Source organism: Nocardia sp. NPDC058519 (assembly GCF_042719755.1).
GTDB lineage: Bacteria > Actinomycetota > Actinomycetes > Mycobacteriales > Mycobacteriaceae > Nocardia.
Window position 1 is genome coordinate 12,379 of the sequence record NZ_JBHXNK010000020.1, and the last position, 113,979, is coordinate 126,357.

Consider the following 113,979-nt stretch of genomic DNA (forward strand, 5'->3'; position numbering starts at 1 on the left):
TCACCCCCCGGCCCCCCCCCCGGTTTCACCCCCTCCCGCCCCCCTTTGTGCCCCCCCGGCGGCGGTTAAATTTGTTTATTGTGGCCGAACGCCCGGTTGCGAGATCAGGCCAGTGCCGCGTCCAGTTCGATCTCGGCCACACCGGCGAGAGCCTTGCTGACCGGGCAACCGTTCTTCGCCGCGAGGGCGGCCGCGGCGAACCCGTCGGCATCCAGGCCCGACGCGCTGCCGCGCACGGTGAGCTTGATCTTGCTGATCTGGAAACCACCGGCCGGGTCGGGCGCCAGCGTCACATCGGCGTTGACGTCAAGGCCCTCCGGTGTCCCACCGGCGTTGGCGATCTCCGCCGAGAGCGCCATCGAATAGCACGACGAATGCGCCGCCGCGATCAGTTCCTCCGGGCTGGTGCCCTCGGCCGTGTCGGCCGCCCGGCGCGGGAAGCTCACATCGAACTTGCCCACACCCGAGCTGACCAGTTCGACCTGCCCGGACCCGTCCTGCAGTCCGCCTGACCAGAGTGTGCGTGCGCTACGAGTCGGCATCGCGATCCTTTCGGTTCGAGTTGTCTTGCATTCGATGACGAACCTACTCGGGTGCTCACACAGTGGCGCTGGTGATTTCGTCGAGACGCTCGAGTTTGTCCGGCCAGACCTGCTTGTGCAGATCCCGGATCGCCGCGGTGGGGAACCCCGAGTGGCGTAGGCGCAGGCGGATGCCGCGTGGCTGCTTGAGGAATTCGGCGGCGACCACGGTTTCGACGCCGTCGGTGGCGGCGGTGACCCAGGTGAATTCGATGCGCCGGTTCGGCTCGAGCAGCAGGATGCGGCCGTAATGGGGGTTGCGTTTTTCGGGCGAGCCGGTGTCGAAGTAGAGGGGCTCGTTGACGGCGGGGCGCATCAGCACCGATCCGGGGACGGCCAGCCACAGGTCCATGCCTTGGGTCCAGGCCGCGTAGAGCAGGCTGGGCGAGGCTTTCATCACGCGCTCGACCGTGAGCTCGTGTGGCCGCGTGGACAGGTCCGGGGGGCGAACTGGCTGGTCCATCAGCCGACCTTACCGGTCATGACCGGCCGATCCTCGCATCGGGTGCGCGACAGGGTTACTCGGGATTCGTCACGCGCGCGAGCACGATGCCGCCGAGGATCATCGACAGCGCCAGCGCTCGGCCCGCGCTGAGCGGATCCTTGTGCACGAGCACGCCGAGACCGATCGCGCCGAGCGCCCCGATTCCGGTGAATACCGCGTAGGCGGTGCCCACCGGGAGAGTCTGCATGGCGCGCGAGAGCAGATACACGGCCAGCGAGCCGAGCGCGATACAGAGCAGGGTCGGGCCGGGTTTGGTGAAGTTCTCGGTCGGTTTGATGGTCTGCGACCAGGCGATTTCGACGAGCCCGGCCAGACCGAGTACCAGCCAGCTCATCGCACGTATTCCTTGGCAAGAGAGCCCACTTCGGCCTGCGCGGCGGCGAGCGAAGCCTCGTGTGCGTCACGCAGGTGGGCGAGGTTCGGGTCCTGAACGGCATTGGCAAGTTCCGCGTTGACGAAAACCGTGTCGGTGACGGCGAAGTGACCCGCGAAGAAGTCACGCAGGAAACGTTCCTGGTAGTCGAACGCGGCTTTCGGCGCACCGGGTGAGTACGCACCGCCCCGGGCCGTGACCACGACGAACCTGCGCTCCCCCAGCGACATTCGGGGGAAGGTGATCTGGTCGAGCCACGCTTTGAGGGAGGCGGGGATGGAGTAGTTGTACATCGGGGTGCCGATCAGGATCACGTCAGCGGCCAGGACCTGCGCCAGCAGCGGTTCCACCACCCGCCATGCGGCCTCGGCGGCGGGCGTGACGGCGAGTTCCGCGAGCCGGTCGAGGTCGGTGACCCCGGCGGCGAGGACAGCGTCACACAGTTCGGTCCAGCCCTCGTCGATGAACGGCGCCGGCTCGGCGGCGAGGTCTCGGTAGGTGTAAGTGCCGCCGGGTTCCGCATCGCGCCAGGCCCGGACGAATTCGGCACCCAGCTCGCGACTGAGGGAGTTCCTACGAGCGCTGGCGTCGAGGTGCAGCAGGTGTGTCATGACAGGTTCCTAACTGGACATGCTGTCCACTTGTTGATACCTCGACGATAGGACATATATGGACAGCATGTCCACATATTCTTTTCTGGGCTACAGTCGACTCATGGAGCCCCGATCCGACCTGCTCACCGGCACAGCACGGGATGCGCCACCGACCACCGAGCGCACCGACGCGGCCCGCAATCGCGCGAAAGTACTGGCTGCCGCCGCCGAACTCTTCGCCACCCGTGACCCACGCACGGTCACCATGGACGACATCGCCAAGGCCGCGGGAGTCGGCCGCGGCACCCTCTACCGCCGCTACCCCGACCGCACCGCGATCGCCGTCGCCCTCCTCGACGAGCACGAACGCGCCCTCCAGGAACAGCTGCTCCGCGGCGCGCCCCCGCTGGGCCCCGGAGCTCCCCCGGCCGATCGACTTGCCGCCTTCTATGCGGCGATGGTCGAATTGCTCACCGCCCACGCGCATCTGGTCCTCGGCGCGGAAACCGGCGGCGCCCGTTTCGCCACCGGCGCCTATGGGTTCTGGTCGATGCACGTGCGCTCGTTGCTGATCGAAGCCGCTGTGCCACAACCGGATTCGCTGGTCGATATCGTCCTCGCGCCACTCGCCGCAGAGGTCTACCTCCAGCAACGCGAGCGGGGGTTGTCACCCGAGCAGATCACCGAGGGCCTGTCTACGCTTGCCCACCGAATCCTGGGTGCGTCTTAGTTCTCACAGGTGCGGGTCAGGTTAGGTCGCGGCGGGTCATGAGCCAGATCGTGCCGCCCGCGAAGGCCGTCACGTAGACAGCTAGGAGAGCGAAAGATTCACCGCGGGTGAGGATGTCGAGAACGCCCGGGTTGGCCGGGCCCTCCACGGTGCGCATCGCTCCGGCCAGCGAGCCCGCGGCGGTGCCGGGGAGCAAGTTGGTGACCGCTTCGATCGGGCCGAAGATGCCCGCCACGCCGCGGAGCAGATTCTCCACGACCAGGACCCAGACCAGCCCGAGGCCGACGGCCAGGGCGGGGCCACGGGCGATGGCACCGATGAGGGCACCGGCGAGGGTCCACATACCGAGAATGGCTGTACCGGTGATGATTCCGACGAGCGAATCTTCGAGCGACGGCATGGTGATCGGCTGGGATTCACCGGCCGCGATCACGGTCGCGATCCCGATGTCGACGGCGAAGGCGACCAGGACGAGGGCGATGACCACCCCCAGCAGGGTCAACAGGAGTCCCGCCACCGCCGCGGGGCGGCTCGGCCCCTGGGTGAACACGGTTTTCCAAGTGCCCCAGCCATATCCGCTGCCGACAGCGAGGGCACCGAGAATCAGCACCAGCGCGCCGCCGAACATCGACATGCCCTGCGTGAACACCTCGGGGACGGCGGCGGGCATGAGTTGTCCGAGGAGGACGTCGCGGGGTAGCCCGTCCGACATCGCACCGTTTTCGCCGGAGGTGTAGGCGAGGTAGTTGAAGAGGTAGGCGAAGGTCAGATTGAGCAGGATCCAGGTGCCGAGGACGATCCAGAAGGCGGGCCAGCGGCCCAGGCGTACCGCTTCCGCTCGGACGCTCGCGGTGAGATCCCTTGTCATGGCGTTCATTTCGCTACCTCCACAGCCGTCATCTCGAAGAACACTTCTTCCAGGGATTTCTCGTCCACCCGCAGTTCGAGCAGGTCCGCGCCCGCCGATACGACAGCTCGCGCGACATCCGGTGCCATCGCGGCGCTCGTTTCGACCCTGATTCCGTCCGCGCCTGCTCGTGCGGGCGCATCGGTGACGGCGCGCACCGCGTCGAGAGCCACGTGCACGGGCTCGGCGCGAACCAGCAGTGTGGCGGTGCCGCGCAATTCGGCCACCGTCGATTCCGCGAGCAGTCGACCACCGGAGATCACGCCGACGCGGTGGCAGATCTCCTGCACCTCGGTGAGCTGATGGCTCGACAGCAGCACGGTGTGTCCGTCAGCCGCGAGATCGGTGATGAGCGTGCGCATTTCGGCCAAGCCCGCTGGGTCGAGGCCGTTGGTCGGTTCGTCGAGGATCAGCAGGTCGGGGTCGCCGAGCATGGCCGCGCCCACGCCGAGGCGCTGTTTCATGCCGAGCGAATAGGTGCGGAAGCGGTCGCCTGCCCGGTCGGCCAGGCCGACACGTTCCAGCGCCGTTTCGACCTCGTCGTTCTCGTGGCCGCGATAGCGGGCGAGTACCCGCAGGTTGTCACGGCCGGAGAGGTAGGGGTAGAAGCCGGGGCCCTCGATGAGCACGCCGATACGGCGCAGTACCTCCGGGTCGCCCGGAGTGCGGCCCTGGACGGTCGCGGTGCCCGCACTGGGCCGGATGAGACCGGCCAGCATGCGCAACGTGGTGGTTTTGCCCGCTCCGTTGGGGCCGAGGAATCCGTAGATCTCCCCGGCCGCGACCCGCATGCTCACCGCGTCCACCGCGACGTGCTCGCCATAGCGTTTGGTCAACTCGGTGGTGACCACGATCGATTCGTTCATGGCAATCAGAATCCGCGCTCATGGGCCGCCTCGGCATCCGTCGCGCGGCGTGCACGGCGCTACGCCGCGCGGACTACACGGCTGCCCGCGGGAAATACGTGCGCAGGCCGACGCGGGCGGCACGGGTACGCAATAGGGTTGGACCCGTGGGAACGTCTGCGAAGTGGGAGCGTGGCTCAGTCGTTCAGGACTGGGGCCTGGCAGTGGTGGTCGCGGTGATCCAGCTGGCCGGTAGTTCCGGTGCGAATTCGCATCAAACCGGTGTGCGGTCGCTGGACGCTTTCGCGTATCTGCTGCTACTCGCGGGACCGATCGCGCTCGGTTTCCGGCGGGTGCTGCCCGAACCGGTGCTGCTGGTGGCGCTGGTCGCCGCGGTGACGTATGTGCTGCGCGACTACGGCTACGGGCCGATCTTCCTTTCGCTGGTGATCGCCTTCCTGACGGCAGCCGTCACCGGATCACGCTGGCACACCTACCCGGTGGTCGCGATCGGCTACCTGACGATGGTGTGGCCGCTGCCCGCCCTGCTCGGGCGGCACTCCGACGCGTGGCAGATATTCGGGCTGCTGGCCTGGATGGGCGTGCTGGTCGCGATCGCGGAGGGGGTGCGGCAGCGGCGCGCGGTGGTGCTCGCGCGCAAGCAGCGGGCCGAGGCGGCCCAGCGCGACGAACAGGCTCAGCAGGCCAGGGCGGCCTCCGAGGAGCGGTTGGCCATCGCCAGGGAGCTGCACGATGTTCTCGCACACAGTCTTTCGCTGATCAATGTGCAGTCGTCGGTGGCGCTGGAGCTGTTCGATCGCAAGCCGCAGCAGGCGGCCGCGGCGCTGGCGACCATCAAGACGACCTCGAAAGAGGCTCTCACCGAGGTGCATACGCTGCTGCACGCGATTCGCAGCGGGACCGCGGTGGTGCCGGAGTACCCCGAACATGTCGGCGTACCCGATGACGTACCCGTTGCGCCACGCCCCGCCCCGCGTGCTCCCGCACCGACCCTCGACGACCTCGACACCCTGCTCGAGCGCACCAGGGCGACCGGGCTCGACGTCGACACCAAGATCATCGGCACGCCCAAGAAGCTGCCGAGCGTGATCGATGTGGCGGCGGCCAGGATCGTGCAGGAATCGCTGACCAACGTGGTGCGGCACGCGCCCGGCGCGACCGCGCTGATCACGCTGCGGTACACCCCGGAATCGGTGGACATCACCGTCGACAACACCCGGCCGACCGAGACCGCTGTGCGAACCGGGATCGGCGGCAACGGGATCATCGGGATGCGGGAGCGGGCGCATGCGCTCGGCGGGGCGCTCACCGCGGGGCCACGCCCGTCCGGCGGGTTCAGGGTGGCGGCCCGATTGCCCGCTCGGCCAGCGGCTTCGGCCACATCGGATGCGCGCGGCAAGGAGGCAAGCGCGTGAGTGATCCTGGCGAACTGCCTCGGCCTGCGAAGATCCGGCTACTCGTCGCCGACGATCAAGCGCTGGTGCGTGGCGGTTTCGTCGCCCTGCTGGAGGCCCAGGACGACATCGAGGTCATCGGCGAGGCCGAAAACGGTGAGCAGGCGGTCCGGATGACCCGCGCCCTGGTCCCGGATGTGGTGCTGATGGACATCCGCATGCCGATCCTCGACGGCCTCGCCGCCACCCGCATGATCGCCGACGACCCCAAGCTCGCGCCGGTCCGCGTAGTCGTCCTCACCACCTTCGAACTCGACGAATACGTCTTCGAAGCGATCCGCGTCGGCGCCGCGGGCTTCCTGGTCAAACACACCGAACCCGCCGACCTGCTGCGCGCCGTCCGCGTCGTAGCCGCGGGCGACGCCCTCCTCTCCCCCGGCGTCACCCGCCGCCTGCTCGCCGAGTTCTCCACCCACGCCAAACAACCACCCCCCGCCGCCTTCGCCGAACTCACCGACCGCGAACGCGAGGTGATGACCCTGGTGGCCGAGGGCCTCACCAACGCCGAAATCGGCGCCCGCCTCTACATGTCCCCCGCCACCGCCCGCACCCACGTGAGCCGAATCCTCACCAAACTAGCCGCCCGAGACCGCACCCAACTCGTAGTCCTCGCCTACGAATCAGGCCTGGTCCGCCCGGGTTGGCAATAGACGCCTAGCTGCCCTGGTCTGCTTGTTTGCGTTCGGAGGCGGAGAAGCGGGCGCGGCGGGCGACGCCCGCGGGGGCGGCTTGGGCTCGGGCGGAGTAGGCGGAGAGGGCGTCGAAGGCTCCTCGGACGCCGCCTGCGACCGGGGCGTAGGTGATGGCCGAGCCGGGGTCGAAGCCGAGGTTGGAGCCTACTTCGACGGCGTCCATGTTGGCGCCGAGGAAGACGAAGGTCCAGTTGTAGACGTCTTGCTGCTGGGTGATGAGGGACTTCACGGCGGCGTGGGTCCATTCGCGGCTGGAGTTCTCGTGGCCGTCGGTGAGGACGACGACGATCACGGTGCCGGGGCGTTCGTGTTCGGGGCGGGCGGCCAGTTCGGTGCCCACGCTGGTGACGAGCTCGCCGAGCGCGTCGTAGAGCGCGGTCCCACCGCGCGGGTGCAAGCTCGGCGGCGGTACCTCGGCCAGCGGCACATTCGAGTAGACCACGGTGTAGGTGGTGTCGAACTGGGCGAGCGTGACCTCGATCTGTTTCGGCACGGCGCGCTGCTGTTCGAAATAGGCGGCCAGCCCACCTTCGGTGTCGGCCTTGATCGTCTGCATCGAGCCCGAGCGGTCGAGCAGAACGGCGATCAGTGTGCGGTTGGAATCAGTCATGTGTGCGAACACCCCCGTGTCGGTTGGACGAGCAATTCCCACCGTACGCCGCGAAATAGGACTGTCCGACCGGCAAAAAGAAGTCGCCAAGGTATCGCCAAGCCTGGATTTCTACCTTTCCCACCATGGGACCAGTGCTCGCATTCCACCGCATCTCCGACGCCGACGCCGCCCGCATCACCGCCGATGCCGAGGCCGCGTTCGAACTGATCGACGCCATCGACCGCACCGGCGAACCATGCGGCGGGACTACGACGGGCTGCTGACGTTCCTGGCCTTCGCCACCGAGCAGAACTCGCCCGTGCTGAGCCGATTCGAATAGACCAGACCGCCGCTCGATACCGCGGCGTTTGAGTCGGATGCGGTGGCGTTTCGGGCGAGTGCGGCGCCGCCGGACGATGTTGCATCTGGCATGACTACGACTTCGACGGCCGACGCGGCGGTGCCCACCACCGATCGCCGGGTACGGCCCGCCCTGCTGACCATGTTCCTCGGCAGCTTCACGCTGGTGACCGCCGAATTCCTGCCACCCGGTGTACTCACCGCGCTGGCAACCGATCTGAACGTGCCGGAGGGAGTAGTCGGGCTCTCGGTGAGCGCGACGGCCCTGACCGCACTGCTGGCCGCACTCGGGTTGGGCGCGCTGTTTCCCCGCATGGATCGGCGCACCCTGCTGATCTGGCTGACCGTCGGCGCGGCGGTGTCGAACGTGGTGGTGGCGCTGGCACCGAATATCGTCCTGTTGCTGATCGCGCGACTGCTCCTCGGACTGGCTGTCGGTGGCTACTGGTCGATGGCGCTGGTGATCGCCGCCGAGCTCGTCCCCGCCGACCGCCTCGGCAAAGCGATGATGATCGTGAACGCGGGGACCACCGTCGCGACGGTGGCCGGCGTGCCGCTCGGCGTGCTGCTGAGCACCTATGCCGGCTGGCGGACGACCTTTCTGGTCGCGGCCGCGCTGACCGCCGCCACCGCCGTCGCCGTGCGGCTGATGTTGCCGCCGATCGCGCCGAGCAAGGGCATCGGGTTCGCCGCCCTCGGTAGCGCCCTGCGGGCTCCGGGCATGACTCTGGGCCTGATCAGCATGGTCGCCGTCGTCGGCGGGCACTTCGCCGGATACACCTACATCCGCCCCGCCCTGGCCGAACTGCTTGGCGCGGGCCCGGCGGTGATCCCGGTCCTGCTCGCCCTGTTCGGCGTCGGCGGCCTGCTCGGCAACTTCGTCCTCGGCGCACTCGCCGATCGCCACCTCGGCACCCTGCTGCCGGCGGTGCCGACGGCCATCGGCCTCTCACTGCTCGCGATCATCGCCTCCACGGCATTCGCCCCGCTCGCCTACCTCGCCGTGGTCATCTGGGGCGCCGCGTTCGGCGGCATCCTCAACCTGGTGCAGGTGTGGGTGTCGCGGGTGCTGCCCGATCGGATGGAAGCGGGCAGCGGGTTGATCGTCGGCGGTTTCCAGCTGGCGATCATCCTGGGCTCGGCGATCGGCGGCCGTGGGGTGGACAGCATCGGCCTTGCCGCCACCTACGGTCTCGGTGCCCTCGCCGCGGTGCTCGGCGGTGTGCTGATCCGGCGCTCACTCACCCGAGCGGGGCACTGACACCCGCAGGCTCCCGGGTCGCCCGCCGCCAATCCGACGGCGTGCGGCCCGTGTGGCGCCGGAACGCCCGCCCGAATGCCGTCTCCGAGCGATAGCCGAGGCGGCGGGCCACCGTGCCGACCGGCACCTCGTGGTCGACCAGCAACAGCTGCGCCCGCTCGATCCGCAGTTTCGTCAGGTACCGGCCCGGCGTGAGGCCGGTGGCCGCCTGGAACCGGGCGGCGAACCCGGACCGCGAGGCCAGCGCGATCTTCGCCAGCCCCTCGACTGTCCACTCCTGCCCCGGGTCGGCATGCATCGCGGCCACCGCCTGCGCCACCCCTGGCTCATTCACTTTCAGCAGCCACCGTTGGGGCGCGCATCCGCGGGCGTGCCAGGACTCGATCGCCATCGAGGTGATCAACGTGGCCACCCGGTCGCCCTGGACGCCGAACGGGTCGGGGCACTGCTCCACCAGGTGGCGAAACATGGTCGCGGCCAACGGTGTGTGGTCGACGAAACCGGTGAGCAGTACTCGTTGCGGCAGCGCGGTCATGGCACTGCCGGTCCCGACCGGGTCGAGGCGCACCCGGAGCACCCGGCCCGCCGACAGCGCGTTGATCGCGAATCGGGCCGTACCGGGAACGAACAGGAAGTCGCCGCTCGCCAGATCCTCTGTCGTACTGAGCCCTTCGACGCGGACCAACCCGTCCAGCACCACGAGCGCACTCGGCCCGGTCATGAACTCCCACTGACCCGCCGTCAGCGTGAACTCGTCGCGCCCCGCGAACCGCCACCCCACACCGGCCAGCACCTCATCGAGGCTGTGCGCACCATCGTCCCGCGTCACTGTGCACCCCTCGTGAAGGAACCGGCGATGCACCTCACGGTACCGGTCAGCGGCGGTCGAGGTCGGTACCCGCTGATAGCTTCGGGCGACACCGAGGGAAGGAAGTTGTTGTGGGGGTGATCATGTCGTTCATGAGGGTGAGCGCAGCGGATCTGGAGGTGACGATGCGGGACGCTGATCGCGCGGAGGAGTTTCTCGCCGAATACGTGCCGCCGGAGACCGATCCGAGCGGGTACCTCGACAAGTCGTGGGCGGGGTTGAAGTACCTGCTGGAAGCGGCGGAAACCGGTATCGACCTGTTCTTCACCGGGACGCCGTCGGCCATCGACGAATACATCGGGTGGACCGCGGAGGACGTGTCCTACACCGCGGAACTACTGGGCAAGACTCCGTTCCGCATCCTCGCCGCGCACTACGACCCGAACGGAATGGACGCAGCCGGTGTGTATCCCCAGATCTGGCTTCGTGACGGCAACGTAGGCCTCGACTATCTCGGTCAGTACTACGCCGTGCTGGTCGAGGTGTTCGAGCACGCCGCACGTCATCGGTCCGGGCTCCTTCAGCACTTCGGCTGATCCGCTACGCGAAAAGCCCGCCCCCTGATATCGAGGGCGGGCTTTTCGGTTCAGCTGGTTACTCGCCGGAGGCGGCGGCTTCGGGCGCGGTGCCCTCGGCTGCGCCGGTGAGGACTACCTCTGGCTTGTCGTCGGTCGCGGAGGACTTGGTCAGCTTCGTCTTGCCGGTGAAGGTGAACTTGGCGTCCTCGCCGAGACCCTCGCCGTTCCAGCCTTCGACGTCGACCATGATGGTCTGGCCCGCGCCGATCTCGCCGAAGAGGATCTTCTCCGACAGCTGGTCTTCGATCTCGCGCTGGATCGTGCGACGCAGCGGACGCGCGCCGAGGACCGGGTCGAAACCGCGCTTGGCGAGCAGGCTCTTGGCCTGATCGGTCAGCTCCATCGCCATGTCCTTGTTCTTCAGCTGCTTCGAGACGCGGGCGATCATCAGGTCCACCATCTGCACGATCTGTTCGCTCGTGAGCTGGTGGAAGACGATCACGTCGTCGATGCGGTTGAGGAACTCGGGCCGGAAGTGCTTCTTCAGCTCGTCGTTGACCTTGAGCTTCATCCGCTCGTAGTTCGAGCCCTCGGCGTTGGACTGGGTGAAGCCGAGGCCGACGGCCTTGGAGATGTCGGAGGTGCCCAGGTTCGAGGTGAAGATCAGCACGGTGTTCTTGAAGTCGACCGTACGACCCTGACCGTCGGTGAGACGGCCGTCCTCGAGCACCTGCAGGAGGGTGTTGTAGATCTCCTGGTGCGCCTTCTCGATCTCGTCGAACAGCACCACCGAGAACGGCTTGCGGCGCACCTTCTCGGTGAGCTGGCCGCCCTCCTCGTAGCCCACGTACCCGGGAGGGGCACCGAACAGACGAGAAGCGGTGAAGCGGTCGTGGAACTCGCCCATGTCGATCTGGATGAGCGCGTCGTCGTCGCCGAACAGGAAGTTCGCCAGCGACTTGGCGAGCTCGGTCTTACCGACACCCGAGGGGCCGGCGAAGATGAACGAGCCCGACGGACGCTTGGGGTCCTTCAGACCGGCGCGAGTGCGGCGGATCGCCTTGGAGACGGCCTTGACGGCATCCTCCTGGCCGATGATCCGCTTGTGCAGCTCGTCTTCCATGCGGAGCAGACGGGTGGTCTCCTCCTCGGTGAGCTTGAAGACGGGGATGCCGGTCCAGTTGGCCAGCACCTCCGCGATCTGCTCGTCGTCGACCTCGGCCACGACGTCCAGATCACCGGAACGCCACTGCTTCTCGCGCTCGGCCCGCTTGGCGACGAGCTGCTTCTCCTTGTCGCGCAGACGCGCGGCCTTCTCGAAGTCCTGCGCGTCGATAGCGCTTTCCTTCTCCCGGCGAGCATCGGCGATCTTGTCGTCGAAGTCGCGCAGGTCCGGCGGCGCGGTCATCCGGCGGATGCGCATGCGCGCGCCCGCTTCGTCGATCAGGTCGATCGCCTTGTCCGGCAGGAACCGGTCGTTGATGTAGCGGTCGGCCAGGGTGGCGGCGGCGACGAGAGCGCCATCGGTGATGGAGACCCGGTGGTGCGCCTCGTAGCGGTCGCGCAGACCCTTGAGGATGTTGATGGTGTGCTCGACGGTCGGCTCGCCCACCTGCACCGGCTGGAAACGGCGTTCCAGAGCGGCGTCCTTCTCGATGTACTTGCGGTACTCGTCGAGGGTGGTGGCACCGATGGTCTGCAGCTCGCCACGGGCCAGCTTCGGCTTCAGGATCGAGGCCGCGTCGATGGCGCCTTCGGCAGCACCCGCGCCGACGAGCGTGTGCAGCTCGTCGATGAACAGGATGATGTCGCCGCGGGTGTTGATCTCCTTGAGCACCTTCTTGAGGCGCTCTTCGAAGTCACCGCGGTAGCGGCTGCCCGCGACCAGGGAGCCCAGGTCGAGGGTGTAGAGCTGCTTGTCCTTCAGGGTCTCGGGGACCTCGCCGTTGACGATGGCCTGTGCCAGGCCCTCGACGACCGCGGTCTTACCGACACCGGGTTCGCCGATCAGCACCGGGTTGTTCTTGGTGCGGCGGCTCAGCACCTGCATGACGCGCTCGATTTCCTTCGAGCGGCCGATGACCGGGTCGAGCTTGCCCTCGAGCGCGGCCTGAGTGAGGTTGCGGCCGAACTGGTCGAGCACCAGCGAGGTGGACGGAGTACCCGCCTCGCCGCGCGGACCGGCGCCCTCGACGGGCTCCTTGCCCTGGTACCCGGACAGCAGCTGGATGACCTGCTGACGGACACGGTTGAGGTCGGCACCCAGCTTGACCAGCACCTGGGCCGCGACGCCCTCGCCCTCGCGGATGAGGCCGAGCAGGATGTGCTCGGTACCGATGTAGTTGTGGCCGAGCTGCAGCGCCTCGCGCAGGCTCAGCTCCAGCACCTTTTTGGCACGCGGGGTGAAGGGGATGTGGCCGGACGGCGCCTGCTGGCCCTGCCCGATGATCTCCTCGACCTGGCTACGCACACCCTCCAGCGAGATACCAAGGGACTCCAGCGACTTCGCCGCCACGCCCTCGCCCTCGTGGATCAACCCAAGCAGGATGTGCTCGGTGCCGATGTAGTTGTGGTTGAGCATCCGGGCCTCTTCTTGGGCCAGGACAACGACACGCCTCGCGCGGTCGGTGAACCTCTCGAACATCGCTCCCTCACTCTCCTGCTCCGACATTCTGGCAACAGACGCCGCAGTATGCTCGATACAACCTAGGGCGTCGGACCGACAACTTTCGCCGTCAGCCTGCCATGAAGCCCGGGGGTTGCGGCCCCCGCCATCCACTCTAGTTGGCAGGGGATTCCGCCGCCGCCGGTCCACCCTATTGAAGACCGGCGACAACATGGTCATTCACTCACAACGCGCACGTCGCGGCATTCGTTTCCTGTTCAGTTTTGCCTACAGCGAAATCCCGCGTGGTGGGTTATCCGGTGAAGGGTGGGACGAATTCACAGGGCACCGCGGCCTGTCTGGCGGGGTCGAGGGCATTGAGGACGTGACCGGCCGCGCGTCGGCTGCCCGCGATGGCCAGGTGTTCGGAGAAGTCCTGCGCGCAACCGTCCTGCACGACGATCGAGGTGGCGTTCGGGCCGGGGACCAGGCCTGATGTGTGCGGGACGACCAGCTCGTCGATGGCGGAGACGATATTGGTGTAGGTGACCCGCGGGTCGTACACGCCGTCGGCGTTGAGCGCGGTCATGAAGGGCGAGCCGGTGAGCATCTGCCCGCAGGCCTGACACAGCGACGACGTGACCGCGTCGAACGCGGGACCCGCGCCGAGGGCCCGGCTGAAGTAGGCGATATCGCCCGCCCCGAACGCGTTGGTGCCGAGCCAGGGCGGCGCGATCCCGACGAGCTTGCCGACCTTGTCCGCGCCGCCGAGCCGCTTGATGTAGTAGTTGCCGACGATATTGCCCTGCGAATGGGCGATCAGATCGACGCGCTCGGCGCCGGTGCGGGCCAGCACGCCGTCGACGAAGGCGGAGACCTCGGCCGCGCTCTGCTCGATCGGACGCATGCCGCCGATCGCCGAGACGGGCCAGGGAAGGGCGTAGGCGCCGTAGGTGAGGGAGAAGACGCAATAGCCCTCGTTGGCCAGCAGCGGGGCGTACACGCCCCAGTTCGTCTGCCCTCCGCCACCGGTGCCGTGCAGCAGGACCACCGGGTCGGGATGTTCGGGCGAGGGGACGCAGGCCGGATCGTTCGCGCCGGGTAGCGAGCCGCCCGGGTTGGTGAGCTCCGGCGGGATGCCCGCGAAGAAGTTGTAGTCGACCGGGAGGGGCTGGGCCGACGCGGTGGCGGGCAGGCAGGCGAACAGGGCCGCGGCCAGCACCAGAAGCGAACTACGTCGCATGAACGACTCCTCACTAGAACGTGTTCCACTTATCATGGAACACGTTCTAGTGATCGCGTGGCGCTACCGGCCGGAAACCATCGACGCCGTTGCCGCCGCGGGGGCGCTCGACTTGCCCTCCTGCACGCCCGCGGCGAACAGCGCACCGCACAGCACCAGGAACGCGGCGGTGTGCACCACCGCGCGGACGATGTTCCAGCGAACCCAGGCCGCCTCGAAATCCGCACGGACAGCGGCGGTGTCGGCGATCGAGGCGGGATCACCCGCCGCGGCGATCGCGTCGTTGAGCGGCACGTTCAGCCCCACGGTGACGGCGAAGGCGATCACGTTGAGCGCCAACGCGATTCCGATCCAGATCAGTGTCGAGCGCTGGTCCTTGCCGAGGTGCACAGCGGCAGCGAGAGCGGTGAAACCGACCGTGCCCATGAAGCCGAACATGAACCAGGGGTTGATGATCACGACGTTGATCTTCTGCATGACGTCGATGAGCGTGCGGTCGTCGGTGCGAGCCAGCGCGGGCATCACCGAGATCGCGTACGCGTAGAACACCCCGGCGATGAGTCCGGTACTGAGCAGGGCCAGCACTAGGGTGGCCATCCGAACTGCGAACATGCGATGTCTCCTGACTCGTGGTCCGGAGCTTCGATCCCGCGCTCCGGTGATACGAGTAAGTCAACCGCCCGGCGCCCGTCCGCGAACATAGTTCAGGCGCTCACCGACCTACGCGAGCGTCGCCATCACAAATCGTGGTCGGAGATCAGGCCGCTCTGCATGGCCAGTGCGGCCAGCCGGGTGCGCTTCTGGTTCTGCGGCAGATTTTCCACCCCGAACTTCGCGAACAAGGCGCGCAGATGGGTTTTGATCGCGTCGATGGAGAGGAACAATTCCTCGGCGATCTGCTGATTCGACGCGGGCGTCGCGAATCCGGTGCCGTGTTTGTACGGACGGCACAGCGCGACCAGCACCGCGCGCTGGGTCTCGGTCAGTGAGCGCATCGTGGGGATGGACCCGGACGCGGTATGCGTCGCGTCATCCACCACACCACCGAAATCGAAGAAATGCACGAGCGTGGTCCCGACCCGAATCCGGTCGCCAGGACTCAGCCTGCGCCGCCCGACCAGCCGCTCACCGTTGACGAAGGTGCCGTTACGGGAAAGTCCGTCATCGATGATGGTCCAGTGCGCACCGAGATGTTCGACGGCCGCGTGCAGCCGCGAAACCTCGGCGTCCCAGGCGAGCACGAGGTCGGCCTGCACATTGCGCCCGATGGTGACGCGCTGCTGCCCAGCCTCCAAGGCCAATTCATGCTGCTTACCGGTGTCATCGGTGTACCGCAGGAAAGAGCTCACCGCGCAACACCGCCGGATACTCGAAACGCCTTGTGCACGGCCATCAGTCTACGTCCCGACACCCCACACCCGGCACAACACCGACCCCTTGTTCCCCAAGCAACGCAACCCCGCACGCCCCGACCTCGAGGAGGGGCAGGCAGGCGAAGCCTGCCGTTCGCGGCCGTCCCGTCGTTGAGGTGCCGTTGCGTACGCGACGAAGGAGCAAGCAACGGTGCCTCAACGACGGGACCGGCGGGGCCGCGAACCACGCGGCGCCCGCGCCGCCAAAAAATCAGCTCTTGCCGACTTCTTTGTTGTACGCGTCGGTGATTTCCGCCGAGATACGACCGCGGGCCGAGACCTTGTGGCCCTTACGGCGAGCCCATTCGCGAATTGCCGCGCTCTGTTCACGGTCCATGGAAACGCGGCTCTTGCCCTGCGGCGCGGGTGCACCGGCGGCCTTCACCCGGCGACGGCCACTCACACGGCGGGCGTTGGCGACCCACTCGTCCAGGCCTTCGCGCAGGCGCGCCGCATTTGCGTCCGACAGATCGATCTCGTACGACACCCCATCGATAGCGAACTCGATGGTCTCGTCCGCGATGGACTCACCGTCGACATCGTCGATCAGGCTAACGGTGACCTTCTTTGCCATGAGATGAACGTCCTCTCGAAATCGTCAAGCCTGCCTCCAGGCCGAATACCCGAGGCAAGAATACCCCGAAATGCGAAATTTCCAACATGGGGTCTTCACCCCATGAATTCACTGGTCAGCGACTAGTGGGTCGCACAATCGGGAACAGGATCGTTTCCCGGATTCCCGAACCCGTGAGTGCCATCAACAAGCGATCGATTCCCATACCGGTTCCGGTGGTCGGCGGCATGCCGTGTTCCATCGCCGTGAGGAAGTCTTCATCGAGCACCATGGCCTCGTCATCGCCTGCCGCGGCCAACCTCGCCTGGTCGACGAAGCGTTCCCGCTGGATCACCGGGTCTACCAGTTCCGAATAGCCCGTTGCCAACTCGAAGCCGCGAACATAGAGGTCCCACTTCTCGGTGACACCGGACTTGCTGCGATGCTGACGGGTCAGCGGTGAAGTCTCGACCGGGAAGTCGCGAACGAAAGTCGGTGCGTAGAGCTTGTCGCCATACGCGTGCTCCCATAGTTCTTCGACCAGTTTCCCGTGACCGTAGCCCTTGCCGGAAGGAATTTCCAGACCCACCCGATCGGCGAGTGCGAGCAATTCCTCGACCGAGGTTTCCGGAGTGACCTCGACACCGATCGACTCCGACAGCGACGGATACATCTCGACGGTCGTCCACTCGCCACCGAGATCATATTCAGTGCCGTCGGCAAGTGTCACAAGGAGGGTGCCGAATGCCTCTTGCGCGACTTCCTGGATCAATTCCCGGGTCATCGTCGCCGAGTCGTCATAGGTGCCGTAGGCCTCATAGGTTTCCAGCATCGCGAACTCGGGCGAATGGGTCGAGTCGGCGCCTTCGTTGCGGAAGTTCCGGTTGATCTCGAAGACCTTCTCCAGGCCGCCGACCACGCAACGCTTGAGGAACAGCTCCGGCGCGATACGCAGGAAAAGGTCCATGTCCAGCGCGTTGGAACGGGTGACGAACGGGCGCGCGGCGGCGCCGCCGTGGATGGTCTGCAGCATCGGGGTCTCGACCTCGAGGAAACCACGGCGCTCGAGCGCGTTGCGCAGCGCACGGACCACATTCACGCGGGTACGGGCCATTTCCCTGGCCTCGGGACGCACGATCAAGTCGACATAGCGCGCGCGGACGCGCGACTCCTCGTTCATCTCCTTGTGCGCCACCGGCAGCGGGCGAAGCGACTTGGCCGCCATCGACCAGGAATCGGCCATCACGCTCAATTCGCCGGTGCGCGAGGAGATGACCTCGCCCCGCACGAACACGAAGTCACCGAGGTCGACATCGGCCTTCCAGGCCGCCAGCGCGTCGGCACCGACACCGTTGAGGCTGATCATCGCCTGCAGCTTGGTGCCGTCGCCTTCCTGCAGCGTGGCAAAGCACAGCTTGCCGGTATTACGAACGAAAATGACGCGTCCCGCGATACCGGCCTGCAGACCGGTCTGGGTGTCGGCTTCCAGATCCGGGTAGGCGGCACGGATTTCGGCCAGCGTGTGGGTGCGCGGCACCACCACCGGATAGGCCTCACCACCCGCGGTGAGCAGCCGTTCGCGCTTGTCCCGGCGAATCCGCATCTGCTCGGGAACATCGATGTCCACAGCGGTTGTGGCGGCGCGGCCGGGTGCGGCGGGGTTAGGAGTGCTCACATCCGACAACATTAGCGGCACCCCCGAAATGGATTACCGCTCCCCCGCCTCTCCGGGCATTCAGCGGGCCGTCCGGAAGCACTGTCGTCAGCTTTCGGTCTCACCTTTATTCGCGCGTCAGCTCGGAGGTGGCTGGGGAGTTACCCATGCCCTCGCGAAATCAGTGAGGCACTTCACAATTCATGCGTTGCGCCGACGACCAGAGCGTGCCTACAGCGAAGCCAGCGCGTCGACCTCACGGGCGAAATGCGGGACACCGACGCCGACCGTCAACAACCCCGCCGACTTCAACGCCTGGTATCCGCCGATCACATCGCTGGCCCGGTGCAACCCCAACTCCTGCAAGGCGGCCGCGGCCAAACTCGACGTGTACCCCTCCGAGCAGAAAATGATCCACTCCACATCATGATCTACGGCGAGGGACAACCGTGCCGACGAGGTCGGATCCAGCCGCCATTCCAGGACATTCCGCTCGATCACCAGCGCGCCGGGGAGCGAGCCTTCGCGCACCCGCTGGGCGGCGGGCCGGATGTCGACCAGAATCGCGCCACGCTCCAGCGCGGCGGCCACGTCGTACACGTACATCCGATCCAATCGCGCGCGCGCGTTCTCGAGCATCTGATCAATCGACAAACGGCTCATCACAGATCACCTTCGGGCTGGTCGGTGAGGACGGTTTTGGTTCGGCGCAACGTGCCGTGGCCGGTCACTTCGTAATACGACATCGCCGACAACGGCGGGGAATAGGCGTGCACGCTCAAGGTGGGATCCAGCGGGCCGACGGATTCGGCGGCGGCGGGCGCGCGCACCACGTCGTGCACCCAGCCGATCGGGAACGATGCCTGATCACCCGCGGCGAGCGTGCGCCTGCGTAACTCCGAACCATTCCAGCGGTATTCCGAGAGGGCGCCGCTGAGCACGGTCAGCGCACCGAGCGAGCCGGCGTGATCGTGCAAATCGGTGAATTTGCCCGGCGTCCAGCTGATCAGCCAGACATCGACCTCGTCGTCGTGGGAAAGACGGGTCGCCCAGCGTTCGTCGGCAGGCCAGATGCCGTCGGCGGGCAGGAGGTGGTCGAAGCGGCCGGAGAGCACGTCTTCGGCGCCTTCGTCGGTGAGTCGCAGCAGGTCAGCGGGACGCAACCGGGTCGGCAATGCCGAGGCGATCGCCCGGTCGAGCGGGGGCGTCGCGGAGTATTCGTCACGTGCGGACGGAAGGGAAAGGACAGAAGAACGCATGAGCGCATCTCCAGGAGGTGAGAATCGGTCGAGGGAAAACGTCAGCCTCGAACGGTCGAGGCAGATTAGCCTCGACAACACTCCTGGGTGCTCACACGGAAGATCACGAGCGATAGTTTAGCAGACACTACTTTTTGTTGCGCTCGTAGACATGACGCAGACCGGTCAGCGTGAGGTGCGGCACGTGCTGGTCGATCGTTTCCGACTCCGGCACGATCAGCGGTGCGCCCGCCCCCGTGGCGACAACGGTGACGTCGGTGCCCGCGAACGCGTCGAATTCGTCACGGATGCGGTCGACCAGGCCGTCCACCAGCCCGGCGAAGCCGAAAATCGCGCCGGACTGAATGCACTCCATGCTGTTCTTGCCCACCACCGAACGCGGTCGCGCCAGCTCGACGCGGCGCATCGCACTGCGTTCCACCAGCGCCTCGGCGGATATCTCCACACCGGGCGCGATCACGCCGCCGAGGAATTCCCCCTTGGCCGAAACCAGGTCGACGCAGATCGCGGTGCCGAAATCGACGACGATCGCGGGCCCGCCGAAGCTACGGAAGGCGGCCAGGCAATTGACGATGCGGTCGGCGCCGACTTCCTTCGGATTGTCGACCAGCAGCGGAATGCCTGTTCGCACCCCGGGTTCCACCAGCACGTGCGGCACATGGGACCAGTACCGCGCGAGCATGGCGCGCAGTTCGCGCAGCACCGGCGGCACGGTCGACAGCGCCGAGACGCCGACGATCTGGTCGAGTTCGTCGCCGACCAGGCCGCGCACCTGCATCGCGAACTCGTCGGCGGTGATCAGCGGATTGGTGTGAATCCGCCAGTGCCGCACCAGTTTCGCGTGTTCACCGCTGCCGGAGAACAGGCCGAGCTCGATCCCGGTGTTGCGGACGTCGATCGTCAGCAGCATTGTTCCAGCCCCCCGCCGCGCTCAGGCGAACGACAGTGAACGTGGTGAGGTGAGGCCGGAGCCCTCCGGCGCGTGCGCGGGGTCGCTGCCCAGCTCCACCGGACGGTTGCGGTCGTCGACGAAGACCACCTTGGGGTCGTAGTCGCGGACCTCGGCCTCGTCCATCTGGCCGTAGGCGATGAGGATGACCAGGTCACCGGGGTGCACGAGATGGGCGGCGGCACCGTTGATACCGATCACGCCCGAACCGCGCTCGCCCGCGATCACGTAGGTCTCGAGGCGGGCGCCGTTGTCGATGTCGACGATGCAGACCTGCTCACCCTCGAGCAGATCGGCGGCGTCGAGCAGGTCCTGGTCGACGGTCACCGAGCCGACATAGTGCAGGTCGGCATGGGTCACCGTGGCACGGTGGATCTTCGACTTCATCATGGTGCGCAACATCGTCGTCGCCTTTCAGTGCGCCTGCGAGGCAGGTAGGGAGTTCGCGTCGGGATGCCCATCGATCTGGGCGCCGAGTACAACGGGAGCGTTGTCGATCAGGCGGATGTCGCCGAGTTTGGCGGCGACCAGCAGGCGGGCGTTGCCCGCGGTGGGAGCCGGGCCCAGGTTCGAGTCGCGCAGTTCGAGGTAGTCGACATCGAGTCCGTCGACCGCGTCGAGGACCGAGCGGGCGGTCTGCACAACCGCGTCCGGGCCGAGACCCGCGGCATGGCGGCCCGCGGCGAGTGCGGCCGACAGGGCAAGCGCCGACTCGCGCTGGGTGGCGTCGAGGAAGCGGTTACGCGAGGAGAGCGCGAGGCCGTCGGGCTCGCGGACCGTCGGGTAGGCGACGACCGTGGCGTCCATATTCAGGTCGCGCACCATCTGCCGGATCAAGGTGAGCTGCTGGTAGTCCTTCTCACCGAAATACGCCTCCGAGGCGTGGGTGATGTTGAGCAGCTTCGCGACAACGGTGAGCATGCCCGCGAAGTGCGTCGGCCTGCTGCCGCCTTCGAGCTCGGCACCGAGCGGGCCGGGCTGGACCGTGGTACGCATGCCGTCTGGGTACATGTCGGAGACGGTCGGCGCGAAGACCAGGTCGACGCCCTCGGTGCGGAGCAGTTCGAGGTCGGCGTCGAGGGTGCGCGGATAGGCGTCGAGGTCCTCGTTCGCGCCGAACTGCAACGGGTTGACGAAGATCGAGACGATCACGACCTGATTGTTGAGCTTGGCCTGACGGATCAGCGCGAGGTGACCCTCGTGCAGCGCGCCCATTGTCGGCACGAAACCGACCGTGCGACCGGCGCCGCGCAGCGCCTTGGCGACCGTGTCGAGCACCTCGGGGTTGTGATGCACGGTCAGGACGCCCGCTTTGAAGGCGCCGGTGGCGCGCGCGCCGCCCTGGTGGTGATGCACTTCTCGGGGTTCCATCAGTGGCCTTCCTTGGCGAGGAGCTCCAGCAGTGCCGGATCGGTTTTTGCGAGTTCGGCGGTGCGCAGCGAGTTGGCGCGGTAGGCCTCGGCCAGGCGGTCGTCGACCTGCTCGAGCGCGGCGAGGTGGGCGGCCACGGCATCGACATCGCCGCGGGCGACCGGACCGGTCAGTGCGGCCTGGCCGCGGCGCAACGCGTTGTCGAGGGCGGCCGAGGCGAGGGGGGCGAGCAGACGTTCGGGGAGGCCGCCGGGCTGATCGTCGACCAGCGGCTGGCCGAGCAGGCCGGGGCCCGCGAGGGATTCACGCAGGGCCGCGACAGCGTCGACGATCACCGTGACCAGGTGATTGCTGCCGTGGGCGAGCGCGGCGTGATAGAGCGAACGCTGGTTTTCCTCGACGCGGACCGGTTCGCCACCCATCTCGATCACCAGCGCCTGCGCGATGGCGTAACCGACCTCGTCGGCGGCGGTGACGCCGAAGCAGGCGTTGGCGAGACGGGCGATGTCCTCGTCGTGGCCGGTGAAGGTCATGGCCGGGTGGATCGCGAGGCCGAGCGCGCCCTGTTTCGTCAGCGGCTCGAGGATCGCGACGCCGTTGGCACCGGAGGTGTGCACGACGATGGTGCCGGGGCGGACCACGTTCGCACCGGCGAGGCCGCGGACCAAGCCCGCCAGTTCCGCATCGGGAACCGCGAGCAGGAGTAGTTCACTGCGCTGGGCGACCTGCTCGATCGGCAGGACCTGCGCTTCGGGCAGCCGGGTACGAGCGCGATGCACCGAGGCGTCGGAGATCGCGGCGACACCGAAGACCACATGGCCGGCTCGCTCGAGCGCTACGCCGAGTGCGGAACCCACTCGTCCCGCCGAGACGATTCCTACCGTCAGTCGTGCGGGCGCTGGGTCGACACTCGTATTCGCGCCATCAGGGTTGACACTTCTCGAGGTCAACGTTGTCCTCTCGATTGCGTTCCAGTCCCGCGGTGCGGGTACCAGACGTTCCGAGTCGAGGATAGAGGGGTTTGTGGGCCACGCGCCATCACCCCCCACCGTGATCTAGCTCTCCCGCCTCTCCGCGTCTTCAGGCCAGATCTAGGTGGGTGAACTGCGGTGTCGGCGGCTGGCGGTCAGGTGGTGTGGTGCGTTTGCTCGTGCCCGGGGAGTTACCGATGTTCTTGCGAAATCAGTTGTTCGGTCAGCGGGTGGATTCTGATTCCAGGTTGGCCATGATGTCGGCCACCGATAGTCGGGTGGTGCCTTCGGTTTCGGCGCGGCGGCGTCGGCGGGAGCTGGTGCCGACCGACGGGGCCTTTTCGGGGCGGGTGGCCGGGGGCTGGGTGGGCTCCGGGTCGGCTGCGGCTGCGGGGGCCGGGGTGGGTTCGGCTGTGGCGACCGGGGTCGGGGTGAGCTCGGCGGCAATGGGTTCGGCCGGAGCGGGGGTCGTCGACTTGCCGTTGGTGGTGGGCTCGGTCGGGAGGACCGTGTCCGTGACCTGGCGGGTGTTCGGCGAGGACAGGCGAGGCGGGGGTGTCTTTCCCGACGGGCTGGACGGCGCGGCGGCGGCCGCCTGCTGGGTTTCGGCGTATTCGTCGAGCTGGACGGCCGAGGTTTCGGCGGTGACCGGGTCGTCGTAGGGGTCGGCGAAATTGGCCGAAACCGGCTGCATGAAGACGGGTTTCAGTGCGCTGGGCGGTTGCTGCCACGGGCCGAACCAGGCGGCGGTGGCATCCTCGGGGCTATCGACGAAATCGTGGTCCGGCTCGTCGAAGGCATTGAAGCCACCGGCGGGCAACGCGTCGATCCGCACGGCATCGGCCTGGAGCGCCGGTTGCTCGTCGGGTAGCGCGCCCTCGAAGAGGACCTGCAGATTCTGGCGCAGCAGGGTCAGCTCGGCACGCAGCGCCGCGATTTCGGAGGAGTCGGCGCCGACTTCGGCCCGCACCCGCGCCTCGACACCCATCTCGTACTCACGGCGCGCGTTGATCTCACGCTCGAGCTGCAACTCGTACACCGTCTGCAGATCGCGCACCTTCGCTTTGTCGACGGCCGCGTCCTTGCGGTAGCGGGTTGCCGCGAGCGCGCCGATCACCGCTGCCCACAGGGCTGCTACCAGGCCGATCCGGACGTACTGGACGTTTTCGCTGAAGATCAGGAAAACACTGGCCGTCAGACCGAGCAGGATGAGGAAACCGACGAAGAATTTTCCCGCGTCGTCCCGCCGTCGTCGGGGCGCCGTGCTGCGGGAGGGTGAAACCATGAGGGCCAGGGTAGCCGGAAACTGCTGGTCGGCCCACCAAAGGTTGCGGAGATTCCATTCGCAAGTTGCTATGTGGTAGCGGGATCCTCGTGTGGGTCCTCGGGTGCCCGGCAGCAATACTCCAGCCACAAAGCCGCAGCAACCAGGGCTGAACCGGCCAGCAGACCGACCACCGCGCCCGGCGAATCGGCAGCAGCCGCGGTCACGGTCCCGCGCTGTGGGAAAACCCACAGCAGAAATCCCAGCCACACACCGGCAGCCAGCGAACCCACCTGCAGCGACGCCTTCGCCAGTGCCACACCCCTGGCGACGTTGATCGGATGCATCTGACCCGAGCCGTCGCCGATCTGCTCATCGGCGATCTTGGCCTTGATCGCGAACCCGAGCGCCGCCTCGATCGCGGCGACCGGCAGCAGCGAGGCACCGGCGGCCACCGAGATCGACGGGAAGTTGGAATAGGCGAACCGGGTGGCGACCCAGGCCACCGCCGCGGCCATCACCACGTTCAGCGCGAGGTCGAGTACCCGGGTGGGTTTCAGCACGAGTCGGCGCTTTCGTCGCGTAACACCAGATCGGTACGGACCACGCCGTCCTTTTCAGCCGGTTCGAGTCCGGCGAGCAGCTCGGTGATCGGGCGCGCGGCACCGTCGACGAGCAGGTGCGCGGACGGTTCGACGGCCAGCCACGGAACGAGCACGAAGGCCCGGTTGTGGGCCTGCGGGTGCGGCAGGATCAGCGTGGGGTCGGTGTCGCGGGCGATCGCCGTGCCGGTGTCGTCGGTGCACTGGACGACATCCACGTCGAGGGTGCGCGCACCCCAGCGGATCTCGCGCACGCGACCAGCCACCTGCTCGAGCTCCTGACCGAAACGCAGCCAGGCGTAATCATCGAAGGCCGGATCTTCAGCTGTGACAACAGCATTGAGGTAATCGTCTTGATCGACGCCACCCCACGGCGCGGTCGTGTAGACCGGCGAGACCGCAACGACCCGCTCCCCCAGCGCGTCGAGCACGCTGCGCAGATGCGCGAGCCGATCGCCCAGATTCGAGCCGATCGAGAGCACCGCGCGAGTCATCGCCGCGACTCCGGGGCCACCGTGCGGAACCGGGTGGCCACCACGCGCACGTCGGTGAACGTGTGCGGGATCGGCGCCGACGGCTTGTGCACGACCACCTCCACCGCCTCGATCCTCGGGTCGGCCATCACGTCGTCGGCGATCTCGGAGACCACCGTTTCGATCAGATCGCGGGGCGGACCGGTCACGATGCGCACCGCCCGCTCGGCGAGGGCGCCGTAGTCGACGGTGTCGGAGAGGTCGTCGGACGCGGCGGCCGCGGCGAAATCGACCCACACCGTCAGATCGACGATGAATTCCTGGCCGTCACGACGCTCGAAATCGAAAACACCGTGCCTGCCGAACGCGCTCAGCCCGCGCAGCTCGATCCGCGACGACGCGGGTCTGCCTGCGGGCGGCGGCAGCAGGTACGAGTTCATCGGGTAGCTCCTCGGGCTTCGGTGGCTCGGCGCCAGGCATCGGCGACGGCGATGGCGTCCAGGGAGGCTCGGACGTCGTGGACGCGCACACCCCAGGCGCCGTGGCCTGCGGCCAATGCGGACAGCGTGGCGGTGGCGGTTTCGCGGCCGTCAGGGGGCCGGGGGCCGGACTCGTCGGCGAGCAGGGCGCCGAGGAAGCGTTTGCGGGAAGCGCCGATCAGGATCGGGAAGCCGCCTGCCACCAGTTCCGGGAGGGCAGCCAGCAGTTCCCAGTTGTGTTCGGCGTTCTTGGCGAAACCGAGGCCGGGGTCGAGGATCAGCCGGTCCGGGGTCACTCCGGCGGCGACTGCCAGGTCGACCTGGGCGGCGAGTTCCGCGCGGACCTCGGCGACCACGTCGTCGTAGTGGTCGGCGGGGCCGATGTGCCGGTAGTCGGCGTCGGCCCGCCAGTGCATGAGGATCCACGGCACGCCGGCTTCGGCGACGACCTTCACCATGTTCGGGTCGGCGCGACCGCCGGAGACGTCGTTGACCACCGAGACACCTGCCGCCAGCGCGGCCTCGGCCACCTCGGCACGCATGGTGTCGACGCTGGTCGGCACACCCGCGGCGACCAGCCCGCGGATCACCGGAGCGACCCGGGCGGCCTCGGCGGCGGGATCGACCCGGTCGGCACCCGGCCTGGTGGATTCACCACCCACATCGACGATATCGGCGCCTGCCTCGTACAGCTCGACACCGTGCGCGATCGCGAGTTCTGGATCGAGGTAGCGACCGCCGTCGGAGAAGGAATCAGCGGTCACGTTGACCACTCCCATGACCACACACGAACGGTGGTCACGGGCGGTCACCAGTGGTTCGCTCATTTGCGCAGGATCAGGTCCAGCGCCTCGGATCGCGAGGCGGCATCGGTCTGCAGCTGGCCGCGCACCGCCGAGGTGGTGGTGCTCGCGCCGGGCTTGCGGATCCCCCTCATGGCCATGCACAGGTGCTCTGCCTCGACCACCACGATCGCGCCGCGCGGATCCAGCCTGCGCATCACCGCGTCGGCGATCTGGCTGGTCAGCCGCTCCTGCACCTGCGGGCGCTTGGCGTAGAGATCGACGACGCGGGCCAGCTTCGACAGCCCCGTCACCCGGCCGTGCGAGCCGGGGATGTAGCCGACGTGCGCGACGCCGTGGAACGAGACCAGGTGGTGCTCGCAGGTGGAGAACATCGGGATGTCGCGGACCAGCACGAGTTCCTGATGACCCTCGTCGAACGTGGTCGCCAGCACCGCGTCGGGCTCGGTGTAGAGCCCGGCGAACATCTCCCGGTAGGCACGCGCCACCCGGGCGGGCGTGTCGAGCAGACCGGGGCGGTCCGGGTCCTCGCCGACGGCGAGCAGCAGCTCACGCACCGCGTTCTCGGCGCGCGCCTGATCGAACGGCATACCGGTCGCCAGCGCCGTCAGCACCGACGGACTCGTCGCACCCAGCTCACCTGCCGGATCGAGATCCTGCTTGTTGGCCGACAACTTCTCCGCACCTCCGTGATATTTGCGGCTGGCGCCGCGGGTCCTCGGCCCTGTTCCCCGCCTCTTCCCTCCCTCCGGGCACTCCTTCGTCGCACCCTCCGCTCAGTCCAGAGGCGGGCGGGCCGAGAACCAGAGCCGAAAGCCGGCGACCACCCGACATTCGACGGCCGAGCGTAATCCGAGAACCAGTGCCGAACGCCGGTACTTGTTCGGCATTCGACCTTCGAGCGTAGTTGGCCACCGGTCAGTGGCGGCCGTTCGGCCCTTCCCACTCCTTGTTCTCCTGATCGGCGTCACGCACGGGCGGCTGCGGCTGGGCACCCCACGGCTGGAAGCCGTCGCTGGCGTGCCGTGGCTGCTGCTGCTCGGGCCGACCCCAGGCACTGCCCTGGTCCTGTGGCGGTTGCGGCTGCTGCTGCGGGGGCTGCGGCTGCTGCTGCGGTGCCTGCTGCTGCTCCTCGCGGGGCGGCCAACCGGGAGCCGACCATCCGGCCGGTGCGCCGTAGTCGGGCCGCGAACCGTGCGTCCCCGACTGCCGGGGGAACGCCTGGGTCGGCGCGGCGGGCAGCGGGTAACCGGCGGCGGGCGGCGCGGGCTGGCCATAGGGCTGGCCAGGAAAACCGTTGGGCTCGACCGGCGGCGCCCCGTTGGGCACCGGCACCGGCGCGGGCTGCACCGGCGGCCACGGCTCGCCGCGCTCCACGGCCAGCTCGCCCGGCGTCTTCACCGGCGGCTTGTCCGACGGATGCCGGTCACCGAAATCGTTGAACGCGGTGATCCGCGGACGCTTCTCGACACCGGCCAGGATCGTCTCGAGATCCTTGCGGTGCAGCGTCTCGCGCTCGAGCAGCGCGGTGGCCAGCGAGTCGAGCTGCTCGCGGTATTCGCTCAGGATCGACCATGCCTCGGTGTGCGCGGCCTCGATGAGGTTGCGCACCTCCTCGTCGATCTCGCGGGCGACCTCGTGCGAGTAGTCGGACTGCACGCCCATCGAGCGACCGAGGAACGGATCGCCCTGCTCCTGGCCGTAGCGCACGGCGCCGAGGCGGGCACTCATGCCGTACTCGGTGACCATGCCGCGGGCGATCTTGGTGGCCTGGTCGATATCGGAGGACGCGCCGGTGGTCGGCTCGTGGAACACCAGTTCCTCGGCGGCGCGGCCACCCATCGCGAAGACCAGCCGGGAGATCATCTCCGAGCGGGTCATCAGGCCCTTGTCGTCCTCGGGCACCGTCATGGCGTGACCACCGGTGCGGCCGCGGGCCAGGATGGTGACCTTGTAGACGGGCTCGATATCGGGCATCGCCCAGGCAGCCAGGGTGTGGCCGCCCTCGTGGTAGGCGGTGATCTTCTTCTCGTGCTCGCTGATGATGCGGCTCTTGCGGCGCGGGCCACCGATGACACGGTCGACCGACTCCTCGAGCGATTCGCCGGTGATGACCGAACCGTTCTCGCGGGCGGTGAGCAGCGCGGCCTCGTTGATGACGTTGGCCAGATCGGCGCCGGACATGCCGACGGTGCGCTTGGCCAGACCCTCGAGGTCGGCTTCCTGCGAGATCGGCTTACCCGCCGAGTGCACCCGCAGGATCGCGCGACGGCCGGCCAGGTCGGGATTGCCGACCGGGATCTGCCGGTCGAATCGGCCGGGACGCAGCAGCGCGGGGTCGAGGATGTCGGGCCGGTTGGTGGCCGCGATCAGGATGATGTTGGAGCGATCGCCGAAGCCGTCCATCTCGACCAAGAGCTGGTTGAGGGTCTGCTCGCGCTCGTCGTGACCGCCGCCGAGGCCGGCACCGCGCTGGCGGCCGACCGCGTCGATCTCGTCGACGAAGATGATGCACGGGCTGTTCTGCTTGGCCTGCTCGAACAGGTCGCGCACGCGGGAGGCACCGACACCGACGAACATCTCGACGAAGTCCGAACCGGAGATGGTGAAGAACGGCACCCCGGCCTCACCCGCGACCGCGCGGGCCAGCAGCGTCTTACCGGTTCCGGGCGGCCCATAGAGCAGCACGCCCTTGGGGATCTTCGCGCCGAGCGCCTGGTAACGAGCCGGGTTCTGGAGGAAGTCCTTGATCTCGTAGAGCTCTTCGACGGCCTCGTCGGCACCGGCCACATCCTGGAACGTGGTCTTCGGCATGTCCTTGGTGAGCAGCTTGGCCTTGGACTTACCGAAGCCCATCATTCCGCCACGGCCGCCGCCCTGCATGCGCGACATCACGAAGATGAAAAGGCCGACCAGCAGCACCATCGGCACGATGAACAGCAGCAGCTGGGAAAGCCAGCTCTCCTGCTTGACCACGGTGTCGTACGGCGCGCCGGACTTCTGCACGGCGTCGAGGATCTGCGCGGAGTTCTCCCCGCCACTGGGGTACTTGGCGACGATCTTGGCGTTGTTGCTCGTGGCCTCGTTGCCGTTGTTCAGTTCGATGCGGAGCTGCTGCTCCTTGTCATCGATCTGCACGTTCTTGACGTTCGCTTTGTCCTCGAGCTGGGTCAGCGCCACGGAAGTGTCGACACTCTCCCAGCCGCGCGTGTCATCGCTGAGAAAGCTGAACAGCCAGATCATGAGCATGATGCCCGAGATGATCGCCAAGGTGCGAAACACTGTCTTGCGGTTCATAGAGCGTCGGCCGGACGGCCCAGTCCTTTCCGGTTATTACTCCGGGTGTGCTAGCGAAGCGTCGAGATCGGCGGGTTTCGGATGCGGACATGCCACGTTACCGCGTACGGTCTAGTTCGATACATCGCGCAGTTCGGCTGCTGGTGCAGTTGCACTGGTAAACGGCCGGAGAACGCAAGAGGTTCCCGAACGCTCCGACCGGGTTGTGGCAAGTGGCCACAATCATGTCATGCCCGCCTTATCGTGGGCGACGACACAACTACAGCGCAGGGGGTATAGACATCGTCGAGCTACGAACACCCACAGCGATTCTGCGCCACGGCGGTGGACGGCTCGTCGTCCTCCGGCCGGGTACCGACGGCGAACGTGTTCTCGACGTTCCCATTGCCGATCTGCTCAAGGTGCGCCTCAATCGGCGCGCCGACGAAGCGGTGGTGATCGAGATCTATCTGCGTTATCCCACGGCGGTCCTCACCGGGGTTCCCGCCGACCGCACTCCCCTTCCGGTACTCATCGCCGAGCACGACGTGCCTGCCGCCCTCGGCATCGTCGACCGGATCAACGACCAGATCATGGGGACCCAGCGCATCGACGTGGCCGCGCCGGATCTCACCCCGCCCGCCCCCGAGTGGGGCAAATCGGGTCCCACCCGCGCCGATGTCGAGCGCGCTGTGCGCCGCATGGCGCCGCGCAAAGACGCCCGATCGGCCGTCACCGCGCTGAACCGGTACGTCACCCCCGATGAGTACGTCTTGGAAACGGCCATCGCCGTGGCCACCCCGCCCGCGGGATCGGGCACCGGCCTGCTCGCGGCGACCACTTCCCGGGTGCTGTTCATCTCCATCGGCAGCGGCGAACGCTATGCCTTCGAATTGGCGGTGGCCGCGATTCTCGGCGCCCGCACCGTCGAGGGCACGCGCTCGGCGCCGGGTGAGGTCGATACGCGCCACGGCGGATCCGGCATCGACATCAACGACGGCAATCGCACCCTGCATTTCGCGGGCGTCGATCGCGCCGATACCGAACGGGTCACCTGCGCGGTGAACTTCGCCGTCCGCAGGCAGGCCGCCGACGGTGCCGCGGGGCCCGCCGACCCGGGTGTCAACCAGCTCTACGCGGAGTGGGAATTACTGGTCGAGCGGCATTCACTCGGCATGGTCGACGACACGCAATTCCAGCGCTACGGCCGCGGGATTCTGCGCAGCCTGTAATCACCGGCGGCCGAACCGAATACTCAATTCGGTTCGGTCGCTTCGGTTTCCGCCTTCTGCTCCGGCTCGTTGAGCTCGATCCGGCGCCACGGGCTGGTGGGCCTGGTCCACAGCCGCACCAGTTCCATCCGCCGGTCGACGCCGCCGTTCTTCAGTTCCGCGAGGTCCTCGGTGGCCTGCCAGTAGGTCCAGCCGGTGAGGTAGGCGTCGCCGAACTGGCGCCAGTTGCGGTAGCGACGCTGCGCGGGGACCAGCGCGCGCATGCAGTACTCCCACGCCACGTCGGCGTCGATGTAACCCGCGGTGAACGCCATGCGGGCCACCGCGACGACACGGGCCAGGTCCCAGGCGTGGATGTCGTTGGGTAGTGGGCGCGATAGATGGTCGGTGAAGCCGATCTTGATGGCCTGGGCCCAGATGTCGTAGTCGCGGACCAGCGCCTCAGGGTTGTCCATCCCCCGAAACGAACCGACCTGACGGAGAAACGCGCGCTGCTTGTCGGCACGCTCACCGAAACGGTCACGCTCACTGGCATTGACCGAGGCCATCACCAGCGGATGCACCAGCGAATACAACGGTCCGTGCATGCCCTCGAGCAGCTGCTCCATCGAGGCGCGGGCTTCGGTGCCGTCGGTGATGCCCCAGGCACCGGTGAGGGTGTCGATGGCGAGTTCACGGCGGTCACCGAGTGGGTGCTCGCGTTCGGGGCCGAGCAGCATCGCGTCGTGGAAGGCGTCCCAGCGCGTGGAATAGAAGGCACCGAGTGCGAGTGCGCGCAGTTCGTCGTCGCTCACACCCGCGCCCGACCAGTGATCTTCTTCGCGCTCATCTAGTTCCGGGTAGGGAAAAGTGGTCAGCGCTGGTACTCCCCTGGCAGGCATGCGGCCGAGTCTAGTGCGGTGACGGCGATCACGGGCGGCCTGCGAATCTCACGTGGGTTACGAGATTTTCAGATCCGCTTATTCTTCGCCTGTCGTGTCATGCCTCACAGGTCTATGGTTCTGTCATGTGTAGAAATATCACCGTCTTGCGTGGTCTGGAGCCTGCCGCCACCGAGCAGGAGATCTACGCTGCCGCCTTGCAATATGTGCGCAAAGTCGGCGGCATCTCCGGCCTGAGTAGCGCCACCAAACCCGCCGTCGACAAAGCTGTCGCGGCCATCGCCGCGGCCACGACAGCGCTGCTGGCCGAGCTCCCCGATCGCCGGGTCCCGCCGCCCACCGAGCCGCCGCTGCGCCGGATCGCGGCGCGCGAGAGTGAGGTTCAGGAAACGCCATAGGTACCGCACCGATTTCCCTACTCCTGAGTAGGTACGCCGCCTCCTTATTGCTGGGACGCGCGCGATAGTTCGGTGAGCTGAATTCTTGACAATGCGTGAGGAGCGACCGGTGAGCGAACTCGACAAGACCGCCTCGGTGATCGAAGTACACAATCCGGCGACGGGCGAACTCGCCGGTACCGTGCCGGTCACCACGCCGGACGACGTGGCGGCCGCGGTGCGGGAACTGCGTCTTTATCAGCCCGAATGGGAAGCGATCGGACCGGCGGGCCGCAAGATGTGGCTGCTGAAGATGCAGGACTGGCTGATCGACAACACCGAGCACCTGGCCGCGGTGCTGCAGTCCGAGACCGCCAAGCCGCGTGTCGACGCGATCATCGATCCGGCGTTCGCGGTGGACATCCTCGGCTACTACGCGCGCCGGGCGGGCAAGTTCCTCGCCGACGAGCACCCGTCCCCGCACAGCCCGCTCGCGCGGGTGAAGTCGCTGACCGTCGCCTACCGGCCCTATCCCGTGGTCGGGGTGATCACGCCGTGGAACTTCCCGCTCGCGATGCCCGCGATCGACGTGTTCCCCGCGCTGGCCGCCGGCGCCGCGGTGATCCTCAAGCCGTCGGAGGTGACGCCGCTGTCCGCGGTGGAGCTGGCCCGCGGCTGGGCCGAGATCGGTGCCCCGCCGGTGTTCAAGGTGGTCACCGGCGCGGGCGCGACCGGCGCGGCCGTCGTCGAGAACGCCGACTACATCCAGTTCACCGGTTCCACCGCGACCGGCCGCAACATCGCGGCCACCTGCGCGGAGCGGATGGTGCCCTACAGCCTCGAGCTCGGCGGCAAGGACCCGGCGATCGTGCTCGCTGACGCCGACATCGACCGCGCCGCGCACGGCATCGCCTTCGGCGGCATGTTCAACGCCGGGCAGGTGTGCATCTCGGTCGAGCGGGTCTACGTCGAGGCGCCGGTCTACGACGAGTTCGTCACGAAGCTGACCGCGGCGGTCGCCGCGCTGCGCCAGGGCGCCGACGGTCGCGAATCGAAGAACGACGTCGGCGCGCTGGCCAACGAGAACCAGGTGCTGATCGTGCAGCGCCACGTCGACGACGCGGTGGCCGCGGGCGCCCGCGTGACCACCGGCGGCAAACGCACCGGCGTCGGCACCTTCTTCGAGCCGACCGTGCTCGTCGATGTGGACCATTCGATGTCGTGCGTCGCCGAGGAGACCTTCGGCCCGACGCTGCCGGTGATGAAGGTGGCCGACGAGGCCGAGGCGATCCGGCTGGCCAACGATTCGATCTACGGCCTCTCGGCATCGGTCTGGACGGGCGACAAGGCGCGCGGCGAACGCGTAGCCAGGCAGTTGAACACGGGCGCGGTGAACATCAACGACGTGTTCTCGAACCTGTTCAATCCCGCGATGCCGATGGGCGGCTGGGGCATGTCCGGCGTCGGCGCGCGTTGGGGCGGTGCGTCGGGCCTGCGGAAATACTGTCGCGCGCAGGCGATGACGAAGCCGAAGCTGCCGACCATGGGCAAGGAATTGTTCTGGTACCCGTACGACATGAACAAGCTTGTCGTCGCGGTCGCCGCGATGCGGGCCGCCGGTGCGCGTGGGATGCGCCGGATCGACCTGCCCGCGGTGCTTCGCCTCAAGAAGAGCGAATAGCTGTTTTCCGGCTGCGACGCGCACTCGCGCGCAGCCGGATTCGCCGCCTTCGAAACTTGTTTGTGACGAATGTCACCCCCTAACCTTCCGGGGCGCGGGCGCCGTGGTCAGCGGCACCTTTCGGCGCGCACGGCAGCGAGGCGGCGCGGGCCACATCCGCGCAGCGAGTGTGAACGCTGACGCATTTTCGCTGGTCAGCTGCCCAGATACACCGCAGATCCGCTCCACAGCCGATCGCCGCGAGCAATAGACAATCCGATGGTGCAGCTCACCATGTCAGGCCATATGCTGTGCGTTACCAACCTGGTGACTGTTTTGATCCACCTCCGCGAACTTCCTTGCCCGTTTTGGCTGGATTTTCCCGACCGATTCTGATAGCAAGGTGCTATGGACCCGCATTTGCGCGATCTGCGGTATTTCGTCGCCGTCGCTGAGGAACTGCATTTCACCAACGCCGCACAGCGGTTGCACATCGCTCAGCCGACGTTGTCACGCCAGATCCGCCAGCTCGAACGCCAGCTCGACGTGGTCCTGTTCGACCGCAACCAGCGCAGTGTCGCCCTTACCGTCGCCGGTAAGGAACTCCTCGAAGGCGCACGCAAGATCCTCGAGCTGTGGGAGGTGACCAACGTGTCCCTCCAGGAAGCAGGCGAGGTGCTGCGCGTCGGTATCCAGTCCGCGCTCGGCCGCGGTCTGCTCAACGACCTGGAGAGCGCGAGCGGTCACCGCCTCGCCCTGCACGCCGCGTCGTGGAACGACCCGTCCAGTGGCCTGGCCGGTCGACAGGCCGACCTGTCGCTGGTGTGGTTGCCGCTGCCCGACCCCAACCGTTATCGCTGGCAGGTGCTGCGCACCGAGCCGCGCTGGGTGCTGCTGCCCGAAACGCACCCGCTGGCCGAGCAGGACAGCATCGACTTCGCCGATCTGCTCGACGAGTCCTTCGTCGCCCTGCCCACCGAGGCGGGCGCGGTGCGCGACTTCTGGCTCGGCAACGATGCCCGTGGCGGCAAGGCGGCCAAGATCGGCGCCGAGGCGGCCACCCCCGAGGACAAGCTGGAGGCCGTGAGCCTCGGCCTCGGTGTGTGTCTGCTGGCCGAGAACAATGTGCCGATGTACCGCTGGCCCGGGCTGACCGCGCGTCCGGTCGCCGGTCTCACCCCGTGTGAGCTGGCGGTGGCATGGCGGGCCGACGACACGCGCCCGACCATTCTGGAATTCGCCGGTCGCGCAGTCGACGGCGGTTTCTCGGAGCCGACACCGCAGCCGCAGCCGATCGCGGTCTAAGCCTGATTCGACAGTTCCAGTTGGGCGGCGAGGCCGAGCAAGGTGGCCTCGCTCCCCGGCGGACCGACCAGTTGCGCGGCCAATGGGGTGTGCGCCTCGGGGTGCGTGCCCATCGGCAGTGACGCCGCGGGCCAGCCGAGCAGATTCCACAGCCCGGTGAACGGCGCGTAGCGCGCCGAGGACACGACATTCGCGAGCCACCCGCGCCCGCTCCACTGCCGGGCCTTCGGCGGCGGCGCGGCGAGCGTCGGCGTGATCACCACGTCGAAGTTCTCGAAGAATTCGAGCAGTCTGGCTTCGGTCCGGTCGATCTGGCTGGGGCGCACCAAGCCAAGGCGCCGGATCACTCGGCCGAGCGCCAGATGACGCCGGGTGCGTTGCTGGAGTAGTTCGGGCTTCGTGAGCGCGTCGGCGTCGGCCAGACCCGCGCTCGGCCAGCGCAGCAGCATCAACAGCGCCGTGTCGCCGTAGGGCAGCTCGACCGGTTGCACCTCGTGCCCGGCCACCGCCGCTCGCGCACCCGCGGTGCGCGCCGCCGCCGTCCAATGCCGATCCATGCGGACCAGTCGCGACGGCGGAGCCACGGCCAGCCCGATGCGTAGTCGCTGTGGCTTGCGTAGTTCGGCCAGGTCGGAGCGGCCCGCCAGCACCGACAGCGCCAGTGCCGCGTCCGACACCGTTGTCGCAAGCACGCCGTTCTCGGCAAGTCCCGCCCAGGAATCGGCGCCGATCTGCGAGGGCACGACGTGTCTACCCGGCTTGATCCCGAAAACTCCACACGCGGCGGCGGGCACCCGGATCGACCCGAGGCCGTCGTTGCCGTGCGCGATCGGAACGAGTCCGGCGGCCACCGCGGCGGCCGCGCCACCCGAGGATCCCCCCGGTGACCGGCCGACATCGCGTGGATTGCGCGTGACACACCCTTCGGAGTCGGTACTCGCCCACAAACCGAGTTCCGGCATGGCCGTCAACCCGACAACGATCGCGCCCGCGGCCCGCAGCCGGGCCACCACCGGGTGATCGAGGCTCGCGGGCTCGGCGGAGGTGGCCGCCGAACCCGCGCGGGTCTGCTCCCCGGTCACCGCGATGTTCTGCTTCACCGCCACCGGCACACCCGCCAGCGGCAGCTCGTCGAGGTCCAGTCTGGCGGCCAGTTCCCGCGCTTCGGCTCTGGCCCGCTCGGCTCGCACCACCGTGAACGCGTTGATCTTGCGATTCTCCGAGGCGATTCGGGCGAGCGCGTCGGCGGTGACGTCGGCGGGCGTGATGGTGCCGGCGCGGACCCGGGCGGCCAGCGCCGCAGCGGGGCCGCCGATGGGGTATTCGTCGGCAGGAGGGCGGGACGAGTCCATCGTCACCTCAGCGTCCGTTACGCCGTCGTCGTCGACGGACTCCCATGCTACCGCTGTGAGGTCTTCGTTCATCTGCGGATTCGCCCCCGTCGCATGGTCGTCGAAATTCGGGTGATCAGCTCTAGAGGCGCAAGTTATCATTTCTAGTACAGCTCTCCGGCGATGGCGGCGGGTGTGGCGGAATGAATTTCGCACCGATCCGCGCGAACTCTTAGGTCGGTTGATGAGCGATAGCACCGGAAGCGGGGAACAACCCGACGAGACAGCCGGTCGGGCCACGAATGTGCGCGCCGACATGGTCGAGGCGTTCGCCGCCGCGTGGGGTACGGCCGCCGAGCGCCCGCCCGAGATCGCCGAGTTCCTCCCCGACGCCGCCACCCTGCGCGCGCAGGCGCTGCACGAACTGATCCGGGTCGACCTGCGCCAGCGCTGGCTGCATCACACGGGCACCGACATCGCGCGCAAGCGGCTGATCAACTACTGCGCCGAGTTCCCCGAACTCGATCGCGCGACGCTACCCGCCGGACTGGTGTTCGAGGAATTCGTCATCCGCAGGCACAGCGGCGAACGCGTCGATCCGCGCGATTGCCTGCGCGAATACCCCGAGCAGGCGGCCAGTCTGCGCGGTCTGCTCAATACCGACGAGCTCGATCAGAGCACCCATCGGTCCGACGATCTCGACGCGACGATGAACCGAACGCCGGACTCGACTCGTAGTACCCACGTGACCAGCCCGCATCTCGACCTCACCGCGACCGCCACGTCGGCCGCGACGGTCGCGCACTCGGGGCCCGGCGAGTTCGAGCCGCTCGACCGCATCGAGGTCGGCCAGCGCATCGGCGATTTCGAGCTGCTCACCGGGCTCGGTGCGGGTGCGTTCGCGCGCGTCTTCCTGGCCCGGCAGACGTCGATGCAGCGTCTGGTCGCGGTGAAGATCTCCGCCGACCGCGGCACCGAACCCCAGACCCTGGCCCAGCTCGACCACGACTACATCGTGCGCGTGTTCGACCAACGGCTGCTCGACACCGACTCGGCCCCCTCGGGTTCGCGACGCCTGCGCCTGCTCTACATGCAGTTCCTGCCCGGCGGCACCCTGCTCGGCCTGTTGCGCTGGGTCCGCGCGACCCCACCCGCCGAGCGCAGCGGCAAACTGCTGCTCGACGCGGTGGACGCGGCCATGGAGGAGAAGGGCGAGATCCGCCCGACCGATTCGAGCGTGCGCTCCGAAATCGCCGCCCTGAGCTGGCCGGAAACGGTCGCGTGGCTGGGCAGGCGGCTGGCCGAGGCCCTCGATTACGCGGCCGAGCACGGGGTCTTGCACCGCGATGTGAAACCGGCGAATGTGCTGCTCACCGCCGAAGGTGTCCCCAAGCTCGCCGACTTCAACATCAGTTTCAGCCGCACCGTCGCAGGGACAAGCCCGGTGGCCTACTTCGGCGGATCGCTGTCCTACATGTCGCCCGAACAGCTGGAGGCCTGTCACCCCAGCCTCGGCCGCACCGCCGCCGACCTCGACACCCGCAGCGATATCTTCTCCCTCGGCGTCGTCCTGTGGGAACTGCTGACCGGCGCGAAGCCGTTCGACGACAGCACCGCCGAAGCCGAGGGTCGTGGCGACGAGACCACTCTCGAAGCGATGCTCGAACGACGAACCGTCGGCGTCGACCCCGCCGCGCTGGACCGAGTTCCGGCGAACTGTCCCACTGCCCTGCGCCGCGTCCTGCTGACCTGCCTCGACCCGGACAGGTCGCGTCGCTGGGCCGACGGTGGCGTGCTGGCCAAGCAGTTCGACCTGTGCCTGGACGCCCGCGCCCGCGACCTCGTCGACCCGCCGCCGAACAGCTGGCGGATGCAGTGGCGCAAGTGGCCGTTGCTGGTGATGATCTTGGCGATCGGCGTTCCCAACGCACTTGCTTCCTGGTACAACATTCAGCACAACCAGAATCTGGTGGTGAGCCGGCTCAGCGAGACCGCCCAGCAATCGTTCGTCGTGATCACCGCGGGTGTGAACGTGGTCTTCTTCCCGCTGGGCGCCGCGGTGCTCATCTACCTCGCCCGTTTCGTGCTCTCCGTGCCGCGCGGGCTTCGCCACGGCCGCCGCTACGACCCAGAGATCCTGCGCCGCACCAGGCACGACACCTTGCGCATCGGCGACCGGGTCGTGATCGTCGTGTTCTCGCTGTGGGCGATATCCGGACTCACCTTTCCGATCGCGCTGCGATTGGCCGCGGGTGACGTCCCCAGCCGCGCCGTGGTCCACTTCCTCGCATCCCTGCTGGTCTGCGGCGCGATCGCCGTCGCCTACCCGTTCTTCCTCGTGACGTTCTACCTGGTCCGCTGCATCTACCCGATCTTCCTTCGCCACGGTGAGATCAGTACCGACGACAGCACCTGGCTCCGCGCGCTGAGCCGCCGCTGCACCTGGTACCTCGCGGTCGCGGCCTCGGTCCCCCTGCTCGCGGTAGCGGGTGTCACCTTCCTCCCGCCCGGCGATATCCCGGCCGTGATCGTCGCCGTCCGGGTCCTCTGCGTCGGCGGCATCTTCGCCTTCATCGCCTCCTACCTGCTCTTCCGGGCGCTGGAAGCCGACTTGAAAGCCCTGGAACGCGTAGTCAGCTGACGATGTCCGGCAGGGATGAACTTCCGCGGGCCCGCGCCCGTATGCCCCGTCGTGAGCTCGACAGTCATCACCGAGGCGACCCGTCCCTCGCTCGACCGCACCGCCACTATGCACCCCACCGATCGTCGCGGGCTCGACCGGTTCGAGGCGGGCGCGCGAATAGGCGACTTCGAGCTGCTCACCGAACTCGGTTCGGGCGCGTTCGCCCGGGTCTTCCTCGCCAGGCAGCGCTCGATGCAGCGGTTGGTCGCGGTGAAGATCTCCGCCGACAGCGGCACCGAGCCACAAACCCTGGCCCAGCTCGACCACGAGTACATCGTGCGTGTCTTCGATCAGCTGGTGCTCGATCCACCGGACGACGGCTCACCCCGCCTGCGTCTGCTGTACATGCAATTCCTGCCCGGTGGCACCCTGCTCGGGCTGCTGCGCTGGGTGCGCGCGACCCCACCCGCCGAACGCAGCGGCAGGCTCCTGCTCGACGCGATCGATGCGGCGATGGCGGAGAAGGGCGAAATCCGTCCGTCGGATTCGAGCGTCCGCCGCGAGATCGCCGAACTCAGCTGGCCCGACACCGTGGCCTGGCTGGGCAGGCGCCTGGCCGCGGCGCTCGATCACGCGGCCGACCGTGGCGTGCTGCACCGTGATGTGAAGCCGGCGAATGTCCTGCTCACGGCCGAGGGTGTGCCCAAGCTCGCCGATTTCAATATCAGCTTCAGCGAGAAGGCCGGCACCAGCCCGCTCTCGTATTTCGGCGGGTCGCTCGCCTACATGTCACCCGAGCAGCTCGAGGCCAGCCATCCCGGCCACGATCGCAGTGCCGCCGACCTCGAAGCACGCTCCGATCTCTTCTCACTGGGCGTGCTGCTCTGGGAATTGCTCACCGGCACAAAGCCGTTCGACGACACCGGCGCGGACGACCCCGCCTGGGGCGATCGGACCAGACTCGAAGCAATGCTCACCTCGCGGAGTGCGGGCGTGAGTGATTCGGCAATGCGCCGGCTTCCGCCGAACTGCCCGCCCGCACTGCGCCGGGTGTTGTTGCGCTGCTTGCGACCTGAACGAACAGACCGCTGGCCCGACGGCACGGTTCTCGCCGAGCAGTTCGATCTGTGCCTGGACCCGCGCAGCCGAAACCTGGTCGACCCGCCCGCCGGTTCCTACCGAATTCGCTTGCGGCCCTTCATGGTGCCGCTGATGGCACTGGCGATCGCGGTGCCCAACGCGCTCGCCGTGCGGTACAAGACCTGGCAGAACTCCGGCCTGCTGGTGCAGCGGCTCGAACCCGCCGCTCGCGAAGCGGTGCACATCGTCTCGGTGGTCACCAATGTGATGGCTTTCGCGCTCGGCGCGGTGATACTGGTCTACCTGTCCCGCCACGCGATCCTGATTCCGCGCGCCTTGCGTGCCGGACGGCGCGTGAGCACCGGCGCACTGGCGCAGGCCGGAAGGCAATCGCTGTACCTGGGCGACCGGGCAGTTGTTGTCGCGGTGCTGTTCTGGGTCACAGCGGCCGCTGTTCTGCCCGCGACGGTGAAGGCCAGCACCGGTCACCTGGGGACCCGCACCACGGTGCAATTCCTGACGTCGAACGCCATCGGGTGCGCGGTCGCGGTGACCTACGCGTTCTTCCTGATCACCTTTTACATGGTCCGCTGTGTCTACCCGATCTTCCTCCAGCAAGGCCACCGGTTCCACACCGATGCCGCAGCGCTGCGCGGACTTCTCCAGCGCTGCGGCTGGTACCTGGCGGTCGCCGCGTCCATCCCGCTGATCGCGATGGTCGCCATCACCTTGCTTCCCACCGAGGATCTGCTGCCGACCCTGGTCTCGCTGCGCGCGGTCTACCTCGGCAGCGTCATCGCCTTCATCGGCTCCTACGTGCTGTTCCGCGCGATCGAAGCCGATATCCGGGCACTGATCAGAGTGGTCGATCCCCCGGCGAGAACTAGGAGTACACCGCTGGGTTGAGGGTGCCGATGTAGGGGAGGTCGCGGTAGCGCTCGGCGTAGTCGAGGCCGTAGCCGACGACGAATTCGTTGGGGATGTCGAAGCCGACATGGGCGACGTCGACGGGGGTGCGCAGAGCGTCGGGCTTGCGGAGCAGGGTGACTACTTCCAGCGAGGCCGGGTTGCGGGTGGACAGGTTGCGCTTGAGCCAGGACAGGGTCAGACCCGAGTCGATGATGTCCTCGACGATCAGGACGTTGCGGCCCGCGATGTCCTTGTCCAGGTCCTTCATGATCCGCACCACGCCCGAGGACGAGGTGGACGACCCGTAGGACGACACGGCCATGAATTCGAGCTGGGTGGGGATCGACAGCGCCCTGGCGAAGTCGGTCATGAAGAAGATCGCGCCCTTGAGAACGCAGATCAGCAGGAGGTCGCCTTCGGGGGAATCGGGCGGGTATCGCTTGGCGACGAGCTCGGCCAGTTCCTCGATCTTGGCTTTGATCTCGTCTTCGGTGATCAGCACCGATGCGATGTCGTCTCCGTACACGGAAGTGGGTGTCCCTTCGTGGCATCAAATGCGCGGCTGTGCTCGCACCGCCAGCGTGCCATGTTCGCGCGTCACGACCAACCTGTGGTCCCTCGATCCGCCCCCCACAGCCACCCCGCCCTGCCCGCGCCAGTTGCTCACCAGCTCGTCGATCGCCTGTAAATGGGCGTTCATGAGCCCGGCGACACCCTGATCGGCGAGCCAGGTGCGCACGGCCCGGCGACGCAGTGCGGGCGGCGCAGTGGCCAGGATCTCGATCGACAGCGTGGGCCGATCGGTGTCGCCGGGACCACTGTCCGCAGCGGTGCCGATCGCGCGCGCAGCCCGAAGTAGCTCGTCAGCGTAGGTATCTAGGACCGCGCCATCCGCGCGGAGCTGATCGGCGGTGCGCGCCAGCGCCTTGGCCACCCCGCCCCCGAGCACCTCTTCGAGCAGCGGCAGCACTTCGTTGCGCACCCGCACTCTGGTGTATCCGGGGTCGGCGTTGTGCGGGTCGTCCCACGGTTCGATCCCGAGATCAGCACACATCTGCACCGTCTGTGCCCGCCGCACCCCGAGCAACGGCCTCCCCCACGGCGAATTCCACGCCACCATTCCCTGAATCGACCGGCCCCCGGACCCGCGCGCCAACCCGAGCAACACGGTCTCTGCCTGATCATCGAGGGTGTGCCCGAGCAACACCGGCCGCCCGTCCCGCATCGACTCCAGCGCCGCGTACCGAGCCGTCCGTGCAGCTGCCTCCACCCCGCCCGCACGCCCCACCTCGACAGGAACAACCACCGCCGCCACACACCCGAGCCCGCGCGCCTGTTCAGCCGCCCGCTCGGCAACCTCTCCCGACCCCTCCTGCAATCGATGATCGACCACCACCGCGGTCACCGCACCCGCCTCGACGACAGCGGCAGCCACCAGAGCCAGCGAATCAGCCCCACCGGACAACCCGACGACTACCGGCCCGCGCCCGCCCTGCCCCGCGACCCAGTCCCGCACACCTCGCCGCACAGCGAGCACCGCCGCGGTCTCCGGCAGTCGCAACCCGCCGGGCGACATCATCATCTCTGCAGGTTACCGAGCCGACCTACCCCAGCACCCGGCGAATCCACCGCTCCGGCTCATCGACCTCGTCCAGCAGCGGCAGCGTGTCCGCGTTCGTCCACACCGTGTTGAACTCCGCGACTCCCACCCGCTCGACCACCGCGTCGACGAACTTCTTGCCCCGGACGTACTGCGCGACCTTCGCATCCACCCCGAGCAGCGCCCTGAGTAACCGCTGAATCGGGTTCGAAGGCCGCTGTCTGCGCCGATCGAAGGCGGCCCTGATATCGGCGACGGTCGGCACCACAGCGGGTCCGACGGCGTCCATCACATGGTCGGCGTGCCCCTCCAGCAGCGTGCCGAGCATCAACAGCCGATCCAGCGCCTCTCGCTGCGGCGGCGCCTGGGCCGCACGCAACAGCCCGACCACGCCACGGCTGTTCGGATCGTCGGCGTTGTCCCCATTGCGCCGGGCCCGCACCTCACCGACCAACCGCGTGAGCATCTCGCTCATCGGCTCCTCGCCGACCTCGCTCAAGATGTCCACATTGGTGCGCATATACCCGGCCAGCCAGGGCGCCGACGAGAACTGCACCCGGTGCGTCACCTCGTGCAGGCACACCCACAACCGGAAGTCGCTCGGATCGACGCCGAGCGCCCGTTCGACACCGAGAATATTGGGCGCGACCAGCAGCAATGTGCCGTCCTCGCCGGTGAACGGGTCGTACTGCCCGAGAATCGCGGTGGACAGGAACGCCAGCATCGTCCCGGCCTGGACGCCCGCCGGTTTCCCGACGAGCCTGCCGCTGTCGGCGGACTCGATGCCGGTGAGCACCGACATCGAATCGGCGGCCGCGGAGATCCACCCCGGCCGGTCGACGATCCGCGCCTCCGGCACCGGCCGATCGTCGAGCAACCCGCTGACCTCACGCACCGGCAGTTCGGCCAGCACCGAGGCAGACGCCAACTCGGCGACGACCTGTTCCGCCGTCGCCCTCGACACGCGCGGCCCGGCGGGCGCGAGCAGCGCCCCCGTCCGCGCGGCCAGCCGCCAATCCACCGCTCCGCTGAAGCCGGAACTCTTGCGCTCGGTCTTGTCGGTCATAGCCACCTGTTCTCTACGAGCATCCGCAGTTGCGCAGGGCACCCGCCACCGCGTCGAGCGCCGGCCTGCTCTGCTCCGGCAACCTGTCGTTCGACATGAGTGCGAAGGTGAGCACCCGCCCATCGCGGTCGAGTACATATCCGACCAACGCGCTGGCCACGCTCAGAGTTCCGGTCTTGGCTCGAACCCACCCCGCACCCTGGCGGTTCTGCGTGACGAAGCGCGGCGCGAGCGTGCCGGTGCCGCCCGCGACGGGCAGGTAGTCCAGCATCGGCGCGAGAGCCGCTGCGCGCGGGTCGTTTTCGGGCCTTGCCTGTGTTCCGGCGGGCACCACCGCCGCAGCGCCGGTCGGCTTGGCGGCGGTCGCCATGATCGAATCGAGCAGCTTCGGTGACACCCGGTCATCGACGGAGAGCCCGCTGTTGTCGGCCAAGTGCAGTCCGGTGATGTCGAAGCCGGCCGCTGACAGGGCCGCCGAGGTAGCCGCGACCGCTCCGGCGAAGGACGCGGGCTGTCCCGACGCCACCGCCAGCTCACGCCCGATGGTCTCGGCCAGCACATTGTCGGAATGAATCATCATGTCGTGCAGGCGAACTCGCAGCGGTGCCGATTCGACCTTCGCGATCTGGGCCCCGTTCTGCGCGGCCGGACCGACCCGCACGGCACCCGGGTCGATACCCAGTTCGGCCGCCAGTGCCCGGCCCGCGTCGAGCGCGGGGTTCGCGGTGCGCGGGGAATAGTCGGCCGACGGGTCGAACCGGCCCCCATCGACCATGATCGGTTCGATCGGCGTGATCGACCCTTCCGGAATGTCGATCGGATCCCAGCCCGAAGCCATGGTCGGCCCGGAGTAGGCGGATGTGTCGACCACGATCGCGTTCGCCTGCCTGCCCGCGGCCCGCACCTGCGCGGCCAGATCCGAGATCCGCGCGCCGTCGGTGTAGTAGCCACCGGCGGCCTGCGTGGTGAGCGTCGGATCCCCACCGGCGACCAGCACCAGCTCGCCGGGCGCACCGGCGAGCACCTTCGTGACCACCCGCTGATCATCGGGCAACGTCAGCAATGCCGCCGCGACCAGCATGATCTTCGCCGTCGACGACGGAATCATCGCCTTGGCCGGGTCCTGACTCCACAGCACCGCCCCGCTGCCCGGATCGGTCACCTGACCCGCGAAAGCACCCAGATCAGGGTTCCCGACCACCGGCGCGAGTGCCGCGGCGATCCCCGCCACCGTCGGCGCGGGCGCGTCCGATCGGGCAGGCGCCACCTCGGGAAACACCTGGCCCGTATCCGGCGGCGGCGCCACGGTGAGCCCGCCGTGCCGGAATTCCGGCGTCCATGGCTGTGCGATCGCCGCGAAACCGCCCGCGATCACCAGGAGCGCGACGACCACCGCCGACAACCAGATCCAGCCGGACCCACGGCGCCGCTGCACCTGTGATCCCGGATTGCTGCCGCCTGTATCGACCACGACCGTGTCTCCCTCAACGCCGCCCGACACGCCTCGACTGCGCGACTACAGCCGCCTGCCGCACCGGTGTACCAGCACACCACACTATCCTCGTTGCGCAACGGTTCCCCAGAACGATCTGGCGATTCGGCACAGACCAGCACTCGAACGAGCAAGGAGATGGCGTGGAGTTCGACGTCACCATCGAGATTCCCAAGGGTTCTCGGAACAAGTACGAGGTCGATCACGAGAGCGGCCGGGTCAAGCTCGACCGGTACCTGTACACCTCCATGGGCTACCCGGCCGACTACGGCTTCATCGAGAACACCCTCGGCGAAGACGGCGACCCGCTGGACGCGCTGGTGCTGCTGCCCGAGTCGGTGTTCCCCGGTGTGATCGTCGAGGCCCGCCCGGTCGGCGTGTACCGCATGACCGACGAGGCCGGTGGCGACGACAAGGTGCTGTGTGTCCCCGCGGGCGACCCGCGCTGGGACCACATCCAGGACCTGGGCGACGTCTCGGAGTTCGAACTGTCGGCGATCAAGCACTTCTTCGAGCGCTACAAGGATCTCGAGCCCGGCAAGTACGTCGAGGGTTCGGAGTGGCTGGGCCGCGCCGAGGCCGAGAAGATCATCGACGAGTCCTTCGCCCGGCTGAAGGAATCCGGCCACTGAGCCGATAGACCTACGAAAAACGGGAAGTCCGAAGAGTTTTCGGACTTCCCGTTTTTGTCAGTACCAGATGTAGAGGTCCCAGCCGTCCCAGGTCTCCGTGCACTCCCAGTAGTACCCACCGGTGTACGGATCCTCCCCGGCCGCGCGGCACTGGTAGAGCTCGTAGTACGTGCCGTAATACGTGCCGTACGGCGCCGCGGCGGCACTGCCCGCACCGACCGCCGACACCCCGGCGACGGTCGCGACGGCCAGCGCAGCGGCGGCGATAGTGGATTTGATGCGCATGCTGTTTCTCCTGATGCGTGCAGTTTCGACTTCTCGAAGTTGTTTCGACCTCTCGAAGTTATTGCGGCGCAGGGGTTTGAACAGCCACCCCTAGGGGTAGGTTCGCGCTCCCCTTGGTCGCTTCACCTACCCCACCCCTGGTAGTGCTGACACCACCTTCGATTCGGGTGCGCGCGGCATAGGCACCGCAGCCGCCCGTTCCTAGGCTCGAATCATGCAGACCGACAACACTTTTTCGAGCAAGTCACTGCGCGCCTTCGCGGCCGGAACCGGATTGCTCGCACTGTTGGCCGTCACGGCGTGCGGCCCCGGGAACAGCGCCACCGCCGCGCAACCCGATCGGCCCGAGATCCGGCAGGCGCTCGAAGCGGTGGTGCAGGCGGGATTCCCCGGTGCCCAGGCCGTGATCACCACCGCGGCCGGTGAACGGATCATTACCGCCGGGGTCGGTGATATCGACACCGGCGCACCGATACCCGACAACGGGCACGTCCGAATCGGCAGCAATACCAAGAGTTTCGTCGCGACCGTGGTCCTGCAATTGGTCGCCGAGGGCAAGGTCGAGCTCGATGCTCCCGTCGAGCGGTACCTGCCCGGAGTCGTGCAGGGCAGCGGCAACGACGGCAACCGCATCACCGTGCGGCAACTACTCCAGCACACCAGCGGCCTACCGGACTACGTGGCCGGTGGCGATCCCAGCCTGCGCGCCGACCCCGGCACGCAGCAGATCGAACCCGATCCGGAACTCATCCGCCTGCGCCACTATTCGCCCGCCGAACTGGTCCGCATCGCGATGACGATGCCGCCGCGACACGAACCCGGCGCCCGCTCGGTCTACACCAACACCAACTACATCCTGCTCGGCATGCTGATCGATCAGGTCACCGGCCGCCCGGCCGCCACCGAGATCACCACCAGGATCATCGAACCACTCGGCTTGCGCGATACCTACTTCCCCGCTTCCGGCGACATCGGCATGCGTGCGCCACACCCGCGCGGGTACCAGGAAATCGATGGTGCCCGTGTCGATTTCACCGAGTTCGACCCTTCATGGGGCGATACCGCGGGCGCGATGATCGCCACCGGCTCGGACCTGAACCGCTTCTTCATCGCCTTACTGGAAGGAAAGCTGCTGCCCGCCGCCCAACTCGAACAGATGCGCCAGACAGTGCCCTTCGACCGAATGCCCTCGGCTGGTTACGGTTTGGGCCTCGTCGAGCAGACCACCTCGTGCGGCAAGAAGACCGTCGCCCACGGCGGCAGCATCCCCGGTTTCGACACCCGTACCGGTGTCACCGCCGACGGCGTCGCGGTGACCATCACCGTGAACGAGCTGCCGACCAGCGAGGACAAGGCGAAGGTTGTCGAGCGGGCCTTCGACACCGTCGTGTGTGCGTCGTGAGACCGACCTGATCTATCAGGACGGTCCGGGCCGCGAGTCCAGGTATGCCAGTACGGCGAGGACCCGGCGGTGCCCCGATTCGTCGGCGGCGAGCCCGAGCTTGGCGAAAATACTGCGAATGTGTTTGAGCACAGCGCCTTCGGTGACGACAAGGCGTGCCGCGATGGCGGAGTTGTCCTGTCCTTCGGCCATCAGCGCGAGCACTTCGCGTTCGCGGGCGGTCAGCGTGGACAGCGGATCGTCGACCTTGCGGCGCACCAGCAGTTGTGCGATCACTTCCGGGTCCATCGCGGTGCCACCGGCGGCGACGCGGTGCAGGGATTCGAGAAACCGGTCGACCTTGCCGACCCGTTCCTTGAGCAGGTACCCGACGCCACCGCGACCGTCGCCGAGCAGTTCGGAGGCGTAACTGTCCTCCACGTAGGAGGACAGGACGAGCACCGGCAGCCCCGGGTGGACGGTCCTGGCGCGCACCGCGGCGCGCAGGCCGTCGTCGGTGAAGGTGGGCGGGAGCCGCACGTCGACCACCACCACGTCGGGCCGGTCGGCGGTGACGACGGCGAGGAAGTCGTCGGCATTGTCGACGGCGGCGACCACGTCGATCCCGGCCGTCTTCAACAGCAGGGCGAGGCCTTCCCGCAGGAGGGCGTCGTCCTCGGCGATTACGACCCGCACGGCAACTCCACCCGCACCACAGTAGGCCCACCGGCGGGGCTGCTCAGCGTCATCTGCCCGTCGAGCGCCTCGGCCCTGCGCCGGGTGCCAGCGAGACCGCCGCCATCGGTCACCCGCGCTCCACCCACGCCGTCGTCGCGGATCTCGACGGTGAGCAGATCGGGCGCCCCGCCCAGTTCGATCGACAGCGATTCGGCGCCGGAGTGTTTGGTCGCGTTGGCGATGGCCTCGGCGATCACGAAATAGGCGGCGGCCTCCACCGCCATCGGCCGCCGGGTGATGCCGTTCGTCTCGAGCACACACGGGATCGGACTGCGCGCGGCCAGCGCGGAAACGGCGCTGTTCAGGCCCCGATCCGAGAGCACCGGCGGGTAGACACTTCGCACCACATCGCGCAGTTCGGCCAGGGCCGCCGAAGCCGTGTCCTGTGCGGTGCGCACCATCCGGTCGGCGGCATCGCGATCACGGTCGCGCAATTGCTCGGCGAGCCCGAGTTGCATGATCACCGCCGCGATTCTGGCTTGGGCACCATCGTGCAGATCGCGTTCGATGCGGCGCAGTTCGGCACCGTGGGCGTCCAGCGCGGCGGCCCTGGTCGCGGTCAGTTCGACAACCCGATCGGCCAGCAGCGCGTTCTCGTCCGGTGCGAGCAACGCCTGCGCCAGCCGGGCCTGCGCGTTCGCCGCCTCAGGCGCACGCAACGCGAGTGCGCCGTAGACGATGCCGACCACCGCGCTCACCACGGCGGCGGTCCACGAATCGATCACGATGCCGCTGCTCGACACAGTGCCGTCGGCCACCGCACCCCAGTAGCCGGCAACGGCGAGATGCTGCACCGCGCTCAGCGGCAGCGCCACCGCCAGCGCGGCCAGTGGCAATCCGATGATCGCGTGCAGTACCAGCCAGGCGAGATCGCGCCGATTCGCCGGATCGGCGGCCAGCGTCGCGAGCTGATGACGCAGGTCGCCGGTCAACGGCTGATAGGCGGGCACGATCGACGTACCGAGCCGTTTGCCCGCCCTGCGCCGCTCGAGTCCCAGCAGCGGCCGGATCAATTTGACCGCCTCCGGCAGGGCGGGAATCCCGATCCCGATCAGGCTCACCGCCGCGACGATCGCCAGTGCGACCACCGCGAACAACGACGCGATCCCGGTCAGCCCGCCGATCCCCAGATAGCCGACAGCGGCGGGCAGACGACGTAACCGCCGCCGGACCCCGCCGCTGCCGAATCGACTCACCTGATGATCATGCCGGTGGCGCGCCCGACCCCGGGCGAGCACCCACATCCGCGCCACGCCGATCGTCTGCGAGAACACTGGACTGCGCGGCGGTGTCGACCAGCGCACCAACCCCTTCGGCGGCCTTGGCATCGCCGTCGGCCTGGATCCCGCCCGACATGCGCAGCGGGACTTCCTTCCAGAACAGCACCAGCAGCAGTGCGATCAGCGCGACGCCCGCCGCGACGAGGAACACCGTCGACATCGACTCGGCGAAGCCCACCTGGAAGGGCTTGGCCAGGTCGGGGTCGAGCTGCTGGATGATCGAGCTGTCCTGCAGCACCTTGCCCGCCGCCGAAGTGTCGTGTGCGAGCAGACCCTTGGCGAGCGCGGCATCGGCCGGATTGCTGCTCTGCGCACCCTCGATCACGGCCTGCTGGTAAGTGGGGTCCGCGGCCGACCGCTGCATTTCAGCGGTGATGTTCGGGGTGAGCAGCGAGAACAGGATCGACAGGAACACCGCCGCGCCGAGGGTGCCGCCGATCTGGCGGAAGAAGGTCGCCGACGCGGTGGACACACCCATGTCCTTGGGCGGCAACGCGTTCTGCAACGCCAAGGTCAGCGGCTGCATGAGATTGCCGAGGCCGAAGCCGGTGACCGCCATGAACGCCATCGCCAGCCACAGCGGGCTGTCGGCGCCGAGCAGATGCAGCAGGAACAACCCGAGCGTCAGCATGATCGCGCCGATCACCGGGAAGGCCCGGTAGCGGCCGGTTTTCGAGATCAGCCGACCCGAGAGGATCGAACCGGTCATCAGCCCGAGCACCATCGGAAGCATCTGCAGGCCAGCCTCGGTCGGCCCGGCACCGCGCACTACCTGCAGGTACTGCGGCAGCAGCAGCATGCCGCCGAACATCGCCGCACCGACGACGAACGAGATCACCACACCGAGTGCGAACGTCACGTTGCTGAAGATCCGCAGCGGGATCAACGCGGCGTCGCCCATGAACTTCTCCACCGCGACGAACCCGATCAGGCCGAGCGCGCCGATCGCGTAACAGATCACCGAATACGTACTGCTCCAGCCCCATTCGCGACCCTGTTCGGCCACGATCAGCAGCGGAACCAGTCCGATCGCGAGCACCATCGCGCCCGCGAAGTCGATGCGATGGGTGGCGTGTGGCTTACGCGGCAGGTTCAGTACCCGGGTCACCACCACCAGCGCGAGCAGCCCCAGCGGCACGTTCACCAGGAACACCCAGCGCCAGCCGGTGATGCCGAAGATGGTTTCCTGCCCGGCCAGCAGACCGCCGAGTACCGGCCCGAGCACGCTCGAAATGCCGAACACCGCAAGGAAATAGCCCTGGTAGCGAGCACGCTCACGGGGTCCGATGATGTCGCCCATGATGGCCAGCGCCAGCGACATCAGCCCGCCCGCGCCCAGGCCCTGGAACGCCCGGAACGCGGCCAGCTGATACATCGACGTGGCCAGTGTGCACAGCAGCGAACCGACGATGAACAGCCCGATCGCGGTCAGGAAGAACGGCTTTCGGCCGAACATGTCCGAGAGTTTGCCGTAGAGCGGCGTACTGATCGTGGCGGTGATCAGGTAGGCCGTGGTTGCCCAGGCCTGCAGCGAATAGCCGTCGAGGTCGTCGGCGATGGTGCGGATGGAGGTCGACACGATCGTCTGATCGAGTGAGGCCAGCAGCATGCCGAGCATCAGCCCGGACAGGATGGTCAGGATTTGGCGATGGGTGAAGCCGGCCGGCGATTCCACCGGGGCCGCGGTTGTCGTCACGAAACGTTCTCCGTAGTGCTCAGTGCGGGCGGCTGGGTCAGCAGGACCGGGCGGGCCGCGTCGTAGTCGTCGACGAACCGCGTCAGCAGCCCGGCGAAGAGCGCGCGATCGTCGGGCGACCAGTTCTCGGTGATGATGGCGACGGAGTTCCGGCGCCGTGACCGGATCCGATCGGCGGTCTCGCGCCCGTGGTCGGTCACCTCGAGCACCGTTGCTCGCCCGTCGTCGGGGTCGGCGGCGCGTACCACCAGGCCGCGCTCCACCAGCTGCGCGACCTGCCTGCTCACCGTCGACGCGTCCGAATTCACCGCCTCGGCGAGCGCACCCGAGCGCATCGGTCCGTCACACACCAGCCGGAACAGCACGACGAACCCCGCCGGGTCGATCCCCGAGCGGTCCTTGATCTGGGCCATCGCCCGATCGCGAAGCCGGTGCAGTCGCACGAGCTGGATCGCGATCGCGTCGATCGAGGGCTCACTCTCACTCAACACTTTTACCTTTACTTGCATCAATCAATTAGTTGTGTGATGCAAGTATGTAGGCAGAACGGTCGCCGGGGCAACCGTTTGAACTGCCTTTACTCGCCCTTGAACTCCGGCGCGCGCTTCTGGAACACCGCCGAAATCGCCTCGGGAAGGTCCTTCGACGGCAGGAACGCCGCGTTCCACGTCGACACATAACGCAGGCCGTCGGCCACCGCCGGGCTGGTCCGCTGCTCGAGCACGTCCTTGATGCCCTGTACCACCAGCGGGGGGTTGTCCGCGATCTCGCGGGCCATCGCGTGCGCGGCGGCCAGCACGGCCTCCTGATCGGCGAACACCTCGTTCACCAGACCCATCCGCTCGGCGCGCACCGCGTCGATGTCCTTGGCGGTGAAGGCCAGCTCACGCAGATTGCCCTCGCCGATGATGCCGGGCAGCCGCTGCAGCGAACCGATATCGGCGACGATCGCCACCTTCGCCTCGCGCAGGCTGAACTTGGCATCGGCACTGGCCAGCCGAATATCGGCGGCCGCGATCAGGTCGAGCCCACCGCCGATGCACCAACCGGACACCGCCGCGATCACAGGCTTGGTGCACTCGGCCAGCGCCGTCACCGAGGCCTGCATCCGGCGGACCTCCTTGAGGAACTCCGTGCGCGGCCCCGCCTTCGCGTCGTCGGCCAGCACCGGCGCCAGCATTCCCGCGGTCGCGGCCAGGTCGAGACCGAACGAGAAGTGCTTGCCCGCCCCTGTGAGGACCACGGCCCGCACCTGCGGGTCCGCGTCGAGCTCGGCGAAGACTTCCGGCAGCTCGCGCCAGAAATCGGGTCCCATCGCATTGCCCTTACCCGGCCCGGTCAGCGTGACCTGGGCAACGTTGTCGGCGATCTCGACGGTAAAGGCTTTCCATTCACTCATGCCCTGATTATTGCCACCGTGCCAACTCACTCAACCCCGCACCCCCGACCTCGAGGAGGGGCGCCGCGCAGCGGCGGTTCGCGGCCGTCCCGTCGATCAGGCGCCGTTGCGTAGGCGACGAAGAAGCAAGCAACGGTGCCTGATCGACTCCGACCGGCGGGGCCGCGAACTCGAGTTCGCCAGAACTCCAAGTAACACAGCATATTTCCCGCAATCGACCTACTCTGGATGACATGCGCAGGTCGTCATTGCCGCCGGTCGCATGCCGGGTCGCGGAAACTCTCATCGCCCGCGGGCACCACGGCGTCATCGTCTGCCCCGAGACGCCGACCCCCACCGCGGCCGATGCCGCCCGCGCCATGGGCGCCCAACCCACGGCGATCCTCACCGCCCAGGTCTTCCTCCTCGACAACGACCCCGTCCTGCTCCTGGTAGCCGACCACCACCACGTCGACCTGGCCCGCACCGGCAAACGCCTCGACGGCACCCTCACCCCAGCCCCCACCGCCCTGGCCGAACGCATCACCGGCCAACCCATCGACGGCACAGCCCCCCTCGGCCACCCCACCAACCTCCCCACCTGGGTAGACACCGCCCTGGCCGCCCACCCCGAAGTCTGGGCAGCCGGAGGTCACCCGAACACGGTGTTCCGCACCAACTTCCGCGAACTCGTCCGCATCACCGCAGGCCTACCTATCGAGATCGACTGAGGCTATGCGTGCTCGGCATAGGGGTAGACCAATGGCGCTGGGGTACGGGCGGTCTCGAGTACACCATCCGGAAACCGGGGACCTGCCGCGTAGTACCTAGCACGAGTGCGACCCACTGGAACAAGCACCTCACGGCGCACCATCTCACGGAGGTCGCGTTGTGCCTGTTGCGTATTGAGCCCTTCCGCCTGCTCGTACCGGGTCCGGCGCACACGGCCCGACATGGCCACATCGTGCAGCGCTGACACGATGCGTTCATCGGAACCCGTCGCGCTCAAGTAGTCCGATGCCCCGTCCCACACACGCCGCGAACGCTCGACTCGCGCGTGCACGGTCTGCGCCTGCTGGTGATAAGCAGTCAGACTGAAGCGGATCCATTCGGAGACATCCTGGTCAGGCCGGTACACACTCCCCCGCCTGCCGAGCACCTGGTAGTACTCCCAGGTATTGCCCGGGCGCCCGAGCCACGCTTCGATCGAGGAGAACTCGGGTGCGATCACACCTTCACGCGCGATCATCAGCGTCTGCAGCGATCGCGACATCCGGCCGTTGCCATCGGCCCAGGGATGAATCGACACCAGATGCAGGTGCGCCATCGCGGCTGCCACCAGCGGATGCGCCGCCGAGGACGCGTTCAGCCAATCGACGAGCTCTCGCATGAGCCGAGGAACCAGCTCGACATCAGGCGCCGTGTAGGCGGCGATGCTCGGGTCGCGGGCATCGGTGACGTAGACCGGGCCTCGGCGCCACTGACCCGCGGGCTTGCGCGGTGAGTGCCGATGCCCTTGCAACATCCAGTGCAGGGAATTGAGAAAACCCGCGCTGTACTCGAAGTCGTCGACGTCGTGAAGCGTCTGGATATAGGTCATCATCCGTGCATACGCCGAGGTCTCAGCACGGTTCTCGTCCGAGACCTCCACATCACGCTCGCCGGCGAGGAGGTCCTCCACATCAACCGTCGAGACCTTGAATCCCTCGATCGAGTTCGATGCCGACACCGCGTCGGCGGTCAAGAACTTCCGCAGCCCGCCCACCCAGACCGTCGGAACACTCTGCAGTTCATACCGCAGGGACTCGCGCATCCTTTCGACCTCGGCGAGCACCGCTTCGTCGGCCGACGACAGCTTCGGTGTAGGAAACAGCATCCTCCAATGATGTATTGACGCAATCATTACGTCAATACATGCTGCGGGTGAGTTGGATCAAACGGACACAGTGGGCGTGAGAACACACGCCGGGCGGGCGTAAGTTGGGGCGGTGGGCGATGTGCAACCTTCTGAGACCGGACTGGTGATTCCCGATGATCTGAGCGGGATCACGGCTGAGCAGTATCGGGCTTCGATGCGCCACTATCCGGCGGGCGTCACAGTGGTGACGCTCGGGGCGGAGAGCGGGCCGGTGGGGTTCACCGCCACGTCGTTCGCCTCGCTGTCATTGGAACCACCGCTGGTGTCGTTCAACATCGCGCACACGTCGTCGAGCATCTACGCCCTGCGCGCCGCGGACTCGGTGGTGATCCATTTCCTGGGCGAACACCAGCAACACCTGGCCCACCGCTTCTCCCGCACCGCCGCCGACCGCTTCACCGACCGCTCCCTCTGGACCACCCTCGACACCGGCGAACCGGTCCTGCACGGCACCCCCATCTGGCTCCGAACCACCCTCCACAAACTCATCGACCTGGGCGACCACACCCTCGCGGTAGGCCTGGTAACCCGAGTCCACGACCAAACCGAAGAATCCCCCTCAGCAGCCCCATTGCTGTACTACAACGGCAAATACCACCGCCCCACCCCACTCGACACCTGATCCGATCGTCTACGTCAGCCGATGGATGGCCTGCTACAGCTAGTGTTGGTCCGGTGAGCGAGGCATACGACTGGTCGTGGTTGCGCGCCGGTGTCCCGGGCATCGACCTGGACACATACTTGGCGATGCCGGAAGACCTCTCTCGGGTGATCGAGGTCAAAGACGGCCTACTGGTGCACTGCGACTCACCCTCGCCGAATCACATCGCCATAGCCGACGTGATCAAACAGTCCTTGCGGGAAGCGATCCGGAAACGCGGCACTGGGCAACCTTGTCTGAAGGCCGGCGGCGAACTGGACATGCTGGTCTCCGAGGTTCCGTTCAACTTCCGGCGCCCCGACGCCATCGTGTATCGCTGCGTCGAAGACCCCCGCGACAAGTGGAAAACCAAACCGACAGCAGGCGACACGCTTCTGGTCGTCGAAGTGGTATCACCGGCGACGGTTACCGCCGATTGTGTGGATAAACGAGCGGAATACGCACGCCTTGGTATCGAGCAGTACTGGATCGTCCGGATGGAGAACAACGACGGCCGCGTGAAGTCCATCGAGATCCTCCGCCTCAATACCGCAGGCGCCTACATCTCCACCGAAACCCGTTTCCGCTCCCACAACCCCACCGCGATCGCGATCACCGATCCGCTCGATGTCACCATCACCTGGGACGCCCTCGACGCTGACCTCGACTGAGACCTGACGTCCCTCGCGCCTGATCGGAAGCCCTTCTCCATAAGCGAGTTTCGTGTGACCGGCATCTTTTCGAGCCGGGAGCGATAGCCGGGATCGCCTCAGCTCGCGCCGGATTCGATTCGGTACTGCTCCACCACGTCCTCGTATGCTTCCCGAGCTTCCGCGGCCAAGTCCTCCCCCGCCGCGATGCTGACGCTCCACGGGATCGGACAGGGAGGAGTGTGGTCCGGGTCGGGGCACAGCAGTCGCTCGATCTGATCGATGACGGCACGTGCCTCGGACTCGGAAGCGATTACGCCTAGGCGAATCTCCCACAGCTGTTTCTCAACCGACATCGTTCAAAGCTACTGTTCAGCCGATCAGGCAGGGGGCCGCGCCTTCGGGGGAAGAGGCGGTGAGGGGGCGGGTTTCGGGGGTGGGGTTCCAGTGGCCGTCGGTGGCGGCGTAGGTCCAGGTGGGGCCGGTGGTGACCAAGGTGGAGACCGCTTCGATCAGGCGGTCTACGTCGGCGGCGGTGGTGCCGAGGCCGATGCTGGCTCGGAGGGCGGCGTCGAGGCCGAGGCTGGTGAGCAGCGGGTGGGCGCAGAAGCGGCCGTCGCGGACGCCGATGGCGTGTTCGGCGGAGAGGTAGGCGGCGACCTTGCCGGGGGCGTAGTCGGCGACGGTGAAGGCGACGATGCCGACACAGTCGGGGCTGTCGGACCAGATGCTGACCAGGTCGACGCCGGGAATCGCGGACAAACCGTCGCGGAGACGGTCGGCCAGAAAGCGTTCGTGGGCAACGAGTTCGGTGGGGTCGATCGCGGCGAGCGCGTCGCAGGCAGCGGCGATAGCAGCCGCGCCGAGCACATTCGGTGAACCTGCCTCGTGCCGCTGCGGCGCGCAAGCCCATTCGACCTCCGACACACCGACATTGCGCACCGCACCGCCGCCTGCCAGGTACGGCTCACCCTGGTCGAGCCAGTCCCGCCGACCGACGAGCACGCCCGAACCGAACGGCGCGTACAGCTTGTGCCCGGAGAACGCGAGGTAGTCGATCCCGCTCTCGCGCAGGGAGATCCGCCGGTGCGGCGCCAGCTGTGCGGCATCGACGAGGATGCGCGCACCACACAGGTGGGCGATGGTCGCGAGGCGTTCCAGCGGCAGCACCTCACCGGTGACATTGGATGCCCCGGTCACCGCGAGCAGCGCGGCGGGCTTGCTGCACAGCTCGGCGACGACCCGCTGAATCGTCTCCTCGACGGTGTCGGCGGCCCGCACGACCCGGCGACCGTGCTCGGTCCACGGCAGGAAGTTGGCGTGGTGCTCGATATCGAGGACCACCGTCTCCCCCGGCACGCACCCGGCCAGCAGGTTCAGCGAATCGGTGGTGTTGCGGGTGAATACGACGACCTGGTCGTCGTCGGCGTCGAGGAACCGGGCGACCGCGCCACGGGAGGCCTCGTAGCACTCGGTCGAGATCCGCGAGGCGTAGCCCGCACCCCGATGCACGCTGGCGTAGAACGGCAGCAACTGCGAAATCCGGTCGGTGACCTGCTTCAACGCCGGCGCACTGGCCGCGTAGTCGAAGTTGGCGTAGGAGCTGGTGCCGCCTTGAACGAGCGGAACCTGCAGGTCGGCACCGGAAACGGCGGCGATGGCACAGGTGGGGTCGATTACAGCAGTCATGACGAAATCCCGTCGGCTCAGGGACCCGCTCCAGAAGAGGTGAGTCCGCGCTTGCCGCGCCCAATTCGGACGTCGGCCTGGTCGTCACCCGGAGCACCCCACCGCGGAGGAGGGTTGCCGACCAGCAAGCCGGGGCTGAACGCTGGTACTCGTGACCTGCAACGAGAGTGACAGACGACCGCGGGAGCTGTCAACCACCCCACGCCGGGAAGGCACGCCCGAAGCGAAGGGAATCGCCGAAGAGGGGGCATCGCGGAACTAGCATCCGACGAAGGGAATTGCTGCGCTGAGGGCTCGGCAGATCAATGTGGCGCTGCGGGTGGGGTCCGATGTCAAACCGGTACACAAGGGGTGAACTTTGCCCGTGATGGACGCCGTACGATCGAGTGAAGCGAAAATAGTCCACGCATATGATCGGAAGAAGACCATGTCACACGCCTTGAGCTCCACTTCGGCGGACGTGAGCGCCGATCTACCCGACGAATTCGTCCACCTGGCCAGGTTGGCGCTCGCCGGGCGTGAACAGGATGTCGCGATGTTCGTGCGCCGCGCCGCGCGGCGACACCGGCATGCGAGTCCCGAGCTGGCCGACGCGCTGATCTCACTGCTGCGGCAGAACCCGACGCGCGCCAATCCCCTACGCGCGGAGGTGGATACGCCGATTCCGGTCGACGGCGACAGCCGACTGCCCCTGGTGCGCGTGATCCCGCCCGGTTCCACCGCCGAAGTGCCGATCCTGGCCGCAGAAACCTACGCCGTGCTCACCCAGATCGTCGACGAGCGCAAGCAGGCCGACCGGCTGGCCGCCGCCGATCTCACCCCGGCCCGCAGCTTGCTGTTCGTGGGTCCGCCCGGTGTCGGCAAGACCATGGCCGCGGCGTGGCTGGCACATCAGCTGTCGCTGCCGCTGGTGGTCCTGGACTTGGCGACCATCATGAGCAGCCTGCTCGGCAAGACCGGCACCAACCTGCGCCACGCCATCGACTACGCCAAACAGCGCCCGTGCGTCCTGTTGCTCGACGAGCTCGACGCCATCGCCAAACGTCGCGACGACGACCGCGACGTGGGCGAGCTGAAGCGACTGGTCACCGTGCTGCTCCAGCAGATCGACGACTGGCCGACCGGCGGGGGCCTGGTCATCGGCGCGACCAACCATGCCGACCTGCTGGATCCGGCCGTGTGGCGGCGCTTCGATGTGAGCGTGGAATTCGCGCTGCCCGAGGCCGAGCAACGCTGCGAGGCGATTCGCCGGTTCGCCGGGCAACCCCTGCCCGACGGCGCGGTGGACGCGGTCGCGCTCGCGTCGAAGGGCTTGTCGTTCAACGACATCGAGCGCACGATGCTGCGATTGCGCAGGCGTTGCGTGCTCGAGGACCAGCTACTGCCCGGCCTGATGGCCGAGCACTCCGCACGACTAGTAGCTGAACTTCCCAAAACGGATCGGTTACGGCTGGCACAGACGCTGACGGGCGTGTCAGGCTTGTCTCAGCGCCAGATCAGCGCGCTCACGGGGGTGTCGCGCGACACCATCCGTGGCTTCACGCATCGACGGGAATAACGTGGCAGCTGGGGGGATTTCGGGTGGCCGGACCGCGATTTCTGATCGGCTTCGGTGAGCGGCTGACCGCGCCCATCTCTCCCAGCAGATCCGGCGGCGCGCCGCAGCCGCCGTACACGGTGGCGCAGGCGCGGGCCCGACTCGCGCCGATGCTGAGCGCGGCCACCTCGAGTGCCGACGCATTGCCCAAGACGGCCTGCCCGGAGGACGAGACGGTCACCGCGGTCACCCTGCATCCGCAGTATCTGTCCAAAAGCGGTTATCCCACAAGGCTTCTCACGTCGATGCAGCTCGATCCGCTCGGCAGCAGGCCGGTGGCGATCGCACCGGAGCACGGTAAGCCACGGGCGAGCACCCTGCTGTTCCTGGCTACGACCCGCGTCAACCTACAGCTGCTCACCGCGCGGATCAGCGCCGACGCACCGCTGGGCGGCGCCGAGAACGGCATCGTCAGCCTGGCGGAGTTCCGCCTCAACAACCCCCATGACCGGCTGAGACTCGCCGCGGCCCCGGACAATTCGGAGACGGTCGCCGAATTGGTCCTGCACTCCGATCGCGACATCGCCCTGCAGGGTCTGCTCGACTTCTCCCGCGACCTCGATCTCGACGTGGCGATCGACCGCAGGCTCGACAACGGCGGCCTCGCCTTCGTCCCCGTCACCGGAACCCACGCCGCCATCGCCGCGCTCGCCGACTACTCGTTCACCAGGGTGATCCGCCGCATGCCGCGCATGCGCACCCAGCTCGGCCGCGACACCGCCACCAGAACAAGGACTTCCACCTTCCGCCCGATCCTGCCCACAGCCGAACCCACCGACCGGGAACTCACCATCGCGGTGTTCGACGGCGGCATCCCCGCCGAAACCCCACTGACCCGCTGGGTCGACGCCCACACCTTCGCCGACAGCGCCGCACCCCACCGCAACTACCTCGACCACGGCCACCGGGTCACCTCCGCCCTGCTGTTCGGCAGCGTCGACCCGGTCCAGCCGGTCCCGGTCCCCTACGGCTACATCGACCACTACCAGGTCCTCGACGAGGACACCGACGACGACCAGTGCGAGCTGTACTCGGCCATCGAGCGCATCGATACCGTGCTGCGCCAGCGCAAGTACGAGTTCGTCAATGTCAGCATCGGCCCCGAACTCCCCATCGAGGACGACGAAGTGCACGCCTGGACCGCGTTCTGGGACGACTACCTCAGCGACGGCACCACGCTGGCCACCATCGCCGTCGGCAACAACGGCGAAGCCGACAAGCCCAGTGGCAATGCGCGCGTGCAGGTTCCGGCCGACAGCGTCAACGCGCTCGCGATCGGTTCTTCGGATCGGGTCGGCGCCCTTTGGAACCGCGCGCCGTACTCCGCGATCGGCCCCGGCCGCTCCCCCGGCACGGTGAAACCCGATCTACTCGCCTTCGGCGGCAGCGATCACGAGCCGTTCCACGTGGTCGGCCCCGACGGCACCGCCGTTCCCGACTCCGGCACGAGCTTCGCCGCACCGATGGCTTTGCGCGCCGCACTGGGCGCTCGCACCCTGTTCGGCCCGAAGCTCGGTGCGCTCGATCTGAAAGCCCTGCTCGTCCACACCGCCGAAAGGCGCACCAGCTCACCGGATTCCGATTCCGGACACGGTCGCATCGCCGCTACCCTGGCCGACATGGTCCTCTGCGGCGACGGCGAAGCGCGGGTCCTCTACCAGGGCGAACTCACCCCGGCGAAGTATCTGCGCGCCCAGATCCCGCTGCCCGCGGCACTACCCGCCGGCATGGTCAGAATTCGCGCCACCCTCGTCTATGCCACCCAGGTCGACCCCGCCGACCCCGGCAGCTACACCCGCAGCGGACTCGACGTCACCTTCCGCCCGCACGACGAGAAATTCGCCGAACCGACCAGAATCCACCCCGATTCGGCCCCGTTCTTCCGCGCGACCGAGCTCGACCCCGAGGCCGTGCTGCGCCGCGACTCCCGCAAATGGGACACCGTCCTGCATGCCGAGCGCAGCAAGCGCGTCAACAGCCTGCGCAACCCCGTCTTCGACATCCACCACAACGCGAGGGAATCGGGCCACCCCACCGCGACCGCGCAGCCGATCCGCTACTCGATGGTGATCACCGTGCGCCACGCCAAGGTCGACGACCTGTACGAGCGGGTGCTCAGCGCGTATGTCACGCAGCTGGAGGCATTGCGCCCGACGATCGAGATCCCGCTCGATGTCTGAGTTCCCGGCCGAGATCTTCGTCGACCCGATCGCGGCGCGGCGGCTGAGCTGTCAGAGCGTGTACCGGCTGCAACATCTGGGCGCGCGGCTGTTTCCGTGGCAGGAGGAGACGTTCACCGAGATCCTGCTCGGCCACCTCACCGGCGTCGACTACCGCATCGACGCGCCGTGCCCCGATTGCGCGCCGCCGCGGCGGTGCACGTCGTGGGGCTCGGCGACGCAGGTGAGCGGCGCGGGCGGGCTGCGGCTGCTGACCAGGCCGGAGGAAGGTGGCAACCGGGCTCGCGGCAGGCGCGGGGTCGGCGCGGATTTCATCTACAGCGTGCAGGAACCGTCCGGTGCCGGTGAGGTGCGGTTGCTCATCCAGGCCAAGCGAGCCAGGCGCGGCGAGCCGATCAAAGCGGCGGCCCTACCCGCCGCGCAACGGTCCGATCTCCGTGACGCCGCAACACATTTCGGCGCGACCGCGTACTACCTGTTCTATGCCGAGTCCGAGTCGGCTCACGTCGGCCACCTCACCCGCTGCGCCGAGCACACCAGCCCCTCGGATACCTCGATCGTGGTGGTTCCCGCGCAGGTACTCACGCGCGCGTTCGACGAGGAGAAACTGGGTTCGATCACGGCGGACCGCGTTTTCGCGCTGGGCCGCACCCTGCTGTGCCTGGACGGCTGCGCCCCCGCGCCCGGCCTGTCTGCCTTCGACCGCGCACTCGGCTTCGTCCGCGAGGACAACCCCGACTACCTGCCGGTCGACCCCGCCACGAGACTGCCCGGTACGCCCGCCGTCACCGTCATCGGCACACGCGCCAAACCATCGCGCCGACCGCCGTCGCGCCGGGTGACCCGTGCGGGTCAGCAGGTCGGCGACGGCGAGATCCTGTGGGTCGATCTGAGCGCGGCAGACCGCTGGGCAGAATCCGTAGATCCGAGCTGGTACCCGGACATCGGCGCCGAACGCTTGCGCGAACGCACCAGCAAGTACTGGCGGCTCGCACTGCACCGGGCCGTGGCGGTGCGGTACGTGGCGGCCTGGGCCGATGGCGAGGTGCGCGCGATCTACCGGGTGCTCGACGATTCGCTGGTCATCCATCACGACCACGGTGGCAAGGTTTCGTTCGACCTCGCCGAGCTCGACCCCGAATCGAACGCTCACGCCCAGGTCGTGCGCCGAACCCAGGCCTACCTCGCGGCACGTAATCGCCGCGCCCGCAACGTCGTCGGATATCCCTGACAATAATTGCCCCGAGTTGCCTGCTCACACCCATTTCTCAACCATCTGGGCACCCCATGATGGAGTACCTAAATGATTGGGTTTCTCCACTATTTGCTAGAGTTCCCTCTCATGTCCACGAACACGAACTCCGTCCGCGGCCTGCCGCGCTACCCGGTGTACGCGCTCGGACGGCTCACCAAGGCGCTGCACGCCGAGATCGACGTTCCGTTGCGCGATCACTGGGTGCTCACCTTCATCTCCGAAAACGCCGACCTGACGCAGAAGAAAGTGGGCGACGCGCTCGGCATCGACCGCAGTGAAGTCGTCCGCCTGATCGATGCGCTGGAACGCGCCGACCTGGTCGAACGCACCCGCGACGGCAAGGATCGCCGCAAGTACCGGCTGCGGATCACCGAGGCCGGGCGCAAGCAGTGCAAACGCACCGACAAGCTGATCGCCGAGGCCACCGCGCGGGTGCTGGGACGCCTCGACGAAGACGAACAACGGACGCTGCACCGGCTGGCCGTCACCGCTCTCGGTGAATTGCCGGAATCGCCGTCGTGAACAGCGCCGACGGCACGCCCCGCGCTGCCGTCCGGCAACACCCGCACCGAGTACCGTTGGCATCTGGTGACCATCCTGTTTGCCCCCCGGTAACCCGCTCATGAAACAACAGATACCACCGATGGGGGTCAACCGATGAGAGGTGGACTGAGCACGATGCTCGAGCCACACACTGCGGTACCGGCGGTCCTGCGCGACCCACTGCTGCGCGCGGACCTCGCCGCGCCGCCGCGCACCCTGGTCGACATCCTGACCAGCACCGCCCTCGCACATCCCGACGCACCGGCGATCGACGACGGCATTGTCGTGCTCAGCTATATGGAACTGATCGCCGCGATCGAGGCCAGGATGGCCGAGCTCACCGACGCGGGCGTGCGACCGGGCGACCGGGTCGGCGTGCGGATGCCGTCGGGCTCCGCCGCGCTGTACGTGACGATTCTGGCCGTGCTCTACTGCGGCGCCGCCTACGTACCCGTCGATGCCGACGACCCGGAGGAGCGAGCCAAGCTCGTCTTCGGCGAGGCCAGGGTGAGCGCGATCGCCACCGGCGACGGCATCGAGTCGGCCACCACCGCCGCGGGCGACCACGACTGGAACACCCTGCCCACCCCCGCCGACGACGCGTGGATCATCTTCACCTCCGGCTCCACCGGCACCCCCAAAGGTGTTGCGGTAACCCATCGCAATGCCGCCGCCTTCGTCGACGCCGAGGCCCGCCTGTTCCTGCAGCGCGCCCCGATCGGCCCCGGCGACCGTGTGCTGGCCGGGCTGTCGGTGGCCTTCGACGCCTCCTGCGAGGAGATGTGGCTGGCCTGGCGCAACGGCGCCTGCCTGGTCCCCGCCCCGCGCGACCTGGTGCGCACCGGCGCCGATCTCGGCCCGTGGCTGATGCGCCGCGAGATCAGCATCGTGTCCACGGTGCCGACACTGGCCGCGACCTGGCCCGCCGAAGCACTGGAATCGGTGCGGCTGCTGATCTTCGGCGGCGAAGCTGTGCCCCCGGAGCTGGCCGAACGGCTGGCCGGTGCCGACCGCGAAGTGTGGAACACCTACGGCCCCACCGAGGCAACTGTCGTCGCCTGCGCCGCGCTGCTCACCGGCGAGATGCCCGTTCGTATCGGCCTTCCCCTCGACGGCTGGGATCTGACCGTCGTCGACCCGCAGGGCAACCCGGTGGCCGAAGGCGAGACCGGCGAGCTCGTGATCGGTGGTGTCGGCCTGGCCCGCTACCTCGATCCCGCCAAGGACGCCGAGAAGTACGCACCGCTGCCCTCGCTCGGTTGGGAACGCGCGTATCGCAGTGGCGACCTGGTGCGCAACGACTACCAGGGCCTGATCTTCCTCGGTCGCGCCGACGACCAGATCAAGATCGGCGGCCGCCGCATCGAACTCGGCGAGCTCGACAACGCGCTTCAGCACCTGCCCGGTGTCAGCGGTGCGGCCGCCGCGATCCGGACCACCAAGGCGGGCAACAAGATTCTCGTCGGCTATCTCACCGGCGCCGGTCCCGACTTCGACGTGAAGAAGGCCAGAGAGATTCTGGCCGAACAACTTCCGGCGCCCCTGGTACCGCGTCTGGCGATCGTCGCCGATCTGCCGACCCGCACCTCCGGCAAGGTCGACCGCGACGCACTGCCGTGGCCGCTGCCGAGCACCGACGAATCAGCCGAGACCGGCCTGTCGGGTACGGCGGCCTGGGTGGCGAGCCTGTGGGACGCGATCCTCGGCGCCGAAGCCACCGATCTCGATGCGGAATTCTTCGATCTGGGCGGCGGTTCGCTGTCGGCGGCGCAGCTCGTGGGCGCGTTGCGTGAGCGGTACCCGCACGTCACCGTCGCCGATCTCTACGACCACCCGCGCCTCGGTTCGCTGGTCGAACTCCTGGACGGCAGCGCGCCGGTGGCGGCCGTGGACGTGCGTGTCGTGAAGCCGACACCGTTGCGCGCGCAGATCACCCAGGTGCTCGCCACGATTCCGTTGACCACCCTCACCGGATTGCAGTGGGTCACCTGGCTGACCGTCGTGTCCGGCATCGCAGGCTGGTCGGGTTCGCTGCCGTGGTTGCCGCGCCTGTCGTGGTGGTGGATCCTGCTGGCCTTCGTGCTGTTCATCTCGCCGATCGGCCGGATGACGATCTGTGTGGCCGGTGCCCGAATCCTGCTCGCCGGGTTGCGTCCCGGTTCCTACCCCCGTGGCTCGTCGGTGCATTTGAGGCTGTGGGCAGCCGTACGTCTCTCCGAAGCCAGTGGTGCCGAAAGTCTTTCCGGCGCACCGCTGATGGTTCCGTTCGCGCGGGCGCTGGGCGCCAAGATCGGCAAGGGTGTCGACCTGCACAGCCTGCCCCCGGTCACCGGCATGCTCGAGCTCGGCGACGGCGCCAGCGTCGAACCCGAAGTGGACCTGTCCGGCTACTGGGTCGACGGCGACATCGTGCACATCGGCGGCATCACCATCGGTGACGGCGCGGTGATCGGCGCCCGCTCGATCCTGCTGCCCGGCACCAAGATCGGCAAGAAGGCCGAGATCGCCCCTGGTTCGGCCGTATCGGGCAAGGTCAAGGGCGAACAGGAATGGGCGGGCTCGCCTGCCACCAAGACCGGTAAGGCACCGCGCCGCTGGCCCGACCACTCCCCCGAACGGGCCAGGCACTGGCTGATCGTCTTCGGCCTGTCGTCGATGGTGCTGGCCGCGATGCCCGTGTTCGGCCTCGCCGTCGGTGGCACGTTCATCGCCTGGTGGGTCCGCGAGGAGACCACCATCGGCGCCGCCGCCCTGCGCGGTTTCGCCATCCTGCCGCTCGCCACACTGCTCAGTCTCGGCGCGTACGCCGTGGCCACCGTGCTCGCGGTGCGCCTGCTCAGCATCGGTTTGCGCGAGGGCTACCACCCCGTGCGCAGCCGGACCGGCTGGCAGGTGTGGGCCACCGAACGCCTGCTCGACTCCGCGCGCACCTTCCTGTTCCCGCTCTACGCCAGCCTGCTCACCCCGGTCTGGCTGCGGTTGCTCGGCGCGAAGATCGGCAAGAACGTCGAGGCGTCGACCGTGCTGATGCTGCCCAAGTTCACCGTGATCTCCGACGGCGCGTTCCTGGCCGACGACACCATGATCGGCAGCTACGAACTCGGCGGCGGCTGGCTGCGCATCGGCGAATCCAAGGTCGGCAAGCGCGCCTTCCTCGGCAATTCTGGCATGACCGCACCCGGCCGTCGCGTGCCGAAGAACGGCCTGGTGGCCGTGCTCTCTGCCGCGCCGAACAAGGCCAAGGCGGGCTCGTCCTGGCTGGGTAGCCCGCCGGTGCGGCTGCGTCGCGCGACCGAATCCAGCGACACCTCACGCACGTTCGATCCGCCGCTGCGGTTGAAGCTGGCCCGCGCCTTCGTGGAGACCTGCCGGTTGATCCCGGTGATGGTGACCTTCGCCATCGGCCTCGGCGTGCTGCTCGTGCTCGCGCTGATCGCCCAGCACACCGATTACCTGGTCGCCGCACTCGTCTCCGGGCTGGTGCTGATGGCCGCGGGCGCGTTCGCCGGTGCCATCGCCGTGGCCGCCAAGTGGTTGATAGTCGGGCGAATTCACGCCGTCGAGTACCCGCTGTGGAGCTCGTTCGTGTGGCGCAACGAGGTCTCCGACGCGTTCGTCGAGACCGTCGCGGCACCGTGGTTCGCGCGGGCCGCCACGGGTACTCCGGTGATGAATCTGTGGCTGCGCGGACTCGGTGCCAAGATCGGCCGCGGGGTATGGTGCGAGTCCTATTGGCTACCGGAGGCGGACCTGGTGACACTCGGTGACGGCGCGACCGTGGAGCGCGGCTGCGTGGTGCAAACGCACCTGTTCCACGACCGCATCATGTCCATGGACACAGTGACACTCGACGCCGGCGCCACCCTCGGCCCGCACTGCGTCGCCCTGCCCGCCGCCCACATCGGGGCGGGCGCCACCATCGGACCGGCGTCACTCGTGATGCGCGGTGACGTGGTCCCGCCGTCGACTCGCTGGTGGGGAAACCCCATCTCGCACTGGACCGATCCCGCCTCGACGCGGGAGTCGAGGCAGCGCGGAGCCGCCTGATGCGGAGCAAGTTCTACGAGGATCCGATCGATACGTACCTGCCGCAGAACGGCAATCGCGGCTACCGCGTGTCCCGCTACGAGCTGGAGCTGAGCTACAAACCGGCCAGCAACCGGCTCGCCGGGCGCGCGGTGGTCATCGCGGTCACCACTGGGGTGCGGCCGTGGTTCACCCTCGACATGTCCCAGGGGCTGACGGTGTCGAAGGTGCTCGTCAGCGGGTTGAAGGCGGCGAAATTCGTCCATCAGCAGGGCAAGCTCGCGGTCACGCCGCAGCAGAAGATCCCCGCCGGTGGCGTCCTCGAGATCACCGTCCATTACGCGGGCACCCCCAAACCGGTGCGCGGTCTGTGGGGCGAGGTCGGCTGGGAGGAGCTCACCGAGGGCGCGCTGGTCGCGAGCCAGCCCAACGGTGCGGCCTCCTGGTTCCCGTGCGACGACCACCCGAGTTCCAAGGCGACCTACCGGATTTCGATCACCACCGACAGCCCGTTCTATGCCGTGGCGAACGGCACCCTGGTCGGCAAGCAAGCCAAGGCCAGCCAGACGACCTGGGTGTACGAGATGGCCGAGCCGATGGCGAGCTATCTGGCGACGATCCAGATCGGCAACTACCGCAAGTACCGGGTCGGGGCCGTCGGCGAACCGGTGCCGATGCACGCTGTCGTCCCGCCGCGGTTGCGGGTGAACTTCGACCACGATTTCGCCCGGCAGCCCGAGATGATGGCGCTGTTCACCGAGAAGTTCGGGCCGTACCCGTTCGACGATTACACCGTGGTCGTCACCGATGACGATCTCGACATCCCGATCGAGGCGCAGGGCATGTCGATCTTCGGCGCCAACCACTGCGATGGCAAGCGCGGCGCGGAACGTCTTGTCGCACACGAACTGGCGCACCAGTGGTACGGCAACAGCCTCACCCTGAAGCAGTGGCGCGATATCTGGCTGCACGAAGGCTTCGCCTGTTACGCGGAGTGGATCTGGTCGGAAGCCTCCGGTGGGCCGACCGCCGATCAGCTGGCTCGCGCCGCGCGCGCGAACCTGGCGCGTCAGCCGCAGGACATCATCGTCGGCGATCCCGGACCCAAGGACATGTTCGACGACCGGGTCTACAAGCGCGGGGCGCTCACGCTGCACGCGCTGCGGCTGGAACTGCGCGATCACCTGTTCTTCGAACTGATCAGGGAGTGGACCGCGCGGTTCCGGCACTCCTCTGTTACCACCGAGGAGTTCGTCGACCTGGCCGGTCATTACAGCGTGGCGCCGATGCGTGGGCTGTTCGCGATCTGGCTCGGAACCAAGCCGCTGCCGCAGCTACCGCCGCTGGGCGGACAAGCCCATCAGAACACCAGGTAGCGCTGGGCCAGTTCCTCGATCAGTGGATCGTCGTCGGACACCATCTCCAGTGCCTCGAGGTCGGCGGCCACCGAGATGGCGCGGGCGTCGTCCTGCTCGGGATCGGGGCCGTCTTCGTTGAGCTGACGCAACAACTTCTGCCGGACTCGGTCCTTCAATGAATCGCCCATCTCTCCAGACTGCCTGCCGATCATCGCGCGCACCAGCATCAGACGGGGGTGAGCCAGGTGCCCCACGGCGTATTGCGCAGGACGGTATAGACGGCGAGCAGGCCGAAGAAGGACCACACGATCGCCGGGCTGAGGCCGGGCAGGCGCCACCGTTGTCCGCGGCGGGCGCGCACGATCCAGTCGGTGACGAAGACCGCGAACGCGATGGTCAGCGGCACGGCGAGCAGATTGCTGTGCAGCGAGTCGATGATGTTGCCATCGGTGAGGTTGTGCATCGCGCGCATGCCGCCGCAGCCGGGGCAGTACACCCCGAACAGCGCGTAGACCGGGCACAGGCCGTAGGAACCCTCGACGTGCGGGTCACGGAAATGCAGCAGGGCCAGCGTGCCGATGCCGAGACCGGCGGTGATCAGCGGTGGTGTCATCCGCTGCCAGGTCGAGCGCGCCGCACCCTGGTTCGGGTCCGCGCCGGAAAACTCGGCCGTGACGTGCGTTTTGTCCACTCCCCTACGGTAGCCGCGGCCGAACGCCGCCGCCAGCACACGCCTGCCGCGACCGATGCGTGATCGTGCTCTTCGGGCGTAATTTTTCGTCGATTTTCGGCGATTTCACAATGTCAGCACGGTCGGCGACCCAGTTCACAACAACTGGGACACTCCGACCCGCTAACACTAGCTAGCACCCCTGCTTGCACTGTACGGTGGCCTACGACACAAAGGAGTGCCGACAATGCTTGCGAAGTCGATGATGACGCTCGCGGCAGCGCGATCCATGGTCTCTCACCTCGAGACCGGCGCACTGACCGCACAGTTCCGTGCCGGGCTGCGAACCCGCAGTTTCGCAACCGCGAAACTCAACGCCCCCACCGCCGAGCACCGGGTCGTCCCGGTGACCACCGCGGACGGCGCGCAGCTCCGGGTCCACGTCTACGGTCCCGATACCGCCCCCACACTGGTCCTCATCCATGGCTGGGCCTGCAGTATCGAATACTGGAACCCGCAGATCACCGCCTTCGCCGGCGAGTACCGCGTGGTCAGCTACGACCAGCGCGGCCACGGCGAATCCACCCTCGGCACCGCCGCCCCCAGCGAACACACCCTGGCCGACGACCTGTCCGCTGTCCTCGACGCGACACTGCGTGAGGACGAGAAGGCCGTCCTGGCCGGGCACAGCATGGGCGGGCTCACCATCCAGGCCTGGGCCAAGCATCACCCCGAGCAGGTGTCGCGGCGCGCGTCCGCCGTGCTGCTCGCCAACACCGCCAATGCCGCGATCCGCTGGGAAACCGACATGCTGCCGCTGCTGAACAAGCAGCTCACCGTCGCGCAGTACCCGGTCACCCTGCTCGGCGCGCCGGTGCGGATGCCGCAGCCGGTGAGCGAGTCGCTGCTGTTCGCCCCGCTGCCGATCCCCGGCGGCTGGTTCACCGCGCAGGTTCTCCGCAGTCGCATTCTCACCCCCGAGGCCACCGCCGACGAGGTCGACTTCGCGATGGGCATCATCCGCTCCTGCCGTCCGGTCGCACGTGGCCGCCACGCCGCCGCGATGGCCGACATGGATCTGTCGGCAGGCACCGCCAACCTGAATGTGCCGACCACCGTGATCGCAGGCGCCAGGGACCGGCTGCTCCCGCAGCGCCTTTCGCGCCCGATCGTCGACACCCTGCGCCGCACCGGTTATCTGGCCGATTTCCATGTGCTGCCGCACGGCCACCTCAGCAATGTCGAAGACACCGACGCCTTCGACGCCGTTCTGCACCAGATCCTGCGTAACTCCATGAACTCTCGGGCCACCCGCCGCAACGTCGCCGCCCGCTGACCCCGAGTCAGTTCTCCTGAGACCGGTCAACGGCGATCGGCTCAGGAGTAACCGCGAAGAAGGCCCTCGACCTCGTCGGGGGCCTTTCTCGTCGATTCAGGGGAGCAACAAGCCCCAATACAGTGCCCAGAACACGAAACCTGTTCCGCCGCAGACCAAGAGAGTCCATCGAGTCCGAGCACCTACGCTCGCACCGGCCAGCGTGTGACGTGCGCGAGCGAGCACGAAACCGAGCGCCACCACGGCGCCGAGGGCGATGAGTTGCAGCGCCAGCCACGGCAGGGTGCGGCCGAACAGCAAGGGGCCGAAGGAGGTTGCGCGGGTGGTGAGGATGTAGCCGAGCTGGACGACTGTGCCCACGATGCCGACCGCTGTCGCGCACAACAGCACTCGCGCGGGCAGCCGATCCGGCAGTCGCCAGGATTTGACCATCCCGGTGAACGCGTAGCCGCCCAGTGCCAGGATCATGCCGAACAGCAGAGTCAGCTGCACCGCGGTCGATTCCCACCAGGCGGCGGGAGCGAGCGCCTGCACAGAATGCCATTGTTCCGCTGGCCGATCCGTTGTCGGAGGTGTCGCGGAGCCGGGAAGTCCGTTGACCCAATCGCCCATGAGCTCGCCGTACCCCGGTGACAAGCCGGGAAGTTTGTCGAAGCCGTCGGTGGTCGGCTGTCCGGCGTGCTGGGCGTTCGGGAGAGTGCGCAGCGTGTAGTTGGTTTTTCCGACCTGCTCGAAGACGGTCTGGAAGCCGCGCAGGCTGTCACCGGGTGGGGTGAGGCGGTCCTGGTCACCCCAGATCGCGAGGACCGGCTGCGTGATCCGGTTCAGCACCGGGACGGGTCGTAGTCGGCCTGTGCGAACTGACCGGCGGCGACCAGCTGACGAATACCGTTGCGGGCCAATATATCGACCATCGAACCACGCACGCCCGCCGTGCCGAATCGAGTCTCGTTCGCCCAGGTCTGTTGCGTGGCGGGCGCGGCCGAATTCGCACCGATCGTGATCAAGAAGGCGGCATCGGCGGATCGCGACGCGGCGAGGGGCGCGACCCATCCGCCCTCCGACAGTCCCCACAGACCCACTCGCGCCGGGTCGACCTCGGGCCGGTTCCGCAGGGCGGCAAGGCCTGCCAGCGCGTCGTCGGCCAGCAGCGAATAGTCACGGTGCGAAGGCGTGTATCCCTCGGTTCGCTTGTCGTAGCGCAACGCGACGATGCCCGCGCGGGCGAACGCCTCGGCGACGTAGTCGTAGTGCTCGCCGCTGCCGTTGCCGGATCCGTGGACGAGCACGACGCCCGGCCTGCCGGTCGCGCTCGCCGGTGCGTGCACTGTGCCGGTTGTGGTCGTGCCGTCCGTGCGGGTGAAGGCGATGTCGGCGGTCGTGGTGTGCTGCGCGTGCGCCGCCGGAAATCCGGCGACGGCGGCGATCATGATGGTGAGCAGGATGATTCGTCGAAAGATCGAGAGCACGCCAAGTCCTAGTCTGCGGTGTTCGTGCGAGGTGCGGGAAAGGCGAGAAAACGCGTCAACACACGGCGGGTGCCTGGGCGATCCTGCGGGTGAGACTGCTGAAAACGCTTGAGCAGCGCCATGTAGTCCTCGAAGAATTCCTCGAGTTCGGCGGGCGTCGCGTAGATCGCGCCACGAGAGAAGAGCATCATGTCGGCCCACTCACCCAGCTCGGCCCGCTCGGCCTGGAAACGCTGGAACATCTCGATATCGTCGGTGATGTGCTGCGCGACCAGCCCTTCCAGCAGCTCACGCATCTCCGGCGACTGATCCTTGTCCATCCGGTAGCGCAGGTCCTTCGGCGGCGAACGCCACCACCGCTCCTTCCCCTTCGCCAGCTCCGGCGCCTCTTCGATGAATCCGTGTTCGGCGAGTTGACGCAGGTGATAGCTGGTAGCGCCGGTGTTCTCGCCCAGCCGAGCACCCAACGCCGTCGCGGTGGCTGGCCCGTTCTCGGCGAGCGCACGCAGAATGCGCTGACGCAGCGGATGCGCGAGCGCACGCAGCGCTGCGGGATCGGTGATCTCTCTGGGCGGTACCTCGTCGGCCATACTTGCACCGTACTATTTGCACAAATATCTGTGCAAAGAACTTTATGCAACATTGAATCGCAGCCACCAGATACAGCGAAAGGCCCTCCCCGGTTTCCCGGGAAGGGCCTTCGACCTTGGAGCCGCCTGGGGGAATCGAACCCCCGACCTTTTCATTACGAGTGAAGCGCTCTACCGACTGAGCTAAGGCGGCGTGCCATTTCGGCGACGCGAGTCTATCGCGGGAACCGGTAGAACGCGAAAACGGGTGGTCAGGTGGTACGGGCGGTGATGAGGGTGGCGGTCATGGCGGCGATGGCGAAGCGGGGTTTCACGTTGAGGTCGAGGGCTTCGCGGCAGGCCAGGACGGCGTCGATGCTGCGGAGGAGGCCTTCGGGACGGACGTTGGTGGCGAGGTCGGTGATCTCGCCTGCCATGTCGGGGTGGGTGAGGGTGATGGGGGTGCCGCGGCCCGCGAAGCGCATGGCCAGGGCGTCGCGGTACATGCCCGCGATGTCGATGAGGGCGCGGTCGAGTGCGTCGCGGCCGGTGCGGGTGGCGCGGGATTTCTGTCGGCGTTCGAGGTCTTTGAGGACACCGGCCGAACCGCGGGTGGCCGAGGCGGAGCCTTTGCCGGTGCCGCCCGCACCGAGGGCGGTGGCTAGTTCGTCGCGTTCGCGGTCGTCGCGGTCGGCGCTCATCAGCTTGGCTTCGTCGTCGGCGGATTTCACCAGTTCGTCGGCGGCGGCGTAGGCGGCGCCGGGGCGCTCGGTCGCGGTGACCAGGGCGAGGGCGCGCTTGCGTCGTTGGCGGGCGTCTTCATCGGTGGCGAGGCGGCGGGCGCGGCCGACGTGACCGCCGCTCACCGAGGCAGCCCAGTCCGCGGTTTTCGCGTCGAGTTGGTCGCGCTCGCGCAGGACCTGCGCGATAGCGGGAACGGTCGGGGTCACGAGGTGTACGTGCCTGCAGCGCGAGCGCAGGGTGACGGAGATGTCCTCGGGGTCGACGGTGGGTGCGCACAGCAGGAAGACGGTGCGGTCCGGTGGTTCTTCGACCACCTTGAGCAGGGCATTGGCAGCGCCCTCGGTGAGACGGTCGGCGTCTTCGACGACCACGACCTGCCAGCGGCCGGTACTCGGGCGGCGGGCCGCGATCTGCACGATCGCCCGCATCTCCTTGGTACTGATGCTCAGTCCCTCGGGGATGATGCGCCGCACGTCACCGTGGGTACCGGCCATCGTCGTGGTGCACGCGTGACATTTCCCGCAGCCGACGATATCGGGATCGGTGCACTGCAGCGCCGCCGCGAAACACAGCGCCGCGACGGACCTCCCCGAGCCGGGCGGCCCGGTGAACAGCCACGAATGCGTCATCGCCCCGGTGACCACACCGGCCCGCGCCGCCTTCGCGGCAGCGGCCAGCCCGGTCTCGACCACGTCCTGGCCGACCAGTCGATCGAAGACACCTGCCACGCGCTACACCCTAGCCGCGAGGTCCGACAGGGTTTCCGGACGGCCGGGCAGCCTCACAGCTGACCGCTCAATCCTCTGCTGTCCCAGCGGATTTCTTCGCCGGAGCCTTCTTGGCGGCCGTCTTCTTCGCAGCCGTCTTCTTGGCCGCGGTCTTGGTGGCCGTCTTGGTCGCGGTCGACTTCGCCGCCGCCTTCTTGGCGGGCGCCTTCTTGGCCGCCTTCTTCGCGGTCGTCTTCTTCGCCGCCTTCTTCACCGGACCACGCGCCCGGCGATCGGCCAGCAGTTCGGAGGCGCGCTCGTCGGTGATCGACTCGACCTCGTCGCCCTTGCGCAGGCTGGCATTGGTCTCGCCGTCGGTGACGTACGGGCCGAAGCGGCCGTCCTTGATCACCATCGGCTTGTCCGTGGCGGAGTCGTTGCCCAGCTCACGCAGCGGTGCCGCGGCCGAGGCCTGACGCCCGCGACGCTTGGGCTCGGCGTAGAGCTTGAGCGCCTCATCGAGAGTGACGGAGAACAGCTGATCCTCGGTCGCCAGCGAGCGAGAGTCGGTGCCCTTCTTCAGATACGGGCCGTAACGGCCGTTCTGCGCGGTGATCTCCTCACCCGAGGTGGGATCGTTGCCGACCACCCGGGGCAGCGAGAGCAGCATCAGCGCGTCGTCGAGGGTGATCTCGGCCAGATCCATCGACTTGAACAGCGAACCGGTGCGCGGCTTGACCTCCGCGGCCTTCTTGGTCTTCTTCGCCGGCGCCGCGTCCGGGTCGGGCGCGGGCGGCTCGGGCAGCACCTCGGTGACGTACGGGCCGAAACGTCCTTCCTTGGCGACGATTTCGTTCCCCGATACCGGATCGACGCCGAGCGAGCGGCCCTCCTGCGGCGTCGAGAACAGCTTCTCGGCGACCTCGGGCGTCAGCTCGTCCGGCGGCAGATCGTCGGGCAGGTTCGCCCGCTGTGAGATCCGATCACCTTCGGGGTCATCGGGATTGATGACCATCCGCTCGAGATACGGACCGAAACGGCCGACGCGGACCACGACATCGCGGCCCTCTTCGTCGACGAACATCTTGATCGAGTTCACTTCGCGCGCGTCGATGTCGTCGAGCTGCACGGAGACCATCTTCTTGAGGCCACCCGAGCGCGCGACCGAGCCCTCGGCGCCGTGATCGCCACCGAAGTAGAAGCTGGACAACCAGTTTCCGCGCTGCTCGCGTCCACCGGCGATCGCGTCGAGGTCGTCTTCCATGGCGGCGGTGAAGTCGAAGTCGACGAGCCGGCCGAAGTAGGCCTCGAGCAGACCGACCACCGCGAACGCCACCCAGGCCGGGGCGAGCGCGCTGCCGCGCTTGTAGACGTACCCGCGATCGAGGATCGTCTTGATGATCGAGGAGTAGGTCGACGGACGGCCGATGCCGAGGTCTTCCAGCGTCTTGATCAGCGAGGCTTCGGTGTAGCGGGCGGGCGGGTTGGTGCTGTGGCCGTCGGGGTTGAGCTCGACGGCGGTGACGCTCTGGCCCTCTTCCAGTGCGGGCAAACGGGATTCGGCGTCGTCGGACTGGCCGCCCGCCTCCTCGTCCACACTCTCGACGTAGGCCTTGAGGAATCCGGCGAAGGTGATGGTGCGACCCGAGGCCGAGAACACGCACTCCTCGCCGGTCCGCGCGGTGCCGGTGATGCGCAGGGTCAGCGTGGTGCCACGAGCGTCGACCATCTGCGAGGCGACCGTGCGCTGCCAGATCATCTCGTAGAGCTTGAACTCGTCGTTGTCGACCTTCGAGGCCAGCTGACCGGGCGTCATGAACGTGTCACCCGAGGGACGGATCGCCTCGTGTGCCTCCTGCGCGTTCTTGACCTTGCGGGTGTACTGGCGCGGCGTCGGCGAGACGTACTCCGCGCCGTAGAGCTGGGTCGCCTGCGAGCGGGCCGCCGCGATGGCCGACTCCGACAGTGTCGTGGAGTCGGTACGCATGTAGGTGATGTAGCCGTTTTCGTACAGCCGCTGCGCGACCCGCATCGTGCGCTCGGAGGTGAACCGCAGCTTGCGACCCGCTTCCTGCTGCAAGGTCGAGGTCATGAACGGCGGATACGGCTTGCGCGTGTACGGCTTGGCCTCGGCCGAGCTCACCTCGAGCGCGGCACCGTCGAGCGCCTCGGCCAACCTGCGGGCATAGGCCTCGTCGAGGACGACCACACCGGTGGCCGACTTGAGCCGGCCGTCGGAACCGAAGTCACGACCGGAGGCGACCCGATCGCCCTGCACCTGCACGAGGCGCGCGCCGAATGTGCGCGGATTGGTCGAATCGGACTTCTCGTCGGGACCGGCGTCGAGCTTGGCGGCGATATCCCAGTACCCGGCGGAGCGGAACGCGATGCGCTCGCGCTCGCGCTGCACGATCACCCGGGTGGCGACGGACTGCACGCGACCGGCGGACAGCCGCGGCATCACCTTCTTCCACAGCACCGGGGAGACTTCGTAGCCGTAGAGGCGGTCGAGGATGCGGCGGGTTTCCTGCGCGTCGACCAGGTCGTTATCGAGCTCGCGCGTGTCGGCGGCCGCGGCGAGGATGGCGGGCTCGGTGATCTCGTGGAAGACCATCCGGCGAACCGGGACCTTCGGCTTGAGCGTTTCGAGCAGGTGCCAGGCGATGGCCTCGCCCTCGCGGTCGGGGTCGGTGGCGAGGTAGAGCTCGTCGGCGTCGGCCAGCAAGCTCTTGAGCTCGGCGACCTTGGCCTTCTTATCCGGGTTCACCACATAGATCGGCTCGAAGTCGTGATCGACGTCGACACCGAGGCGGGCCCACGCCTGCCCCTTGTATTTGGCAGGCACGTCGGCGGCACCGCGCGGCAAGTCACGGATGTGGCCCACCGAGGCCTCGACTGTGTAGTTACGGCCCAGATATGGCGCGATCTTGCGGGCCTTCGTCGGCGACTCGACGATCACGAGACGACGCAGGGGTCGGCCCTGGTCGGCTGAACTGCGGTCTCGTGTTGCCACCGGCGAACACCTTCCTTCTTGATCCGCGCGTCGGGAGGTCCGCTCGGTGCGCGGCTGGGGCTGACAGTGATGTTCGGACATCACCATCAGTGACGTTTATACCCTGCGCACTGGGGGTAGAGGCATTTGCGGCGCTTGCCGTCGCGGGCGCTGTCCTGGGCGATGCTACCCGGAAATGACTCATCCCCCACCTCCGCATGCGGAGGTGGGGGATGAGGCGTTGTTGTGTTTCGCAGCTCAGGAGAGCGCGCGAACGCCGGTAGCCTGGGGGCCCTTGGTGCCCTGGCCGACCTCGAATTCGACCTTCTGGTTTTCCTCGAGGGTACGGAAGCCCGTGCCCTGGATCTCCGAGTAGTGGACGAAGACGTCAGCTGAGCCGTCCTCGGGCGCGATGAAGCCGAACCCCTTCTCCGCGTTGAACCACTTCACAGTTCCCTGTGCCATTCTGTTTCCTTCTCTTTCTACCGGAAACGGCGGACAACTGGGTTCGTCCACCGGGCCCGTTCCGACCGCTGTACCGTTGGTCCCCCTGCAAGGAAATCCTGAGCACGGCGTTCGCAACAACGATCCTGCTGATGGTTTGGACCTTGGATCCGTCCCTCGAACACAGAAGCTTGCGACCGAGACCCAGTGAACCATGTCTTTGAGCAATTCGACAGTCGAGTTACCGACTATTTGCAAAATTCCTGATCTTGCGAATGTGCAGGTAAGGGACAGATTGGGTGTATCCGTACTTTCGGTCTGTTTGCTTCTTGATAACCGAGTGAGCTTCCAGCAAACATGCTGTGACCCAGATCGCTACTGGGTTACGAAATCCCAGGTAGTGGTTGTCGCACACACACGTTTCACACTTCTCGTGTCGCGTGAGAGGAGGACTGGATGAATCCGACCGACCGGACCGAGGTCCGGGAGCGCGATGCGAGCGAGAGCTACGGTCGATCGTTGCTGAATCGTGTCCTGACCGAAGCGGCTGCCGGCGGCAACCCGCTGACCCATGTCGCGGAGCTGCCCGCGCAGCGGGCCAGCACCACGGTATGGCCGGAATGGGTGCCATCGGAGCTGGTCACAGCCCTGGACGCGCAGGGGATCGAACTACCGTGGGAACACCAGACCCGCACGGCCGAGCTCGCGGCGACCGGAAACCACGTTGTGGTGAGCACGGGAACCGCATCGGGGAAATCGCTCGGGTACCAGTTGCCGGTGCTCACCGCGCTGCACGACGACCCGCGCGCCACCGCGCTGTACCTCTCCCCCACCAAGGCGCTCGGCGCCGATCAACTCCGCGCCGTCGGCGGCCTGATCCATGACAATCCACTCCGAGAGGCGCATCCGGCGAGCTATGACGGCGACACTCCCGCCGAGGTCAGGCAGTGGGTGCGGGCCAACGCACGCTGGATTTTCACCAATCCCGACATGCTGCACGTCGGGATTCTCCGCTCACATCAGCGCTGGGCGAGGGTGCTGCGCAACCTGCGGTATGTGGTCGTCGACGAATGCCATGCATATAGAGGAGTGTTCGGTTCGCATGTCGCGCTGGTGCTGCGCAGGCTGCGCAGACTCGCGCGGTTCTACGGTGCAGATCCGGTGTTCGTCCTGTGCTCGGCCACAAGTGCCGACCCGGCCGCGTCGGCGAGCAGGCTGATCGGGGCACCGGTCGTGGCTGTCACCGAGGACGGTTCGCAGCGCGGCGCCCGCACTGTCGCGCTGTGGGAACCGCCGCTGAGTGCGACGCAGGCCGGGGAGAACGGTGCGCCGGTGCGCCGCACCGCTACCAGCGAGGCGGCCAAGATCATGGCGGCACTGGTGGCCGAGGGCGCCCGGACGCTCACCTTCGTCCGCTCCCGGCGCGGTGCGGAACTGATCGCGCTTGATGCCCGTCGCGTCCTTGCTGAAACCGCTCCTGAACTGCAGGAACGGGTTGCCGCGTATCGTGCGGGCTATCTGGCCGAGGACCGGCGCGAGCTCGAGCAATCACTGTCGCAGGGGACATTGCTCGGCGCGGCCAGCACCAACGCCCTCGAACTCGGCGTCGACATCGCGGGCCTCGATGCCGTGGTCATCGCCGGTTTTCCCGGGACGGTCGCCTCGTTCTGGCAGCAGGCGGGGCGAGCGGGCAGGCGGTTGCAGGGTTCGCTGGTGGTACTCGTGGCTACCGACGACCCGCTCGACACCTACCTGGTGCATCACCCTGAAGCGCTGCTCGACCGGCCGATCGAGGCCACCATCACCGACCCGTACAACCCCTATATCCTCGGCCCCCAGCTGCTGTGCGCCGCGATGGAACTGCCGCTCACCGACGAAGAGGTGAGCGAGCTCCGAGCTGACGAGGTACTCGCCGACCTGGCCGAACAAGGCTTGATCCGGCGCAGGCCGAGCACCCGTGGCGCGGGTGCTCGCTGGCACGTCACCGCGCATACCCACCCGCACGACGACGTGGATGTGCGCGGTGGGCTCGGCTCGCCGGTCGCGATCGTCGACGCCGAAACCGGGCGCCTACTCGGCACCGCCGACGCGGGCCGGGCCCCGGCCACCCTGCACACCGGGGCTGTCCATCTACACCAGGGCGAGACCTATCTCGTCGACGAACTCGACCTCGAGGGTGGTGTCGCGTTCGTCAACGAGGTGGATCCCGGCTTCACCACCAGCTCCCGGCAGATCACCTCGATCACCGTCGAAGGGGTGATCGAGGAGCGGGTGCTCGGCGCGGTCACCGCGGCATCCGCGCAGGTGGCGGTCACCAACCAGGTCGTCGGCTACCTGCGGACCCTGGTGACCGGTGAGGTGCTCGACCAGGTGGAGCTCGATCTGCCCGCGCACACCCTCCACACCAAGGCTGTTCTGTATACCGTCACATCCCGCCTGCTCGCCGCCGCCGACATCTCCGACGAACAGCTGCCCGGCGCTTTGCACGCGGCCGAGCACGCGGCCATCGGCATGTTGCCCCTGGTCGCGGGCTGCGACCGGTGGGACATCGGCGGTGTCTCCATCGCCGAACATCCCGATACGGGTGCGCCGACGGTGTTCGTATACGACGGGCAGCCCGGTGGTGCGGGCTTCGCCGAGCGCGGATTCGCCCAGCTCACAGCCTGGTTGGCCGCCACATTGAGCGTGATCCGCAGCTGCGCGTGCCAGGACGGGTGCCCCTCGTGTGTGCAGTCGCCCAAGTGCGGCAACGGCAACAATCCCCTGGACAAGGACGCCGCCGGACGCTTGCTGGCCGCCGTTCTCGGCGAGCTCCGGGCACATGGTGACCAGTCCACGGACTCGTGATGTCCGTACGCACGACACGTGACCGCCGATACACCTCACTCGAGGAATGCTGGTCACGCGTCCGAATTAGCGTTGACCAGCGGCGATATGCCCGCACGCCCTGGATGTCCGATTAAAAAGGACCACTTTTCTATTAACTGGCCCATAGCCAACCGGAACCGCCGGTACCACCGCACCAATACTTTTCATTTTTTTCTGGCGGGATCAAAGAATGCGCAAACGCGCTCGGTGCTGAATTCCTAATTGGTTCGGAGCGGGACAACCACCGACCAGTGATAACACTTCCGGGTCACTCATTCTCTTCTACCGGACCCGCCCGTGCCGAAGCCCGCACGGTGCGCACGCCGAACACTCCGGCCGACACATTCGCCTCGACATCGACAACAACATCCCACTGCGCGACCGCGCACCGCCGCACCCGAACCCCCATCCGCCGAGCAATCTCACCGGCCTCCCCACATCCCGACTCCGCACCTTCCGCCAACACCCCCGCCGCGGCCAACGCCCCCAGATCAGCGGCCGCCTGCGCCCGATGTCGAGCCACCACCACACCACCGACTTGCCCCACCGACAACGTCAGACAGATCAACCCAGCCAACGCCACACACACGAACACCGTCGCCCCACCACAGTCCCCAGCCAGCCCACGCCACACCGACCTGTCGCGCCAGGCCGTCACGGTTGCACTCCCGGCTCGGTGACGGCGACCGCTTCGGCGCGAAGGCGCAGACCGGGGAGCAGCGGGGTGTTCGCGGAGACGGTGGCTACGACTCGATCTCCTTCGGTGCGAAGTTCGACGGTCGCGCCCGGAGGGGCGACGGCTTTGCCGGCCGTGATCGCCCGCGAAGTGTCACCGCGAGCGGCCAACCGGGCGGTCTCGCGGGCCGCGTCGGTGCAGCGGACCTGGGTGGATCCGGCGAAGAGGGCGCCTATGCACAGGGCTACAGCGCACACCAAGGCCGCGAGGGCGATGGCGGCCTCGACCGTCACCGCGCCCGTGTCGGCCCCGAGAGTGCTTGTGTCGCAGTGGTTTACACGCTCGTGTTGAGCGCCTTGTCGATGATGCCGGTCAGCGCGTTGACGATGCTGTCCCCGGTGACCACCCCATAGAGCACTGCCCCGAAGGCCGCCGCGGCGATAGTCCCGATTGCGTACTCTGCCGTGGACATGCCGTCGTCGTCGATCAGCAGACGCGTGAATCGGGTGCGGGCCCCCGTGTATACCGTGTGGACGAACGTCATCGTGATCCCCTCTCTGGTTGCACCGCGCGGCTGCTCCGCACGGTGAAGATTCGGTGGCCTCGTGGAGGCCGGTCACAGCAGGCCTCCGTCGCCGAGCACTCGGTCGGCCAGGCCGATGACGACCGGAACGATGCCGAGACAGACGAAAGCGGGCAGGAAGCACAGGCCGAGTGGGCCGCCGATCAGTACGCCCGCGCGTTCGGCGCGCGCGACGGCGGCATCTTCCACGGCTTCGCGCCGCTGCGTGGCGAGTTCACCGACCGCCACCGCCAAGGAGGCACCGGAGCGGGCCGAACGGCGTGCCATCCTGGCCAGCGACTCCACCTCGTCCGCGCCGACCGACCCGACCGCATCCGCGGCTGCCCGCTCCCATGCCGTCGCCGGGTCGGCGCCCAGCGCGAGAAGGTCTGCGGCCCTGAGTAATGCGGCCCGAAGAACCGGCGGCGCTGTCGGTGCACTCGCGCGCGCGGCCGCGGCCATCGGCAGTCCCGCTCGGAGACAAGCGGCCAGCAGATCGAATGCGGACGCGGACCCGAGCGGATCGACCTTCGCGGCGTCGCCCGCCGCTCCGGAGGCACCGACCGGTGGCGGGCCGAGCGCACGCACCCGTCGGCTGACGGCGACCCGCCCAGGCAACAACACGATCGCCACCGCCGCCACCAACAACGCCGCCGGCGAAGCGGCACCAACCATCCCCTGCACAGCAATCCCCTCCTCGAAGTTTGATCCACACCTGTCCACACCCGATCCGGGCCGACCGCCGGGCACCTCGCGGTCAGCTGTGGTCTTGTCCGGTGTTCACATCTGTCCACAGGCATTCGGATCGGCGGCCACTCCTGCCAACCGTTGGACCGCGCTGCGATGTGGGTTCAGGCCGTGCTCTTGCGGGTGATGACATCTGTCCACAGCAGTCCACAGCAGGCGAGGGCCGCGCCCAGCGGAAGCAGTAGCTCGCCCGCCGAAGTGGTGAACAGGATGGTGAGCGGGGCTGCGCCCATCAGTTGACCCAGGCCGATCCCTACCAAGGGGAGGCCGGCCAGGACCGTAGCCGATGCTCGGGCGCCGGCGAGGGCGGCCTCGGTGCGGTCTCGGAAGCGGATGCGGCCCAGTAGGTCCGATCTGGTGGCCGAGAGCAGTTCCGCCAGGGCCAGGCCGTGTTCTTCGGCTACCCGCCACGCGGCGGCGACCCTCGACAGTTCCTCGGCGACAATCGAATCCGGCTGCACCCAGGCGTCGGCGCCCGAGCCGCCGAGGCGGCTACGGCCCGCGCTGATCGCCAGTACGCGTGCGGCTTCGCCGCGCGACTCGCCCGCGGCGGATTCGGCCGCCGCGCTCGGGTGGGCGCCGACGCGGAGCTCGCCGACCACGGCTTCGAGACCGGCCAGCAGGTGTCCACATTCCCGGCGTCGTTCGCGGTCACCTCGACCGCGCCGCTTCCGCGCTGCCACCGTGGCTCCAAGCATGAGAGCTGCCAGACCGACACCGGGGCCGAAGGTGAATGCCGTGCACCCCAATCCGATTCCTGCACACCACTCCACAGGCACCCGCCTCGGCGCACGACGCCCGCCCGTGCCGAACAGGCGCGCGAACCGCCGCTGCCCGCCCGCCACCGGAAGCACCAGCACCGCGACCGCACAACAGAGCAAAGCACTACCCACGAGCTCACCATCCTCGAGACGAAACCTGCTGCTCGGTCACCACACGCCGACCACCTCGACCAGCGAATCTCCGCGCCCACCGATCCGATTCGGTCGAGTAGGCGCCGATCTGGCGGTGAAACCATCTCCGCGATGAGTTCGCTCACCCGAGTCGCACCTCGAGCAGTCGTTGGAGTTCGGCCGCCGCGGGGGTCGGATAGCTGTCCGACCGCCAGGCCGGGATGATGTGGACTCCGTCGGAATCACGTTGGAGGACACCGATTTCGCGGAGGGCGCGGGTTCCGTCGGAGCGGCGGTGGACGTGGAGAACTACTTGAACGGCCGCGGCCAGTTGGCTGTGCAGGGCGGCGCGGTCCATGCCGCCGAGAGCCGCCAGGGCTTCCAGCCGGGCGGGAACTTCCTGTGGCGAGTTGGCGTGGACGGTGCCCGCACCGCCGTCGTGGCCGGTATTGAGCGCGGTCAGCAGGTCGACGACTTCGGCACCGCGGACCTCACCGACGACTATCCGATCGGGTCGCATACGCAATGCCTGGCGGACCAGGTCACGCACCGTAACAGCGCCTACGCCTTCGACATTCGCGGTCCGTGCGACCAGGCGCACGACATGGGGATGAACGGGGGCCAGTTCGGCGGCGTCTTCGACGCAGATGATTCGTTCGGCCGGGTCTACCGCGGCGAGCAGCGCGGAGAGGAGCGTAGTTTTTCCCGCGCCCGTGCCACCTACGACCAGGAATGCGAGACGGGCGCGGACGATGGCGCCGAGCAGCCGGCGCGCATCCGGTGGAATCGAGCCCGCGGCAGCCAGCGCGTCGAGGCCCTGGGTCGCGGGGCGGAGTACGCGAAGGGATAGGCATGTCCCGTCGTGGGCGACGGGGGCGAGGACGGCGTGGAGTCGGACGCCGAACGCATCACCGAGCGTGGCTTCGGTTCCGGCGAGTTTGCCGTCGACCCAGGGTTGAGCGTCGTCGAGGCGGCGGCCAGCGGCCAGTGCCAGACGCTGGGCGAGGCGGCGAACCGCAGCCTCGTCGGCGAATCGCACATCGGTCAACTCCAGCCCGCGGCCACGGTCGACCCACACCGAATCCGGGGCTGTGACGAGCACGTCGGCGACCCGGGGATCGTGCAGTAGCGGTTCGAGCAGCCCCGCCCCGGTCATCTCGGTCTGCAGCAGGCGCAGCGCCCGGAGCAGGTCGGTGTCGGCGAGCACACCGCCGGCTTCAGTACGGATCGCGGCCGCCAGTTGCGCGGCATCTGGGACGCCCGGATGTTCGGCAAGGCGCTCACGGACCCGTTCGAGGAGATCGACGGTGACAAATGTGGTCATCCCGGCAATAGTCATGGCGCGTCGGCTCCGACCATGGCGAGGACGGCATCGGCGGCGTCGCGCAGGGGGCCGCGACGGCGCACGCTCAGACCTCCGCGCTCGAGACGGGACGCCAGGCCGGCTTGCCCGCGAACCGCTGCCAGGAGCGGCAGCCCGAGCAACTCGGCCACTTCCGCCCCGCGTAGGCCGCCGGGTGCTGGGCCACGAACAACCAAGCCGCGGTTCGGGTTTCGTTCTCCCAGATACGCCGAGACGACTTCGGCCGCGGCGATGGAGCGCAGCCGGGCCGGGACGATGAGGACGACCAGGTCGGCGGCGTCGAGCATCGAGTCGGCCGCGGGGCCACGCTCGGACGAGACATCGCAGACGACGAGATCGCCCGCATCCCTGCCGGATTCGATGACCGCCCGCACCGCGGCCGGAGACAACCCGGCCGCGGTGGTCGGCGAGCGACCCTGCCCGGCGGCACCCGGCCGCGCTCGCCCGCAGGACAGCACCGCCAAGCCGGGAGACGCGGCGGGCAACGCATTGTGCAGTGCCGCAGCCGACACCCGCCCGTCCTCGATGATCAGATCGGGCCAGCGCAGTCCCGGCACGTTCTCCATGCCCAGCACCAGATCTATCCCACCGTCGAGCGGGGCACCGTCGATCAGCACGGTGTCACGACGGACCCGGCGCGCGGCCCCGCGCAGCGCGGTAGCCGCGGCGAGCGTGGATGCCCCGGCGCCGCCACCCGCGCCTACCACCGCGACGACTATCCCTTCGCCCGTGCGGGATTCAGCGTGTTCGGCGAACTGCTCGACCAGCGCGACGGCGCCCGAGGGCAACGCCACAACCCGTTCGGCACCCACCGCTGTCGCCGCCTGCCAGTCGGGCACGGCAGGTTCGCCCTCGGTGACCAAGACGACGCCCGCCCGGCGCGGACAGCCTGCGACAGCGGCGGCGACAGCGGCCGCGGTATCGAGGATCACCATCCCGGCCCCGGCCCACGCATGCCTGCCGACAGGCATCACCCGTTCGTCGGTGACGCGCTCGGCGGCCGCCGCGACCCGGCGTACCTCCGCGCGCAATCGATCGTCACGCACGAGCACGAGAGCGGGCGCGATGGGTGGGGAGGCACTGCGCATCGGAGCTGGGTTCATGCGACTCAGCGTCGCCGAGCGAGGGAGTTGTCAACACCCCGAAAACGACGATTGTGGATAACTCGGGGGTGTGGAGAACTTTTACGATCGTCCCCGAAATAGAGGACGGCCCCAGCCGGGGGGGAGGAGGCTGGGGCCGTCGGGTTCAGCCCCGGGGGGTCGGGCTGAACGCGCCTGGACTAAGTCCAGGTGCCAGCAATACTACACCCATCCCCTGCTCGGGGCGCAAGTAGCATTCGCCGACATTCTTCGGCGATTCGCACCACCCGGCGTCCCCAGGGCAAACCCTTTTCCACGGTGCGGGCAGCCGATCCTGCGGCGCGCGCAGGTCGTGCCTATTCTGTTGACGTGACGCCAGAACGCGACCAGACCTCGCCTACGGACACAAGACTCGGCAAATCGGGCGCGGCCCCGGTGCCGGGTGGGCGGGTCGCCGCGTTCTTCGATCTCGACAAAACGGTGATCGCGAAGTCGAGCGCTTTCGTCTTCAGCAAACCGTTCTACGCACAGGGTCTGCTCAACCGCAGAGCCGTGTTGGAGAGCAGCTACGCGCACTTTTTGTTCCTGCTTTCCGGTGCCGATCACGACCAGATGGAACGGATGCGGGCAAACCTGGCCAACATGTGCGCGGGCTGGGATGTGGAGCAAGTGAAAGCCATTGTGGCCGAGACACTTCACGACCTCGTCGACCCGCTGATCTACGCCGAAGCCGCCGATCTGATCGCCGATCACAAGATCCGCGGACACGATGTGGTGATCGTCTCGGCCTCCGGCGAGGAGATCGTCAGCCCGATAGCGGAGGTGCTCGGCGCCTCGCACACCGAGGCGACCCGGATGGTGGTCGAGGACGGCAAGTACACCGGCGACATCGAGTTCTACTGCTACGGCGAGGGCAAGGTCGCCGCGATCGAGAAGCTCGCCGCCGAGCAGGGCTACGACCTGTCACGGTGCTACGCCTACTCCGACTCCGTGACCGATGTGCCGATGCTGAGCGCCGTCGGCCATCCGACCGCGGTCAACCCCGACCGAGCGCTGCGCAAGGAGGCCGCGAGCCGTGGCTGGCCGGTGCTCACGTTCTCCAATCCGGTGTCGCTGTGGTCGCGATTCCAGACGCCCTCGACCACCACCGTCGCCGCGACGGCAGCCGTCGGACTCAGCGCGATCATCGCGGGTGCGATCAGCTATCGACTGCTACGTAAACGACGCTGACCTGCGACGCTCCAGCACGAATCTCCGAGCGACACGCCGAATTCGATAGGATTCGGTAATGCCTCTGAAACCCTTGATGTGAGTGCCGTCACAGTGTAAGAATGGAGGCACGGAAGGACGGAAGGCCAAGACGGAGCCGGAAGAGAAGGTTTCGCCTCCCATCCCACCCTTCCCAGCACGGACACCAGGCACCCACGCGGAGCGCGCCGCGACAAGGCCGAAAGAGTTGTGGGCCTGCGAAATCCGAGTTCACGTCGGCGAACGCCTCGCACAGGTTGCGGGGATGAACCGGCGGGGTTGGGATGATCGCCGAGGCCACCGAACACAACCCACCCTGCACGCTTGGTAACCGGGTGTTCCGTGCTAGCGGGCGGTGAGGTCGAGCAATCGGCAACGCCGCCCGTTTCGATGTGTGGGGTCAGGCTCAGCCGGCTGCCGCGTCAGCGATCGAGTTGGCCTCGCGAGCACCGTCTTCCAGCGCGCCCGCGCAGAACAACACCCAGCCGCCGACGCCTTCGGCCGTGCCCATCCCGAATCCGGCCGCCGCGTCGAGGTAGGCCTGACGGCGGCGCAGCCAGAACACCTCGGGCACGCCGAGGCTGTGCGGATCGAGCCCACTGGCCACCGCGACCAGACGCGAAGCAGCGCGCGCGACGACCCCGTCGCCGGTGCCGAACGGACGCAACGTCAGCAGCTCGCCGTGCACGATCGCCGCGATCACAGGGGCGGGCGCCTTGCTGGTCTGGACGGTCTGCGCGAGCAGATCGAGCCGCTCGGCGACGCCAGGAGTGGAGCGCGGGCGGCCGAGTTCCTGCTCGTCGGTCACAAGATCGGCCGCGGCGAGCAGGTGCAGCCGGGCCAGCGCCTGCAGGGGCGCGCGCCGCCAGGTGCCGATGAGGTTGGTTAGCGCGTCGCCGTCGAGCGCCTGACCCACCCGCAACGCGCCGGCCAGCACCGGGTCGCTGACCTGACCGTCGGCGGGCAGGTCGGTACTCGCGCCTTCGATGGCCGCCGAGGAACGGGCGGCACGGACGGCGGCTTCGGCGGCGGTGGTCGCCCAGCCGCGCCGGTTCGACTTGTGCCGGTGCACGGCCGCGAGCGCGTCGCGCGCCTTGTCGGCGGCCTCGCGCACGCCGGGCAGGTCGACCAGGGGCTGCAGCGGATCAGTCACGGCATGGAGGTTACCGCTCGTACAGTGCGGCCCCCACGGTCACATACAACCCGCGCACCGTCGGCCAGCTGCGATCCGGCCACGGCACCTCGGCGAGCCGCTTGGCCGCCGGAGTCACCGCCCTGCGCCGCCGCGCTTCCCGCTCGGCCAGCCGTTCAGCATCGATTCGATCCACCGGCGTCTCCAACCCCTGCGATCAACACCGCACCACCTCGGACGAACTCACGGTACGCCGATGAGCTGGGCTCTCGAAGGGTTTCGAGAGCCCAGCCGATCCCCTACCCCGTGAGCAGTTCGCGACCGGGAATCGCCTCGAGCAGCGCCCGCGTGTACTCCTCGCGCGGCGACGCGAACACTTCATCGGTCGTGGCCGCCTCGACCACCTTGCCCTCGCGCATCACCAACACGTTGTCCGCGATCTGCCGCACGACGGCCAAGTCGTGGGTGATGAACAGATACGTCAGCCCCAGCTCGGCCTGGAGGTCGTTGAGCAAGGTGAGGATCTGGGCCTGGACCAGCACGTCCAGGGCCGAGACCGCCTCGTCGCAGACCACCATTTCCGGCGAGAGTGCCAGCGCGCGGGCGATCGCCACCCGCTGACGTTGCCCGCCCGACAACTCGTTGGGATAGCGCCGCAGCACCGACGACGGCAGCGACACCTTGTCGAGCAGGTCGCGCACCACCGTTTCGCGCTCGGCGGCGGTACCGATCTTGTGTACCCGCAGTGGTTCCTCGATCGTGCGGAAGATCGAGTACATCGGGTCGAGCGAACCGTAGGGATTCTGGAAGATCGGCTGCACCCGGCGCCGGAACGCGAACGCGCCCTTGCTGTCCAGCTTCGCGACGTCCTTACCGTCGAAAGCCACGGTGCCCGAGGTCGGTTCGAGCAGGCCGAGCACCATCTGCGCGATGGTCGACTTGCCCGATCCCGACTCGCCGACGATCGCGGTGGTGGTGCCGCGGCAGACCGTGAAACTCACGTCGTCGACGGCCACGAAATTCGCGGACTGCCACGGCCGCTTGCCACGAATCTTGAACGCCTTCGACAGGTTTCGTACATCGAGCACAGTGTCGGGTAGCGCGTCGGATGCCTTCTCGGCGACAGCTACCTCGACAGCCTGAGCACGCACCTCGGCCCGCTGCCGCGACGACGACATCCGCGATGCCGCCAGCGACGGCGCGGAGTTCACCAGCTTCTTCGTATACGCGTGCTGCGGATCACGCAGAATCTGTAGCGCCGGCCCGGATTCCACCACCTTGCCGCGATACATCACCACCAGGTGCTCAGCCCGTTCCGCGGCGAGGCCGAGGTCGTGGGTGATCAGCAGCACCGCGGTACCGAGCTCGGTGGTGAGCTGTTCGAGATGACCGAGGATCTGGCGCTGCACCGTGACGTCGAGTGCCGAGGTCGGCTCGTCGGCGATCAGCAGTTTCGGCCTGCACGACAGGCCGATCGCGATGAGCGCGCGCTGACGCATACCGCCGGAGAACTCGTGCGGGTACTGGTTCACCCGGCGTTCGGCATCGGCCATACCCGCCTCTGCCAGCAATTCCACCGAGCGCTTACGAGCGGCGTCACCGGTGGCGATGCCATTGGCCACCAGGGTTTCCCGGATCTGGAAGCCGATCTTCCACACCGGGTTCAGGTTCGACATCGGGTCCTGCGGGACCAGGCCGATGCCGTTGCCGCGGATCGCGACGATCTCCTTCTCCGACGCCGTGGTCAGGTCCTTGCCGTCGAACAGGATCGAACCGCCGGTCACCTTGCCGGTGCCGGGCAGCAGGTCGATGATCGCGTGCGCGGTCGTCGACTTGCCCGAGCCGGATTCGCCGACGATGGCGACGGTCTGACCGGGATAGACGGTGAGGTTCACCCCGCGCACGGCGGGAATCTGCTTGCCGTCGGAAGTGAAACCGACGTCCAGGTCCCGGATTTCGAGCAGGGGCTTCATCGGGTGCGCTCCTTCGGATCGAGCGCGTCGCGCACCGCGTCACCGAGCATGATGAAGCTCAGCACCGTGATGGCCAGCGCGGTCGCCGGGTAGAACAGGATCGGCGAGGTACGGATCTCGGTCTTGGCGCGGTCGATATCGGCGCCCCACGACACGATGCTCGGCGGCAGGCCGACGCCGAGGTAGGACAGCGTCGCCTCGGTGACGATGAAGACGCCGAGCCAGATGGTGGCGACCACGATCAGCGGACTCGCCGAGTTGGGCAGCACGTGCTTCATCAGCGTGCCCAGACGCGACACACCCAATGCCTTGGCAGCGGTGACATATTCACTGTTCTTGGCCTCGATCACCGCGCCACGCGTGATGCGCGCGGCCTGCGGCCAGGTGAAAGCCACCAGGATCGCGACGACCGTCATGATCCCCGCGGGCCGCAGCAGCTGCAGCAGCACGATCGCGGCCAGCACCATCGGAATGGCGTAGAAGACCTCGGCGATACGGGAGACGATCGTGTCGAGCAAGCCGCCGTAGAAGCCGGAAATCGCACCGAGGATGCCACCTACCAGCAGAAACAGCACCGCCGACGCGATGCCGACGGTGACCGACGCACGCGCGCCGTAGATGGTGCGCGCGAAGACATCACAGCCCTGCTTGTCGAATCCGAACGGATGACCCTCGCGCGGGCCGTCCATGCCGAACTCGCCGAGGCACAATCGCGGGTCCTGGCTGGTGAACAGCGAAGGCCACACCACCACGAGCATGACGAACACGATCAACACCACCGAGACCAGAAACACCGGGTTACGGCGCAGTCGCCGCCACGCGTCACCCCAGATGCTGGTCGGGGTGCCCTTGTCCAGGACACGATCGGTGGCGAGCACCTCCACCTCGTCGGCGGGGGCCACGAAATGCTGTTGCTTGTCATGCATAACGGATCCTCGGGTCCAGTGCGGCATAGAGCAGGTCGATCACGAGATTGACGAGTAGGAACAACACCACCAACACCGTCACGAACGACACCACGGTCGGCGGCTCGCCGCGGATGATCGCCTGGTACATGGTGCCGCCGACGCCGGGAATATTGAAGATGCCCTCGGTGACGATCGCGCCGGCCATCAGCGCACCGAAATCGGCACCGAGAAAGGTGACAACCGGGATCATCGAATTCCGCAGAATATGCACGGTCACCACGCGCCGGCGCCCGAGCCCCTTCGCCGTCGCGGTGCGAACGAAATCAGCGGATTTGTTCTCCGCCACCGAGTTCCTGGTCAGCCGCAGCACATAGGCGAACGACAGCGAGCCGAGTACGAACGCGGGCACGATCAGCTCGCTCAGGCTCGCTTTACCCGTGACGGTGACCGGGGCGATCCCCCACTTCACACCGAGCAGGAATTGCGCGAGATAACCCACGACGAATACCGGCAGCGCGATGATCACCAGGCTCGCGATAAGCATCGTCGAATCGAACAGTTTGCCTTTCCGCAACCCGGCGATCAATCCGAACACAATGCCGAATACGCCTTCGATCAGCACCGCGAGAAACGCGAGTTTGATGGTGATCGGGAAGGCGCGTTCGAGTTCTTCGCGCACCGGCCGGCCCGAGAACGAAGTGCCGAAGTCCAGCGTGAGGATCCCTTTCAAATAATGCAGATATTGCATGATGAAAGGTTGATCGAGGTGATATCGAGCGCGTAGTACCGCCTCGGCGGCAGGCGTGAGCTGTTTCTCGCCTGCCAGCGCCTTGATCGGGTCACCCGGTATCAGAAAGACCATCGCATAGATGAGCAGCGTCGCGCCCAGGAATACCGGGATCATCTGGAGCAGACGCCGAAGTACGTACCAAGCCATCATTTCCTCCGAAAACGACGGGGGCCGAGCCACACACAGTGACTCGGCCCCATCGTCGAGTTCTACTTCTCGATGTTCTCGAAGTCGAACAGACCGTTCCAGGTGAGCTCGGCCTTGGTGACCTTGTCCGAGCGACCCGCGTTGGCGACATAGTCGAACACCGGGATGTCGGCCATGTCCTTGATCATGATGGCCTGCGCTTGTGCGATCAGCTTGTAGGAATCCGCCTGCGTCGGGGCGGCGAGGGCGGCGTTGAACAAGCGGTCGACCTCGGGATTGTTGTAGTTGACGTTGTTGGTCTCGGAGAAGCTGTAGTACTGCGAACCGAGGAACTGCATCATCGTCGGGTAGTCACCCTGCCAGCCGTAGCGGAACGCCGTACCGATGGTCTTGGCGTTCACCGCGTCACGGATGTTCTTGAACGTCGGCATCGGGTTGGCGACGGCGTCGATACCCAGGGTGTTCTTCACGCTGTTGGCCACGGCCTCGATCCAGGCCTGGTGGCCGCCGTCGCTGTTGTAGGTGATCTGGTACTGACCCGACCACGGCGAGATGGCGTCGGCCTGCGCCCACAGTTTCTTGGCCTGGTCGGGGTTGTAATCGAACACTTCCGCACCTGGCAGGTTCGCGTCGTAGCCGGGCAGGGTCGCGGCGGTGAAGTCGCGCGACGGCGTGCGCGTGCCGTTGAAGATCTTGTCGATGATCTGCGGGCGGTTGATCGCCATCGAGATGGCCTTGCGCCGCAAAACGCCTTCCTCGCCACCGAAATGCGGCACGGTGGTCTGGATGCCGATGTGCTGGTTCTGCGCGGTCGGCTTGGTGATCGCGCGGTCGCCGAGGTCGCTCTCATACGTGGTGATGGCGCTGTCGGGAATGGTATCGAGGGTGTCGAGGTTTCCCGCCTGCAGATCCGCGTACGCGGTGTCGTAGGACTGGTACATCACGAATCGGAGGCCCTTGTTCTTGGCCGGGCGGCCACCGGGGTAGTCCGGGTTGGGCGTCAAATCGATCTTGACGTTGTGTTCCCACGAACCGAAAGCGTAGGGACCGTTGCCGATCGGCTTCTCACCGAAAGCCTTCATATCCTTGAAAGCGGCCTCGGGCAGCGGATAGAACGGCGCGTAGCCGAGCGCGCTCTCGAAGTCGATCGAGGGCGACTTCAGATCGACGGTGAAAGTACGGTCGTCGACGACCTTCAAGCCCGACATTGTCTTGGTGGTCGGCTTTTCCGCGCTTACCTCGTCGAACCCGGCGATGGGGTTGTACACATAACTCTGCAGCTGCGCGTTGTCGGCGAGAGCGCCGTAGTTCCACGCGTCGACGAAGGACTTCGCGGTCACCGTGGTGCCGTCGGTGAACTTCCAATTCGGCTTGATGGTGATCTTGTACGACTTACGATCGGTCGTCTCGATCTTCTCGGCCATCTCGTCGTGGGCAACACCGTTGGCGTCGTAGTACTTCAGCCCGGCGAACAAACGGTCGACAACGCGCCCGCCCATGTTCTCGTTGGTATTGCTTGGCACCAATGGATTCTGCGGCTCGCCCGCATTGGTGGTGACGATGCTCGAATCAGCACTGTCGTCGGACGAGCACGCGGTGAGACCGAGGCTTGTGGCCGCCAGTCCCGCCGCGACCAGCGCGGTCGCTCTGATGAATCTCAACGCTCTCTCCCGGTTCAATTCCGTGGCTAACGGTCGGAGGTTAGCGGCTCCGGCTGGATTTTTCAGCGATCCGAGCCATTTTCAGGTCACATGTATCAGTACGGTTACTCGCTGGAAACGCAGGAAAAATTGCCGAGCCCCTCACCCTCGGCAGAAAAATATGAACAAATATCGGGAACCATCAGCTGAACCGTTGAGTAAAAACGATAGCTCGCGACCGGCCGGTCTGTCCGCGAAGTCATTGGATGAACTAGCCCTATTGACCGTCGCGAAACATCGCCGGGACAACGAGCCACCCCGGCGCGGGTCTGTTGGCTACTGTCTAGACAGCCGGGCCGCACCCCGGCAACCGACCCGACCGCACCAGGCATGTGAGGCTGAACCGACGTGACCGAAACTGCTGCAGGACACCAGGACTCGTTTCCGCCGAGTGCGGAATTCGCCGCCGCCGCCAACGCGGACGCCACACTCTACGACCGTGGCGAGACCGACCGCGACGGCTTCTGGGCCGAACAGGCCAACCGGCTGCACTGGCACAAACCCTTCACCGAGGTCCTCGACTGGGCCGACGCGCCCGTCGCGCGCTGGTTCGGCGACGGCGAACTCAACGTCTCCTACAACTGCGTCGACCGCCACGTCATCGACGGGCACGGCGACCAGGTCGCTATCCACTGGGAGGGCGAACCCGGCGACTCCCGCGAGATCACCTACCGCGAACTGCTGGAGGAAGTCTCGCGGGCGGCGAACTACCTGACCGAGCTCGGACTGGAGGCAGGCGATCGCGTCGCCATCTACATGCCGATGGTGCCCGAGGCGGTTGTGGCGATGCTGGCGTGCGCGCGGCTGGGACTCACGCACTCGGTGGTGTTCGCGGGATTCTCGCCGAGCGCGCTGCGTCAGCGGGTCGACGATGCCGAAGCCCGGTTGATCATCACCACCGACGGTCAGTGGCGGCGCGGTAAGCCGGCACCGCTCAAGGAGGCCGTCGACGAGGCGCTCGCGGCCAAGGGTGACGTGCCGTCGTCGGTGGAGCACGTGCTCGTGGTGCGCCGGGTGGGCACGGAGGTGCCGTGGACCGACGGGCGCGATCTGTGGTGGCACGAAACCGTCGCTACCGCTTCGCCTTCGCACGAAGCCCAGCCCTTCCCGGCCGAGCATCCGCTGTTCATCCTCTACACCTCCGGCACCACCGGAAAACCCAAGGGAATCCTCCACACCACCGGCGGATACCTCACCCAGACCGCCTACACCCACCACAACGTCTTCGACCACAAAGCCGGACAAGACGTCTACTGGTGCACCGCCGACATCGGCTGGGTCACCGGACACAGCTACATCGTCTACGGACCACTCGCCAACCGCGCCACCCAGGTCGTCTACGAAGGCACCCCCAACTCCCCCGACGAACACCGACACTTCCAGATCATCGAAAAATACGGCGTCACCATCTACTACACCGCGCCCACGCTGATCCGCACGTTCATGAAATGGGGCCGCGAGATCCCCGACGCCCACGATCTGAGCACCCTGCGACTGCTCGGCTCCGTCGGCGAACCCATCAACCCCGAAGCGTGGCGCTGGTACCGGGAAGTGTTCGGCGCGAACAAGACTCCGATCGTCGATACATGGTGGCAGACCGAGACCGGCGCCATCATGATCTCGCCCCTGCCGGGCGTCACCGCGACCAAGCCCGGCGCCGCGATGGGTCCGTTGCCCGGAATCTCCGCGACCGTCGTCGACGAAGAGGGCAATCCGGTGCAGCTCGGGGAGACCGAGGCCAACGGATACCTCGTGCTCGACAAGCCGTGGCCGTCGATGCTGCGTGGCATCTGGGGCGACATGGATCGCTACCGGTCCACCTACTGGGAGCGCTACGCCGAGCAGGGCTGGTACTTCGCGGGCGACGGCGCCAAGCTCGACGCCGACGGTGACCTGTGGGTGCTCGGCCGGGTCGACGACGTCATGAACGTCTCCGGGCATCGCATCTCCACCGCCGAGGTCGAGTCCGCGCTGGTCGGGCATCCGGCTGTCGCCGAGGCCGCCGTGGTCGGTGCTACCGACGCGACCACCGGGCAGGGGATCGTCGCGTTCACCATCCTCACCGGCGAGGCCGCGGGGTCGGCGGGGCCCGAGCTCGTCGCCGAGCTGAAGGCGCAGGTATCCAAGGAGATCAGCCCGATCGCGCGGCCGCGCGAGATCCACATCGTGCCGGAGCTGCCCAAGACACGCAGCGGCAAGATCATGCGCAGGCTGCTGCGCGATGTCGCCGAGGGACGCGAGCTCGGCGACACCTCTACGCTGGTCGATCCTGGCGTCTTCGAGGCCATTCGCACCGGGAGCAACTGACGAGCACCCGGCCGGTGACGCCGGAGGTCACCGGCCGGGTCCGTTAAGATCGCGTAGAGGTGTGCCGGGAAGTCTGGTCGGCATGCGGTCGTGAATCGAGTCGATGAGCGTCCGCAGCTCAGTCGACCCCTGCCGGAAGGCTTGCCCTTGATCACACGCGTCCGCTCCGAGCTCACCCGTTATCTCCGCACCGAAACGGTCGGCGGTGCGCTGCTGCTCGTGGCCGCCGCGGTGGCGCTGATCTGGGTGAACTCGCCGTGGGGCGCGAGTTATCAGACAATGATCGACACCCGCCTCAGCATTTCCGCGCTGCACCTCGACCTCACCCTGGCCGACTGGGCCAAGGACGGATTGCTCGCGATCTTCTTCTTCGTCGCCGGGCTCGAGCTCAAACGCGAGTTCGCCGTCGGCGAGCTGGCCGACCCGAAACGGGCCGCGCTGCCGGTCATCGCCGCGGTGGGCGGTGTGATCACCCCGGCCGTGATCGCGCTGGTGATCGGCCACGGCGTGCCCGGCATGGACAAAGGCTGGGCCATTCCCGTCGCCACCGATATCGCCTTCGCGCTCGCGATCCTCGCGATGACCGGCTCGCGGATCCCCACCAGCGCCCGGGTGTTCCTGCTCAGCCTGGCCGTGGTCGACGATCTGCTCGCCATCGTTCTCATCGCGGTGCTGTTCACCGCCTCGCTGTCGCTGCTGTGGCTGGCCGCGGCCATCGCCTGCTGCGGTGCGTGGGCGCTCGCCCAGAAGCTGCGGTTGCACACGCCGCTGTTCTACGTTCCGGTCGCGCTGGTGTGCTGGTACGCGCTGCACGAGGCGGGCATCCATCCGACGCTGGCCGGTGTCGCGCTCGGGTTGCTCACCAGGGCACGCAAGGATCCCGGCGAGAAGACCGCGCCGGCGACGCATCTCGAGCATGTGGTGCAGCCGATCTCGGCCGGGTTCTGTGTGCCGCTGTTCGCACTGTTCGCTTCCGGTGTGCCGCTCAACGGAGCGGTGTTCGGATCGCTGTTCACCGACCGGCTCGCGCTGGCGATCATCCTCGGGCTCCTGCTCGGCAAGACGATCGGGATCTTCGGGGTGAGCTGGGTCGCGATCCGGCTCGGCTTGGTGAAACGGCCGGCAGGACTGGAGTATCGCGACATGTTCGCCCTGTCGGTACTCGGCGCGATCGGGTTCACCGTTAGCCTTCTGGTGGCGGAACTCGCGCTCGCCGACGTCGGCACCGATGCCATCGATCTTGCCAAGGCCGCCGTTCTGGTGACCTCGATGGCAGCATCGCTGATCGGATCGGCGCTACTGTTGCGCCGAGGACGTGTGCACCAGGCGCGCCGCGATGCAGACCAGTTACCACAGGGAGAAGGGTCGACGAAGTGAGTTACACCCAAGGCGGACATGACGGTCGGACGGTCACTTCGATCCCGTTGACCGACGCCAATCCGCCCGGATCGGCGAGCATCGGCAGCCTCGTGCGCGATGCCACCGAGCAGATGTCGACGCTGGTGCGCGCCGAGGTGGCGCTGGCCAAGGCCGAGGTCACCGGTGAGATCAAGAAGGGGCTCACCGGCAGCGTCTTCTTCATCCTCGCGCTGGTGGTCCTGCTGTTCAGCTCGTTCTTCTTTTTCTTCTTCGTCGCCGAGCTGCTCGACATGTGGCTGTGGCGCTGGGCCGCGTTCCTGATCGTGTTCTTGCTGATGGTGCTCACCACCGTCTTGCTGGCCTTGCTGGGGTGGCTCAAGGTACGGAAGGTCCGCGCGCCGGAGAAGACGATCGGCTCGCTCAAGCAGACCGCCGAGGTTCTGCCTGCCGCGTTCACCCATCGTGACGTGACTCCTTCGCTGGAGAAGTCGAGCAACCGATGACGCACCGGGCGGGCCCGGTCGCAACAGCCGGACCCGCCCACTAGGCTCGATCGGCGTGTCGTCCAACTCATTCCCGGATCCCTCCAGCGTCCGTTTCGATGGACCGTGGACCCACCGGGACGTGCACGCCAACGGAATCCGCTTCCACGTCGTCGAAGCAGTTGTCGCCGACGGTACGGACCGCTCCGAGGCGCCCTTGGTGCTGCTGCTGCACGGTTTCGCCGATTTCTGGTGGTCGTGGCGGCATCAGCTGACCGCGCTCGCCGACCACGGGTACCGCACCGTCGCCGTCGACCTGCGCGGCTACGGCGATACCGACAAACCACCGCGTGGCTATGACGGGTGGACCCTCGCCGGTGACATCGCCGGACTGGTCCGGGCGCTCGGGCACACCGAGGCCACCCTGGTCGGACATGCCGAAGGTGGACTGGTCTGCTGGGCCACCGCGGTGCTGCATCCGCGGCTGGTCCGCCGGATCGCGCTGGTCAGCTCGCCGCATCCCGCCGCGCTCAAGAGCGCAGTCCTGCGCGATCCGGCGCAACGTGCGACCTGGCTGCCCGATTTCCTGCGGTATCAGCTGCCCCGCTATCCCGAAAACCTGCTCACCCGGCGCGGTGGCGCCGAGGTGGAGCGGCTGCTGCACGACCGGGTCGGTGAATCCTGGTCGCGCAGTGCGGAATTCGTCGAGACCGCGTCACGGATGCGCCATGCCATCCGGATTCCCGGGGCTGCGCACAGCGCGCTGGAGTACCAGCGCTGGGCCTTTCGCAGTCAGTGGCGGCCCGACGGCAAGCGTTTCATGGCGACTATGCGCACGCCGATCGATATCCCGGTGCTGATGCTGCGCGGCGAACACGATCCCTACCTGCTGGACGCCACGTTCCACCGTGGAGCGGAATTGGCGACCGATCGGACGCTGGTGTCGATTCCGCACGCCGGGCATTACGCGCACCAGGAGAACCCGAGCAAGGTCAACGAGGTGTTGACTACGCGCTGGCGCGAGCAGAACGGCGTGAACGGGTCGCCCCACGACGACCTTGTCTCACCCTGAGCCGAGATTCTGAAGCGCTGGCGCGGCGGGATGGTGACACATCAGGGCTGCCCGCCCCAGGTTGTTTGGTGGCTGTGTTTTTGGAGCGCTGGCGCGCTCGAGCGGGGCCCCTGAGGCCCCGATCTTCCCTCCCTCCGGGTACTCCTTCGTCGCACCCTCCGGTCAGTCCAGATCGGGGCGGGCCCCTTTGGGTAGAGACATACAGGGGTTACCCGGCCCGGAAAGGGGGGTTGATCAGCAAAAGGCTTTGATCAGCTCAGTACGCAGGCGCCCGTGTTCACCGGGGTGCTGCTCGGGGCGGCTGCGGCCAATTCGGACGCGACCTCGTGCAGGGTCAGGACGTACCCGGTGTCGTCGTCGGTGACGGCCGCGCCGAAGACCACGCCGAGCAGTTGACCCTCGGCATCGACCAGTGGTCCGCCGGAGTTGCCGGCGCGGACCTGGCCGCGGACGGTGTACACCTCACGCTCGACGGTGCCGTCGCGGTGGATGGTCGGGCCGGTGAGATCCAGGGTCTCGCGGACGCGGGCGGCGCTGGCCGTGTACGGCCCGCCGCCGGGATAACCGAGCACGATCGCGCTCTCGCCCGAACTCGCGGGCTCCGGTGCCTGGTTCAGGACCGGCGAGGTGAGCCCGGGTACGGCCAGCACCGCGATGTCCTTGGACGGATCGAACAGCACCACGGTGGCATCGAGGGCGCCGCGCGCGGTATCGACCGACACGGTATTGGTGCCGGCGACGACGTGCGCGTTGGTCATCACGCGTTCCGGCGCGACGACGAAGCCCGAACCCTCCAGCGCCCGCTGGCAGCTGGGTGCGGTGCCGCGGATGCGCAGCACGCTCTGCTGCAACGACGCCGCTACCGGACTCGCCAGCACCGAAGGATCCGGCGGTTCGACGGCGGCGATCGGCGCTCGGCCGAACGGTCCGATCACATCGGGCAGCCCGGAAGTGTCGAGCAGCTTGGAGAATTCGTTGGGTACCTTGCGCAACCAGTCCGGCGCGACGGAGTTGACGTCGGCGAGAACCCTTGACCCGTTGATCGCGGCGGCGACGGCAGGCTGGGACGCGGTAGCCAGCGGCAACGCGAGCAGCCAGGCCGCGACCAGCACGGTCACCGCCTGCAACACCGCGCCGACGACGCTGTCCACACTGCGCGCGACCGGCTGCCGGATGCTGGTGCGCGCGGCCCGGCCGAGCACCATGCCCGCGACCTCGCCGACGATCACCAGCAGCACGATCAGCAGGATGCCGCCGAGCACCCGGCTGCGGCCCTCACTGAGGTGTTTGAGGATGTGCGGTGCGATCAGAATGCCCGCGACCGCGCCGAGCGCGACCCCGAAGAACGCCAGCGCCGACGCCACCGCGCCCTGCCGCCACCCGGTGGACGCCGCGACCAGCGCGATCAATACCACCGCGATGTCGAGCCATACCGACGCGCTCATGCTTCCACCTCGCTGGCGCTCGGCTCCAGCATGACCGCGGTGGCGGCTGCACCGATTTGCCGCTCGCTACGCTCGCTCACAGGGTCATTCCGACCGCAGCCAGCGAGCTCTCCAGGTCACGCACGTCGCCCCGATCCCAGTTTCGTTCCCACCCAGCTGATTTGATGATGCCGGCGAGGATACCGCCGGTGAGTCCCCACACCAGCATGCCGTCGACCTGGAACGCGGGGCTCTGGTAGCCGAGACTGCCACGCACCATGAATCTGTGCGCCGGATCAAGCAATTCGGTGAGCGGCACACGCACGACACGCTCGGTTTCGCCCTGATCGACGACGCGGACCGCGCTGGGTGCTCGCCAGTAGCCGAGCACCGGAGTCACGTCGAACTTCGACGGCGGAACGAACAGTTTCGGCAGCAGCGCGAACGGCTGAACACCCGCGGGGTCCAGACCGGTTTCCTCGGCGGCCTCGCGCAGCGCGGTGCCCACCGGGCCGCCGTCGCCGGGATCCTCGGCGCCGCCGGGGAACGCGATCTGGCCGCGGTGCTGGCGCATGGTCGAGGCGCGCTGAGTGAGCAGGACATCGGCGTCGGCGGGCAAGCCGCCGGGCGCTGACTCGTCGGGGTCGGGCGAGCCGCCGAACAGCACGAGGACGGCGGCCTGGCGTGGTTTGCCGGTGATCGACATGGCCCGGCGCAGTGCTCGGGAGGTAGCGAGTGTGTCGTCGGCGTCGTGGCCACCGGATCTGATCGCGCTGCGCAGCCAGGAGGGAACGCCGGAATCGTCGAGCCTCGCTACATCGTTCACGCCATCGCCTTCGATCCGCACGCCACTGTTACGTCCTCTGTCATACCGTGACCCCGAGCTTCGCGGATACCGTATCCGCGATGTCGGCCACGTCGGCAAAGGTACGCACCTCCACACTCGCGATGGTGCCGTCGGCCCGCACGAGCACCGAAACGGGCAGTACCGCGGGCGCACCGACCGCACTGCGCACGGCGGCCTGCGGATCCTCGACACCGGGCAGAGTGATGCCGAGCCCGCTCAGCCGAGACAGTGCCTTCGCCTCGTCGGGATCGCTGTGCACGGTCATGACCGTGAGTGCCGAGCCCGCCCGCTGCGCGAATTCCTGCAGGTGGGGCAACTCGGTGGCGCAGGGGCCACACCAATACGCCCACAGATTGAGCAGTGCGGGCTTTCCCGCCAGCGCGGCGGCCAGGTCGGTCGGCTTGCCATCGGCCAGGCAGGTCAGCTGAAGTTCTGCCAACGGTCCCGACCCAGCCGCTAGCGCCTGCGTTGTCGGCGGTGATCCCTGCGCGGTCGGCTGTGGGCCCGACACAGATGCTTGCGTTGCCGGGCAGGGTGCGAGTTCCGCTGCTGCTCGTTCCTCGGCCGACACGCCCGAGGTCTGCCGCGTTGTCTGCGAAACACTGCCGGTGATCTCGGAACCCTCGCGCGGCCACAGCGCCACCGTGGCCGCGGCGACCAAGATCACCGCGGCGAGCACCCAGCGCAACGCGGGCCGCCGCAGCAGCGAGGGTTCGCTCACAGGCCGACCATGTTCAATAGGTGTTCGCGCTCCGGGCCCTTCACCAACTCCGCGGCCACCGCCGGATCGGTCGGACCGAGCCCGAACGACGGGCAGTCGTCGGCGAGCACGCACGCGCCGCAGGCCGGTTTGCGCGCATGGCACACCCGGCGCCCCTGGAAGATCACCCGGTGCGAGAGCATCGTCCAGTCCTTGCGCTCGAACAGCGCGCCGACCGCGTGCTCGACCTTGACCGGATCTTCCTCGTCGGTCCACTGCCAGCGGCGCACCAGCCGACCGAAGTGCGTGTCGACGGTGATGCCGGGCACCTCGAACGCGTTGCCGAGGATGACGTTGGCGGTCTTGCGCCCGATCCCCGGCAATTTCACCAATTCGTCCAGAGTGTGAGGCAACTCACCGTCGTATTTTTCGACCAGCGCCTGGCCGAGGCCGACCAGCGAACTGGTCTTGTTCCGGTAGAAGCCGGTGGCCCTGATGTATTCCTCCAGCTCCACCCGGTTGGCCTGCGCGTAGTCGTAGGCACTGCGGTACTTCGCGAACAGCGCCGGAGTGGTGAGGTTCACCCGGACGTCGGTGCACTGGGCGGACAGGATCGTGGCGACGGCCAGTTCCAGTGGCGTGGTGAAGTCGAGCTCGCAGTGCGCGCCGGGGAACGCCTCGGCGAGGGTGCGGTTGATCCGGCGGGCGCGCCGGACAAGTCCGATCCGCGTTTCCGCAGCTATCGCACGGTTCTTGCGCTTGCGGGCGGCCGAAATTCCGGCGGGTACGGCAGCCGTGACCGCTGCCGGATCGGCATCGCCGGCGGCGGCTGGGGCAGGGGAAACGGGCACTGCTTCACCATACGGAACCGCTACGACAACATTGCCCGGCCAGTTTGCCCGCTGTGTTCCATCTGAGACCTGGACCGTGTTTACTGCCAGTCATGCAAGGACTCGCTGTGGTGCTCTTCCCAGTGCTGTTGATGCTGTTCGCGCTGGGGATGGAGCGGGTCGAGAATCGGCTCCGAAAGCTTCTCGAACCCGACGAAGAGGTTCAGCAGTACCTGGACAGCGCCAGCAACGCCGAAGTGAAAGAGCTGACGAAGCTCGGCCTGCCCGCCGCCGTGGCGCGCGTGCGCAAGCGCCGTTCCCGAACCTCCGAAATGGACGTTGCCCGGGCGAGCTAAACGATCGATTCACAGAGCGCAATCCACTCTTTACGTGGTGTCTGTCACTGCGGTGCCGGAATGCCGCGTAGACTGCGCGGTTGGTCGATTCGCTCGACCAGGTTCGCAAGCCATATCCCATAAGGAGCACATTCGTGGACGAGGCCCTCGCCAGAGCAGGCATCTTCCAAGGCGTCGAGCCCACCGCGGTGGCCGCGCTCGCCAAGCAGCTGCAGCCCGTAGATTTTCCGCGCGGCCACGTCATCTTCAACGAGGGCGAACCCGGCGATCGGCTGTACATCATCACGACGGGCAAGGTGAAGATCGGCCGACGGTCCCCGGACGGCAGGGAGAACCTGCTGACCATCATGGGTCCGTCCGACATGTTCGGTGAACTGTCGATCTTCGACCCGGGCCCGCGTACCTCGACCGCAACCACGGTCACCGAGGTCCGCGCCGTGACGATGGACCGCGACGCTCTCAAGTCGTGGATCGATCAGCGCCCCGAGATCGCTGAGCAGCTGCTGCGCGTGCTGGCACGACGCCTTCGCCGCACCAACAACAACCTCGCCGACCTGATCTTCACCGACGTGCCAGGTCGCGTCGCCAAGGCGCTGCTGCAGCTCGCACAGCGTTTCGGCACCCAGGAAGCGGGCGCGCTGCGCGTGACCCACGACCTGACCCAGGAAGAGATCGCCCAGCTGGTCGGTGCTTCCCGGGAAACCGTCAACAAGGCGCTCGCCGACTTCGCTCATCGCGGGTGGCTGCGCCTCGAGGGCAAGAGCGTGTTGATCTCGGATTCCGAGCGTCTGGCACGTCGCGCTCGCTGACGTTCGAACACGAAGTCGTCCCGGTACAGCGGGGCCGCGTATGTGTGTGGGCTCACGAGGAGAGGGCCTCGTCCACACCATCGCGGTTTCGTCGTGCCGGGACATCTGTGTTCTACCCCGGACATAGCTCGATCGCCGACGGAGCAAACGCGTCGGCGATCGAGTGGGGTTCAGTTCTGTTCGGCCCGCAGGTATTCCAGCTGCGCGCGCACGGAACTGCGCGCGGCGGGCCACAGCCGCTTGTCCACATCGGCGTACACCTTGCGGACCACCGCGAAAGCGCCCGCGTCGGAACCCAGTTCGACCAGCGCGGCCCGCACCTGGTCGAGCCGCTCGCGCCGATGGTCGAGGTAGTACTGCGCGACCGGCGCCACGTCGGGATGATCGGGCCCGTGCGCGGGCAGCAACGCCTTGCCCGCACCCAGCTCACGCAGCTTCTCCAGCGACGCGAGAAAGCTTGCGAGCGCGCCGGGAGCTGATTCGAGCACGGTGGTGCCACGGCCGAGGACCGTGTCACCGGTGAGCACCGCGTCGTCGAGCAGCAGGCTCACCGAATCGGTGGTGTGTCCCGGCGTGCCGAGCACCGTGATCCGCAGGCCGGCGGCCTCGATGACCTCGCCGTCGGCCAACGGCACGACCGCACCGCGCAGATACGCCGGATCCACCGAACGCACCGGCGTCCCGGTGGCCTTCACCAGGTGATCGATACCGCCGGTGTGATCGTGATGGTGATGGGTGATCAGGGTCAGCGCGATCCGGCCGCCGGTGGCCTCGACGATGTCGGCGGTGTGTTTCTTGTCCTTCGGTCCCGGGTCGACGACCACGTAGGAGTCACTGTCCGGACCGCGCAGCAGCCAGGTGTTGGTGCCGTCGAGCGTCATCTGACCGGGATTGTCGGCCAGTAGTACCGATGCCGTCGGGGTGACCTGTCTGACCTGGCTGTACGCGGGATGTTCCAGTGCCATGGCGGCTGCCTAACTAACCTCGACGATCAATTCCACCTCGACGGGCGTGTTCTTGGGCAGTTCCGAGACGCCGACCGCCGAGCGCGCGTGCACGCCCGCCTCGCCGAACACCTCACCCAGGAACTCCGACGCGCCGTTGATCACGATCGGCTGATCGCTGAATCCCGGCGCCGAGGCGACGAATCCGACGACCTTCACGATCCGCACCACCTGGTCGAGCCCGACCAGATCGTGCACGGCCGCGAGCGCGTTCAGCGCGCACAGCCGGGCCGCCTCCTTGGCCTGCTCCACATCCACCTCGGCCCCGACCTTGCCGACCGCCGACAATTCACCGTCGACGAAGGGCAGCTGGCCGGAGGTGTACACCAGCGAACCGGTGCGCACGGCGGGGATGTAGGCCGCGACAGGCGCGGCGACCGGCGGCAGCGTGACACCGAGCCGGTCGAGCGCGTCCTTCCACGCGGTGGCCACGGCTACTTCTGCCGCTTCAGGTAGGCGACATGCTGTTCGCCGGTCGGTCCGGGCAGCACCGAAACCAGTTCCCAGCCATCGGAACCCCACTGATCGAGGATCTGCTTGGTCGCGTGCGTCAACAGCGGCACGGTCGCGTACTCCCAACGGGTGACTTCACTCATGGGGAGAGTTTAGGGCTCACCCCGAACACGTGAGAGAAACGGGTTATAGGCTCGGCGACGTGGGAGCACCAACAGCAGAGCCGGTTTCGTCGGTTCCCGGACCGTCGACCGGATGGCCACAGCGCGCGGCCAAGGCCCGCTTGCACTACGTGACCGGCAAGGGAGGCACCGGCAAGTCGACCGTTTCGGCCGCACTCGCACTCGCGCTCGCCGCGGGGGGACGCAAAGTGCTGCTGGTCGAGGTCGAGAGTCGCCAGTCCATCGCGCAATTGTTCGACCGGCCACCGTTGCCGCCCACCGAGACCCATATCGCCAGCGCCGACGGTGGCGGCGAAGTGACGGCGCTGGCACTGGACATCGAGTACGCCTTCCTCGAATACCTCGACATGTTCTACAACCTCGGCTTCGCGGGCCGGGCGATGCGCCGGATGGGCGCCATCGAGTTCGTCACCACCATCGCGCCTGGTCTGCGCGATGTGATCCTCACCGGCAAGATCAAAGAATGCGTGGTTCGCACCGGCAAGGACGGCAAGCCCGCCTATGACGACATCGTCGTCGACGCGCCGCCGACCGGCCGGATCGCCGGGTTCCTCGACGTCACCACGGCCATGGCCGAGATCGCCAAGGGCGGCCCGATCGCCTCGCAGGCCGAGGGCGTGTCCAATCTGCTGCACTCCGATCAGACGATGATCCACCTGGTGACGCTGCTCGAGGCGCTGCCGGTGCAGGAGACCGCCGACGCGATCGCCGAACTCACCGCCGACGATCTGCGGATCGGCACGGTGATCGTCAACCGGGCGGCCACCGCCGAACTCGCCCCCGCGGTGCGCGACACGGCCGTGGCGGGCGAGCTCGACACCGCCGCCATCGCCGCAGGCCTGGCCAAGGCCGGGATCACCCTGTCCGAATCCGACTTCGACGGCCTGATCGCCGAAACGGTCGACCACGCGATCGTGCTCACCGCGCAGAACGCGAGCGCCGCCGAACTGGCGCAGATCGATGTCCCCCAGCTGTCCCTGCCCGCCCTCGGCGACGGCATCGACCTCGGTGGCCTCTACGAACTGGCCGAACAGCTATCCGCGCAGGGAGTCCGATGAGCGAGCACGTTTCCACCCCGCCCTTATTGGACGTGTCGAAGATCATCGCCGATCCGAACGCCAAGGTGATCGTGTGCTGCGGGTCCGGCGGGGTCGGCAAGACCACCACCGCGGCCTCGATCGCGCTGCGAGCGGCGGAATCGGGCCGCAAGGTGGTGGTGCTGACCATCGATCCGGCGCGCAGGCTGGCGCAGTCGCTCGGCGTTGCCGAGCTGGACAACACCCCGCAGCGCGTGGAACTCCAGCCCGAGGTGCCCGGCGAGCTGCACGCGATGATGCTGAACATGCGCCGCACCTTCGACGACATGGTGCTCGAGCACACCAGCGCCGACAAGGCCGAGCAGATCTTCGCCAATCCGATCTATCAGACGGTGGCGTCCTCGTTCGGTGGCACGCAGGAGTACATGGCGATGGAGAAGCTCGGCCAGCTGGCCGCGCGCAAGGAGTGGGACCTGATCGTGGTCGACACTCCGCCCTCGCGCAACGCGCTGGATTTCCTCGACGCGCCCAAGCGGCTCGGCACGTTCCTCAACGGCAAGATGATCCGGTTGATCATGGCGCCGGGGCGCGGTGTCGGCCGATTCGTCACCGGGGCGATGAGCCTGGCGATGCGCGGGGTGTCGACCATCGTCGGCGGGCAGATGCTCAAGGACGCCTCGACGTTCCTGCAATCGCTGGAATCGCTGTTCGGTGGGTTCCAGGACCGGGCCGAGCGCACCTTCGCGATGCTGTCCCGGCCGGGCACCCACTTCCTGGTGGTCGCCGCGCCCGAGCCGGACGCGCTGCGCGAGGCGTCGTTCTTCGTCGACCGGCTCTCGACCGAGAAGATGCCGCTGGCCGGTCTGGTGCTGAACCGGACGCACCCCGCGCTCTCGGAGCTGTCCGGTGATCACGCGCTGACCGCGTCGGACCAGCTGGCCGATTCGGACCCGCTGACCGCCTCGGTGCTGCGCATCCACGCGGATCGGGTGTCGACGGCAGCGCGGGAGCGGCGGCTGCTGCATCGCTTCACCGGTGCGCATCCGCGCGTGCGGATCGTCTCGGTGACGGCGCTGCCCTTCGAGGTCTCGGACCTCGAAGCACTGCGCGCGGTCGCCGATCAGCTGACAGGTACCCCGGCTTCGGCCTGATCGATTCAGACAAATCCGCTATAGCTCACAATCCGGTAACACTCACGAACGGCGCCGATTCCGCAAACCACGCGGTCTCGGCGCCGTTTGTGATAACGGTCCGGTCTCGTCTGCTAGATAGCCACCTGGTGCTGCCGCTGGGCGTTGAAGAATTCGGCCCACGACGTCACGTCGGGATGCTGTTTGAGCAGCGCACGCCGCTGCCGCTCGGTCATCCCGCCCCACACACCGAACTCGACCCGGTTGTCGAGCGCATCAGCACCGCACTGCATCAGCACCGGGCAGTGACGGCAGATCGTTGCCGCCTTGCGCTGGGCCGCACCGCGAACGAACAGCTGATCAGGGTCCACTTCCTTGCATCGCGCCTGGGCAACCCAAGCGATCCTTGCCTCGGCCTGCTCTACATCCAGTCGAGCGATGGGGGTTGTGATGTGCATTTGATGTGCCCCTTTGCAGTCCGAACACCGTTGTGCGGCGCTCCAGAATCGCGAGCGCGGATCACAGCAACCCAACTACCGCTGCGTCCCGCACCACATTCCACTTTGAGTGTTAGCTCTATCACACTGGGTTCTCAATCTAGGTAAAGGTATGGCGGTTACGCAAGACCGCCCCCTGATTTTTTGGTACGGGCGTCCATTCAAATCCGGCCAGAACGGCGCAGTAGTGCTGTTCACCGGCGTGGCCGGTCGCGACACGCCGATGTGATCATTTTGTTGACACGCCCGAGCAACCCCCCTGGCACCGCCCGGACATTCCCCATCGAGCAGCACAGCAGTGAACCTCGCCACGCCACCCCTTAGTCTGGGCTGGTGCCGATCACTCAAACGCTCGCGAGGCTGGCCGGCAGCTGCGCGCTGGCCGCCGTGCTTGTCGCTGGGCTGTTGTTCCCCTTGGCCGGTGGATTCGGGTTCATCTCCAACCGCGCCGCCGATGCCGTCGACAATGTCTCAGCCGAACTGGTGGAGGGCACCGTCCCCGCCGTTTCGACCATGGTCGACGCGAACGGGTCGCCCATGGCGTGGCTCTACGAGCAACGCCGCTTCGAGGTGCCCAGCGATCGCATCTCCAACAACATGAAGCTGGCGATCGTGTCCATCGAGGACAAACGCTTCGCCGACCACAAGGGCGTCGACTGGCAGGGCACGCTGCGCGCGTTCCTCACCAACACCTCCTCCGGTGCGGTGCAGCAGGGCGCGTCGACCCTGGACCAGCAGTACGTGAAGAACTTCAACCTGCTCGTGGTCGCCAAGACCGACGCCGAACGCCGCGCCGCGATCGAGACCACACCGGCGCGCAAGCTGCGCGAGATCCGGATGGCGCTCACGCTGGACCGCGAACTGTCCAAGGACGAGATCCTCACCCGCTACCTGAACCTGGTGCCCTTCGGCAACGGTTCCTACGGCGTCCAGGACGCCGCCCAGACCTACTTCGGCATCGACGCGGCCCAGCTCAACATCACCCAGGCGTCGATGCTGGCGGGCATGGTGCAGTCCAGCTCCAAGCTGAACCCCTACACCAACGTGAACGGCGTCACCGACCGCCGCAACACCGTGCTCGACACGCTGATCCAGAACATCCCGCACCGCGCAGAGGAGTTCCGCAAGGCCAAGGCCGAACCGCTCGGTGTGCTGCCCGAGCCGAAGGGTCTGCCGCGCGGGTGCATCTCGGCCAACGACAAAGGCTTCTTCTGCGACTACGCGCTGCAATACCTGGCCGAGGCCGGGATCAGTCGCGAACAGATCGACAAGGGCGGCTACCTGATCAAGACCACCCTCGATCCGGTCCTGCAGGAATCGGTGAAGCGTTCGGTGAACGAGCAGGCCGACCCCAACCTCGACAACATCGCCGAGGTCATGTCGGTGGTCGCGCCCGGTCAGGATTCGCATCCCGTTCTCGCGATGGCGTCGAGCCGCACATACGGCCTCAACCGCGACGCGAACGAGACGCTGCTCGGCCAGCCGTACTCGCTGGCCGGTGACGGCGCCGGCTCGATCTTCAAGCTGTTCACCACCGCCGCCGCGATGGAGAAGGGCCTCGGAATCGCCGCCCAGGTGGATGTGCCCGGTACCTACGCCGCCAGGGGCATGGGTTACTCGAACTCGCCGGGCTGCCCGGCCGACTCGTGGTGCGTCAAGAACGCGGGCAACTACCCGGGATCGATGTCGGTGACCGACGCGCTCGCCACCTCGCCCAACACCACCTTCGTGAAAATGATCCAGGACGTCGGCGTCGAGGCCGCGGTGGATATGGCTGTGCGCCTCGGCATGCGGGCCTACACCGAACCCGGCACCTCCGGCCACGGCAACTCGAGCCTGGCCGACCACATCAAGAACAACAACATGGGCTCGTTCACCCTCGGCCCGTTCTCGATCAACCCGCTCGAGCTGACGAACGTGGCCGCCACACTGGGCTCGGGCGGCAAGTGGTGCCCGCCCTCGCCGATCAAGGAAGTCCTCGACCGCAGCGGCAAGACCGTTCCGCTCACCCAGCAGGCCTGCGAGCAGGTGGTCGACCCCGGCCTGGCCAACACCCTCGCCAACGCGATGAGCAAGGACGACATCAGCGGTACCGCCGCGGGCGCGGCGCGTGCCGCGGGTTGGTCGGCGCCGATGTCGGGCAAGACGGGCACCACCGAGAGCCACCGTTCCTCGGCGTTCCTCGGCTTCACCAACTCGCTGGCATCGTCGGTCTACGTCTACGGCGACAGCCCGACCCCCGGCGAGATCTGCTCGTTCCCGCTGCGCAACTGTGGCGCCAGCGATGCCTCCGGCCTGTTCGGTGGTAATGAACCGGCCCGCACCTGGTTCAACGCCATCAAGCCGCTGATGGACCGATATCCGCCTGCCGCGCTGCCGCCGCTGGACGACAAGTACGTCCGCGGCGCGAACAACTCCCAGGTCCCCGATGTCGCGGGCAAGTCGCAGGGCGAGGCCACCTCGATCCTGTCCGGTGCAGGCTTCCAGGTCTCCGCGGTGACGGGGGCCGGTTCGCAGGCCAAGGGCACCGTGATGGGCAGTTCCCCGAACGGCTCGGCCATTCCGGGCTCGGTGGTCACGATCTACATCAGTGACGGGACTGTCCGCGTACCCCCGCCGACGACTCCTCCGCCCGCCGCGCCCGCACCGGTGATTCCGGGGCTGCCGCAGATTCCGCGCCTGCCACCGATCCCCATTCCGGTGCCGCGCTAGTCACACAACAAGGCCGCCGTCCGATTCGGACGGCGGCCTTGTTCGTTTCAGAGCCGGGCTTTGACCGCGGCGGAGATTCGCGAACCGTCGGCCTTGCCGCCTGCCAGCGCGGTGGCGGCCTTCATGACCTGGCCCATCTGCTTCATCCCGGGGCGCGCACCGAGCTCCTCGGCGACCTGGGCGATCGCGGTATCGGCGACCTCCGCCACCTCGGCGTCGTCGAGCTGAGTCGGCAGGTACTCCTCGATGATCTGTTCTTCGGCGCGCTCGTTCGCGGCCAGTTCACCGCGACCGTTCTGCTCGTAGATCACCGCCGCTTCGTTGCGCTTCTTCGCTTCCTTCTGCAACAGCGACACGACATCGGTATCGGAGAGTTCGTGTGCCTCCGTACCGGAGACCTCGGAAGTCTGGATAGCGGCGAGCAGCATCCGCAGGGTCGCGAGACGCAGTTTGTCCTTGGCTTTCATCGCGGTGGTCATATCCGCGCGCAGCTTGGCTTTCAGTTCCGACATGCGGTTTACCGTAGTCGTTCGCCCTGTGGAGTCCCATCACATTTTCGTCGCGACGGAAATTCCAGACCGTTTGTGCGGAAACACACGCGCCGATCCGGGAGGGGGTCGCCTATGCTGGGCAAATGCCCGTTATCTCGACGTCCGCTGTCCGCCGAACCGCGTTGGGAGCCGCCGGGGCCGCCGTCGCAGGCATCGGCTACGCCACGCTGATCGAACGGAACGCGTTCGTCCTGCGTGAAGCCACGATGCCGGTGCTCGCGCCCGGTTCGCCGACGTTGCGCATTCTGCACGTCAGTGACCTGCACATGATGCCGGGCCAGCAGCTCAAACAACAGTGGCTGCGCGAACTCGACCGGCTCGAACCCGACCTGGTCGTGAATACCGGCGACAATCTTTCCCATCCCAAGGCCGTGCCCGCCGTGGTGCAATCTCTCGGTGCGCTGCTGGCTCGACCTGGCTTGTTCGTGTTCGGTTCGAATGACTATTTCGCGCCGGTGCCGAAGAATCCGCTGAAGTATTTCAAGAAAGATCACCGTCGCGTCTACGGTGATCCGCTGCCGTGGAAGGACCTGCGCGCGGCATTCACCGAACGCGGCTGGCTCGACCTGACCCACACCCGGCGCGACCTCGAAGTGGCGGGTATCCGCATCGCCAGTGCCGGCGTCGACGACCCGCACCTGCAGCGCGACCGCTACGACACCGTCGCGGGCGCACCGAACCAGCTGGCGCAGCTCAGCATCGGTGTCACGCACTCGCCCGAGCCGCGCGTGCTCGATCGTTTCGCCGAAGACGGCTACGACCTGGTGCTGGCCGGTCACACCCACGGTGGGCAGCTGGTCGTTCCCGGTTACGGCGCGCTGGTCACCAACTGCGGCATCGACAAGTCCCGCGTGAAGGGCGCCTCCCAGTGGGGCGAGCACACCCAGCTGCACGTCTCTGCGGGCATCGGCACCTCACCGTGGGCGCCCTACCGTTTCTGCTGCCGACCCGAAGCCACGCTGCTGACATTGGTCGGCGCCCAGCCCAAGCGGCCCTCCGCCGACACCGGCTTCGGCATTTCGACCTCGGAGGCCGTCGCCCGCTAGGGTCTGGCTCCGAACGACATTTGTCATTGAGGTGTCATCAGGAGACGACCGTGAGCAGTGGACCCGACGACCCGACCGTATCCGGCGGGCCCGGCGCACCGAACCAGCCCGACCAGCAGTGGCAGCGGCCCGGTTCGCCAGATCCGGCTGCGGGACAACCGAATTCGGGCACACCCGACCCCACCGCGGTCTGGACGCCGGGCAGCACCGGCCTCCCGCCAACGCTGCGCTGGGACGGCTCCGGCCCACCGCCCGGGCTCCCCGAGCCCACCTCGTGGGCGCCCGCGGGTCCGCAGGATTGGCAGGATTCCGGTAATCCTCCTGCGGGACAACAGGGTCCACCGCCGGGGCAGGTCGACCCGACCCAGCTCCGTCAGCCGGGCGCACCTTGGCCGGGCGCGAATCCGCCTGTGGGCCAGCCGGGTTCGAATCAGCCATGGCAGCCCGGCATGAATCCCCCGGCGGGACAACATCCTCCGGGCCAGCAGTGGCACCCCGGGGGTCCGCAACCGGGCATGAATCCTGCCGGACACCAGCCTGCGGGCCAGTGGGTGCCTCCCGGCCAGCAGTGGGGCACACCGGCGGGACATGCCGATCCGACCAGGGTCGGCGCACCGAGCTGGCAGCAGCCCGCGCCGCAGCAATACGGCGAAGTCCCCCCGCTGGACCACCGCGGCGTCCAGTCCTACGGCCAGCCCTTCCCGCCCGGTCAGAAATCCGGAAACAAGGCGGCGATCTGGGCCGCGGCAGGTGTCGCGGCGCTACTCCTGGTCGGCGGCACGATCACCGCGGTCGCGCTGACGCGCGGCGACGACGCACCGACCACTAACGCCGGCGCCACTCCGTCGATGGTCAGCGCCCTGTCCACCACCCCCAAGCCGACCTCGTCGAGCAAGTCCGAACCCAGCACGACCACCCCCGCCCCCACAGGTGCCGCGTCGAACCGCAAACCCCTCATCGAGGGCTACCAGGTCGTCGCCTCCCCCGACCGTGGTGCCGCCTACGACGTCCCGGCAGGCTGGAAGGTCGCCACCGAAACCACCATCGGCGGCGTCGGCGAACCTCCCGGCGACTCCGTGATCGGCAAGGGCTACGCCTCCGACGGCCGCGACTACTGCCCCAATTCCACCCGCACCATGTCGCTGCTCACCGGTTCCAAGAACGCCGACAACGCCGCGGCGGGCGCCGAACTCGGCACCAAGGCCGCCCCCCTCGCCTACCAGGGCTCCAAGGGCACCCCCGGCCCCGCCCAGCCCCTGAAGTCGATCGACGGCAGAACCGAGGGCATGTTCACCGAGACCACCGGCACCGTCCCCGCCCCCAAACCCGGCTGCGCCGCCACCTACTCCGTCTACACCTACGCCTTCAAAGGCGCCAAGGACGGCAGCTTCGTCATGGTCATGATCGCCGACACCGGCGTCCCCGGCGCCATCGACGCCGCAGCGGCCAAGCGCATCTTCAGCACCATCAGATCCCTCGACTAACCCCCACCTGACCAGCCAATTTAACGTTTCACGACCCCACGTTGTAAGCTACTTCAGGTTCGCCTCACGGGGTGTGGCGCAGCTTGGTAGCGCGCTTCGTTCGGGACGAAGAGGTCGCAGGTTCAAATCCTGTCACCCCGACGTGTTGGTTGAGACACAGAAGAGCCCCTGATCAGTTCACTGGTCAGGGGCTCTTCGCTTGTCTGTGGGGGCTTGCGGTCGAGGGGGTTCGGCCAGCAGATGGTGATGGCCGTGAGGAAGATCAGGCCGAGGATGAGGGCCAGGATGGTGGGGCTCATGGGGTCGCCCTTCCGGGGTGAGCGGAGTGGGAGCGCGGCGGTGGGCTCGTGGTTCGAGTGTGGGCGTCCGCGTGGCGGGTGGGGTTGCCTGCGTGTTCGGGGTTGGTTGAGAAGTTCTCCCTTCGCGAGGCTCGGCGTGGTGAGGGTGCCGGTGTGAGCAAGGGATAACGTGGCGCTTACTTTCTGTCACTTGATAGAAATTCGCGGTCGATAGCGTATACACCCATGTCGACAAGGGTGGATGCACCGGGCGATGGCTCGGGACGGCCGTTGCGTGACGTCGTGTATTCGACGTTGCGGGGGGAGTTGATGAACGGCGACATCCGGTTCGGGGAGCGACTCACCGAACCGAAACTGTCGAC

At 67.4% G+C, this 113,979-nt stretch carries 110 protein-coding genes, 2 tRNA genes and 1 riboswitch (1 of these 113 only partly in view); of the genes, 39 read left to right on the forward strand and 73 right to left on the reverse strand.

All coding sequences use genetic code 11. From position 1 onward, the window contains the following. Nucleotides 1-104: 104 nt before the first annotated feature. From ACFWPK_RS21615 to ACFWPK_RS21630, 4 genes are read right to left on the reverse strand one after another with little or no spacing between them, the layout of a single operon-like run. Complete coding sequence (locus tag ACFWPK_RS21615; protein WP_378918433.1) at nt 105-542, reverse strand: OsmC family peroxiredoxin; 438 nt, start codon at nt 540-542, stop codon at nt 105-107. A gap of 55 nt (nt 543-597) precedes the next feature. Beyond that, entirely contained in the window at nt 598-1,044 is a 447-nt protein-coding gene (locus ACFWPK_RS21620) for an SRPBCC domain-containing protein (protein WP_056818993.1), read from the reverse strand. A 55-nt stretch (nt 1,045-1,099) separates the two neighbouring features. Next, entirely contained in the window at nt 1,100-1,420 is a 321-nt protein-coding gene (locus tag ACFWPK_RS21625) for a DMT family transporter (RefSeq protein ID WP_378918435.1), read from the reverse strand. Next, nucleotides 1,417-2,070 (reverse strand): FMN-dependent NADH-azoreductase, encoded by a 654-nt coding sequence (locus tag ACFWPK_RS21630; RefSeq protein ID WP_378918437.1) that lies wholly within the window; start codon nt 2,068-2,070, stop codon nt 1,417-1,419. The genes ACFWPK_RS21625 and ACFWPK_RS21630 overlap by 4 nt, the downstream gene beginning before the upstream one ends. Nucleotides 2,071-2,173: 103 nt before the next feature. Between ACFWPK_RS21630 and ACFWPK_RS21635 the strand changes: the two genes are divergently transcribed. Further along, nucleotides 2,174-2,782, forward strand: coding sequence for a TetR/AcrR family transcriptional regulator (locus tag ACFWPK_RS21635; RefSeq protein ID WP_378918439.1), 609 nt, complete (start codon nt 2,174-2,176; stop codon nt 2,780-2,782). A 16-nt stretch (nt 2,783-2,798) separates the two neighbouring features. Here the strand turns inward: ACFWPK_RS21635 and ACFWPK_RS21640 are convergent, their stop codons facing one another. Both ACFWPK_RS21640 and ACFWPK_RS21645 read right to left on the reverse strand, forming a co-directional pair. Beyond that, entirely contained in the window at nt 2,799-3,659 is an 861-nt protein-coding gene (locus ACFWPK_RS21640; protein WP_378918441.1) for an ABC transporter permease, read from the reverse strand. Continuing rightward, nucleotides 3,656-4,555, reverse strand: coding sequence for an ABC transporter ATP-binding protein (locus ACFWPK_RS21645; protein ID WP_378918443.1), 900 nt, complete (start codon nt 4,553-4,555; stop codon nt 3,656-3,658). Before ACFWPK_RS21645 ends, ACFWPK_RS21640 begins: the two co-directional genes overlap by 4 nt. Before the next feature lie 146 nt (nt 4,556-4,701). Between ACFWPK_RS21645 and ACFWPK_RS21650 the strand changes: the two genes are divergently transcribed. Beyond that, the gene (locus tag ACFWPK_RS21650) at nt 4,702-5,970 is read left to right on the forward strand and encodes a sensor histidine kinase (RefSeq protein ID WP_378918445.1); all 1,269 of its coding nucleotides are present in this window, start codon (nt 4,702-4,704) and stop codon (nt 5,968-5,970) included. Next, complete coding sequence (locus ACFWPK_RS21655) at nt 5,967-6,659, forward strand: response regulator (protein WP_378918447.1); 693 nt, start codon at nt 5,967-5,969, stop codon at nt 6,657-6,659. Before ACFWPK_RS21650 ends, ACFWPK_RS21655 begins: the two co-directional genes overlap by 4 nt. Before the next feature lie 4 nt (nt 6,660-6,663). On the opposite strand, the gene ACFWPK_RS21660 is transcribed toward ACFWPK_RS21655, so the two are convergent. After that, a complete protein-coding gene (locus tag ACFWPK_RS21660) occupies nt 6,664-7,311 on the reverse strand; it encodes a VWA domain-containing protein (protein ID WP_378918449.1) in 648 nt (215 codons plus the stop codon). Nucleotides 7,312-7,436: 125 nt separating this feature from the next. Between ACFWPK_RS21660 and ACFWPK_RS21665 the strand changes: the two genes are divergently transcribed. Both ACFWPK_RS21665 and ACFWPK_RS21670 read left to right on the forward strand, forming a co-directional pair. Then, nucleotides 7,437-7,577, forward strand: coding sequence for a hypothetical protein (locus ACFWPK_RS21665; RefSeq protein WP_378918451.1), 141 nt, complete (start codon nt 7,437-7,439; stop codon nt 7,575-7,577). Between the two features lie 146 nt (nt 7,578-7,723). Next, complete coding sequence (locus tag ACFWPK_RS21670) at nt 7,724-8,914, forward strand: MFS transporter (RefSeq protein WP_378918453.1); 1,191 nt, start codon at nt 7,724-7,726, stop codon at nt 8,912-8,914. Here ACFWPK_RS21670 and ACFWPK_RS21675 read toward each other — a convergent pair. Next, nucleotides 8,895-9,743: a helix-turn-helix domain-containing protein gene (locus ACFWPK_RS21675; protein ID WP_378918455.1), complete on the reverse strand. Its 849-nt coding sequence runs from the start codon at nt 9,741-9,743 to the stop codon at nt 8,895-8,897. The genes ACFWPK_RS21670 and ACFWPK_RS21675 overlap by 20 nt on opposite strands. Nucleotides 9,744-9,865: 122 nt before the next feature. Between ACFWPK_RS21675 and ACFWPK_RS21680 the strand changes: the two genes are divergently transcribed. Next, nucleotides 9,866-10,318 (forward strand): DUF1877 family protein, encoded by a 453-nt coding sequence (locus ACFWPK_RS21680; protein ID WP_378918457.1) that lies wholly within the window; start codon nt 9,866-9,868, stop codon nt 10,316-10,318. 58 nt (nt 10,319-10,376) lie between these two features. On the opposite strand, the gene ACFWPK_RS21685 is transcribed toward ACFWPK_RS21680, so the two are convergent. The 19 genes from ACFWPK_RS21685 to ftsH all read right to left on the reverse strand — a co-directional run bounded on the left by ACFWPK_RS21685 (nt 10,377) and on the right by ftsH (nt 29,235). Continuing rightward, entirely contained in the window at nt 10,377-12,944 is a 2,568-nt protein-coding gene (locus ACFWPK_RS21685) for an ATP-dependent Clp protease ATP-binding subunit (protein ID WP_378918459.1), read from the reverse strand. Between the two features lie 274 nt (nt 12,945-13,218). Beyond that, a complete protein-coding gene (locus ACFWPK_RS21690) occupies nt 13,219-14,148 on the reverse strand; it encodes an esterase/lipase family protein (protein ID WP_378918461.1) in 930 nt (309 codons plus the stop codon). Between the two features lie 63 nt (nt 14,149-14,211). Then, on the reverse strand, nt 14,212-14,760 hold the full coding sequence (locus ACFWPK_RS21695) for a DUF1772 domain-containing protein (protein WP_378918463.1): 549 nt from the start codon (nt 14,758-14,760) through the stop codon (nt 14,212-14,214). 125 nt (nt 14,761-14,885) lie between these two features. Then, entirely contained in the window at nt 14,886-15,497 is a 612-nt protein-coding gene (locus ACFWPK_RS21700; protein ID WP_101464728.1) for an FHA domain-containing protein, read from the reverse strand. Between the two features lie 274 nt (nt 15,498-15,771). Continuing rightward, nucleotides 15,772-16,134, reverse strand: coding sequence for an Lsr2 family protein (locus ACFWPK_RS21705; RefSeq protein WP_266297504.1), 363 nt, complete (start codon nt 16,132-16,134; stop codon nt 15,772-15,774). Nucleotides 16,135-16,249: 115 nt separating this feature from the next. Next, nucleotides 16,250-17,716: a lysine--tRNA ligase gene (gene lysS, locus ACFWPK_RS21710; protein ID WP_378918643.1), complete on the reverse strand. Its 1,467-nt coding sequence runs from the start codon at nt 17,714-17,716 to the stop codon at nt 16,250-16,252. A gap of 282 nt (nt 17,717-17,998) precedes the next feature. Continuing rightward, complete coding sequence (locus ACFWPK_RS21715) at nt 17,999-18,421, reverse strand: rhodanese-like domain-containing protein (protein WP_378918645.1); 423 nt, start codon at nt 18,419-18,421, stop codon at nt 17,999-18,001. Nucleotides 18,422-18,429: 8 nt separating this feature from the next. Then, nucleotides 18,430-19,026: a cysteine dioxygenase gene (locus ACFWPK_RS21720; protein WP_378918464.1), complete on the reverse strand. Its 597-nt coding sequence runs from the start codon at nt 19,024-19,026 to the stop codon at nt 18,430-18,432. A 127-nt stretch (nt 19,027-19,153) separates the two neighbouring features. After that, nucleotides 19,154-19,936, reverse strand: coding sequence for a type III pantothenate kinase (locus ACFWPK_RS21725; protein WP_378918466.1), 783 nt, complete (start codon nt 19,934-19,936; stop codon nt 19,154-19,156). Between the two features lie 21 nt (nt 19,937-19,957). Next, the gene (panD, locus tag ACFWPK_RS21730; RefSeq protein WP_378918468.1) at nt 19,958-20,377 is read right to left on the reverse strand and encodes an aspartate 1-decarboxylase; all 420 of its coding nucleotides are present in this window, start codon (nt 20,375-20,377) and stop codon (nt 19,958-19,960) included. A gap of 12 nt (nt 20,378-20,389) precedes the next feature. Continuing rightward, on the reverse strand, nt 20,390-21,346 hold the full coding sequence (panC, locus tag ACFWPK_RS21735; RefSeq protein WP_378918470.1) for a pantoate--beta-alanine ligase: 957 nt from the start codon (nt 21,344-21,346) through the stop codon (nt 20,390-20,392). Further along, nucleotides 21,346-22,296 (reverse strand): Rossmann-like and DUF2520 domain-containing protein, encoded by a 951-nt coding sequence (locus ACFWPK_RS21740; protein WP_378918472.1) that lies wholly within the window; start codon nt 22,294-22,296, stop codon nt 21,346-21,348. Before ACFWPK_RS21740 ends, panC begins: the two co-directional genes overlap by 1 nt. Before the next feature lie 244 nt (nt 22,297-22,540). Continuing rightward, the gene (locus tag ACFWPK_RS21745) at nt 22,541-23,602 is read right to left on the reverse strand and encodes a DUF6779 domain-containing protein (protein ID WP_378918474.1); all 1,062 of its coding nucleotides are present in this window, start codon (nt 23,600-23,602) and stop codon (nt 22,541-22,543) included. A 68-nt stretch (nt 23,603-23,670) separates the two neighbouring features. Further along, the gene (locus tag ACFWPK_RS21750) at nt 23,671-24,144 is read right to left on the reverse strand and encodes a DUF3180 domain-containing protein (protein ID WP_378918476.1); all 474 of its coding nucleotides are present in this window, start codon (nt 24,142-24,144) and stop codon (nt 23,671-23,673) included. After that, nucleotides 24,138-24,677, reverse strand: a complete 540-nt coding sequence (gene folK / locus ACFWPK_RS21755; RefSeq protein ID WP_378918478.1) for a 2-amino-4-hydroxy-6-hydroxymethyldihydropteridine diphosphokinase — start codon at nt 24,675-24,677, stop codon at nt 24,138-24,140. Before folK ends, ACFWPK_RS21750 begins: the two co-directional genes overlap by 7 nt. Next, nucleotides 24,674-25,096, reverse strand: coding sequence for a dihydroneopterin aldolase (folB, locus tag ACFWPK_RS21760; protein ID WP_378918480.1), 423 nt, complete (start codon nt 25,094-25,096; stop codon nt 24,674-24,676). Before folB ends, folK begins: the two co-directional genes overlap by 4 nt. After that, nucleotides 25,093-25,962 (reverse strand): dihydropteroate synthase, encoded by an 870-nt coding sequence (gene folP / locus ACFWPK_RS21765; protein ID WP_378918482.1) that lies wholly within the window; start codon nt 25,960-25,962, stop codon nt 25,093-25,095. Before folP ends, folB begins: the two co-directional genes overlap by 4 nt. Continuing rightward, nucleotides 25,959-26,528, reverse strand: a complete 570-nt coding sequence (gene folE / locus ACFWPK_RS21770) for a GTP cyclohydrolase I FolE (RefSeq protein WP_378918646.1) — start codon at nt 26,526-26,528, stop codon at nt 25,959-25,961. Before folE ends, folP begins: the two co-directional genes overlap by 4 nt. Before the next feature lie 328 nt (nt 26,529-26,856). After that, a complete protein-coding gene (gene ftsH / locus ACFWPK_RS21775) occupies nt 26,857-29,235 on the reverse strand; it encodes an ATP-dependent zinc metalloprotease FtsH (protein WP_378918484.1) in 2,379 nt (792 codons plus the stop codon). 212 nt (nt 29,236-29,447) lie between these two features. Between ftsH and ACFWPK_RS21780 the strand changes: the two genes are divergently transcribed. Then, nucleotides 29,448-30,446, forward strand: a complete 999-nt coding sequence (locus tag ACFWPK_RS21780; protein WP_378918486.1) for a hypothetical protein — start codon at nt 29,448-29,450, stop codon at nt 30,444-30,446. A 23-nt stretch (nt 30,447-30,469) separates the two neighbouring features. Here the strand turns inward: ACFWPK_RS21780 and ACFWPK_RS21785 are convergent, their stop codons facing one another. Beyond that, a complete protein-coding gene (locus ACFWPK_RS21785; protein WP_378918488.1) occupies nt 30,470-31,327 on the reverse strand; it encodes a DUF1266 domain-containing protein in 858 nt (285 codons plus the stop codon). 125 nt (nt 31,328-31,452) lie between these two features. On the opposite strand from ACFWPK_RS21785, the gene ACFWPK_RS21790 reads away from it, so the two are divergent. The 3 genes from ACFWPK_RS21790 (at nt 31,453) to ACFWPK_RS21800 (ending at nt 34,669) form a co-directional block, all read left to right on the forward strand. After that, nucleotides 31,453-31,725, forward strand: coding sequence for a DUF2277 domain-containing protein (locus ACFWPK_RS21790; RefSeq protein WP_378918490.1), 273 nt, complete (start codon nt 31,453-31,455; stop codon nt 31,723-31,725). Between the two features lie 109 nt (nt 31,726-31,834). Then, on the forward strand, nt 31,835-33,385 hold the full coding sequence (locus ACFWPK_RS21795) for an aldehyde dehydrogenase family protein (protein WP_378918492.1): 1,551 nt from the start codon (nt 31,835-31,837) through the stop codon (nt 33,383-33,385). A gap of 387 nt (nt 33,386-33,772) precedes the next feature. Further along, complete coding sequence (locus tag ACFWPK_RS21800) at nt 33,773-34,669, forward strand: LysR family transcriptional regulator (RefSeq protein WP_378918494.1); 897 nt, start codon at nt 33,773-33,775, stop codon at nt 34,667-34,669. Here ACFWPK_RS21800 and ACFWPK_RS21805 read toward each other — a convergent pair. Beyond that, on the reverse strand, nt 34,666-36,093 hold the full coding sequence (locus tag ACFWPK_RS21805) for an amidase (RefSeq protein WP_378918496.1): 1,428 nt from the start codon (nt 36,091-36,093) through the stop codon (nt 34,666-34,668). The genes ACFWPK_RS21800 and ACFWPK_RS21805 overlap by 4 nt on opposite strands. Nucleotides 36,094-36,244: 151 nt before the next feature. Between ACFWPK_RS21805 and ACFWPK_RS21810 the strand changes: the two genes are divergently transcribed. Next, the gene (locus ACFWPK_RS21810) at nt 36,245-38,641 is read left to right on the forward strand and encodes a protein kinase (RefSeq protein ID WP_378918498.1); all 2,397 of its coding nucleotides are present in this window, start codon (nt 36,245-36,247) and stop codon (nt 38,639-38,641) included. Nucleotides 38,642-38,692: 51 nt separating this feature from the next. Beyond that, complete coding sequence (locus ACFWPK_RS21815; protein ID WP_378918500.1) at nt 38,693-40,609, forward strand: serine/threonine-protein kinase; 1,917 nt, start codon at nt 38,693-38,695, stop codon at nt 40,607-40,609. Here the strand turns inward: ACFWPK_RS21815 and hpt are convergent. The 4 genes from hpt to dacB are packed head-to-tail and all read right to left on the reverse strand — an operon-like array spanning nt 40,587 to nt 44,749. Then, entirely contained in the window at nt 40,587-41,138 is a 552-nt protein-coding gene (gene hpt / locus ACFWPK_RS21820) for a hypoxanthine phosphoribosyltransferase (protein WP_056819061.1), read from the reverse strand. The genes ACFWPK_RS21815 and hpt overlap by 23 nt on opposite strands. A 24-nt stretch (nt 41,139-41,162) precedes the next feature. Then, entirely contained in the window at nt 41,163-42,194 is a 1,032-nt protein-coding gene (gene tilS, locus ACFWPK_RS21825; protein ID WP_378918502.1) for a tRNA lysidine(34) synthetase TilS, read from the reverse strand. Nucleotides 42,195-42,216: 22 nt separating this feature from the next. After that, nucleotides 42,217-43,278, reverse strand: coding sequence for a zinc-dependent metalloprotease (locus tag ACFWPK_RS21830; RefSeq protein WP_378918504.1), 1,062 nt, complete (start codon nt 43,276-43,278; stop codon nt 42,217-42,219). Between the two features lie 13 nt (nt 43,279-43,291). Further along, nucleotides 43,292-44,749, reverse strand: a complete 1,458-nt coding sequence (gene dacB, locus ACFWPK_RS21835; RefSeq protein ID WP_378918506.1) for a D-alanyl-D-alanine carboxypeptidase/D-alanyl-D-alanine-endopeptidase — start codon at nt 44,747-44,749, stop codon at nt 43,292-43,294. 164 nt (nt 44,750-44,913) lie between these two features. Here dacB and ACFWPK_RS21840 point away from each other — a divergent pair, with 164 nt between their 5' ends. Next, complete coding sequence (locus tag ACFWPK_RS21840) at nt 44,914-45,402, forward strand: inorganic diphosphatase (RefSeq protein ID WP_266297542.1); 489 nt, start codon at nt 44,914-44,916, stop codon at nt 45,400-45,402. Nucleotides 45,403-45,459: 57 nt separating this feature from the next. On the opposite strand, the gene ACFWPK_RS21845 is transcribed toward ACFWPK_RS21840, so the two are convergent. Then, nucleotides 45,460-45,687 (reverse strand): hypothetical protein, encoded by a 228-nt coding sequence (locus ACFWPK_RS21845; protein WP_378918509.1) that lies wholly within the window; start codon nt 45,685-45,687, stop codon nt 45,460-45,462. 214 nt (nt 45,688-45,901) lie between these two features. On the opposite strand from ACFWPK_RS21845, the gene ACFWPK_RS21850 reads away from it, so the two are divergent. Continuing rightward, a complete protein-coding gene (locus ACFWPK_RS21850) occupies nt 45,902-47,089 on the forward strand; it encodes a serine hydrolase domain-containing protein (RefSeq protein ID WP_378918511.1) in 1,188 nt (395 codons plus the stop codon). Nucleotides 47,090-47,104: 15 nt separating this feature from the next. Here the strand turns inward: ACFWPK_RS21850 and ACFWPK_RS21855 are convergent, their stop codons facing one another. The 5 genes from ACFWPK_RS21855 to ACFWPK_RS21875 form a co-directional block, all read right to left on the reverse strand. Continuing rightward, complete coding sequence (locus ACFWPK_RS21855; RefSeq protein ID WP_378918513.1) at nt 47,105-47,764, reverse strand: response regulator; 660 nt, start codon at nt 47,762-47,764, stop codon at nt 47,105-47,107. Continuing rightward, nucleotides 47,752-49,002, reverse strand: a complete 1,251-nt coding sequence (locus tag ACFWPK_RS21860; RefSeq protein ID WP_378918515.1) for a sensor histidine kinase — start codon at nt 49,000-49,002, stop codon at nt 47,752-47,754. The genes ACFWPK_RS21855 and ACFWPK_RS21860 overlap by 13 nt, the downstream gene beginning before the upstream one ends. A gap of 7 nt (nt 49,003-49,009) precedes the next feature. After that, nucleotides 49,010-50,782 (reverse strand): MDR family MFS transporter, encoded by a 1,773-nt coding sequence (locus tag ACFWPK_RS21865; protein ID WP_378918517.1) that lies wholly within the window; start codon nt 50,780-50,782, stop codon nt 49,010-49,012. Next, the gene (locus ACFWPK_RS21870; RefSeq protein ID WP_378918519.1) at nt 50,779-51,273 is read right to left on the reverse strand and encodes a MarR family winged helix-turn-helix transcriptional regulator; all 495 of its coding nucleotides are present in this window, start codon (nt 51,271-51,273) and stop codon (nt 50,779-50,781) included. Before ACFWPK_RS21870 ends, ACFWPK_RS21865 begins: the two co-directional genes overlap by 4 nt. An 86-nt stretch (nt 51,274-51,359) precedes the next feature. Then, nucleotides 51,360-52,181 (reverse strand): crotonase/enoyl-CoA hydratase family protein, encoded by an 822-nt coding sequence (locus tag ACFWPK_RS21875; protein ID WP_378918521.1) that lies wholly within the window; start codon nt 52,179-52,181, stop codon nt 51,360-51,362. A 233-nt stretch (nt 52,182-52,414) separates the two neighbouring features. On the opposite strand from ACFWPK_RS21875, the gene ACFWPK_RS21880 reads away from it, so the two are divergent. Then, nucleotides 52,415-52,891, forward strand: a complete 477-nt coding sequence (locus ACFWPK_RS21880; protein WP_378918523.1) for a YbaK/EbsC family protein — start codon at nt 52,415-52,417, stop codon at nt 52,889-52,891. Nucleotides 52,892-52,893: 2 nt separating this feature from the next. Here ACFWPK_RS21880 and ACFWPK_RS21885 read toward each other — a convergent pair whose 3' ends face one another. After that, entirely contained in the window at nt 52,894-54,036 is a 1,143-nt protein-coding gene (locus ACFWPK_RS21885; RefSeq protein WP_378918525.1) for a Fic family protein, read from the reverse strand. A gap of 196 nt (nt 54,037-54,232) precedes the next feature. On the opposite strand from ACFWPK_RS21885, the gene ACFWPK_RS21890 reads away from it, so the two are divergent. Both ACFWPK_RS21890 and ACFWPK_RS21895 read left to right on the forward strand, forming a co-directional pair. Beyond that, nucleotides 54,233-54,700, forward strand: coding sequence for a flavin reductase family protein (locus tag ACFWPK_RS21890; RefSeq protein ID WP_378918647.1), 468 nt, complete (start codon nt 54,233-54,235; stop codon nt 54,698-54,700). A gap of 53 nt (nt 54,701-54,753) precedes the next feature. After that, the gene (locus ACFWPK_RS21895) at nt 54,754-55,389 is read left to right on the forward strand and encodes a Uma2 family endonuclease (protein WP_378918527.1); all 636 of its coding nucleotides are present in this window, start codon (nt 54,754-54,756) and stop codon (nt 55,387-55,389) included. Nucleotides 55,390-55,487: 98 nt separating this feature from the next. On the opposite strand, the gene ACFWPK_RS21900 is transcribed toward ACFWPK_RS21895, so the two are convergent. Next, a complete protein-coding gene (locus ACFWPK_RS21900) occupies nt 55,488-55,724 on the reverse strand; it encodes a hypothetical protein (RefSeq protein ID WP_378918529.1) in 237 nt (78 codons plus the stop codon). A 16-nt stretch (nt 55,725-55,740) separates the two neighbouring features. Further along, nucleotides 55,741-57,057 carry an aminotransferase class V-fold PLP-dependent enzyme gene (locus ACFWPK_RS21905; protein ID WP_378918531.1) on the reverse strand — a complete coding sequence of 439 codons (1,317 nt, stop codon included), beginning with the start codon at nt 57,055-57,057 and terminating at the stop codon, nt 55,741-55,743. 42 nt (nt 57,058-57,099) lie between these two features. Then, a riboswitch (SAM riboswitch) is annotated at nt 57,100-57,214 on the reverse strand. A 270-nt stretch (nt 57,215-57,484) separates the two neighbouring features. On the opposite strand from ACFWPK_RS21905, the gene ACFWPK_RS21910 reads away from it, so the two are divergent. The 6 genes from ACFWPK_RS21910 (at nt 57,485) to ACFWPK_RS21935 (ending at nt 68,034) form a co-directional block, all read left to right on the forward strand. Continuing rightward, on the forward strand, nt 57,485-58,615 hold the full coding sequence (locus ACFWPK_RS21910) for an AAA family ATPase (RefSeq protein WP_378918533.1): 1,131 nt from the start codon (nt 57,485-57,487) through the stop codon (nt 58,613-58,615). Nucleotides 58,616-58,638: 23 nt separating this feature from the next. After that, nucleotides 58,639-60,834, forward strand: coding sequence for a S8 family peptidase (locus ACFWPK_RS21915; RefSeq protein WP_378918535.1), 2,196 nt, complete (start codon nt 58,639-58,641; stop codon nt 60,832-60,834). Beyond that, nucleotides 60,827-62,065 (forward strand): hypothetical protein, encoded by a 1,239-nt coding sequence (locus ACFWPK_RS21920; protein WP_378918537.1) that lies wholly within the window; start codon nt 60,827-60,829, stop codon nt 62,063-62,065. The genes ACFWPK_RS21915 and ACFWPK_RS21920 overlap by 8 nt, the downstream gene beginning before the upstream one ends. A 111-nt stretch (nt 62,066-62,176) precedes the next feature. Further along, complete coding sequence (locus ACFWPK_RS21925; RefSeq protein WP_378918539.1) at nt 62,177-62,611, forward strand: MarR family winged helix-turn-helix transcriptional regulator; 435 nt, start codon at nt 62,177-62,179, stop codon at nt 62,609-62,611. A gap of 156 nt (nt 62,612-62,767) precedes the next feature. Next, nucleotides 62,768-66,679 (forward strand): Pls/PosA family non-ribosomal peptide synthetase, encoded by a 3,912-nt coding sequence (locus tag ACFWPK_RS21930; RefSeq protein WP_378918541.1) that lies wholly within the window; start codon nt 62,768-62,770, stop codon nt 66,677-66,679. Next, entirely contained in the window at nt 66,679-68,034 is a 1,356-nt protein-coding gene (locus ACFWPK_RS21935; protein WP_378918543.1) for a M1 family metallopeptidase, read from the forward strand. The genes ACFWPK_RS21930 and ACFWPK_RS21935 overlap by 1 nt, the downstream gene beginning before the upstream one ends. Here ACFWPK_RS21935 and ACFWPK_RS21940 read toward each other — a convergent pair. Together ACFWPK_RS21940 and ACFWPK_RS21945 are read right to left on the reverse strand one after the other, a co-directional pair. Further along, complete coding sequence (locus ACFWPK_RS21940) at nt 68,019-68,204, reverse strand: hypothetical protein (protein ID WP_378918545.1); 186 nt, start codon at nt 68,202-68,204, stop codon at nt 68,019-68,021. The two genes, ACFWPK_RS21935 and ACFWPK_RS21940, sit on opposite strands and share 16 nt — an antisense overlap. Nucleotides 68,205-68,242: 38 nt before the next feature. After that, on the reverse strand, nt 68,243-68,707 hold the full coding sequence (locus tag ACFWPK_RS21945; protein ID WP_378918547.1) for a DUF2752 domain-containing protein: 465 nt from the start codon (nt 68,705-68,707) through the stop codon (nt 68,243-68,245). A 226-nt stretch (nt 68,708-68,933) separates the two neighbouring features. Between ACFWPK_RS21945 and ACFWPK_RS21950 the strand changes: the two genes are divergently transcribed. Next, nucleotides 68,934-70,022: an alpha/beta fold hydrolase gene (locus tag ACFWPK_RS21950; RefSeq protein ID WP_378918549.1), complete on the forward strand. Its 1,089-nt coding sequence runs from the start codon at nt 68,934-68,936 to the stop codon at nt 70,020-70,022. A 96-nt stretch (nt 70,023-70,118) separates the two neighbouring features. Here ACFWPK_RS21950 and ACFWPK_RS21955 read toward each other — a convergent pair whose 3' ends face one another. From ACFWPK_RS21955 to ACFWPK_RS21985, 7 genes are all read right to left on the reverse strand, one after another. Then, entirely contained in the window at nt 70,119-70,853 is a 735-nt protein-coding gene (locus ACFWPK_RS21955) for an alpha/beta fold hydrolase (RefSeq protein WP_378918551.1), read from the reverse strand. Continuing rightward, entirely contained in the window at nt 70,847-71,491 is a 645-nt protein-coding gene (locus ACFWPK_RS21960) for an alpha/beta hydrolase family protein (RefSeq protein ID WP_378918553.1), read from the reverse strand. The genes ACFWPK_RS21955 and ACFWPK_RS21960 overlap by 7 nt, the downstream gene beginning before the upstream one ends. Nucleotides 71,492-71,499: 8 nt before the next feature. After that, a complete protein-coding gene (locus ACFWPK_RS21965; protein WP_378918555.1) occupies nt 71,500-72,081 on the reverse strand; it encodes an ArsR/SmtB family transcription factor in 582 nt (193 codons plus the stop codon). A gap of 117 nt (nt 72,082-72,198) precedes the next feature. Then, a tRNA-Thr gene (locus ACFWPK_RS21970) sits at nt 72,199-72,274 on the reverse strand. A gap of 58 nt (nt 72,275-72,332) precedes the next feature. Then, nucleotides 72,333-73,532: a DNA polymerase III subunit delta' gene (locus ACFWPK_RS21975; protein WP_378918557.1), complete on the reverse strand. Its 1,200-nt coding sequence runs from the start codon at nt 73,530-73,532 to the stop codon at nt 72,333-72,335. Nucleotides 73,533-73,599: 67 nt separating this feature from the next. Next, a complete protein-coding gene (gene topA / locus ACFWPK_RS21980; protein ID WP_378918559.1) occupies nt 73,600-76,524 on the reverse strand; it encodes a type I DNA topoisomerase in 2,925 nt (974 codons plus the stop codon). 237 nt (nt 76,525-76,761) lie between these two features. Next, on the reverse strand, nt 76,762-76,968 hold the full coding sequence (locus ACFWPK_RS21985; RefSeq protein ID WP_019044597.1) for a cold-shock protein: 207 nt from the start codon (nt 76,966-76,968) through the stop codon (nt 76,762-76,764). A gap of 435 nt (nt 76,969-77,403) precedes the next feature. Here ACFWPK_RS21985 and ACFWPK_RS21990 point away from each other — a divergent pair, with 435 nt between their 5' ends. Then, nucleotides 77,404-79,794, forward strand: a complete 2,391-nt coding sequence (locus ACFWPK_RS21990; RefSeq protein WP_378918561.1) for a DEAD/DEAH box helicase — start codon at nt 77,404-77,406, stop codon at nt 79,792-79,794. A gap of 289 nt (nt 79,795-80,083) precedes the next feature. Here the strand turns inward: ACFWPK_RS21990 and ACFWPK_RS21995 are convergent, their stop codons facing one another. The 7 genes from ACFWPK_RS21995 to ssd form a co-directional block, all read right to left on the reverse strand. Then, entirely contained in the window at nt 80,084-80,473 is a 390-nt protein-coding gene (locus ACFWPK_RS21995) for an Rv3654c family TadE-like protein (RefSeq protein ID WP_378918563.1), read from the reverse strand. Beyond that, nucleotides 80,470-80,784, reverse strand: a complete 315-nt coding sequence (locus tag ACFWPK_RS22000; RefSeq protein WP_378918565.1) for a TadE family type IV pilus minor pilin — start codon at nt 80,782-80,784, stop codon at nt 80,470-80,472. Before ACFWPK_RS22000 ends, ACFWPK_RS21995 begins: the two co-directional genes overlap by 4 nt. 41 nt (nt 80,785-80,825) lie before the next feature. Next, entirely contained in the window at nt 80,826-81,035 is a 210-nt protein-coding gene (locus ACFWPK_RS22005; protein ID WP_378918567.1) for a DUF4244 domain-containing protein, read from the reverse strand. Between the two features lie 72 nt (nt 81,036-81,107). Next, nucleotides 81,108-81,728 (reverse strand): type II secretion system F family protein, encoded by a 621-nt coding sequence (locus ACFWPK_RS22010; protein WP_378918648.1) that lies wholly within the window; start codon nt 81,726-81,728, stop codon nt 81,108-81,110. Nucleotides 81,729-81,904: 176 nt separating this feature from the next. Then, nucleotides 81,905-82,483, reverse strand: coding sequence for a type II secretion system F family protein (locus ACFWPK_RS22015; protein ID WP_378918569.1), 579 nt, complete (start codon nt 82,481-82,483; stop codon nt 81,905-81,907). 352 nt (nt 82,484-82,835) lie between these two features. Then, nucleotides 82,836-84,017, reverse strand: coding sequence for a TadA family conjugal transfer-associated ATPase (locus ACFWPK_RS22020; protein WP_378918571.1), 1,182 nt, complete (start codon nt 84,015-84,017; stop codon nt 82,836-82,838). 11 nt (nt 84,018-84,028) lie between these two features. After that, nucleotides 84,029-85,159, reverse strand: a complete 1,131-nt coding sequence (ssd, locus tag ACFWPK_RS22025) for a septum site-determining protein Ssd (RefSeq protein WP_378918573.1) — start codon at nt 85,157-85,159, stop codon at nt 84,029-84,031. 414 nt (nt 85,160-85,573) lie between these two features. Here ssd and ACFWPK_RS22030 point away from each other — a divergent pair, with 414 nt between their 5' ends. Then, complete coding sequence (locus ACFWPK_RS22030) at nt 85,574-86,368, forward strand: HAD-IB family hydrolase (protein WP_378918650.1); 795 nt, start codon at nt 85,574-85,576, stop codon at nt 86,366-86,368. Nucleotides 86,369-86,792: 424 nt separating this feature from the next. Here the strand turns inward: ACFWPK_RS22030 and ACFWPK_RS22035 are convergent, their stop codons facing one another. The 6 genes from ACFWPK_RS22035 to ACFWPK_RS22060 form a co-directional block, all read right to left on the reverse strand. Continuing rightward, nucleotides 86,793-87,539 carry an oxidoreductase gene (locus tag ACFWPK_RS22035; RefSeq protein ID WP_378918575.1) on the reverse strand — a complete coding sequence of 249 codons (747 nt, stop codon included), beginning with the start codon at nt 87,537-87,539 and terminating at the stop codon, nt 86,793-86,795. Between the two features lie 10 nt (nt 87,540-87,549). Beyond that, nucleotides 87,550-87,714, reverse strand: a complete 165-nt coding sequence (locus tag ACFWPK_RS22040; protein ID WP_266297608.1) for a hypothetical protein — start codon at nt 87,712-87,714, stop codon at nt 87,550-87,552. 103 nt (nt 87,715-87,817) lie between these two features. Further along, nucleotides 87,818-89,491, reverse strand: a complete 1,674-nt coding sequence (locus ACFWPK_RS22045) for a dipeptide ABC transporter ATP-binding protein (RefSeq protein ID WP_378918577.1) — start codon at nt 89,489-89,491, stop codon at nt 87,818-87,820. Next, nucleotides 89,488-90,417, reverse strand: coding sequence for an ABC transporter permease (locus tag ACFWPK_RS22050; RefSeq protein ID WP_378918579.1), 930 nt, complete (start codon nt 90,415-90,417; stop codon nt 89,488-89,490). The genes ACFWPK_RS22045 and ACFWPK_RS22050 overlap by 4 nt, the downstream gene beginning before the upstream one ends. Then, entirely contained in the window at nt 90,410-91,336 is a 927-nt protein-coding gene (locus ACFWPK_RS22055; RefSeq protein ID WP_378918652.1) for an ABC transporter permease, read from the reverse strand. Before ACFWPK_RS22055 ends, ACFWPK_RS22050 begins: the two co-directional genes overlap by 8 nt. A 62-nt stretch (nt 91,337-91,398) precedes the next feature. After that, a complete protein-coding gene (locus ACFWPK_RS22060) occupies nt 91,399-92,997 on the reverse strand; it encodes an ABC transporter substrate-binding protein (protein WP_378918581.1) in 1,599 nt (532 codons plus the stop codon). Nucleotides 92,998-93,384: 387 nt separating this feature from the next. On the opposite strand from ACFWPK_RS22060, the gene acs reads away from it, so the two are divergent. From acs to ACFWPK_RS22080, 4 genes are all read left to right on the forward strand, one after another. Further along, nucleotides 93,385-95,343: an acetate--CoA ligase gene (gene acs / locus ACFWPK_RS22065; RefSeq protein ID WP_378918583.1), complete on the forward strand. Its 1,959-nt coding sequence runs from the start codon at nt 93,385-93,387 to the stop codon at nt 95,341-95,343. A gap of 147 nt (nt 95,344-95,490) precedes the next feature. Further along, nucleotides 95,491-96,720 carry a Na+/H+ antiporter NhaA gene (gene nhaA, locus ACFWPK_RS22070; protein WP_378918585.1) on the forward strand — a complete coding sequence of 410 codons (1,230 nt, stop codon included), beginning with the start codon at nt 95,491-95,493 and terminating at the stop codon, nt 96,718-96,720. After that, entirely contained in the window at nt 96,717-97,205 is a 489-nt protein-coding gene (locus ACFWPK_RS22075) for a phage holin family protein (protein ID WP_378918587.1), read from the forward strand. The genes nhaA and ACFWPK_RS22075 overlap by 4 nt, the downstream gene beginning before the upstream one ends. Nucleotides 97,206-97,260: 55 nt before the next feature. Next, the gene (locus ACFWPK_RS22080) at nt 97,261-98,256 is read left to right on the forward strand and encodes an alpha/beta fold hydrolase (RefSeq protein WP_378918589.1); all 996 of its coding nucleotides are present in this window, start codon (nt 97,261-97,263) and stop codon (nt 98,254-98,256) included. Between the two features lie 251 nt (nt 98,257-98,507). Here the strand turns inward: ACFWPK_RS22080 and ACFWPK_RS22085 are convergent, their stop codons facing one another. From ACFWPK_RS22085 to nth, 4 genes are all read right to left on the reverse strand, one after another. Then, nucleotides 98,508-99,701, reverse strand: a complete 1,194-nt coding sequence (locus ACFWPK_RS22085) for a MarP family serine protease (RefSeq protein WP_378918591.1) — start codon at nt 99,699-99,701, stop codon at nt 98,508-98,510. Between the two features lie 76 nt (nt 99,702-99,777). After that, entirely contained in the window at nt 99,778-100,506 is a 729-nt protein-coding gene (locus tag ACFWPK_RS22090; protein WP_378918593.1) for an NUDIX hydrolase, read from the reverse strand. A 40-nt stretch (nt 100,507-100,546) separates the two neighbouring features. After that, nucleotides 100,547-101,248 carry a TlpA family protein disulfide reductase gene (locus tag ACFWPK_RS22095; protein ID WP_378918596.1) on the reverse strand — a complete coding sequence of 234 codons (702 nt, stop codon included), beginning with the start codon at nt 101,246-101,248 and terminating at the stop codon, nt 100,547-100,549. Then, nucleotides 101,245-102,003: an endonuclease III gene (gene nth, locus ACFWPK_RS22100; RefSeq protein ID WP_378918654.1), complete on the reverse strand. Its 759-nt coding sequence runs from the start codon at nt 102,001-102,003 to the stop codon at nt 101,245-101,247. Before nth ends, ACFWPK_RS22095 begins: the two co-directional genes overlap by 4 nt. Before the next feature lie 167 nt (nt 102,004-102,170). Here nth and ACFWPK_RS22105 point away from each other — a divergent pair, with 167 nt between their 5' ends. Together ACFWPK_RS22105 and ACFWPK_RS22110 are read left to right on the forward strand one after the other, a co-directional pair. After that, nucleotides 102,171-102,413, forward strand: coding sequence for a hypothetical protein (locus tag ACFWPK_RS22105; RefSeq protein ID WP_378918598.1), 243 nt, complete (start codon nt 102,171-102,173; stop codon nt 102,411-102,413). A gap of 134 nt (nt 102,414-102,547) precedes the next feature. Continuing rightward, a complete protein-coding gene (locus ACFWPK_RS22110) occupies nt 102,548-103,222 on the forward strand; it encodes a Crp/Fnr family transcriptional regulator (protein WP_040703546.1) in 675 nt (224 codons plus the stop codon). 170 nt (nt 103,223-103,392) lie between these two features. Here the strand turns inward: ACFWPK_RS22110 and ACFWPK_RS22115 are convergent, their stop codons facing one another. Genes ACFWPK_RS22115 through ACFWPK_RS22125 form a run of 3 tightly spaced genes read right to left on the reverse strand, consistent with a single transcriptional unit; the run spans nt 103,393 to nt 104,822 of the window. Further along, a complete protein-coding gene (locus tag ACFWPK_RS22115) occupies nt 103,393-104,187 on the reverse strand; it encodes an MBL fold metallo-hydrolase (protein ID WP_378918600.1) in 795 nt (264 codons plus the stop codon). Between the two features lie 9 nt (nt 104,188-104,196). Then, nucleotides 104,197-104,658, reverse strand: a complete 462-nt coding sequence (locus ACFWPK_RS22120) for a RidA family protein (protein WP_378918602.1) — start codon at nt 104,656-104,658, stop codon at nt 104,197-104,199. A 2-nt stretch (nt 104,659-104,660) separates the two neighbouring features. Further along, entirely contained in the window at nt 104,661-104,822 is a 162-nt protein-coding gene (locus ACFWPK_RS22125; RefSeq protein WP_266297640.1) for a DUF4177 domain-containing protein, read from the reverse strand. A gap of 59 nt (nt 104,823-104,881) precedes the next feature. On the opposite strand from ACFWPK_RS22125, the gene ACFWPK_RS22130 reads away from it, so the two are divergent. Both ACFWPK_RS22130 and ACFWPK_RS22135 read left to right on the forward strand, forming a co-directional pair. Beyond that, complete coding sequence (locus ACFWPK_RS22130) at nt 104,882-105,919, forward strand: ArsA family ATPase (RefSeq protein WP_378918604.1); 1,038 nt, start codon at nt 104,882-104,884, stop codon at nt 105,917-105,919. Continuing rightward, complete coding sequence (locus ACFWPK_RS22135; RefSeq protein ID WP_378918606.1) at nt 105,916-107,049, forward strand: ArsA family ATPase; 1,134 nt, start codon at nt 105,916-105,918, stop codon at nt 107,047-107,049. The genes ACFWPK_RS22130 and ACFWPK_RS22135 overlap by 4 nt, the downstream gene beginning before the upstream one ends. A gap of 113 nt (nt 107,050-107,162) precedes the next feature. On the opposite strand, the gene ACFWPK_RS22140 is transcribed toward ACFWPK_RS22135, so the two are convergent. Continuing rightward, nucleotides 107,163-107,486 carry a WhiB family transcriptional regulator gene (locus tag ACFWPK_RS22140; protein WP_056821932.1) on the reverse strand — a complete coding sequence of 108 codons (324 nt, stop codon included), beginning with the start codon at nt 107,484-107,486 and terminating at the stop codon, nt 107,163-107,165. 372 nt (nt 107,487-107,858) lie between these two features. Between ACFWPK_RS22140 and ACFWPK_RS22145 the strand changes: the two genes are divergently transcribed. Continuing rightward, nucleotides 107,859-110,237: a penicillin-binding protein gene (locus ACFWPK_RS22145; RefSeq protein ID WP_378918608.1), complete on the forward strand. Its 2,379-nt coding sequence runs from the start codon at nt 107,859-107,861 to the stop codon at nt 110,235-110,237. A 47-nt stretch (nt 110,238-110,284) separates the two neighbouring features. Here the strand turns inward: ACFWPK_RS22145 and ACFWPK_RS22150 are convergent, their stop codons facing one another. Further along, the gene (locus ACFWPK_RS22150) at nt 110,285-110,749 is read right to left on the reverse strand and encodes a GatB/YqeY domain-containing protein (protein ID WP_378918610.1); all 465 of its coding nucleotides are present in this window, start codon (nt 110,747-110,749) and stop codon (nt 110,285-110,287) included. A gap of 122 nt (nt 110,750-110,871) precedes the next feature. Here ACFWPK_RS22150 and ACFWPK_RS22155 point away from each other — a divergent pair, with 122 nt between their 5' ends. The 4 genes from ACFWPK_RS22155 to ACFWPK_RS22170 form a co-directional block, all read left to right on the forward strand. Then, nucleotides 110,872-111,834, forward strand: a complete 963-nt coding sequence (locus ACFWPK_RS22155) for a metallophosphoesterase (RefSeq protein WP_101464816.1) — start codon at nt 110,872-110,874, stop codon at nt 111,832-111,834. Between the two features lie 50 nt (nt 111,835-111,884). Next, entirely contained in the window at nt 111,885-113,318 is a 1,434-nt protein-coding gene (locus tag ACFWPK_RS22160) for a hypothetical protein (RefSeq protein WP_378918612.1), read from the forward strand. A 67-nt stretch (nt 113,319-113,385) separates the two neighbouring features. Beyond that, nucleotides 113,386-113,459 (forward strand) — tRNA-Pro (locus ACFWPK_RS22165). Between the two features lie 383 nt (nt 113,460-113,842). Beyond that, a protein-coding gene (locus tag ACFWPK_RS22170) for a GntR family transcriptional regulator (protein WP_378918614.1) crosses the window boundary here: on the forward strand, nt 113,843-113,979 show its start. It continues 568 nt past the right edge of the window; only the first 137 of its 705 coding nucleotides appear in the window; it begins with the start codon at nt 113,843-113,845; its stop codon lies off the right edge, out of view.

Bases quoted from the DNA above. Each gene is read 5' to 3' on its own strand.
- ACFWPK_RS21985 (WP_019044597.1), bottom strand. From the start codon at position 76,968: ATGGCACAGGGAACTGTGAAGTGGTTCAACGCGGAGAAGGGGTTCGGC.
- panC (WP_378918470.1), bottom strand. From the start codon at position 21,346: ATGGAACCCCGAGAAGTGCATCACCACCAGGGCGGCGCGCGCGCCACC.
- ACFWPK_RS21965 (WP_378918555.1), bottom strand. From the start codon at position 72,081: ATGGCCGACGAGGTACCGCCCAGAGAGATCACCGATCCCGCAGCGCTG.
- ACFWPK_RS21615 (WP_378918433.1), bottom strand. From the start codon at position 542: ATGCCGACTCGTAGCGCACGCACACTCTGGTCAGGCGGACTGCAGGAC.
- ACFWPK_RS21890 (WP_378918647.1), top strand. From the start codon at position 54,233: ATGCGCCACTATCCGGCGGGCGTCACAGTGGTGACGCTCGGGGCGGAG.
- ACFWPK_RS21940 (WP_378918545.1), bottom strand. From the start codon at position 68,204: ATGGGCGATTCATTGAAGGACCGAGTCCGGCAGAAGTTGTTGCGTCAG.
- ACFWPK_RS21685 (WP_378918459.1), bottom strand. From the start codon at position 12,944: ATGTTCGAGAGGTTCACCGACCGCGCGAGGCGTGTCGTTGTCCTGGCC.
- ACFWPK_RS21935 (WP_378918543.1), top strand. From the start codon at position 66,679: ATGCGGAGCAAGTTCTACGAGGATCCGATCGATACGTACCTGCCGCAG.
- ACFWPK_RS22155 (WP_101464816.1), top strand. From the start codon at position 110,872: ATGCCCGTTATCTCGACGTCCGCTGTCCGCCGAACCGCGTTGGGAGCC.
- ACFWPK_RS21880 (WP_378918523.1), top strand. From the start codon at position 52,415: ATGCGCAGGTCGTCATTGCCGCCGGTCGCATGCCGGGTCGCGGAAACT.
- ACFWPK_RS21905 (WP_378918531.1), bottom strand. From the start codon at position 57,057: ATGACTGCTGTAATCGACCCCACCTGTGCCATCGCCGCCGTTTCCGGT.
- ACFWPK_RS22045 (WP_378918577.1), bottom strand. From the start codon at position 89,491: ATGAAGCCCCTGCTCGAAATCCGGGACCTGGACGTCGGTTTCACTTCC.
- ACFWPK_RS21725 (WP_378918466.1), bottom strand. From the start codon at position 19,936: ATGCTGCTGACGATCGACGTCCGCAACACCGGGATCGAGCTCGGCCTG.
- ACFWPK_RS21830 (WP_378918504.1), bottom strand. From the start codon at position 43,278: ATGACCGACAAGACCGAGCGCAAGAGTTCCGGCTTCAGCGGAGCGGTG.
- ACFWPK_RS22135 (WP_378918606.1), top strand. From the start codon at position 105,916: ATGAGCGAGCACGTTTCCACCCCGCCCTTATTGGACGTGTCGAAGATC.
- folP (WP_378918482.1), bottom strand. From the start codon at position 25,962: ATGAGCGAACCACTGGTGACCGCCCGTGACCACCGTTCGTGTGTGGTC.
- ACFWPK_RS21910 (WP_378918533.1), top strand. From the start codon at position 57,485: ATGTCACACGCCTTGAGCTCCACTTCGGCGGACGTGAGCGCCGATCTA.
- panD (WP_378918468.1), bottom strand. From the start codon at position 20,377: ATGTTGCGCACCATGATGAAGTCGAAGATCCACCGTGCCACGGTGACC.
- ftsH (WP_378918484.1), bottom strand. From the start codon at position 29,235: ATGAACCGCAAGACAGTGTTTCGCACCTTGGCGATCATCTCGGGCATC.
- ACFWPK_RS21805 (WP_378918496.1), bottom strand. From the start codon at position 36,093: ATGAACGAAGACCTCACAGCGGTAGCATGGGAGTCCGTCGACGACGAC.
- ACFWPK_RS22125 (WP_266297640.1), bottom strand. From the start codon at position 104,822: ATGAGTGAAGTCACCCGTTGGGAGTACGCGACCGTGCCGCTGTTGACG.
- ACFWPK_RS21695 (WP_378918463.1), bottom strand. From the start codon at position 14,760: ATGTTCGCAGTTCGGATGGCCACCCTAGTGCTGGCCCTGCTCAGTACC.
- ACFWPK_RS22150 (WP_378918610.1), bottom strand. From the start codon at position 110,749: ATGTCGGAACTGAAAGCCAAGCTGCGCGCGGATATGACCACCGCGATG.
- lysS (WP_378918643.1), bottom strand. From the start codon at position 17,716: ATGCGGATTCGCCGGGACAAGCGCGAACGGCTGCTCACCGCGGGTGGT.
- ACFWPK_RS21800 (WP_378918494.1), top strand. From the start codon at position 33,773: ATGGACCCGCATTTGCGCGATCTGCGGTATTTCGTCGCCGTCGCTGAG.
- ssd (WP_378918573.1), bottom strand. From the start codon at position 85,159: ATGAACCCAGCTCCGATGCGCAGTGCCTCCCCACCCATCGCGCCCGCT.
- ACFWPK_RS22010 (WP_378918648.1), bottom strand. From the start codon at position 81,728: ATGGTTGGTGCCGCTTCGCCGGCGGCGTTGTTGGTGGCGGCGGTGGCG.
- ACFWPK_RS21930 (WP_378918541.1), top strand. From the start codon at position 62,768: ATGCTCGAGCCACACACTGCGGTACCGGCGGTCCTGCGCGACCCACTG.
- ACFWPK_RS21875 (WP_378918521.1), bottom strand. From the start codon at position 52,181: ATGAGTGAATGGAAAGCCTTTACCGTCGAGATCGCCGACAACGTTGCC.
- folB (WP_378918480.1), bottom strand. From the start codon at position 25,096: ATGAACTCGTACCTGCTGCCGCCGCCCGCAGGCAGACCCGCGTCGTCG.
- ACFWPK_RS21635 (WP_378918439.1), top strand. From the start codon at position 2,174: ATGGAGCCCCGATCCGACCTGCTCACCGGCACAGCACGGGATGCGCCA.
- ACFWPK_RS22020 (WP_378918571.1), bottom strand. From the start codon at position 84,017: ATGACCACATTTGTCACCGTCGATCTCCTCGAACGGGTCCGTGAGCGC.
- ACFWPK_RS21925 (WP_378918539.1), top strand. From the start codon at position 62,177: ATGTCCACGAACACGAACTCCGTCCGCGGCCTGCCGCGCTACCCGGTG.
- ACFWPK_RS21950 (WP_378918549.1), top strand. From the start codon at position 68,934: ATGCTTGCGAAGTCGATGATGACGCTCGCGGCAGCGCGATCCATGGTC.
- ACFWPK_RS21665 (WP_378918451.1), top strand. From the start codon at position 7,437: ATGGGACCAGTGCTCGCATTCCACCGCATCTCCGACGCCGACGCCGCC.
- ACFWPK_RS22140 (WP_056821932.1), bottom strand. From the start codon at position 107,486: ATGCACATCACAACCCCCATCGCTCGACTGGATGTAGAGCAGGCCGAG.
- ACFWPK_RS21625 (WP_378918435.1), bottom strand. From the start codon at position 1,420: ATGAGCTGGCTGGTACTCGGTCTGGCCGGGCTCGTCGAAATCGCCTGG.
- ACFWPK_RS21845 (WP_378918509.1), bottom strand. From the start codon at position 45,687: ATGCGCATCAAATCCACTATCGCCGCCGCTGCGCTGGCCGTCGCGACC.
- ACFWPK_RS21640 (WP_378918441.1), bottom strand. From the start codon at position 3,659: ATGAACGCCATGACAAGGGATCTCACCGCGAGCGTCCGAGCGGAAGCG.
- ACFWPK_RS21810 (WP_378918498.1), top strand. From the start codon at position 36,245: ATGAGCGATAGCACCGGAAGCGGGGAACAACCCGACGAGACAGCCGGT.
- ACFWPK_RS22050 (WP_378918579.1), bottom strand. From the start codon at position 90,417: ATGCATGACAAGCAACAGCATTTCGTGGCCCCCGCCGACGAGGTGGAG.
- ACFWPK_RS21705 (WP_266297504.1), bottom strand. From the start codon at position 16,134: ATGGCAAAGAAGGTCACCGTTAGCCTGATCGACGATGTCGACGGTGAG.
- ACFWPK_RS21745 (WP_378918474.1), bottom strand. From the start codon at position 23,602: ATGGTTTCACCCTCCCGCAGCACGGCGCCCCGACGACGGCGGGACGAC.
- ACFWPK_RS22005 (WP_378918567.1), bottom strand. From the start codon at position 81,035: ATGACGTTCGTCCACACGGTATACACGGGGGCCCGCACCCGATTCACG.
- ACFWPK_RS21920 (WP_378918537.1), top strand. From the start codon at position 60,827: ATGTCTGAGTTCCCGGCCGAGATCTTCGTCGACCCGATCGCGGCGCGG.
- ACFWPK_RS21785 (WP_378918488.1), bottom strand. From the start codon at position 31,327: ATGCCTGCCAGGGGAGTACCAGCGCTGACCACTTTTCCCTACCCGGAA.
- folE (WP_378918646.1), bottom strand. From the start codon at position 26,528: ATGCCGTTCGATCAGGCGCGCGCCGAGAACGCGGTGCGTGAGCTGCTG.
- ACFWPK_RS21900 (WP_378918529.1), bottom strand. From the start codon at position 55,724: ATGTCGGTTGAGAAACAGCTGTGGGAGATTCGCCTAGGCGTAATCGCT.
- ACFWPK_RS22055 (WP_378918652.1), bottom strand. From the start codon at position 91,336: ATGGCTTGGTACGTACTTCGGCGTCTGCTCCAGATGATCCCGGTATTC.
- ACFWPK_RS22105 (WP_378918598.1), top strand. From the start codon at position 102,171: ATGCAAGGACTCGCTGTGGTGCTCTTCCCAGTGCTGTTGATGCTGTTC.
- ACFWPK_RS21885 (WP_378918525.1), bottom strand. From the start codon at position 54,036: ATGCTGTTTCCTACACCGAAGCTGTCGTCGGCCGACGAAGCGGTGCTC.
- ACFWPK_RS21990 (WP_378918561.1), top strand. From the start codon at position 77,404: ATGAATCCGACCGACCGGACCGAGGTCCGGGAGCGCGATGCGAGCGAG.
- folK (WP_378918478.1), bottom strand. From the start codon at position 24,677: ATGACTCGCGCGGTGCTCTCGATCGGCTCGAATCTGGGCGATCGGCTC.
- ACFWPK_RS21720 (WP_378918464.1), bottom strand. From the start codon at position 19,026: ATGCGTTCTTCTGTCCTTTCCCTTCCGTCCGCACGTGACGAATACTCC.
- ACFWPK_RS21660 (WP_378918449.1), bottom strand. From the start codon at position 7,311: ATGACTGATTCCAACCGCACACTGATCGCCGTTCTGCTCGACCGCTCG.
- ACFWPK_RS21645 (WP_378918443.1), bottom strand. From the start codon at position 4,555: ATGAACGAATCGATCGTGGTCACCACCGAGTTGACCAAACGCTATGGC.
- ACFWPK_RS21850 (WP_378918511.1), top strand. From the start codon at position 45,902: ATGCAGACCGACAACACTTTTTCGAGCAAGTCACTGCGCGCCTTCGCG.
- ACFWPK_RS22115 (WP_378918600.1), bottom strand. From the start codon at position 104,187: ATGGCACTGGAACATCCCGCGTACAGCCAGGTCAGACAGGTCACCCCG.
- ACFWPK_RS21670 (WP_378918453.1), top strand. From the start codon at position 7,724: ATGACTACGACTTCGACGGCCGACGCGGCGGTGCCCACCACCGATCGC.
- ACFWPK_RS22085 (WP_378918591.1), bottom strand. From the start codon at position 99,701: ATGAGCGCGTCGGTATGGCTCGACATCGCGGTGGTATTGATCGCGCTG.
- ACFWPK_RS21630 (WP_378918437.1), bottom strand. From the start codon at position 2,070: ATGACACACCTGCTGCACCTCGACGCCAGCGCTCGTAGGAACTCCCTC.
- tilS (WP_378918502.1), bottom strand. From the start codon at position 42,194: ATGATGATGTCGCCCGGCGGGTTGCGACTGCCGGAGACCGCGGCGGTG.
- ACFWPK_RS21690 (WP_378918461.1), bottom strand. From the start codon at position 14,148: ATGCGACGTAGTTCGCTTCTGGTGCTGGCCGCGGCCCTGTTCGCCTGC.
- ACFWPK_RS21620 (WP_056818993.1), bottom strand. From the start codon at position 1,044: ATGGACCAGCCAGTTCGCCCCCCGGACCTGTCCACGCGGCCACACGAG.
- ACFWPK_RS21790 (WP_378918490.1), top strand. From the start codon at position 31,453: ATGTGTAGAAATATCACCGTCTTGCGTGGTCTGGAGCCTGCCGCCACC.
- ACFWPK_RS21680 (WP_378918457.1), top strand. From the start codon at position 9,866: ATGTCGTTCATGAGGGTGAGCGCAGCGGATCTGGAGGTGACGATGCGG.